Consider the following 114049-nt stretch of genomic DNA (forward strand, 5'->3'; position numbering starts at 1 on the left):
GTCGATCCGCTCTATGTATTCGAGGCTGGTGGCGAAGACCCTGACGAGCCAATCCTCAATTTGTCGCACATCGCGATAATTTCTGACCTGGTGGCAGCCGTTCAGGGGCTACATGAGCAAAATGTGACGCAACTGGATGAAATTACGTCACTCAGACAGGAACTAGACGAAATGAAGGAAAAAGTGGATCAACTCATCGCTAATTAATTCAGCCCGTTACGCCTGCCGCTGAAATTGATAGTTAAACCCGATATTGATCGGCTTAATGATTGAAACTACTGTATATAAAAACAGTATAATTATCAGGAGCCGATTTTTATGGAATTTTACACACCAGCAGAGTTGCGCGCGATTGTCGCGCTGCCCCTTTTCGGAGACCTCGTCCAGTGCGGGTTTCCGTCTCCCGCCGCAGATTATGTCGAACAACGCATCGATCTGAATGAACTGATGATTCAGCATCCCAGCGCGACGTATTTTGTTAAGGCGGCAGGGGATTCGATGATTGAAGCAGGTATCAGCGACGGCGATCTGCTGGTGGTGGACAGTTCCAGAACGGCGGAGCATGGCGATATCGTGATTGCGGCGGTCGGCGGTGAATTCACCGTTAAGCGCTTGCAGTTGCGCCCGACCGTTCAGCTTAATCCCATGAACAGCTCCTATTCGCCCATTTTCGTGGGCAGCGAGGACACCCTGGACGTTTTCGGGGTCGTGACGTACATCGTTAAATCCACAAACTGATATGTTTGCCCTGGTCGATGTGAACAGCTTTTACGCTTCGTGCGAAACGGTTTTCAGACCAGATCTAAAGGGGCGGCCCGTCGTTGTTCTTTCGAATAATGACGGGTGCGTTATTGCCCGTAGTGCCGAGGCGAAACAAATCGGTATCACTATGGGGGAGCCGTTCTTTAAACAGCGGGATTTGTTCCGGCGCTATAACGTGGCCACGTTCTCCAGCAACTATGAACTGTACGCGGATATGTCAAACCGGGTGATGACAACGCTCGAAATCATGAGTCCCCGCGTCGAAATATACTCAATCGATGAGGCCTTTTGCGATCTCACAGGCGTGCGAAACTGCCGGAACCTGGAAGAATTCGGAAAGGAAATCCGCGCAACGGTTTTGCAGAATACCCACCTAACCGTGGGCGTCGGTATCGCCCAGACCAAGACCCTGGCGAAACTCGCGAATCACGCGGCGAAGAAATGGCAACGGCAGACCGGCGGCGTCGTGGATTTGTCGAACGTCGATCGCCAGCGGCGTCTGATGTCTCTCGTTCCTGTTGAAGACGTCTGGGGCGTGGGGCGGCGCATCAGCAAGAAACTGGGTGCAATGGGCATCACCAACGCCTGTCAGCTGGCCGACACGTCAACCTGGGTTATCAGGAAGCATTTTAACGTCGTGCTCGAGCGAACCGTGCGGGAGCTGCGCGGCGAGCCGTGCCTGGAGCTGGAAGAATTCGCGCCGGCAAAACAGGAAATCGTCTGCTCGCGTTCGTTTGGTGAGCGCGTAACGGAATACGAGCAGATGCATCAGGCCATCTGCAACCACGCTGCACGTGCAGCGGAGAAGCTGCGAGGCGAGCACCAGTACTGCCGCTATATTTCCGCTTTTGTTAAAACCTCTCCTTTCGCCATCAACGAGCCGTATTACGGCAACAGCGTGTCTGTAAAACTTCTCACGCCCACTCAGGACACCCGCGACATCATCAACGCGGCGGTGCGCTGCCTCGACAACATCTGGCGCGACGGCCACAGGTACCAGAAAGCAGGTGTTATGCTCGGTGACTTCTTCAGCCAGGGCGTTGCACAACTGAATCTGTTTGACGACGCGGCGCCGCGGCGAAACAGCGAACAACTGATGGAAGTGTTGGATCAGCTCAACGCGAAAGACGGAAGGGGAACACTGTTCTTTGCGGGTCAGGGTATTCAGCAGCAGTGGCAAATGAAACGGGACATGCTGTCACCGCGTTACACAACTCGGTTTGCTGATTTGCTCAGGGTGAGATAGTGCAAAACTTAATGCCCACATAAGTGTGGGCATAGATCATAGTGCATTAACGCGAATACACTTTACCATCAATGTAGCAAGGGCGTTCGCTAAGGTACATAAGCGGCACTTTCCCACGAACATCATAAATTCGTGGTAAGCCATGTGCGTTAACTGCAATGTGGTCGTAAACTTTGCCGGTAGCCTTATCTTTTATCCCACCGCCAGTGAGATCGGAAATATAAATTTTGAACACTTCGCAATCACATGTGTCATCGTAAAATGACTGCGCCAAACATGTCTGCGATACCGTCATCCCACCTTGTGCGGGGAAAAAATCGAGTGAGACAATATCCATTTTTGAATTCCTGCTATTCACATTTACATGTGAACCAACACTACCGGATGAAAATCGTAGGGCAAGGTGCATCATCTATAACTGGAATACGCATCGCAAATGACAGGTTTTTTTCCATCATATTGCCATCTTTTTACCATCACCAAATCGCAGTCATAAAAAAACCAACCGCAATGGGTTGGTTTTGTTAGGGAATTTTGGTCGCACTAGAGGATTTGAACCTCCGCCCCCTGACACCCCATGTTAGGCATAATGATTTGGCATAAATCTACAAAGATCGTCATAGAGGCCAATGATTAAATCCGTAGCGCGTTCCATTTCTATTTCGTCCATCTTATTAACAGTTGCTGCAACACTGCCTTCATCACCCTGAGCCGGTACCTTAGTCATTAAATGCACGAATTCATCATAACGTTCCAATAATTCTTTTGGGATGTCATTATCACGATTAAGAGGTGTGATATTGAATACATAAGCTCTGATTAATCTTGTTTTAAGATCACCTTCAGAAGCCAAGGAATGCACTGCACCATGAAATTTTTCCCATGCATATTTACATTTCATAAAATTGTCGACCATTTAATTGCACCTTATTAATTTTAACCAAAATTAGCTGAGAAAACCTTGTGCTATGGGACGTTAACTTGTTGAAATATCTATGCTGGAATACTATAAGATTTTCTCAGAATTAGTATTAAGTGTATAAATTTTTTGGGGATTTGACCGGTCTCGAAAACCGGAGTAGGGGCAACTCTACCGGGGGTTCAAATCCCCCTCTCTCCGCCACTATTCAAGCAGTTACCTCATTTTCTCGCAACGACCCCGGTCACATTTGCTGACCAGCGAATTTTTTCCAATACATAAATCTTACCAATCAAACCCGTGTCTTTGAGCCTCAAAGCATAAAAAAACCTGAGCCGGTTACCCTGACTCAGGTTTGATGTTCAGTTGTGCGCCCCGTTTATAAGGGACGCACACGACATTAGAACTGATAAATCATGCCGATGCCAACAACGTCATCGGTAGAAATACCGTTGGCGTTGTAGAAGCTATCGTCTTCATCCAGCAGGTTGATTTTGTAATCAACATAGGTGGAGAAGTTTTTGTTGAAGTAGTAGTTCGCGCCAACAGAAACGTATTTGACCAGATCCTGATCGTTGTTGTCGTCGCTTTCGCCGCCATTTTTCGCCAGGTCTTTACCTTTAGACTGCAGGTAAGACACTTCCGGACGCAGACCGAAGTCGAACTGATACTGCGCAGTCACTTCAAAGTTCTGAGTTTTGTTCGCGATATAACCGTTTTTGTTGCCATACGGGGTCATGTTGCGGGTTTCAGAGTACATCGCCGCCAGGTAAACATCGTTCGCGTCGTATTTCAGACCGAAAGTCCAGACATCAGCGTTTTCGCCGCCAGCGGTGCTGTTAAACTGCTGTTCGTTGGTACGGTCAGAAGAGGCGTATGCTGCGCCTGCATTGAAGCCCATGCCAAAGTCATACGTCGTGGAGATACCCCAACCGTCGCCGTTGTCTTTGCGCATGTTGTCGCCGTTGCGGTTGCCGGTACCTTCCTGATCAAAGACGCCGTCAGAACCTTCGTTCGCGCCCTGGTATTGCAGCGCGAAGTTCCAGCCTTCAACCAGGCCGAAGAAATCGGTGTTGCGGTAGGTTGCAACGCCATTGGTACGGCCAACCATAAAGTTGTCGGTATAGGTGTAGGAGTCACCGCCAAATACCGGCAGCATATCGGTCCACGCTTCAACGTCGTAGATCACGCCATAGTTACGGCCATAATCAAATGAACCGTAATCACCAAATTTCAAACCCGCGAAACCCAGACGGGTAGAAGATTGATCACCGCTGCTTTCGGTATCGTTGGCCTGAATGTTGTATTCCCACTGGCCGTAACCGGTCAGGTCATTGGTGATTTGCGTTTCGCCTTTGAAGCCTAAACGCACGTAGGTTTGATCGCCATCGCTGCCAGCGTCGTCAGAGAACTGATGACGCGCGTCAACTTTGCCGTAAATATCCAGTTTATTGCCGTTTTTGTTATAAATTTCCGCTGCATTAGCCGCGCCAGCAGCTAAAAGCGCAGGAATAACAAATGCCAGTACTTTCCTATTCATTGGTGCTTCCTTATAACGTTCATTGAAAGACGCGTTTATATATCCGCGTAAATAGTAATGGGCAAGGTGGCGTTTTAATTCAGTAATATATGTAAGTATATTTATAGGGATATTTCAAAATAATAACTGTAGGTGTGATTATTTGTGATGGTTATGATTTTTCATTGATGAATGCAAATTATTTATGATTTTATCTATTTGATTTTTATGAAAATTAAAATTAAATCGAGAAACTGCGAGTAATTTTTCTTGATAATCAATAAAAGATTTTATTTCCCTCTTGCCCGGGTGAAAATCTTAATTGATTGCAATGGTGGTTTTATTTTCTGCAATTATAAAGATATTTTATCTTTTTTAGGATCTTCATATTTCGATGGCGAATAAAAAGGCGGGAAAATATTTTTATTTTGGCTATATTGTGTCCAATAAAATCTGTGTTTCATTTAGTTACTTTTAAGTCTCTTTATGGACATTAAAAAGGCCCGTTTTCTGATGAACTTCCTGTGAAGTGATGAAACAAAAAATTGATCGATTGCAAATTGAGGCCAAAACGAATTTTACATAAGACTAATTTGTGATAATAATCACATTTATTGGTGTAATACTTACACGTTGCTGATAATCAGGTAGTGGGATGGAAGGGAAAGTTCAAAGAAGCTGGGGTGGTAAGCTGGCGCTATGGGCATTTTATGCATTTTGCTGTTATTTCATCTGGATGATGGCGCGCTTTTTGTGGGTAGTGAGTGATATCCAGACGCCGCCGGGTGCCGATTCCGGCCAGTGGATTAGCGCATTGCTTGGTGCCGTTGTGTTAGGTTCGGTAGGCGTGTTACTGGGTGCCATCGCCTGGTATACCCGGCCCCGTGAAGATTAAATTACCCTGTCATTAATGCTAGCATCGCGGGACACGCTTTCAGGAGAGACCGCGATGTTACTGAATGAATGGCAAACCTGCTTCGAAAACTATTTACAACAACATTTTAACGATCAAGACGGCGCGCATGATATCGCCCATTTTCGTCGCGTATGGTCAACCGCACAGCGCATCATGGACGATCGCGCGAAGCCGCTGACCGTTCTCGCAGCCTGCTATTTTCACGACATCGTGAATCTGCCAAAGAACCATCCTGAACGCCATCTCGCTTCCCGTTATGCCGCGCAAAAAGCGCTAACCCTACTCGCCAGCCATTTTCCGGCTTTCCCCGAGGCGCTCTATCCGGACGTTTACCATGCCATTGAGGCGCATAGCTTTAGCGCGGGTATCACGCCGCAAAGCATCGAGGCTAAAATCGTTCAGGATGCGGACCGGCTGGAGGCGCTCGGCGCCATTGGTCTGGCGCGAGTGTTTTATGTCTCCGGCCAACTGGGGCGACCGCTGTTTGATGCAGAAGATCCCTTTGCGCAGCAGCGCGAGCCGGATGATAAACGCTGGGCGCTGGATCATTTTCAAACCAAGCTGCTTAAACTGCCTGCCACCATGCAGACTGAAAAAGGGCGCGAGCTGGCCCGCCACAATGCCAATTATCTGGTGAAGTTTATGGCCAAACTCGGTGCCGAGCTGCGCGGCGATCATCATCAGTATGACGAGAACGTGATGCGTCAATTTGCGTTGTAACCCGGCGGCGTCGGGTTTTGTGATACTCTTAAGGCAATTCGTTCTGAATGGCTTATGTAATGCTGGAAAATCAATCTGCTATGGCGCAGTGCGCGCCATCCGGGCACGGCGCGCCTGACTCGTCTGTCGCCATTTTGCGTAAACTGAGCGAGATCTACGACACCAAAACGGTATTGCAGGTGTTGAACGACGCAGGCATACAGAAATGGAACCGCACGCACCTGAAGCGCGAGCTGGAGGGGGACGCGGCCTTGCGGCTTCATGCTGGCGAAGTGTCCCGCCTGGCGGCGCTGTTGCCGTCGCCACCTGCGCATCACCCGCACTATGCGTTCCGCTTTGTCGACCTGTTCGCCGGGATCGGCGGCATCCGCCGGGGTTTTGAATCCATCGGCGGGCAGTGCGTTTTTACCAGCGAGTGGAATAAACACGCGGTACGCACTTACAAAGCCAACTGGTATTGCGATCCCCATCAGCACACCTTTAATGAAGATATCCGCGACGTTACGCTAAGCCACCAGGCGGATATTACTGACGACGCGGCGTTTGCCCACATTGATAAAACCATGCCGGATCACGATGTGCTGCTGGCGGGCTTTCCCTGCCAGCCCTTTTCCCTGGCGGGCGTCTCCAAGAAAAACGCCTTAGGCCGCGCCCACGGCTTTGCCTGCGATACTCAGGGCACGCTGTTTTTCGATGTGGCGCGCATCATCGCGGCGAAAAAGCCGGCGATTTTCGTGCTGGAGAACGTCAAGAATCTGAAAAGCCATGATAAAGGCAACACCTTCCGTATCATCATGCAAACCCTGGACGAATTGGGTTACGAGGTCGCAAACGCCGGGGACGTCGGCCCGGACGATCCCAAAATCATCGACGGCAAAAACTTTTTACCCCAGCACCGCGAGCGTATCGTTCTGGTGGGCTTCCGGCGCGATCTCAATCTCCACCAGGGTTTTACGCTGCGTGATGTAAACAAATTTTTTCCTGACAGACGTCCTGCGCTCGGAGAATTACTGGATACCGCCGTGGATGCGCGTTACATCCTTAGCCCGATATTGTGGAAATACCTTTATCGCTATGCCAAAAAGCACCAGGCAAAGGGTAACGGTTTTGGATTCGGCATGGTTGACCCGCGCGATCCGTCAAGCGTGGCGCGTACCTTGTCTGCCCGTTATTACAAAGACGGCGCGGAAATCCTGGTGGATCGCGGTTGGGATAAAGCGCTCGGCGAAGCCGACTTTGATCATCCCACCAACCAGTTGCAACGCCCGCGCCGCCTGACGCCGCGTGAATGCGCGCGGTTAATGGGGTTTGAAGCGCCGAAGCAAAGCGAATTCCGCATTCCGGTGTCGGATACTCAGGCCTACCGGCAGTTTGGCAACTCGGTGGTGGTGCCGGTCTTCGCGGCAGTCGCTAAACTACTTGAATCACGCATTCTTCAGGCGGCGGCGAAGCGTAAGGAGTAAGGCATGGCGGATGTCCACAGCAAGGCGATACGCAGCAAAAATATGCGGGCGATTGCAACACGCGACACCGCTATTGAAAAACGCCTTGCGCCGCTACTGACTGACATGGGCTTTGACTGGCGGGCGCAAGATGCCGCCCTTGCCGGCAAACCTGACTTCGTGATTGAAGCGTATCGCTGCGTTATCTTCACTCACGGCTGTTTTTGGCATCATCACGACTGCTATCTGTTTAAAGTGCCCGCCACGCGTACCGACTTCTGGATGACCAAAATCAACAGCAACGCGGAGCGGGATAAGCGCGACGTCGCGCGACTGCGGGCAGAAGGCTGGCGGGTATTGATTATCTGGGAATGCGCGCTGCGTGGCCGAAGCAAACTGTCCGACGAGGCGCTGTGTGAGCGGGTGGAAGAGTGGGTATGCGGCGCAGGCGACAGTGCCGAAATCGATCTTCAGGGCATCCATGCCCTGTAGCGTTATTTTTCTACGGGGCAGGGCTCAACCACCGGCTTTCCCGGCGACAGGTATTTCCCCAGTGTCACCAGCACAACCGCGAAAATAATAATCCCCAGCGCCAGCCACTCGGTTAACGACAGGTTTTCCCCTCCGAACTGGGTGCCCAGCAGCACCGCGACCACCGGGTTGACGTAGGCGTAACTGGTGGCTACGGCGGGAGTCACATTGCGGATCAAATACATATAGGCATTGATGGCGATTAATGAGCCAAAGATAGCCAGGTAACCCACAGCGAGGAAGCCGGAAAGGTCGGGCATCGCGGTGAGTTTTTCACCGGTTACCAGCGAAGCCACCATCAGCACTATCCCGGCAGCCAGCATTTCAATTGCGCCCGCCATCATGCCGGTCGGCAGTTCAATCCGCGAGCCATATACCGACCCGAAGGCCCAGCTCAGAGAGCCAATCAGGATCAGCAGCGCGCCCCACGGGTTGCCGTTAAGGTTGCCGCTGCTGTTCAGCAGCACAATACCGGCGAGGCCAATGGCGATCCCCAGCCATTCAATTTTGCGGGTTTGAATACCGAAAAAGCGACTAAAAATCAGGGTAAACAGCGGAACGGTAGCGACCATCACCGCGGCAATGCCGGACGGCACGTTTTGATGCTCAGCAACGGTCACGAACCCGTTGCCGACTGCCAGCAGCAGGACGCCGATCAGCGCGGCATTAAGCAGGGGACGCATGGCCGGCAGCTTCTGGCCGGTCGCCAGCAGCACCGCCAGCAGCAGCGAACCCGCCGCCAAAAAACGCACGCCGGCCATCATAAACGGTGGCCAGCTTTTTACTCCCACGGCGATAGCAAAATAGGTTGAACCCCAGATGATATACAACGCAAAGAGCGACCCTATCAGGGGCAACAGTTTTCCGAAGCGCATACTCCCTCACGACTTGATTAACAAAACACAAATGCGGCGCAGCCATAACGACGCCAAAAATTGAGAAAAACGAGACGCTTCAATCAGGCAAAGAAGAAGCATAACGGGCTAATAGTGAACGACAAAACGACGTCAGGCGCGAGTACTTTAATGTTCTTGAACGGTTAAAAAAATGTTGACACAACGGTTCCCTAAAGAGAAAGCGCTGAATTTATCGCGCGGGCCAGCGCCAATATTCCGATTACCATGCAGTTTATTACCGTTCACATCGCTTTTGTTCCATACTTTGGGGCATTAAAACCATACAGAAGGAAGTTAACTTTGGCCGGGAGTAGTTTATTAACGCTGTTAGATGATATCGCCACGCTGCTGGATGATGTGTCGATGATGGGCAAACTGGCGGCGAAAAAAACCACCGGGGTATTGGGCGATGATTTATCCCTGAACGCCCAGCAAGTTTCCGGCGTACGCGCCAATCGCGAACTGCCTGTGGTCTGGAAAGTGGCGAAAGGCTCTTTTATCAACAAACTGATTCTGGTGCCGTTGGCCCTGATTATCAGCGCCTTTGCGCCCTGGGCCATCACCCCGCTGCTGATGATCGGCGGCGCGTTTCTCTGCTACGAAGGGGTAGAGAAGGTGGTCCACTCGTGGCAGGCGCGTAAGCACAAAGAGACCCCTGAAGAGCGCCAGGCGCGGCTGGATGCCATCGCCGGGCAGGACCCGCTGGTGTATGAGCGCGATAAAGTAAAAGGGGCGATTCGTACCGACTTTATCCTCTCCGCCGAGATCGTGGCGATCACCCTGGGTATTGTGGCGGAGTCGCCGCTGTTAAACCAGGTGCTGGTGTTATCCGGCATTGCCATTGTGGTCACTGTCGGGGTGTACGGCATCGTCGGGATTATCGTTAAGCTTGACGATTTGGGTTTCTGGCTGGAGAAAAAGTCTTCCGCGCTCGCCAGGGCGGTGGGTAAAGGGTTGCTGGTTACCGCCCCCTGGCTGATGAAAGCGCTGTCGATTTTAGGCACCCTGGCGATGTTCCTGGTGGGCGGCGGTATTGTGGTGCACGGCATTGGCCCGGTTCATCACGCCATTGAACACTGGGCGGAGCAGGGCGGCGGAGTAGGTCAGGCGTTGTTGCCGTTAGTAATGAATCTGGTGCTGGGCTTTATTATCGGCGCCGTGGTGCTGACGGTAGTGAATATGATTTCCCGGCTGCGCGGTAAACCCGCTCATTAGGATTTTTCCTCAAAGTTGCTGCAAGCACCAGGCAAAAATCACCATAATTGTCTATGTTTTAAACGTTTCGTACTGATTAAGGAGGCAGGTATGGTCTTTGTGGTCAGCGATGAAGTTAAACGCAAAAATGGTGGCCCACGCATGGTAGTGACCGGATATTCAAGCGGCATGGTGGAATGCCGCTGGTATGACGGGTTCGGCGTGCAGCGTGAAGCTTTTCGTGAAGACGAGTTAACCGTGGGGAAACCCGCTTCACGTGAAGAAAACCATTGACCGCACGTTAGCAATGCTCGCGCGTTGAGAGTGGGGAGGGAAGCCGGAAGGTTTCCCTCTTTGTTTTGTGCTCGGTTTACCCCCTGGCGCTCATTTAGGGTGAGATTCTGACAGCACATCTGCAACGTTATGCCAGACTTCTTGTTAAATTTCGGGCAGTTTTCAGGGAGCGTTGTCTGTGTCGAAAAAAAAACAACAACACGCATGGCGAATCAGGCACCCGATAAAAATCGTTAATTTTTGCTTTCTGGTGGTGTTTCTCTGCTCCACCTTACTGACCTGGCGAGAAATCGTGGTGCTGCAAAATGGCTGGACCGCCAGCCAGAAAAATCGTATCCAAAGCGTTGCCGCGGCGCTGGACCGCCATCTTCAGTACAGCGTGGATAAGCTGCAGTTTTATCGCGCCGCCATGCAGCATGCCCTCAGCTCGCCCATTTCAACCAACCGCACCGATGCGGCGCTGGCGCAATTTGATCAACAACGGCAGTCCGGGGCCTGGCAAATCCGGCTTGATACGCAGCGTGGGCTGCCGGTGAGCGGTATTTCTGACGATCGGGTCCGGCAAAACCCGCTGCTCGCGCGTGACGAACAGCGGCTGGAGAACGAACTGATTGCCGCGCTGGAGTTTGGCGCGATCCTGCAACTGGCCGATCCGCAGCAGGACCGGCAGCGCCGCACATTTTATACCTCGCGCGCCGGTTTTTATCTCTCCAGCACGCCCCATGCCGCGTCTGATGACATTGCATCCCGCTATCACCGGCTGGTAACGCGGCCCTATTTTCATCGCCATACCCAGCGCAATAACCCCGATCGCGGGGTACGCTGGACACATACCCGTGAAGCGAATCGCCAGGAGGACCAGGTCATTACCGCCAGCCTGCCGCTGGATTATCAGAATCAGTGGTATGGCGTGCTGGCGATGGATTTTTCGCTGGGTACCATGAATGATTTTTTAAACCAGGCGATGTTTCGCCGTGACAGCGGCGAAATATTGCTGCTGGATAATCAATTCCAGGTTATTGCCTCATCGGCGGAATCGGTCCCCACCGGGAGCCTGTTCAGCCAGAGCGAACGCGAACAGCTCACCCGAGAAATGGCGGAGCATAACGAGGGTGGGGCGCTTATCGATACTCGTTACGTCAGTTGGGCAAAACTCAACTTTTTCGATGGGGTGCTGATCCGGATCTATTCTCTGAAGCAAAGCCTGAGCGGTGAGTTTGGCAGCATCTTACTGGTGCTGGGGCTGCTGTGGGCGCTGTTCTCGCTCATGCTGCTTGGCTCGTGGTACGTGATCCGCAGGATGGTGCGCAATATGTTTTCCATGCAGGAAACCCTGCAATGGCGCGCCTGGTTCGACGCGCAAACCCACCTGTTTAACCGCGGCGCCTTTATTGAGCGGGCTAAGCAGATTGCCCAACGCTGCCAGCAACAGCAGTTGCCGCTGTGCGTTATCCAGCTCGATCTCGATCATTTCAAGCGGATTAACGATACCTGGGGCCATCAGACCGGTGACAAGGCGCTATCCCATGCGGCCAGTATTTTGCGCCAGTCGCTGCGCGGCGATGATATTGCCGGGCGGGTAGGAGGAGAGGAGTTTTGTATTGTACTACCGGGAGCTTTGCTGCCAGAGGCCGTCGCTATTGCTGAACGCATCCGCGAGCGGCTAAGCAGTAAAGAGATTCTGGTGCGCCAGAACACCACGATCCGCATCAGCGCCTCCTTTGGCGTGAGCTGCGCCGTACTGGAACGCGATTACGATTTTGAGCATTTGCAGTCTATCGCTGACCGGCGGCTGTATCAGGCCAAGCAGGCGGGACGCAATCGCGTTAGCTCATCGGACTGATGAGCCGAGGAAAAAAGCCAGGCCTTCACACCAGCCTTCCGGTCCGTATGCCTGGGTGCGGTACACTCGTTGCGGATTGTCGTTCTTCACCACCACCGGCTGTTTGCTGTAACCCTGCACAATCACGGCGTAATCGGCCACATCCAGCATCGTGACATCGTTCGGGCTATCGCCGACGGCGATAGTGGTGGGGCGGCGGCCTTTACGATGGCGGTACTGATCGATAAGCCAGGTCAGCGCGGAACCTTTACCGCCGCGCTGATCCAGCACGTGCCAGAAATGCCCGCCTTCCAGCATACACAGTCCCAGATTATTGAGTTCTTCACTAAATTGCGCTAAACGTTCATCGCTGTCACGCCAGATCAGGGTTTGCGACGCCTCCTGAAGCTTAGCCAGCGCGATCATTTTTGGCGTCAGGCCGGTCAGTTCGCCAATCATCGCGTCGTCAATATCATCGTAGGTGGTGAATTTATAGCCTTGGGTCTGACGTAACTCTTCCAGCACCTTGCGGATTGATTCATGGGAGTCGCCATTGATCACCCGCGGATAGTCAGGGTGATCCTCCCACTCTTCATTCAACTGGATCACCGCGCCGTTTTCCGCGATAAACGCTTCGCCCTGTAGCCCCAGCGCATTTTGGATGGCAATCGTCTCGGCGGCGGTTTTGCTGCTGCACAGGATCACCGGAATCTCTTGCTCACGCAGGGCATCCAGCATGGGGAGAGCACCGGTCCACTGCTGGGTGAGGCTGTCAATCAGGCAGCCATCCAGGTCGGAAACAACGATCGGTGAGTCAGTCAGTGAAGGCATAAAGGTTCCTTTTTGGTAGCAGCCCGCGATGTCGGGCGACCAATAGCCCAGGAATAATCCCAATCAGCGCCCGGTTATTGCGCACCAGGCGTCATATCGTTCCTTGTCAGGCCGCGACAGCACAGGGACGCAAGATATTTCTCAAATAAATTCCACATAAGTACACATTATTGGCGTGAATATATTCTTGTCATGCAAAAAAATTGCCTATATCGTTGGTGTCGCATCAGATTTCCTGGTGTAACGAATTTTAAATACTTCTTGCTCAGCAAGTTTATCCCGGCGCCCCCGCCGGGATATTTTTATCTAGCGGTTCAGTTCGCTAACCGAAAAGTCATGAATGTCCAGTTCAAACGCGTCGGCGAGCTCGGAATACGTGTGGTAGTCGTGTCCGTTGACACTCACCCGCGGTGGCTCATCGTCATCTTCCACCGGGCGGACTTTGCTCTCGCTGATCTCATTAATCGCGGCAAGCAGCGCATCAACGTCAATCTCCACTTCCCGATGTTGGGCATCGCTAAACTCTTTGACCGTCTTCATCGGCAATACCTCGCGCAGTAAGCCTGTTACTAAGTGTAGTCGATACAAAAAAGGGTTTATCGCCAGGGTAACCCCGTGCCAGAAAATGAGAATTGTTCTAAACTGCCACTATCAATACGGGAGGAGAAGTTATGAACATTAACGATCGGGTCACGGTGAAAACGGATGGGGGTCCGCGTCGACCAGGGGTAGTGCTGGCAGTAGAGCCGTTTAACGAAGGCACCATGTATCTGGTGTCGCTGGAAGATTATCCGATGGGGATCTGGTTCTTTAACGAGAAAGATCACCCCGACGGCATTTTCGTCGAAAAAGTCGAATAATTTCCCGGCAGAATGAGGTTAATCCATCTCCAGCGCTGCCAGAGATGGGTTACTGATTAACGCATATTGACGAATATTCCGCTGGTCACATTGTCCGCCAGGCGTACAACGTGGTAAATCACCTGTTTGTTATGGGTTTTAATTTTGCGCTTAATATTGCCCTTATGGGATGAAACCGTTTTGGCTTTAATATTCATCTGATCGGATATTTGGATCGTTCCCTGGCCTGACATCCACATTCGTAACATACTCGATTCTGTACGGCTTAATGAAAGCGTCGGTAATGCGATATTTCCTAAACACTGCGCGGCATTGGTCAGATAATTCCCTAATAATTCATCCAGTGATTCAGGTTTAATCGATTTAGAACTTATTAATAAATTTTTTCTAACCCGCAAATACTCGTCAAAATGAAGATTGGCGATGGCCATAAACACAATAAATAATGTTCCGGGATGTTGATTAATGATCTGCCTGATGCGTTGACTGCTTTCGGCATCATGAATAAAGCAATCCTCATTAATAAACACCACGTGCGGCTGCGTTAAGCGGCACTGTTGTTCAAGGCTTTCAACATCATTCACTTGGGTTATTTTTCTTTTCCGTACACCCCGGCTGGCTAAATAACCAATTAACCCCAGCCTGGTATAGCTGCATAAATCCATGATGATCGTTGACATGGTACACCCTCACTCATCGCGTTATCCGTTAAAACACAACGAATCCATTGCCCCGCCTGTTGATTCTGCTGTCGTAAAATATTCACATGTCTGAAATATTTTACCTGGTGACCAAATGCAGAAACCCATAAATATTCAGGCGCCATCACTATCCCGTAAAGCGCACCTTAATTTGCCAGGAAAGGTCTTAAAGTAAATCGAATGTAAAGTAATGTGAGAATGCTAAAAGCTTATATCCCGCGCCAGCGTTATGCTGGTGGATGTTATTTAACATCAGTTTTAGGAATTACCTCAGGATAGCAGCACAAAAATTAAGGAGAAGGCGTGGCGGGAATTTCACTCAAAATATCGCTTAATAAGGAAAAGATCTCACTGAATAAATGTTCGCAGAACGGCGCGATTAATGGCATCAGGGCGATAATCACCACCATGCCGACCGAGAGCGTCAGCGGGAAGCCGATAACAAACACCGAGAGCTGTGGCGACATGCGATTCAATAAACCGAGCGCGAGGTTTAATGTCAGTAATAACGTCACCATCGGCAGCGCCAGCATCAGGCCGTTCAGGAAAATCAGCCCGCCGGATTTGGCCAGCGCGTAAAAGGCGTTGGTGTTAAGCGGATTGCCGTTAATCGGCAAGGTATGGAAAGTATCCACCAGCATGGAGATGAGCCACAAATGGCCGTTGAGACTCAAAAACAGCAGCATCGCCAGCATATCGAGAAAACGCGCCAGCACCGGCATATTCAGTTTGCTGCCGGGATCGAAGAAGGTGGCGAACGATAGCCCCATTTGCAGGCCGATGATTTCACCGGCGGTACGCACTGCGGCGAAAGCAAACTGCATGGTAAAGCCGAGCGCAATGCCAATCAGGATTTGCTGTATCGCCAGCCAGAAGCCTTCAACGGAGAAAATAGTGACATCGCTGGCGGGGATGGTCGGGGCGACAATCCAGGTGATCATAAACGCCAGGCCAATTTTCACCCGTTTGCTTATCACCCGTTCGCCAAGGATTGGCGCGGTGGAGACCAGCGCCAGCACGCGCAGCAGCGGCCAGAAGTAGAGGCTAAGCCAGTGGAGCCATTGGTCGCTGGTGATTTGCAGCATCAGTTTAGCCGATGATATACGGCAGGTTGCTGAACAGGGTACGGACGTAATCCAGCAGCAGGTTGAGCATCCACGGGCCCGCCACCACGATTGCCACGAACACCGCCAGGATTTTCGGAATGAACGACAGGGTCATTTCGTTAATCTGGGTGGCGGCTTGCAGAATACTGATGATAAGACCAGTGACCAGCGCCACCAGCAGCAGCGGAGCAGCCAGCGCCAGCGCCACTTTCATGGCTTCGGTACCCATCATCATGACCGATTCCGGCGTCATCGGCGTTCTCCGTTAACTGTAAAAACTTTGCGCAAGGGAACCCACCAGCAGTTGCCAGCCGTCCACCAGCACAAACAGCATCAGCTTAAAGGGCAGGGCGATGGTCGCGGGCGGCACCATCATCATCCCCAGCGCCATCAGCACGCTGGCGATCACAAGGTCGATAATCAGGAACGGGATGAATACCGTAAAGCCAATCTGGAATGCGGTTTTCAGCTCGCTGGTGACGTAGGCGGGCAGCAGGATACGCATCGGCACCGCTTCCGGCCCTTCCAGCGAAGGGATATTCGCCAGACGCGCAAACAGCGCCAGATCCGCCTGACGGGTCTGACGCAACATGAATTCACGCAGCGGCTGCGCACCTTTTTCCAGCGCCACATCCATGGTGATCTTGTTTTCGCTAAACGGCTTATAGGCGTCGGTGTAAATCTTATCCAGCACCGGCGACATAATAAAAAACGTCAGAAACAGCGCCAGCCCGAGCAACACCTGGTTAGGCGGCGCGGACGGCGTACCCAATGCGTTGCGCAGCAAGCCGAACACGATAATGATGCGGGTAAAACTGGTCATCATTAGCAGGACGGCGGGCAAAAAGGTCAGCGAGGTGATAAACACCAGGGTCTGAACCGGCAGCGACCAGCTCTGGCCGCCGTTGGCCAGCGGCTGGCTGACAATACCGGGCAGTTGGGCCATGGCAGGCGTCGCCATCAGGCCAAGCATAACGAGCAATAAAGAGAGGCGACGCATCAACGTTTACCGTTACGTGAAAGCAAATTTTTCATCAGATTCTGAAACTCGCCAGCGGGTGGCGTTGGCGTAGCCGCCGTGTCTGCCGGGGCCGGAGGCAGGGTATGCAGATGGGTAATCTGTGCCGCCGTGACGCCCAACACCAGACGGGCGTCTTCCACTTCCACCACCACGATGCGCTCGCGGGTGCCGAGGCTGACGCTGCTGCGCAGTTTTACCTCTTTGCTCAGCCCGCTTTTGGGGGTGAAGCCAAAGCGTTTCGCCAGCCAGCCCGCCAGTAAAATCAGCAAAATAATCACCGCCAGCGCGCCGCTGACCTGCATCAGCGACGAACCGGCCTGCGGCATGGCTTGCGGCGCGGCGACAGTGGTGGTCTGGGCAGTCATTTAGCGGCTCAGACGACGCATACGTTCGGACGGGGTGATGATATCGGTGATGCGCACGCCGTATTTATCGGCCACCACCACCACTTCACCCTGGGCGATCAAATAGCCGTTGATCAGAATATCCAGCGGCTCACCGGCAAGGCCTTCCAGCGCCACCACCGAACCCTGGGTCAGACGCAGCAGCTCTTTGATGGTCATACGGGTACGGCCCAGCTCCACGGTCAGCTTCACCGGGATATCCATAATTAAATCGATATCCTGCAATGTTCCGCTAACGTCGCCGCCTTCTAAGGCGCGGAATACGCTGTCGGCGCTGCTTTTGGTCGCGGTTTTTTGCTCACTCATCGCTTCAGCCCACAGATCGTCCACGGAGCCGTTATCGTCGGACGGATTGTTAATGTCACTCATTTGGGCTGTTCCTCATTCAGCGAATGTAAAATCGGGTTGATCAGGTGTTCAACGCGCAGTGCGTACTGGCCGTTTACCGTTCCGTACTGGCTGGTCAGTACCGGTACGCCATCCACATGGGCGATAATGCGATCCGGTTTTTCGATGGGCAGCACATCGCCCGGTTTTAATTTGAGAATATTCGACAGGCGCATCGAGATATCCGCGAAGTTCGCCACCAGCTCCAGCTCCGAGTGCTGCACCTGGCGCACCAGGTTCTCACGCCAGTTCTGGTCTTCATGGCGGGAGTTTTCCAGCGGCGGGTTAACCAGCAGCTCGCGCAGCGGCTCGATCATGCTGAACGGCAGGCAGATATTAAATTCGCCGGTCAGGTTGCCGATTTCCACATGGAACGGGGTATTCACCACGATATCGTTCGGCGAGGTGGTGATGTTGGTGAATTTCACCTGCATCTCGGAGCGGACATACTCCACTTCCAGCGGGTTAATCGCTTTCCACGCGTCGCTGTAGGATTCCAGCGCCAGCTTCAACATGCGCATAATCACGCGCTGTTCGGTATGGGTAAACTCGCGGCCTTCCACTTTGGTGGGGAAGCGTCCGTCGCCGCCGAACAGGTTATCCACGGCGATAAACACCAGGCTTGGCGAAAACACAAACAGCCCGGTGCCGCGCAGCGGTTTCAGGTGGATCAGGTTCAGGTTAGTCGGCACCGGCAGGTTGCGGGCAAACTCGTGATAGGGCTGAATGCGGATCGCGCCCACGGTGATATCCGGGCTACGGCGCAGCAGGTTAAACAGCCCCATACGGAACTGACGGGCGAAACGCTCGTTGATGATCTCCAGCGCCTGGAGGCGCTCGCGCACCACCCGGCGTTGGGTATTAGGATCGTAAGGGCGAATATCGCTGTCGCTAACGCCAGCCTTTTTTTGTTCAACGTTGTCGTCGCTATCGCCATTCAACAACGCGTCGATTTCGGCCTGTGAAAGAATACTGTCGCCCATGGGTCTACCGCAGAATAAAAGCTGTGTACAGCACGTCGGTCACGACCTGCTTCGGTTGGCCTGCCACCAGCGGCTGGGCAAGCGTCTCTTTAATGGCTTCAACCAGTTTCTGTTTACCTTCGTCAGTGGCGAGTTGCTCTGCGTTTTGACGGGAGAACAGCAGCAGTAAACGGCTGCGGATTTCCGGCAGGTATTCACTCAGACGCTGACGTGTGGCCTCGTCTTTCAGACGCAGCGTAATGCCGATATACAGCACCCGGTCAGCGTCGCCGAGGTTAACCGTAAAGGTATCCAGAGCATAAAACACCGGCGCCGGCGGCGGCTCGGGTTCCGCTTTTACTGGCGTTTCCGGCGCTTGTTGCATCCGCCAGTAGCTGTACCCTGCGGTGGCGCAGGCAGCAAGAGTAATGAGCACCAGTAACGGGATCCAGATGGAGCGTTTACGGCTTTTAGTGATTGCGCTGTCAGTCATCTGACCGTGTTTCCTCTATCAGTACTGCATAGTGGCTGATTATCCCGTGTCTGCGGGCGGTTAAAGCCTGGAAAAGACGTGAATATTCACGCTACCTCAGGCGTTAGGCAAAGATATCCACCGCGTTATCGCCACGGGCGATACGCTGCAGGCTGGCAGGGGCCGCCGCGCTCTCTTCGCCGCTACCGGCAAAACTAAACTGGCTACCGCGCGAGCCGCCCTGCTGCGGCTGGCCTTGCTGCTGCTGTTGTCCGGCAAAGCTTTCGCTGCTGATATCGCTCTGGCCCAGCTGAATGCCGCTTTCCGCCAGTTGGGTACGCAGCGTCGGCAGCGCGGCTTCCAGCGCGGCGCGCACATGGCTGTGCGGCGAGACAAACTGCATCTGCGCCAGGTTATCGTCGATTTTCAGCGAGATATGCACCTGGCCCAGGTCTTCCGGGTTAAGGCGCAGCTCGGCGCTCTGCTGGCCGTTACGGGTCATCAGGGTGACGTGTTGGCTGAATGCCTGCTGCCACTCGGCGCTACCCAGTTGGGCATTCAACACCGCGGTATGCGGCGTGGCGATAGCGGCGCTGGCCGGCGTGGTGGCCGTGGTCGCGCTGCTCACCAGCGGCTGCAACGCCGATGGCGTGGTCGGGCTGCTGGCGTTGGCGTAATTAAACAGCTTGTCGGCGTTGCCAGCGGCCTGCACTGCGTCATGCTGCTGCGGCGCAACGGCAGCAGTCGGCTGGGCCTGGGCAGTCACCGCCTGGGTGTCAGCACGGGTTTTACCGTCACTTTTCATTTCGCCGCGCGCATCGCCAGTCAGCGTTTTCGCCAGCGAGCTGGTCGCGGAAGCCAGCGCCGCCGTTGCCGTCGTGCTGGTCTGGCCGCTTACGCTTTCTTGCGCCAGTGCCGCGGTTTGCTGATGCGGCAGCATGGCGAACAGGGCGCTTAATGCCGCCATATCCTGCTCGTTGAGCGGTTTATCATCCGCAACGCTTTTGATGTTATCGGCCACGGCCGCAGTGGTGTCAGCGTTACCGTCAGCCGGGGCGTTCAGCCCGGCCAGCACCGCGTCGAGCAGGCTTTTAGCCTCTGCATCATCCGCCATCTCGCCGGGCTTCAGCGCCAGTTTCTGTGTGCCGTTAGCCAGCGCGTCGAGGTCAAGGGTTTTGCCATCGCCCAGCGCGGGCAGCGCCTGGCTTAACAGCGCCAGAAAAGCGTCGCCGTTCGGGGCGGTTTTATCGGACCCTGACAGACCGGCGACATCCCCTTCGGGGATGACTGAAATTTTAGGTAATGTAATCATTCGCTTTTCCGAAATGACGCGCGCTGCGCAAACTCATCCATACGTTTTTGATCGAGCCGGTTTTCCGCCAACAGCGCGGCGCTGGCCTGACGATCGGATAGCGTCTGCCATGCCTGCAAACGCTGCTTTTTCTCTTTCCAGAAACCCAATGCCTGATCGACTTTGGAGTTCCACTGCATTAACTGCTGACGGTGCTGTTCAATCGCCTTTTCCAGCGTCTGAATAAACTGCTGGTAGTTTTGCCAGCGGGTACTGGCGATGCCCTGGCTCATATCCTGGTTCAGGTTGTTGCGGTACTCGTGCTGGTAGTCGATCAGCATATTGAGCTGATCCTGAGCCTGCTGGCACCCCCGCCGCATTTCACCTAACCGCAAAGCCGCGTCATCAACTTCTTTTTCCGCAAGATCTTTTAAGGTGTTAAGCGCATTGCTCTGACTCATGGTTACCTCACTTACGCCTCGTTACACCGTCGGGAAGATCAGCTCCAGTGCCTGTAGCGAATTCTCGACGTCGGCACGCTCGAAAATGCCCTGTTGTAAAAACGCCTCCAGCTGCGGCCAGAGCGCGATGGCCTTATCCAGTAACGGATCGCTGCCTTTGGCGTACGCCCCCACGCTCACCAGATCGCGGTTGCGTTGAAAACTCGACAGTAACTGCTTAAACATCCGCACCCGGGCGTAGTGTTGATCGGTGATCAATGCCGTCATGGCGCGGCTGATGGAGGCTTCAATATCAATGGCCGGATAGTGGCCCGCTTCCGCCAGGCGGCGCGACAGCACGATATGGCCGTCGAGGATCGCGCGCGCCGAGTCGGCGATGGGGTCCTGCTGATCATCGCCTTCGGTCAGGACGGTATAAAACGCGGTAATCGAGCCGCCGCCGGTGATGCCGTTGCCCGCGCGCTCCACCAGCGCCGGCAGTTTGGCGAATACCGAAGGCGGGTAGCCTTTGGTGGCGGGCGGTTCGCCGATCGCCAGCGCGATTTCACGCTGGGCCATGGCGTAGCGGGTCAGGGAATCCATAATCAGCAGTACGTGCTGGCCGCGATCGCGAAAATCTTCGGCGATGCGCGTGGCGTAGGCCGCGCCCTGCATACGCAGCAGGGGAGAGACATCCGCTGGCGCGGCGATCACCACCGAGCGCGCGCGCCCCTCAAGGCCGAGTATATTTTCGATAAAATCTTTTACTTCACGGCCACGCTCGCCAATCAGCCCGACGACAATCACGTCCGCCTGGGTGTAACGGGCCATCATGCCTAACAGCACGCTTTTGCCGACGCCGGAACCGGCGAACAGGCCCATACGCTGGCCGCGTCCGACGGTAAGCAGGGCGTTGATCGGGCGCACGCCCACGTCCAACACGTCTTCAATCGGGGTACGCTGTAACGGGTTAAAGGGCGGGGTGATCAGCGCGCCGGTGGATTCGGTTTCCGGTGCGGGCAGGCCGTCGAGCGGTTTGCCGCTGCCGTCCAGCACGCGGCCCAACAGCTCCGGGCCCAGCGGCAGTTGTTTGCCGCTTTGCAAATTGTCGCCCACCGCGTGGCGGGCATAGACCCGTGCGCCGGGCAAAATGCCTTCTACTTCTTCCAGCGGCATCAGAAACAGTTTCTGGCCGTTAAAGCCCACCACTTCGCTTTCCACTTCCTGGGTCTGGCTGCCGTTCTGGCGCTCTATGATGCAGGTCGCCCCCAGCGGCAATTGCAGGCCGGTGGCTTCCAGCACCAGGCCGGTGGCGCGGGTCAGCCGCCCGTAGCGGCGTACCGGCGGCAGTTGGGCGATTTTGGCTTCAAAGGCGTCGAGCGACGCCAGCCAGCGGGTGAGCCGGGCGGTCATTACACCACTCCCGGGGCGGCGAGGCGGCAGAGTTCCTGCCAGCGAGTGGCGACGCTGGCGTCGAGATCGCCTTCGTCCGCCGACACCTTACACCCGCCGGGGTGCAGCGTCGGGTCGCCGCGCAACCGCCAGCCGTGCAGGCTAAGGGTCGCGCCGAGCATCTCTTCCACGCGCTGTAAATCGTCCGGATGAACGCGCAATTGCGGCTTGCCACTGAACAGCGGCTCCTGCTGCAACAGCAGTTGGATCTGTTTAATCAGGGCGTTGTTATCGACCCCGGCGCTCTGGCCAATCACCTGGCGCGCGGCCTCCAGCGCCATCTGCATCAGGCGGGAAGCAATCACGCTGTCGAGGGCGTCGAGGGTGTTCTGGAATTCACTCACCAACAGCTGCATCCGGGCATGCACCGGGGCCTGCTGGTTGCGGGCTTCCGCCATGCCCTGCTCGACGCCTTTCTGGAAACCTTCCTGGCGGCCCTGTTCAAACCCCTGGCTGCGGCCTTCGGCAACACCCGCGTTATAGCCCTGCTCGTGGGCCTGGGTTTGCAGCATCGCCAACTGCTGTTGCAAGTGTTGCTCCTGCTGGGCGGCGGTGAGCTCTCCGCTGGGCTCTGTCGCTTCCGGCATAACAAAGTCCGTGGCAGGCGGGGCGAGATCGTCAGGCAGCCAGCGCTGCCAGGCCGGTTGATTAGACATAGGTATCCTCGCCGCTGCCAATCACCATCTCGCCGGTTTCCGCCAGACGACGGACGATCAGCAGAATCGCCTTCTGCTCGTTCTCCACCTGGGAGAGGCGCACCGGGCCACGGTTGGCCAGGTCGTCGCGCAGAATATCCGCCGCACGCTGGGACATATTGCGCAGGAACTTCTCGCGCAGCGGCTGTTCGGCACCTTTGAGCGCCACCAGCAGCGATTCGGAATCCACTTCCTGGAGCAGGCGCTGGATACTGCGGTCGTCCACTTCCACCAGGTTTTCGAACAGGAACATCTCGTCGATAATTTTCTGCGCCAGGTCGCCGTCGAACTCGCGTACTGCTGTGATAACCGCTTCTTCCTGCTGGGTTTTCATCAGGTTGATAATCTCGGCTGCGGTTCTTACGCCGCCCATTTTGCTGCGCTTGAGGTTCTGGCCGTCGAGCAGGTTGTTGAGCACTTCGGTCAGCTCCGCCAGCGCGGCAGGCTGGACGCCGCCGAAAGTGGCGATACGCAGCATCACGTCGTGACGCAGGCGTTCATCAAACAGGGCAAGAATATCCGCCGCCTGGCCGCGTTTGAGGTGGACCAGGATGGTAGCGATAATCTGCGGATGCTCGTCGCGGATAAGATCGGCCGCGCTCTGCGGTTCCATAAAGTTGAGCGTCTCCATACCCGAGGTGGTCTCTTTGGTATCGAGAATATCCTCCAGCAGGCTGGCGGCGCGCTCTTCGCCCAGCGCTTTGATCAACACCGAACGCAGGTAGTCGTTGGCGTTGACGCTCAGCGCCGCGAACTGTTCCGCTTCCTGTTCAAACTCCGCCAGCACGTCGGTCAACTGCTTGTTGGATATTTGGCGCACGTTGGCCATCGCGGCGCTCAGGTGCTGCACTTCGCGCGGGGAGAGGTGTTTGAACACCTCCGCCGCCCGGTCTTCGCCGATGGTCATCAGCAAAATGGCGCTTTTGTCGGTACCGGTCAGTTCACTCATAGTTCGTTACTCATCCACTGGCGAATGACCAGCGCCACGACGCGCGGATCGTTATCAGACATTTCACGGATACGCTGGCTCATCACCTCGGCGCTCAGGCGCTGGGTGGTGCGGCGCTGCTGGGTTTGCTCGTCGCGAGTCAGGCGAACTTCCACCGCGTCTTCCATCTCTTTCTGCTGGCGAGCCACTTCCTGGACGGCTTTGGTCTCTTCGGCACGGCGCTGCAATTGCGGACGAACCGCTTTGCGCCACAGCAGCCAGGCGACAATCAGTACAATCAGCCAGCGGCCTGCGGACATCAGCTGGTCGATAAAGCTCTGCTGTTGCCAGAACGGCAGTTCGCCGCCGGTTTCCAGCGTTTCGGTGAACGGCGAGTTCACCACATTCAGGGTGTCGCCGCGCGGTTCGCTAAAGCCCATGGCTTCGCGGGTCAGATCTTCGATCTGCTTCATCTGATCGCTGGTCAGCGGCAGCGGCTTGCCGTCCGGCAGCGTGCGGTAGTTGACCACCACCGCCACGGACAGGCGCTGCACATCGCCGGTGTTCATTTTGGTATGGCGAATGGTGCGATCGACTTCGTAGTTGGTGGTTTCGTCGCGCTGGGTATTACGCGGTACGGCGCTGTTGTTATTGGCCGTTTGCGTGCGCTGGCCGTTGTTCTGGGCGTTTTGCGGGTTCTGGCCCGGCGGCGCGTCGATAGGCGCGTTATTGGCCGGGGCTGGCTGGTTTGACAGCGCGCCCGGCACGCCGCCTGGTAAGCCGCTGCCGATCTGCTCGTTTGTGTTTAACTGGCGTGAACGGATGGCGGCCTGGTTTGGATCGGTATTCGGGCGGTACTGCTCTTCGGTTTGCTCTTTGCTGGCGAAGTCAATCTGCGCGGTCACCTGGGCGTGAACGTTGCCGTTACCGACGATAGGACCGAGGATGGCTTCAATACGGCGCTGCACACGCCCTTCAACGTCGGCGGCGTACTTGAGCTGCGCATCATTGAGATCGCGCCCGGCGGTGTTGGACGGGGTTAACAGGTGCCCCCCCTGATCCACCAGCGTCACGTTACCCGGCGGCAGACCGGCTACCGCGCTGGAGACCATATGTACCACGGCGGTGATCTGCCCTTCATCCAGCGCGCGGCCCGGCTCCAGATTCACCGTAACGGAAGCGGAAGGGGCTTTTTGCTCGCGGACAAACAGCGACGGTTTTGGCATGGCAAGGTGAACGCGGGCGCTTTTCACCGGGCCCAGAGTTTCGATGGTGCGCGACAGTTCGCCTTCCAGCGCGCGCTGGTAGTTGACCTGCTCACTGAACTGGCTGATGCCGAATTTTTCCTGATCCAGCAGTTCAAACCCAACCGCGCCGCCTTTCGGCAGGCCGAGCCCGGCCATCTTCAGGCGCAGTTCATGCACGTTATCCGCCGGCACCATGATCGCGCCCCCGTTATCGGAGAACCGGTACGGCACGTTCATTTGGGTGAGCTGAGTAACGATGGCGCCGCCATCTTTTTCACTGAGGTTACTGTACAGAACCCGGTAATCCGGCGTTTTCGCCCACAGGACCAGGGCCACGATAATCGCGACCGCGGCCGCACTGGCGACCATCAACGGAATACGAGGATTTGCTCGCAGGCGGGTTAACCATTCGTTGGCTTTATTTGCTGGCGCTTGAGCCGGAGCAGCGGTATTCATCGCGCACCTCGATGCTCAGCGTGGACAACAATTTTAGTGTTATGAAGCAAAACGGACTCCCGGGTGCAACGTGCACAATAACTTCCACAATGATGGCGCTGCCATTATTTGGCTTTCCGGAATTTTCGATGAAGCAAATAGATGAGATTTTAGTGGCTATTTAACGCCTTTATCTCATTGACAAGGTGTTAACCTCCGTCTACTCGAAATGATCCAGGGGAGTGTCATGTCCATTCAGGGGATTGAAGGCGTCGTCCAGCAGTTGCAGGCTACCATGCTGTCTGCGCGCAATACGCCAGTACAACCGCAGCCCGCCGTGAGTTTTGCCGGTGAACTTCAGGCCGCGCTGGGCCGCATCAGTGAGACCCAGAACGCCGCCCGCGCACAGGCGAACCAGTTTTCACTCGGCGCGCCCGGCGTTTCGCTTAATGATGTGATGGTCGATTTGCAGAAGTCATCGGTATCGCTACAGATGGGCATCCAGGTGCGCAACAAGCTGGTGGCGGCCTATCAGGACGTGATGAATATGCAGGTCTAGTACGGGAAGGCCATCGCTGGCCTTCTGTGCGTTGACACCGCTTAGCTGCCATAACGCGGTGCCGGAACACCCGTGCGCGATGCACTAAACACGGCCAGCCGCGCCTCTTCATAACGCTCCCACAGCGCCATATCGTGCAGCGGCGGGATGGTGATGTTTTCCCCTTGCGCCAGCCCGGCGAGGGCAGCATCGACCATATCCTCGGTGGTCATTACCGTACCTTCAGGGAGTTGCGCATGCGTAATGCCGGAGTGCCCCCAGATTTCCGTTGCCGTAATCGACGGCATCACCACCTGAATACGCACGCCGCTTTCGGCGAATTCGGCCTGTAACCCGCGCGAGAAATTTAATACGAAAGCTTTGGTGCCGCTGTACAGCGCGGTTTCACCGCGAGCGTGGATGGACAGTGTCGAGGCGATATTAATAATTGTCCCGGCGTTACGCGCTTTAAACCGTGGCAGTGCCGCCAGCGACAGGCGGGTGAGGGCGGTAATATTCAGGGTAATAATCTGCTGATGCGCCTGGGCGCTGCTGTCCAGAAACGAGGCCATATGCGCGGCACCGGCGTTATTTACCAGCAGGGTGATGGCGTCATTGTCACGCAGTTCGTTTTCTACCGCGTTGATACCCGCTTCGACAGTTAAATCCGCCACCAGTAGGGTTACCGTGACGGCAAAGCGTTCGGTCAACTGCTGCGCCAGGGTTTGTAAACGATCCGCGCGACGTGCCACCAGAATCAAGTTATAGCCCTGGGCGGCCAGCCTGTCGGCGTAAACCGCGCCGATACCGGAAGATGCGCCAGTGATTAATGCGGTAGAAGAAGAGGTGCTCATAATGGACTCCTGAGAATTAGGTTGCATATTGAAACTGAATTAACTGTAGATAATTTGGTTTTATAATGCAACCAAATGGCGCGCTATTTTTTTAACCAAAAAAGCGGTAAAAGGTTCAGCGGACCGGTAACCTGGGCTCGACTTCGGTGGGATCCAGTTTGCGGCCATCTTCTGCGATCAGTTCCAGACGGCGCAGCGGTTTGCGATCTGTACTGTCCACCAGCACGGTAGCGGCGTCGCCCGCATCAAACAGAAAATCATTGCCCCACTGGGACAGCGCCACCAGTACCGTTTGCAGCGCGCGGCCTTTTTCTGTCAGGACATACTCCTGCCAGGCGCTGCCGTCAGATGCCGGTTGCAGACGCAGAATATCTTCGTCAACCAGTTGCTTCAGGCGTACGGTAAGCATATTTTTGGCAATGCCCAGGCTTTTCTGGAATTCACCAAAGCGCGTGATACCGCGTAGCGCATCGCGTACAATCAGTAGCGACCACCAGTCGCCGATAATATCCAGTGACCGGGCGACCGGGCAGGTCGTGTTAGCCATACGGGTCCGTTTCATCGCATCTCCTTAAAAAAACCGGCATATGGTTTCATTATAAAACTTATTCGCCGGAATGCCTAACCTGTCATAAAACCGTCATTTTGCGATTCGCTCGCCGGGGCGTTGAGTTTTTTTCTGCCACACTGGTTGCTGGAATACACGTCCTGAGGAACCTGGCATGAATAAAACCACACTCGCAATGACGCTTGCCTCTGTATTACTTATCCCCGCTCTGGCGCAGGCGCAAACCGCGCCGGAAGGTTACCAGCTCCAGCAGGTCTTGCTGATGAGCCGCCATAACTTACGCGCGCCGCTCGCCAACAACGGCAGCGTGCTTGAACAATCCACCGCGCAAAAATGGCCGGAGTGGGATGTCCCCGGCGGGCAACTCACTACCAAAGGCGGCGTGCTGGAAGTGTATATGGGCCACTATTTCCGCGAATGGTTTGCCCGGCAGGGGCTGGTCACCAGCGGTGAATGCCCGGCGAATAACCGGGTTTACGCCTACGCCAACAGCCTTCAGCGCACAGTCGCCACCGCGCAGTTCTTTATTACCGGCGCGTTTCCGGGCTGTGATATTCCGGTCCATCACCAGGAAAAAATGGGCACCATGGACCCGACCTTCAACCCGGTGATCACCAATACCTCCCCAGAATTTCAGCAGGCGGCGCTGAAAGCCATGGAAACCCAGCGCGGGGAATATCAGCTGGATGAAAGCTATAAACTGCTGGAAGAGGTGACCGGGTATGACGACTCGCCGTCCTGCAAACAGAAACAGGTGTGTGATTTAACGGCGGCGAAAGATACCTTTAGCGCTAAACCCACCGAGGAACCGGGCGTCAGCGGGCCGTTAAAAGTGGGTAACTCGCTGGTGGATGCCTTTACGCTTCAGTATTACGAAGGCTTTCCGATGGATGAGGTCGCCTGGGGCCAGATCAAAACCGACAAGCAGTGGAGTGTGTTGTCGAAGCTGAAAAACGGCTATCAGGATACGCTGTTCACTTCGCCGGATGTGGCGCGTAACGTGGCCGCCCCGCTGGTGAAATATATCCAGAAAGCGCTGGTGACCGAGAAGCAAGGGCCGGCAGTAACGGTGCTGGTGGGCCATGATTCCAATATCGCCTCGCTGCTGACGGCGCTGGATTTTAAACCCTATCAGCTGACTCACCAGTATGAGCGCACGCCCATCGGCGGGAAAATCCTGTTCCAGCGCTGGCATGACAGCAAAACCAACCGCGATTTGATGAAGATTGAATATGTTTATCAGAGTAGCGACCAGTTGCGCGACGCCACGCCGCTGAACCTGGAAAATCCGCCGCAGCGTGTCACGCTGCAACTGAACGGCTGCCCAACCGACAGCGACGGTTTTTGCCCGTGGGATAAATTTGCCGGGGTGTTAGAAGCGGCAGTGAAATAACGGGGTGCCCCCGTCACCGGACGGGGGCGTTCACTCAGACGTTTTTCCGTTCAATGGTTTGCTCGCCCCAGAACAGCGAGTCTTTGTCGGTTTTTTCAAAGGCGCGGATCAGCACTTCATCATTGCCTTCTTCCCAAATTTTCTCCGCCAGTTTTTCATCATAATCCGCCACTTCAAAAATGGCTTCGGCAATTTCCGGCGAGGTATTTCTCAGACTGGCCCATTCACCCACGTGATGAGCTTTTGATTGTTGATTTGGCATCAATATTCTCCTGTACCTTTAGCCTTTGAGTTTGACCGCCAGGCTGGCGACGTGTTGGCCCTGATAACGGGCAATGGATAACTCTTCTTCACTGGGTTGACGCGAGCCGTCGCCGCCCGCAATGGTGGTGGCACCGTAGGGCGTGCCGCCGCGTACCTGTGAAATATCAAACAGCTCTTTAGTGCCATAGCCGATTGGCACAATCACCATCCCATGATGCGCAAGGGTAGTCCAGGTGGACGTAATGGTTTGTTCCTGGCCGCCGCCGGTGCCGGTGGAGCTGAACACGCTGGCGATTTTTCCATACAGCGCGCCGGAGGCCCACAAACCGCCGGTCTGGTCCCAGAATGTGCGCATCTGGCCTGACATATTGCCGAAACGGGTCGGGGTACCCACGATAATTGCATCGTAATTCACCAGTTCCTGCACCGTGGCTTCTGGCGTGGTTTGCGCTTTGCCGCCAGCTTTCGCGAAGACGTCAGGAGGCATAGTTTCCGGGACTCGCTTTACCTCTACCGCCACGCCGTCAACGCGCTTGGCACCTTCTGCTACGGCCTGGGCCATGGTTTCGATGTGTCCGTACATTGAGTAATAAAGAACCAATATTCTCACACTACCTTGTTCTGAATTTTGCATGTATCACACCCTCAGTGCTGTGGAATTCTTCTTTGAGTGTAGCAAATGAAAAGCGTCGTCTCGCCAGCACGCGGCTTGGAAATAAACAGGAGTCAGGCGGGGGGGAGGGGTGTCAGACTGACCACATCACAAATCATGCAAGGCTTGAATGCCTCAGTATCGGCGGATGGATCAGTCTGCTCAGTCCTTCATTTTATTATGGTGTGTTGTGTTTCAGGGATTGAGGATCCCGTTGTGGTTGCGCGGTAAAAGTCAGTTATTAGTCATTATTGTTTATTGAGAAATCGGTTACTTTTTTGGCAATGAATATCCAAACTTATCCAGCGAAAGGCCATCCGCCTGTTGGATTGCCTGAGAGAGCGCCTGATAATATCGCTCCACCCCATACTCTTTGATCTCCGCCAGCATCGCACGGACAGGCGCACAAAAGATTTCAGGATTGCCTGCGTCAACGCGTTTATTGTTTGGCGGCAGGCTTCCGGTAATGGCCTTAAACCAGGTGCGGACAGCACCTTTCAGCGCGGCTGGCGCTTTGGCCAGATCCTCATGACCGGTCAGGATCCGCATGGTAGGGAACTGGTCATTATGAATCGCCTTTTCCAGGCGTAAAAAGAACGGGTTAAATATCTCGAAGCTATTCAGATCGCGGACTTTTGGCTGAGTAGAGAGCCGGTTTTTATTGCCGATTTTCGCGGCGGGTTTCTGGTCGGGGGCTGTGGCGGCAGATTTGTCCAGTTGCAGATCGAACAGGAGATCGCAATGGGTTCTGCGTTCATTAACATCGTTAAAGGTATCGAGAAACACCTTGATGAAATCGACGATGGAAAGGTCGTACATTTCATTATTAACCAGCCACTGTTCGCGTAAGAACTTGCCCAAATCCGGGTACCAGTCTGGGGTGACCGACGTCGCAGGCTTCAATTTGCCTTTTGCATCAAATTCAACAAATTCCGTGCCATTAGCAAACGCAAAACAACAGTTTTTAAGTTTTGGCAGCGGAGCGCCCGCCGCAAAATCTATCGTGCCTTTAATCCACTCAACCACGGTGGAGGAGATAGAAAAGGTGGTTTCATTGTCATCGCGTATGACATAACTCAGATCGGCGGGTGTCTCGACACCAGGCTTGATCCCTTTTATTTCGAGAAAAATATGAGCCATTTTAATGGATTCCTGTTGATTTACCTCGCAACCATAACACAAAAAAAGTCAACATTGCATTAACTGGCCGTGCGGGAAGTGTGTGAAAAGTGTAATGACTCTGCACAGGCTACCGCTTCAGTACCCGCGATTGATGCTGCTCGTTAGCTTCATTTATATCTGTCGTTTCAGCGCTAAATAAAAAAGGGCGCCTAAGCGCCCTTGAGAAGAGTGAATAAGAGGATTATCAGAAATCGCCTGAGAAGCCTACCGAGGCCATCCAGCCGCCATCCATTGAGGTCGATGCCTGCGCGGTGGCTGCGGTATGTTCAGTAATGCTATGAGATAACCCGCCCGCCAGCGCAGCGCCGTCACCGTTGGATGTTCCCGCAGAAATCGCATAAGCATCATTGGAGTGATAGTGCAAACCGGTCATCGCCGCCGCGTTATTCAGACCACGCTTAAGCTGTTGGCGTGTGTCATCAATCCGTTGCGAGTTACGATCAATGCGCTGGGAGTTATGTTGAATATCAGCAGCGTTTTGATTAATCCGCGTCGTATTCTGATTAATCGCCACGGCGTTACGCTGAACGTACTCGCCCTGCGCAGTTTGCTCTGAACGAATATCGCGGATGGAAACGGCATTTTTGCTGATGTTTTGCGTATTTGTGCTGATATCTTCATTGTTTTTGATGATATCGGCTCTATTTTTGTTGATTTCGCCTTTGTTATCGTTAATCGCATTCTTATTGATTGCTGCATCGTGCAATGCCGCGTCAGCATGGGTTCGCGCAGTGCTGAGAGCTGTGTCCTGGCTGTCATCTCGCTTATCCTGATTGACTACGACATCAGAGAGTTGAGCTACCGGGATATCGCTATGTTGTTCGGCAGTTCTTTGCTGGTTAGCCAGGGTCAGGGCTTCACCGCGCTCAGCCGCCAGCTGGTGGTAACGCTGAACTTGGGATGCCTTGAGTGCATCTTTTTGTGATGCGGTACGCTGCTGGTTCATGGCAGTCAGTTCCGCATCCTTCAGGGCATTGGCCTGAGCCTGGGTACGCTGCTGGTTCATGGCTGTCAGCTCTGCACCTTGCAGGGCGTCAGCCTGCGGCTGGGTGCGCTGCTGGTTGGCTTCGGTCAGGGCCTCACCACGTTCAGTTGCCAGCTGGTGGTAACGCTGAGCCTGGGATGCTTTCAGGGCATCTTTCTGCGACGCGGTGCGCGCCTGGTTCATCGCCGTCAGTTCTGAACCTTCCAGGGCTTCCGCCTGCGGCTGGGTGCGGATCCGGTTGGCCACTTCACGCAGCAGACCGTTGCCCTGTTCCTGGATCTGCTGGGCTTTAAGATCTTTGAAGCGCTGGACACGGGCGGCGTTAAGCGCATCTTTCTGCGACGCGGTACGCGCCTGGTTCATTGTCGTCAGCTCTGCACCCTGAAGTGCATCGGCCTGAGCCTGGGCGCGCTGCTGATTGGCTTCGGTCAGGGCTTCACCACGTTCAGCTGCCAGCTGGTGGTAACGCTGAGCCTGAGATGCTTTCAGGGCATCGGTCTGAGCCTGAGTACGCTGCTGGTTCATCGCCGTCAGCTCTGAACCCTGCAGGGCTTCCGCCTGCGGCTGGGTGCGGATCCGGTTGGCCACTTCACGCAGCAGACCGTTGGCCTGCTCCTGGATCTGCTGGGCTTTAAGCTCTTTGAAACGCTGGACATGGGCGGCGTTAAGCGCATCTTTCTGCGCCTGAGCGCGCAGCTGATTGGCTTCGGTCAGGGCCTGACCGCGCTCAGCTGCCAGCTGGTGGTAACGTAGAGCCTGTGCTGCTTTCAGGGCTGAAGCCTGAGGCGCAGTACGCTGCTGATTCATTGCAATCAGATCGGCATTGGTAGGGTAACTCGTGGCGCTTGCGGTATGAATGATTGGCTGTGCTTTAATATCAGCCAGGATACCCGATATGCCAGCTTGATTTGCAAATGAATCAACAACGGCGCGGTCATGATCATTAAGACTAAAGTAAGACTTCTTGGCGTTATTGAAGTCATTACCCTGCGCCATTGCGATAAACTGGGTGATGTCTGCATTCGCTGCATGCGCCATATTCATTGAAGATGCCGCAATGACCGCCAGAGTTATCAACTTTATCGACGTTTTCATTTATTTTTTTCCTGTTTTCAAAGTATTAGCCAGTCAAAGAGGCCCTTTATAGCGTTGGTTTCTATTTGCTTTTTAAATGCGTCTCTTAAAACGCTCTTAAAAGAGATAGTTTATTCATTGTCTATTTCTTGGGTTTTTGTTGTCTATTTCAATGCGTGGATTTTAGATTCGACCTTCAAGGCGTTCAACGTTTTTGGCTGCACTTATTACTGACTTAAATCAATAATTAGTCTTTAAATAGTGATTGGGTTTCAAGTGAAGTATTGTAGTGCTTTGAAGGCAGCCTAAAGCCATTGTTAAATGCAGGGTTTATCGTTGCCGGAAAATATGGGTGTCTTTCTGGCGCTGTTTTGTCTATTACTTAGCCACTTAGCAAAACCCAGCGCTTTGACGCATCAGTACACACTTAATGCGTCATGATTTTTGGTACTGATTAGAGTTATTTATTGGTGCGTTAGGTGAATAATCACCTGAATGATGGATTACATGTTGCTAAATGTTACGTAAGAATGATCTGCGCCCGCTTGTGGTCTAGGCTTTAACTCACGCGGCAAACGAAATGTCTCTCTTGTCACCCGCGGGTAATAAGGCTGTTATTTCATTAAAACTGAATGAAGACTAATGTTTCGCTTACCGGAGGTAAGAAATGGCAAACCATCGTGGTGGTTCTGGCAATTTTGCAGAAGATAGAGAAAGAGCATCAGAAGCTGGCCGTAAAGGCGGCCAGGCAAGCGGCGGGAATTTTAAAAATGACCCGCAACGTGCCTCAGAAGCGGGGAAAAAAGGAGGTAAAAACAGTCATGGCGGGAATCGCGGCAATAATGAGTAGCCCGACTACCTTGCGTACTGTGGATTAACCTGGCTCCGCTTCAACCGGGTTAATCATCAATCACCGCCGGCGTTGACCGGCGGTTTCGTTTTTAGGCGTTGCGCCCGCTTCTAATCCATCGCAAACTTGATAGCTATCACATTTTTTGGTGCTTTCATGTCCTCGCTACGTCAACGCTATCAATTTTCCGTTAAACCGCAGGAAGCCCTGCTGATCCTGATCACCATGTTCTGGGGCGGCACCTTTCTGGCCGTGCAGTACGCGGTGACGCTCAGCGATCCGTTCTTTTTTGTCGGGCTGCGGTTTGCGACCGCCGCGTTAGCGGTTGGGCTGCTTTCGATAAAATCCCTGCGTGGGCTGACGCGCCTTGAACTGAAAGCGGGGGTGTCGATCGGTATTGCCATCGCCCTCGGCTACAGCCTGCAAACCTGGGGGCTGCAAACCATTCCCAGCAGTAAATCCGCGTTTATTACTGCTATGTATGTGCCGCTGGTGCCGCTGCTCCAGTGGCTGTGCCTGGGCAGAATGCCGGGGCTGAGGTCGTGGATTGGCGTGGCGTTGGCGTTCATCGGCCTGGTATTTCTTGCCGGGCCTGATGGCAATTTGCTGCAAATGGGCCAGGGAGAAATTATTACCCTGATTGGCGCGGTGGCGATTGCGGCGGAGATCATTTTGATTAGCGCCTGGGCAGGTAAAGTGGACATCAAGCGTGTCACGGTGGTGCAGCTCGCCACGGCCTCGCTGGTCTCTTTTATGATGATGGCCCCGGCAGGGGAGAGCGTTCCGCCGTTTTCCACCGGGTTGTTGGTGGTGGCGCTGGGATTAGGCATTTTCAGTGCCATAATTCAGGTCACCATGAACTGGGCCCAGCGCAGCGTGTCGCCGACCCGCGCCACGGTAATTTATACCGGCGAGCCGGTATGGGCCGGGATTTTTGGGCGGATGGCCGGGGAGCGTCTTCCCGCCATCGCGCTGCTGGGCGGCGCGTGCATCGTGCTTGGCGTGCTGGTCAGTGAGCTGAAGTTAAAAAAGAAACCGGCCAGCGATCAGGCTATGGAACAGACGGAAGGATAATCAACGCATGACACAGGGAAAGAAACCCGCCGGCAAACGTTCGCAGGCAGTGGCGGCGAAGCGGGATGCCATTTTACAGGCGGGCCTCAGCCAGTTCTCAAAATATGGCGTACACGGCGCAACGCTGGAGCAAATCGCCGAATGCGCAGGGGTGTCGAAAACCAATCTGCTCTACTATTTTCCCTCCAAAGACGCGCTCTATATCGCGGTGCTGAAACAGATTCTGGCGATCTGGCTGGCGCCGCTACGGGGGTTTCGTAGCGATCTGGAACCGCTGACCGCCATCGGCGAGTACATCCGGTTAAAAATGGACGTATCGCGGGATTACCCTGAAGCCTCCCGGCTGTTTTGCATGGAGATGTTGCAGGGCGCGCCATTACTGATGGGGGAATTGTCGGGGGACGTTAAACCGCTGGTGGAAGAGAAATCGGCGATTATTGCCGAGTGGGTGGCGCAGGGAAAACTGGCGCAGATCGACCCTAATCACCTGATTTTTATGATTTGGGCCAGCACCCAACACTATGCGGATTTTGCCGTTCAGGTTGAAGCGGTAACCGGCGCCACGTTACAGGATGACGCCTTTTTTCAGCAGACGGTGGAGAATGTCCAGCACATGATTATCGAGGGCATCCGCCCCCGTTAGTTGCTGGCCGCAGCCGGTAACGGGCAGCTTAAATCGCCTTCGCCGCACTGCAACATCGATTCAAGATAAGCGCTGCGCTCGCGGGTTTTGTCCGTCAGGCACTGGCTGTAAATCATCGGCTGGATGCTGCCGCCCTCGACGCCGGAGGCGATAAAGTCGCAGTCGGCGTCGCGCAGTTTGATCCACGCGTTTTGCGCGTTTTTCAGCAAACTGTGCTGCTCTTTACTGGCCAGCGCGAATACCTTTTTATAAGCCGCATTCAGTTCACCATCCGCTTTTTGGTATTCGGCTGCCGCGCACTCGTTGAGCTCCAGCTGTGTTTCGGCTTTCTCGCAATCCTGGGCCAGCGCCGCCGATGACATCAGCAATGCGATACCCATTATTCCTGTTCTTGTCATTATCGATCCCCAAAAAAAAAGCTCCTGTACGGAGCTTTTAGGGTAGCGAAGCGTTAGCCGATTGTCATCAGGCTGGCGTTACCGCCTGCCGCAGCGGTGTTAACGCTGAGCGAGCGCTCAATCCACAACCGCTCCAGCAGCAGCCTGGTTTCGCCACGGGCAAAGCCCTGCACTGAAACAATCGCCCCGTCGCGCGCCGCCACGTTTTCACACAAGGTACGCAACTGATCGGAATCGCCGTGATAGATAACCGCGTCGAAATGCTGGCTCATCAGCGAATCCGCGCCTGCGAAGTCGATCCGCTGGGCAACGGCGGACGGCAATTTACCGGCCAGTTCGCGATGCAGTTTATCTTCCGGCCACAGCGCACGGCTGGCGCTGCTGGTGACGGCGGCAAGCTGCACCAGCGCGTCCTCTTCGTTATCCGCCAGGCACAGTACCCGTTCGCGCGGCAGCAGGGTATAGGTATTGCGTTCGCCGGTCGGCCCTGGCAGTACGCGCTGCACGCCGGTTTGCGCCTGCGCGCCAAAGGCTTCGCACACCGCTTTCAGCGCCGGACGGTTGGCTGCCCACTGGGTCAGCGCCTCGTGCGGTTGCAGCAGCGCGGTGCGCAGTTGGCTGTCCACCGGTAGACCGTTATGACGGTTAAAAGTGGCGACCACGGCGTTCTCCGGGCGGCTCGCCAGCAGACGGTACAGATACAGCGGGCCACCTGCTTTCGGACCGGTGCCGGATAATCCTTCACCGCCGAACGGCTGTACGCCGACCACGGCACCCACCATATTGCGGTTAACATACATATTGCCGACGCTGGCGCTGCCGGTGACCTGGGCAATGGTTTCATCAATGCGGGTATGCACGCCCAGCGTCAGGCCGTAACCCGCCGCGTTAATCTGTTCAATCAGCGCGTCGAGGTTGCTGCGGTTGTAGCGCACCACGTGCAGAACCGGGCCGAACACCTCTTTTTTCAGCTCATCGAAACGCTCAAGCTCAATCAGGGTCGGCTTAACGAAGGTGCCGCTTTGCCATTCGCGGGCATCGTCCTGGTGCTCGCGCACCGCCTGGAATACCGGGCGGCCTTTAGCACGCATTGCCTGAATATGGTTCTCGATGTTTTCTTTGGCTTCGGCATCAATCACCGGGCCGATATCGGTGGTCAGGCGCTCCGGGTTGCCCATCCGGCATTCCGCCATCGCGCCGCGCAGCATGGTCAGGGTGTGATCGGCAATGTCATCCTGCAGGCATAGTACGCGTAGGGCCGAGCAGCGCTGACCGGCGCTGTCAAACGCCGAGGAAACCACGTCCATGACGACCTGTTCAGTCAGGGCGGAAGAGTCGACGATCATGGCGTTCAAGCCGCCGGTTTCAGCAATTAGCGGCGTCGGACGCCCCTGCGGATCGAGGCGGGTTGCGATATTGCGCTGCAACAGGGTCGCCACTTCGGTGGAGCCGGTAAACATCACGCCGCGCACCCGCTCATCGCCGGTCAATTGCGCGCCGACGGTCTCGCCACGCCCTGGCAGTAACTGCACCACGCCAGCCGGTACGCCGGCATCGAGCAGAATGCGCACGCCCATGGCGGCAATCAGCGGGGTTTGCTCAGCGGGTTTCGCCAGCACGCTGTTACCTGCCGCCAGCGCGGCGGCCACCTGTCCGGTGAAAATGGCCAGCGGGAAGTTCCACGGGCTGATACACACCACCGGGCCGAGCGGGCGATGAGTTTCATTATCGAAATCGTCGCGCACCTGGCCTGCGTAATAGCGCAGGAAGTCCACCGCTTCGCGCACTTCGGCGATGGCGTTGCTGAAAGTTTTACCCGCTTCGCGTACCAGCACGCCGATAAGCGTCTGCATCTGGTCTTCCATCAATACGGCGGCGCGCTCGAGGATGGCGGCACGCTCCTGCGGCGGGGTGGCGAACCAGATCGGCGCATGATTGACTGCGCTTTGCAACGCCTGGCTGACTTCTTGCTCCGTGGCGTCGCGGGTATAGCCGACGATATCCAGCGGCTCCGCCGGATTCACAACCGGGGTCATATCGCCGTCTGCCACATCCTCCTCAAGGATCGGACGCGCCAGCCATTTCTGCGCGGCGCTGTTGAGCAGGGCCGAAGAGAGCGACGCCAGACGGTGTTCGTTTGCCAGATCCAGACCGGCAGAGTTGGCGCGGCCATTGCCGTACAGATCCACCGGGCGCGGAATTTTGGGATGCGGCAGGCCGGGAATGCCTTCCTGGGCCGCCAGCTTTTCAACCGCGGCGACAGGGCAGGCCACCAGTTCATCCAGTGGCAGGGTGGTATCGGCGATGCGGTTAACGAATGAGGTATTCGCGCCGTTTTCCAGCAGGCGGCGCACCAGATACGCCAGCAGCGTTTCGTGGGTGCCTACCGGGGCGTAAATCCGGCACGGACGGTTTAGCTTGCCGTCAGCAACTTTGCCGACAACCTGTTCGTAGAGCGGTTCGCCCATGCCGTGCAGGCACTGGAATTCGTACTGGCCCGGATAGTAGTTCTGCCCGGCCAGATGGTAGATCGCCGACAGCGTGTGGGCATTGTGGGTAGCGAACTGCGGGTAAATCAGGTTCGGCACCGCCAGCAACTTCTTGGCGCAGGCCAGATAAGAGACATCGGTATACACCTTGCGGGTATACACCGGGTAGCCTTCCAGCCCTTCCACTTGCGCGCGTTTGATCTCGCTATCCCAGTACGCGCCTTTCACCAGGCGGATCATCAGACGGCGGCGGCTACGAGTCGCCAGGTCAATCAGATAGTCGATCACGAACGGGCAGCGCTTCATATAAGCCTGAATCACGAAGCCAATGCCGTTCCAGCCTGCCAGCTCCGGTTCAAAACACAGTTTTTCCAGCAGATCGAGGGAGATCTCCAGGCGATCGGCTTCTTCGGCGTCGATGTTGATGCCGATATCATACTGGCGCGCCAGCAGGGTCAGGGATTTCAGGCGCGGGTAGAGTTCTTCCATCACCCGGTCATACTGAGCGCGGCTGTAGCGCGGGTGCAGCGCCGACAGTTTGATAGAGATGCCCGGGCCTTCATAAATGCCGCGACCGTTGGAGGCTTTGCCGATGGCGTGGATCGCCTGCTGATAGGAAACCATATAGGCTTGCGCATCGGCAGCAGTGAGCGCGGCTTCGCCGAGCATGTCGTAGGAGTAGCGGAAACCTTTTTCTTCCAGCTTGCGGGCATTGGCCAGCGCTTCGGCGATGGTTTCCCCGGTAACAAATTGTTCGCCCATCAGACGCATCGCCATATCCACGCCTTTGCGGATCAGCGGTTCGCCGCTCTTGCCGATAATGCGGTTCAGAGAGCGCGACAGACTGGCTTCGTTATGGGTGGAAACCAGGCGGCCAGTAAACAGCAGCCCCCAGGTGGCGGCGTTAACAAACAGCGACGGGCTGCGGCCAATATGGGATTGCCAGTTACCGTTGCTGATTTTGTCGCGGATCAGCGCGTCGCGGGTGGCTTTATCAGGAATACGTAGCAGGGCTTCCGCGAGGCACATCAGCGCCACGCCTTCCTGGGAGGAGAGGGAAAATTCCTGTAGCAGGCTTTGCACCATGCCCGCGCGACCGGTGGCGGTCTTCTGGTTACGTAGTTTATCCGCCAGCTTCCAGGCCAACTGATGAGTCTGGCTGGACATCTCGGGCGTTAAGCGCGCCTGTTCCAGCAGCATTGGCACCGCGTCGGTTTCCGGACGACGCCAGGCAGCGGTAATTGCCGCGCGGTTTACCGACTGCGGCAGGATCTGCTCGGCAAATTCCAGGAACGGCTGATGATTCTCTTCGCCCGCCGCGCCGGAGGCTTCTTCGCTCTCATTGGCCGCGCCTGCCAGCAGGGCAGGCAGCTCAGGCAGGGCATCGTTATTTTCCAGTCGCTCGAGGTAATTAAAGATGGCCTGCTTGATCAGCCAGTGGGGCGTACGGTCAATTTTCGATGCGGCAGATTTAATGCGCTCCCGCGTCGCGTCATCCAGTTTAACGCCCATGGTGGTGGTGCCCATGTAGTTAACTCCCGTGTTGAATTTTTGCTGTTTTGTCATCAAGTACCGGCAATATCCAACATGTTGCAACTTTGTGCAACCATGTTAAATGTGACCTGAGTAGCAAGCCAAAAAATGAATGAATTGTTAAATAAGAAAACGTGATGATCGAAAACACGTTTGACGCGGTAGCTTAAGAAATACGGGCAACTTAACACTTTTACCGGGTGCAACCGGCCAAAAGCGTGAGCAAGTGCAACCTCTGAAAAAGACGCGCAGTTTCTGGGGTGAATTTGTTGTGAATGAGGTGTTAAATCGATTGTGAATGAAAACCGCTTACGGCAGGATACTGCTCCCTAAAGAGTGACTATAACCAAGCTGCTGCGTTCCGGCGGCGAATAAACGTACGGGTAACACCGTCCGGGATCCCATTTGGAGAGATTTGCATGACAACAAGCACACCTATGGTGGTGACTTTCCTGGTTTATATCTTTGGCATGATATTGATAGGGTTTATCGCCTGGCGTTCGACCAAAAACTTTGATGACTATATTCTCGGCGGACGCCGTCTCGGCAGCGTGGTTACCGCGTTGTCCGCCGGGGCGTCGGATATGTCCGGCTGGCTGTTGATGGGCCTGCCGGGTGCGATTTTTATCGCCGGGATCTCGGAAAGCTGGATTGCCATCGGCCTGACCGTGGGGGCCTGGATTAACTGGAAACTGGTGGCCGGGCGGCTGCGCGTCCACACCGAGTACAACAATAACGCCTTAACGTTACCGGATTATTTCACCGGGCGTTTTGAAGATAACAGCCGTGTACTGCGCATTATCTCTGCGGTGGTGATCCTGGTGTTCTTTACCATCTATTGCGCATCGGGCATCGTGGCAGGCGCGCGCCTGTTCGAAAGCACCTTTGGCATGAGCTACGAAACGGCGCTGTGGGCCGGCGCGGCCGCGACCATTCTGTATACCTTTATCGGCGGTTTCCTGGCGGTCAGCTGGACCGATACCGTGCAGGCCAGCCTGATGATTTTCGCGCTGATCCTGACGCCGGTTATCGTGATTTTCGCGGTGGGCGGCCTGGGCGATTCGATGGAAGTGATCAAACAGAAGAGTATCGAAAATGTCGATATGCTTAAGGGCCTCAACCTGGTGGCGATTATTTCGCTGATGGGCTGGGGGCTGGGCTACTTCGGTCAGCCGCACATTCTGGCGCGCTTTATGGCGGCGGATTCCCACCACACTATCGTTAACGCGCGTCGTATCAGCATGACATGGATGATCCTGTGCCTGGCGGGCGCGGTGGCGGTGGGCTTCTTCGGTATCGCCTACTTCACCAATAACCCGACGCTGGCCACCTCGGTTAACCAGAACAGCGAGCGCGTGTTTATCGAGCTGGCGCAGATCCTGTTTAACCCGTGGATTGCCGGTATCCTGCTGTCCGCAATCCTGGCGGCGGTGATGTCCACCCTGAGCTGCCAGCTGCTGGTGTGCTCCAGTGCCATCACTGAAGACCTGTATAAAGCGTTTTTCCGCAAGCACGCCAGCCAGCGTGAACTGGTATGGGTAGGGCGTTTGATGGTGCTGGTGGTGGCGCTGGTGGCGATTGCGCTGGCGGCGAACCCGGAAAACCGTGTACTTGGCCTGGTCAGCTACGCCTGGGCGGGCTTCGGCGCGGCGTTTGGTCCGGTGGTGCTGCTCTCGGTCATGTGGTCGCGGATGACCCGTAACGGCGCGCTGGTGGGTATGATTATCGGTGCGGTGACGGTCATCGTCTGGAAACAGTTCGCCTGGTTTAACCTGTATGAAATCATTCCGGGCTTTATCTTCGCCACGCTCGGTATCGTAGTCGTGAGCCTGATGGGCAAAGCGCCGTCAAAATCCATGATTGAACGTTTTGAAAAGGCGGATGATGTTTATCATTCTCCGGCTCCGTCAAAACTTCAGGCGCAGTAATCAATTTAACACCATACTGAAACAGTCAGCCGGGATTTCCCGGCTGACTTTTATGGATGAAACGGGGTGAACCGAGGAGAGTGGCGCTAAATTTCTCATTTGCTCACGATTAATCTATAAATTTTTTGTATGACTATCCGTTTGAAATAAATCTGTAAAATTTCTCTGTCATAACGGTCACATCAGCAGCATTAACGATTCGTTGTAAATAAGTAAATTTTTTGTTGTGGTTATGCTAATTTTTAGTGTAGAGATAGGTTATGCGGTAGTTCCCGGTTGTGAACCTGGATTCACTATGGAGATCGCGGATGACAGCGTCCTGTAATGGACAAACTTTTTTTCAACGTTTCACACTCTCACCGGGTGAGCCCTCTCCCGGTAACGCATTCTTCACCTTCAACGTTCCCGATTTCGCGTTATTTACCGATGTTATTGATACGGCGGTTTCCCGACGTATCACTCTAACCGGCAGTCTATGGCTTAAAAGGAAGCCAAACCTCATATGTTCGTGCGCATCAACGCGTGCCGTCAGGCATTGCGTAATATGTAAACCAACTATTCAAGGTGCCATCCATGGGAAGACAAAAAGCAGTGATCAAAGCTCGTCGCGAAGCAAAACGTGTGCTGAGACGCGACTCACGGAGTCATAAACAACGTGAAGAAGAATCGGTCACCTCGCTTGTGCAGATGAGTGGTGTTGAAGCTATTGGCATGGCGCGCGACAGCCGCGATGCTTCGCCGATAGTGGCGCGTACTGACGCCCAGGAAAGTTATCTCAACGCCATTGAGAACAAAAAACTGATATTCGCCACCGGCGAAGCCGGATGCGGCAAAACGTTTATCAGTGCGGCGAAAGCCGCGGAGGCCCTGATACATAAGGATGTCGACAGGATTATCGTGACCCGCCCGGTATTACAGGCCGACGAAGACCTCGGCTTTTTGCCCGGCGACATCTCCGAGAAGTTTGCCCCGTATTTCCGCCCCGTCTACGACGTGCTGGTGAAACGGCTGGGGGCATCTTTTATGCAGTACTGCCTGCGTCCGGAGATTGGTAAGGTCGAGATCGCGCCCTTTGCCTATATGCGCGGCCGGACCTTTGAGAATGCTGTGGTGATTCTGGACGAGGCTCAGAATGTCACGGCGGCCCAAATGAAAATGTTTTTAACCCGCCTCGGGGAAAACGTCACGGTTATCGTTAATGGCGATATTACCCAGTGTGATTTGCCATCCGGTGTTCGCTCGGGATTGAGCGATGCGCTCGAACGTTTTGAAGATGATGAAATGATTAGCGTGGTGCGCTTCGGCAAAGATGACTGCGTGCGTTCGGCCCTGTGCCAGCGGACGCTGCGCGCTTACGGTTAACGTTTCTCCTTTACCAACAAACCCGCGCATGCGCGGGTTTGTTGTTTTTAGCGATCAGAACAGGGCGGAGACCAGCAGGTAGCTGGCGACGCAGGCGCAGCTCACGCCGATCAGGCCAGGAATAATAAAGCTGTGGTTAAGGATGTATTTGCCGATGCGGGTGGTGCCGGAACGGTCAAAGCCGATACAGGCCAGGTCGCTCGGGTAGGTCGGCAGAATAAAGTAGCCATAGGAGGCCGGGAAAAAGGCAATCAGCATTTTCGGCTCGACGCCCAGCATTAAGCCCATCGGAGCGACCGCCGTTAACGCCGCCGCCTGGCTGTTTACCAGTTTAGAAACCAGGAACAGCACCAGCGCATAGGTCCACGGGTGGCTTTTCACGACGCCTTCCAGCGCCATTTTCAGTTCATCGAGATGCGCCTGGAAAAAGGTGTCGCTCATCCATGCCACGCCGAATACCGAGAAAATCGCCACCATCCCGGCTTTAAATACCGCGCCGTTAGAAATCGACGCCGGATTCACTTTACAGACGATCAGCATGACCGCGCCGGCGATCAGCATCATCATCTGGATCACCAGGTTCATTGAGAGCGGTTTCATCACGCCTTTCACTTCAAACGCCGGGCGCAGATCCTGCATTGCCCCAAGCAGCACCACTACGAGGATCCCGGCGAAGAAAATCCAGGTAGACCACCAGGCCTGTTTCGGGAACACCTGGTTCATCAGGGTTTCGGTAGAGCCGAAGATAAATTCGCGCTGTTTCGGATCTTTAATTTTTTCCTGGAACTCCGGGTCATTTTCGAGATCCTTGCCGCGACGCAGGCTCCACAACGCGGCAATCAGCACGCCAAACAGCGAGGCGGGAACCGACACCGCTAAAATCTCCAGAATGCCGAACGCCTGGCCAACGCCGTGGTTCGCCGCGATGATCGACACCAGCGACACCACCGCAACCGAAACCGGAGAGGCGGTGATGGCCATCTGCGAGGCAACAGAGGCTACCGCCATCGGGCGTTCCGGGCGGATGCCTTTTTTCAGCGCGATATCGGCGATAATCGGGAACATGGTGTAAACCACATGTCCGGTGCCGCACAGGAACGTCAGCGTCCAGGTGGTGAAGGGGGCCAGCAGAGTGATGTGCTGCGGATGACGGCGCAGCAGCTTTTCCGCAAACTGCATCATCACGTTCAGCCCGCCCGCCGTTTGCAGCGTGGCGGCGCAACCGATGACCGCGAGGATCGTCAGCATGACATCAACCGGCGGTTTGCCGGGTTCGAGGCCAAAGATGAAGGTTAACAGAAATAAGCCAATGCCGCTGATCAGGCCGAGCCCCATACCGCCGAAGCGCGTGCCGACCAGCAGGCAGAGAATAATGACGATAAACTCAATGGTGATCATAACTATCCTTGAATGTGTAAACGAGTGAATCGCTTAAGCATTACAAATTGTAAGTATAATCATTGAGAGGTAGATCTTATTTGCAGAAAGAAGCGTTAAATCGGGCTATTAATTACTTTTCATTAACATGAAAAGGCTAAATTAATAACCTGAGCGGCGCTAAAAGTTTCCATTGAAATATTGGAGAGTTTGGCTTAACGCCACCATTTATATTGCGTCAACGAGCGATAATATCCTTGGAATATATATTTATTTTAATCGGTGAATAATCGCGATACGAGATAGGGAATATCGGATTATCGTTGGCATAAACTTCCGTTTATGATCTAAACCGGGATTTGCAGAGGAGGCGCGTGACCTCCTCTGGGCCTGAGATTGATCAATGATAGAGATCGATAACGCCAACCAGGTGCTTGTCGGTTTGTTCCATGCTGGTGCCTGCCTTCCTGGCGCTCCGCACTTCATCAAGGATCACCTGTAGCAGCGTACCGTCCACCAGTTCCTCATCTTTGAACGTCTTGAGAAAGTGAATGGCCGCTTTATCGTTGGCCGCGCGGGCTTCCTCCGTCAGCGTCGCCAGTGCCTTGATCCGCAACTGGTAATCTTTCACGGTATGCTCAAACACATCTTCCAGAGTTGAGAAATCGCTGTGTCTGGCATGTTGTTCCTCAAGCACCGGCGTCGCGCCGCTCTGCTTGATATATTCAAACATGCGCATCATTTGGGTCACAGTATTTTGCGCCTGATGACGCAAAAACAGCGCGGTGCCGTTGAGACTGTGCTCGCTACACCATTCGCTAAGCTGGAGATACAAATTGGAGGTGTAAAACTCATGATTCATCTGAGCATTAAGTTTTTGTACCATTCCGCTAGTGATCATAGGATTTCCTTATTTCTTAATGTAACTAAAAGCAGTATCCCGACGAAGTGTCTGCGGAAAACAGACTGTTTTACACGTGGTGAATGTCGGTAAATACAGCATCTCAATTTTCTTTTTTTGCGGGATTTGACTCAGTTTTATTTAACATACCCTCACTATCTCATTATTTCATGTCGCTATTCTGTGATGTTGTTTCGATATTAGCATCGTCATTGCAAGAGAATTTCGCGTAGTAAATCAGTAATTGTCTGATAATACGGACCGCGCGAAGTATGCAACAGGTAAATGAGTCATTCAAAAATATAAATTTATGAAATGTTTGTTTTCATTCTTGGCCCATTTTTAATCAGCCATGCAAGAGGCGAGCGTCTGGTGATCGGCTGACCATGATGCGGCTAAAAAACAGGCAAGGATTGGCGAGCTACGAATATGGATTATTTGGTTGCCATAAGTTTATTTGTCATACATATGCGCCAAATTTTATGTTCTTAATCGCTGAATGTATGCACTGTTTTACTGTAATTCTGCGATGTGATTTTGCTCTCCTATGGATAATCAATTTCCCGCTAAAACTATCACCAGCAATAGCACGTGGATCCCCAAAAAAGCTAATGCGTTGTTTTAAAGCCTTTTAGTAAAGATTTTAATGATTCATTACCCTGCAAAAAGAAAACTAAAGCTGGAGTTGCTCATGCACAAATTTACTAAAGCTCTGGCAGCCATCGGTCTGGCTGCCGTTATGTCACAATCCGCTATCGCAGAAACCATGAAGCTGGGTTTTCTGGTGAAACAACCGGAGGAGCCGTGGTTCCAGACCGAGTGGAAATTCGCGGATAAAGCGGGCAAGGACTTAGGGTTTGAAGTGATCAAAATCGCGGTGCCAGACGGCGAGAAAACCCTTAACGCCATCGACAGCCTGGCGGCCAGCGGCGCGAAAGGTTTCGTCATCTGTACGCCAGACCCGAAACTGGGCTCGGCGATTGTCGCCAAAGCCCGCGGTTACGATATGAAAGTTATCGCTGTGGATGACCAGTTCGTTAACGCCAAAGGCAAGCCGATGGATACCGTTCCGCTGGTGATGATGGCGGCGACCAAAATCGGCGAGCGTCAGGGCCAGGAGCTGTATAAAGAGATGCAGAAACGCGGCTGGGATGTGAAAGAGACCGCCGTGATGGCCATTACCGCCGACGAACTTGATACCGCGCGCCGCCGTACTACCGGCTCCATGGAAGCGCTGAAAGCCGCTGGTTTCCCGGAAAAACAAATCTACAAAGTCCCCACCAAATCTAACGATATCCCGGGCGCCTTCGACGCCGCTAACTCCATGTTGGTACAGCATCCGGAAGTGAAACACTGGCTGGTGGTCGGTATGAACGACAATACCGTACTGGGTGGTGTGCGTGCTACCGAAGGCCAGGGCTTTAAAGCGCCGGACGTGATTGGGATCGGCATCAACGGCGTTGACGCCGTGAGCGAACTGTCCAAAGCGCAGGCGACGGGCTTCTACGGCTCGCTGCTGCCAAGCCCGGACGTACACGGCTATAAGTCCAGCGAAATGCTTTACAACTGGGTGACCAAAGGCGCTGAGCCGGCGAAATTCACCGAGGTGACCGATGTGGTGCTGATTACCCGTGACAACTTCAAAGAAGAGCTCGCCAAAAAAGGCTTAGGCGGTAAGTAATGTCGTTGGGCGAGCGCCGCAGGTGCGCTCGCCTGTTTGGTGGTTTGTGGAGGCGTTATGCAGCAATCAACACCCTGGCTCTCTTTCCGCGGTATCGGGAAAACTTTCCCGGGCGTGAAAGCGCTCTCAGATATCAGTTTTGACTGCCATGCCGGGCAGGTTCATGCGCTGATGGGCGAAAACGGCGCGGGTAAATCAACCCTGTTAAAAATTCTCAGCGGCAACTATACCCCGACCACGGGCACCATCGCCCTGAAAGGGCAGGAGGTGGCGTTTGCCGATACCACCCAGGCGCTGAACGCGGGGGTGGCGATCATCTACCAGGAACTGCATCTGGTGCCGGAAATGACCGTGGCCGAGAACATCTATCTGGGCCAGATCCCCCACAAAATGGGCTTTGTGAACCGGTCATTGCTCAACTATGAGGCCAAACTGCAGCTTGAACATTTAGGGCTGGATATCGATCCGCAAACGCCGCTCAAGTACCTGTCCATCGGGCAGTGGCAGATGGTGGAAATCGCTAAAGCGCTGGCGCGCAACGCCAAAGTTATCGCGTTTGACGAACCCACCAGTTCGCTGTCAGCGCGGGAAATCGACAACTTATTCCGGGTGATCCGCGAACTGCGCAACGAAGGGCGCGTGATCCTCTATGTTTCCCACCGTATGGAAGAGATCTTCGCGCTCAGCGACGCCATCACGGTGTTTAAAGATGGCCGCTACGTCTGCACCTTCGACGATATGCAACAGGTTAACCACGACAAACTGGTGCAGGCGATGGTTGGACGCGAAATCGGCGATATCTACGGCTGGAAACCGCGTGAGTACGGGCCGGAACGGCTGCGCCTGGAAAATGTGAAAGCGCCGGGCGTGCGCACGCCGATCTCCCTGTCGGTACGCAGCGGCGAGATTGTTGGCCTGTTCGGCCTGGTCGGGGCAGGGCGCAGCGAACTGATGAAAGGCATGTTTGGCGGCACCCGCATAACCGACGGGCAGATTTATATCGATGGCCAGCCGGTGGCAATCCGGGAACCGGGCGACGCCATCCGCTCCGGCATGATGCTGTGCCCGGAAGACCGCAAAGCGGACGGCATTATTCCGGTGCACTCGGTGCAGGACAATATCAACATCAGCGCCCGCCGCAAGCATATCAGCGCCGGATGCCTGATCAATAACGGCTGGGAGGCGCAAAACGCCCAGCATCATATTAAGTCTCTCAATATTAAAACGCCGAGCGCCGGGCAGTTGATCATGAACCTGTCCGGGGGCAATCAGCAGAAGGCGATTCTGGGGCGCTGGCTGTCGGAAGAGATGAAAGTCATTTTGCTGGATGAGCCGACGCGCGGTATCGACGTGGGGGCAAAGCACGAAATTTATAACGTTATCTATGCGCTGGCGGCGCAGGGCGTGGCGGTGCTGTTCGCCTCCAGCGACCTGCCAGAAGTGCTCGGGGTGGCTGACCGCATCATCGTGATGCGTGAAGGGGAAGTCGCCGGGGAGTTACTGCATAACGAGGCTTGCGAACAAGACGCGCTGAGCCTTGCGATGCCAAAAATCAGCCAGGCTGTCGCCTGATACAGGAGAATTTATGTCTGCTTTAACCACATCCGGTGCGCCAAAGTCATCGCTGACCCTCGGTCGTATCTGGGACCAGTACGGTATGCTGGTCGTGTTTGCCGTGTTGTTTATCGCCTGTGCGATTTTTGTGCCTAACTTTGCCACCTTTATCAATATGAAGGGGCTGGGGCTGGCTATCTCCATGTCCGGGATGGTGGCCTGCGGGATGCTGTTCTGCCTGGCATCCGGGGACTTTGACCTGTCAGTGGCCTCGGTTATCGCCTGCGCCGGGGTGACCACCGCCGTGGTGATTAACATGACCGAAAGCCTGTGGATCGGGGTGTTTGCCGGTCTGGCGCTCGGTATGGTCAGCGGTTTCGTGAACGGCTTTGTGATCGCCAAACTGAAAATCAACGCCCTGATCACGACCCTCGCGACCATGCAGATTGTGCGCGGCCTGGCGTACATTATTTCTGACGGTAAAGCGGTGGGTATTGAAGACGAAAGCTTCTTCACCCTGGGCTATGCCAACTGGCTGGGCCTGCCGGCGCCGATTTGGTTAACCGTGGCCTGCCTGATTATTTTCGGTTTCCTGCTCAATAAAACCACCTTTGGCCGCAACACCCTGGCGATTGGCGGTAACGAAGAGGCGGCGCGTCTGGCCGGTGTGCCGGTGGTGCGCACCAAAATCATTATTTTTGTGCTGTCGGGCCTGGTGTCCGCCGCGGCTGGGATCATCCTTGCCTCGCGTATGACCAGCGGCCAGCCGATGACCTCTATCGGTTATGAGCTGATCGTTATCTCGGCTTGCGTATTGGGCGGGGTTTCGCTGAAAGGCGGCATCGGTAAAATCTCTTATGTGGTGGCGGGTATCCTGATTCTGGGGACGGTAGAAAACGCCATGAACCTGCTGAATATCTCCCCGTTCGCCCAGTATGTCGTACGTGGTTTGATCCTGCTGGCGGCGGTGATCTTTGACCGTTACAAACAAAAAGCGAAACGCACGGTATAACGTTTTTTGACTGACTAACGCGCCGATCTTTCTTAAAAATCATTCGTAATAATTATTGATTGCCGACCCGACCGGGTCGGCTTTTTTGTGGCGTTTTTCAGACTAATCCAGCGCTGGCAAGCCTTCCCGGGGCGTTTGTAACATGGCGAGCCTCGTCACACTGTCTATACTTACATGGCTATTGATAATGGCAGGTAACTGTTTGGTTGCCTTTTGACTGTGTAAGGAGGAAACCACTGGTGGCTACTGAACTCTCTCTACCACCCCTGAATAACGGAAACCTGGCTTTTTTCTTTGACCTTGATGGTACGCTGGCAGAAATCCAACCTCATCCCGATCTGGTTCACATCCCGACCGACGTGCGTGCCCTCCTGGAAAAGCTATCCGGTCTTCATAATGGGGCGCTGGCGTTGATTTCGGGACGTTCTATGGCCGAGCTGGATAAGCTGGCCGCACCGCATCGTTTCCCCGTTGCCGGGGTGCACGGCGCTGAGCGTCGCGACATCAACGGAAATACCCATATCGTCACGCTGCCTGCGGATCTGGTGCGCGCGTTACAGTTGCGCCTTGAAACAGAACTGGCGGCGATGCCCGGCACCGAGCTGGAGTGCAAGGGAATGGCCTTTGCGCTGCACTATCGCCAGGCGCCGGAATTTGAAACGCGCATTCTTAGCCTGGCCTCGACGCTGGCGAGCCTGTATGAGGAACTTTCGCTGCAGCCGGGTAAATGCGTGGTCGAGATCAAACCGCGCGGCATCAATAAGGGCGAGGCGATTACGGCGTTTATGCAACAGGAACCGTTCGCTGGCCGTATGCCCGTATTTCTCGGTGATGACTTAACAGACGAGGCGGGTTTTGCCGCGGTAAATGCCATGAACGGCATTTCTGTCAAAGTGGGGAAGGGAGAAACCGCAGCGAAGTATCGTCTGATGAATGTACAGGCCGTCCACGTATGGCTTGAAAAGTTGGTAACACAACAAGAAAAAGAACAAAAATTGAATGACAGGAGTGTAGGTTATGAGTCGCTTAGTCGTAGTATCTAATCGTATCGCGCCGCCCGATGATAAAAAAGCAAGCGCAGGGGGCCTGGCGGTTGGCGTGCTTGGCGCCTTAAAAGCGGCGGGAGGATTGTGGTTTGGCTGGAGCGGAGAGATTGGCAATGAAGATCAGCCGCTGAAAACCGTTAGCCGGGGCAATATTACCTGGGCCTCATTTAATCTCAGCGAGCAGGATTACGAGCAGTACTACAACCAGTTTTCCAATGCCGTATTATGGCCTGCCTTCCACTATCGCCTCGATCTGGTTAACTTCCAGCGCGATGCCTGGGAAGGTTATCTGCGGGTGAACCAGCTGCTGGCGGAAAAATTGAAACCGCTGCTGGAAGAAGACGATATCCTGTGGATCCACGATTACCATCTTCTGCCTTTCGCCAGCGCGTTGCGCTCGCTGGGCATCAATAACCGTATCGGCTTCTTCTTGCATATCCCGTTCCCGACGCCGGAAATCTTTAACGCCTTGCCTCCCCATGCCGATCTGCTGGAGAAGCTGTGTGATTACGATCTGTTGGGCTTCCAGACCTCTAACGATGAAAATGCGTTTTTAGAAAGTGTCGCCCAGCAAACCACGCTGACCACGCGGGATAAACACACCCATCGCGCGTTTGGCAAACAGTTCACCACCTCGGTTTACCCCATCGGTATCGAACCGGATGAGATCGCCATGCAGGCCGCAGGACCGCTGCCGCCGAAACTGGCGCAGCTGAAAAAAGAGTTGGGAACCATTAAGAATATCTTCTCAGTTGAGCGTCTGGATTATTCCAAAGGGTTACCGGAACGCTTCCAGGCGTTTGAGGCCCTGCTGGAAAATTATCCTCAGCATCACGGGAAAATTCGTTACACCCAGATTGCGCCGACATCGCGCGGCGACGTACAGGCCTATCAGGATATCCGCCATCAGCTGGAAACCGAAGCCGGACGTATCAACGGCAAATATGGTCAATTGGGCTGGACGCCGCTCTATTACCTGAATCAGCACTTCGACCGTAAGTTGCTGATGAAAGTGTTCCGCCACGCGGATGTCGGCCTGGTCACGCCGCTGCGCGACGGGATGAATCTGGTGGCGAAAGAGTACGTGGCGGCGCAGGATCCGGCCAACCCGGGGGTGCTGGTGTTGTCGAAATTCGCCGGTGCGGCGAATGAATTAACCTCCGCCCTGCTGGTGAACCCGTACGATCGTGATGAGGTGGCCAATGCGCTGAACCGCGCGCTGACCATGCCGCTGGCGGAGCGCATCTCGCGTCACAGTGAAATGATGACCGTGGTGCAGGAAAATGACATTCAGCACTGGCAGGAGCGCTTCCTGGCAGCCCTAAAGCAGATTGCGCCGCGTAGCGCGCAGAGCCAGCTGCAACAAAAAATCGCGACGTTTCAGAAACTCGCCTGATCGTTGGCGTTTAATCCTGTCTCACCATGCGGCCCCTTAGCGGGCCGCAGTCGTTATAGCGACACCAGCAACACATCCACCGAGCAGGACTGCACAACCCGCTTCGCGCTACAGGTCACTTTACTGAAAAAACTTTGGTTATGGTTGCCGCACACCACCAGGTCGATGGGGGTTTTGGCGCAGATATTGAGGATATGTTCGCTCAATTCGCCCGTAGCGATCACCGTGTCATAAATCGGATAGCCAGCTTGATCTTTGAGGGATTGTAAAAACAGATGGGTCTCTTCGAGCATCAGTTCGCGCAAGTTTTCCATCATTGGCGCGGCCAGCTGGTTATACAGCTCAGGGTCAGACGCAAGGGTGATAAGGGTAATTGATCCGTCAACCGGCCTGGCGATGGAGACGGCTTTTGCCACCAGCTGATGGCTTTCCGGGGTCGGGGCAACCGCGACCAGAAGATGCTTGTAGCTCATGTAACGCTCCTTACTCACATGAGAATTGACGCTGTTTGCTCAGCGATACGCGCTTTTTAACGTTTGCGCAAGGGAAAGAGATGAACACGCGGACCCACGTAACACAAAAAAGTTTAATTATTCTTATATAAGGAATATGCAACGTTTGTGAAACATTTGTACAGCAGCCGTGTCCCCACGCCTCGACCAGAGGCAGGTTTTACGCTTCGCTTCAATAAAATATTTACAAAAATAATGGTTGCCGCACGTTTTAAATTCATATCACTGATTAATATGAATTTATTATGTTTAATAAAATGTCGCGCATACGTAAAAATGTGTATAAAAATTGTTAATCAAAACGCATCAAAAATGACCGGAAACTTTTCGCGCTGTTCATCTCTCTCTCCCTTCCCCTGAATGATTATTCGTAAAGTCAATCCGCCAGTATTCCTGTTTTTGGTTAAAAAACGCGCTTTTCTGTAGCTTTTCTGAATGGTTTATTATGATTTTTAATTCATAAATGTGACACACATCACATATTATCCAAATTCTCATCACGCTCCGATTGTATGTAAAATTTCTGACGAGTACAGTTTGCTCGCTTTAGGAAAAATCTTAGTTTTTTGTAAGGGAAATAAGAATTGTCTTCAAATAAGTAACTTTTTGTGACGACCGATCCGAGCGGAGCGGCCTTTACAATAACCACTTGTTTTATTGCAACATTAAACCCTTATTTTTATTTTTCCAGATTTTATCTGGCGACATCACGGGGTGCGGGCTCACCGCATAGTACGCAGTTGGTTATTCTGGATGGGAAAAATGCACACATCCGAGTTACTGAAACACATTTACGACATCAACCTGTCGTATCTACTTTTGGCTCAACGTTTAATTAGCCAGGACAAAGCATCCGCTATGTTCCGTCTGGGCGTGACGGAAGAGATGGCAAACACCCTCGGTGAGCTTACTCTGCCGCAGATGGTAAAATTGGCCGAGACCAATCAGCTTATCTGTCAGTTTCGCTTTGACGATCACCAAACCATTACCCGTTTGACCCAGGAGTCGCGCGTTGACGACCTGCAACAGGTTCATACCGGGATCCTGCTTTCTACCCGCCTGCTTAACGATGCGACCACGGCTGACGACGTCAGCAAAAAGAAAAGGGCCTGATCATGGTCGAAAAGAGCATTGTTCAGGAAGCGCGCGACATTCAGCTGGCAATGGAACTGATCTCGCTGGGTGCGCGTCTTCAGATGTTGGAAAGCGAAACCCAGCTCAGCCGTGGGCGATTAATCAAGCTGTATAAAGAATTACGGGGCAGCCCGCCGCCAAAAGGCATGCTGCCGTTTTCCACCGACTGGTTTATGACCTGGGAGCAGAATATTCACGCTTCCATGTTCTGTAACGCATGGCAATACCTGCTACGCACCGGGCTCTGTTCCGGTGTGGATGCGGTGATTAAAGCGTACCGTCTTTACCTGGAACAGTGCCCGTCGCAGGATGACGGCCCGCTGCTGGCGCTGACCCGCGCGTGGACGTTAGTGCGATTTGTTGAAAGCGGAATGCTGGAGTTGTCGACCTGCAACTGCTGCGGCGGCAATTTTATTACCCATGCGCATCAACCGGTTGGCAGTTTCGCCTGTAGCTTGTGCCAGCCGCCTTCCCGCGCAGTAAAAAGGCGTAAACTTTCCCGAGATACTGCCGATATTATTCCACAACTGCTGGATGAACAGGTCGTACAGGCTGTTTAAGCGCCAGGTGTGGTGAATCACTCCAGCAGCGATAAGTCTCTTATCGCTGCTTTTTTTATTCCCCGTCCGACGCCCGACGCCTTTCGCTTGTGAGTCCTTGTCACAGTCAACAGCGGAAGGAAGATGTCGTGCTGATTCTTATAGGTTACCTGGTTGTTCTCGGTACAGTGTTCGGTGGTTATATGATGACCGGCGGTCACCTTGGCGCACTCTATCAACCTGCTGAACTGGTTATCATTGGGGGCGCAGGGGTAGGGGCGTTTATCGTCGGGAATAACGGCAAAGCGATCAAAGCGACGCTAAAAGCGATCCCGTTGCTGTTTCGCGGCTCCAAATACAACAAAAGCACCTACATGGATCTGATGGCGCTGCTGTATCGCCTGATGGCCAAATCGCGCCAGCAGGGGATGTTCTCCCTTGAGCGCGATATCGAAAACCCCAAAGAGAGCGAAATTTTCGCCAGCTACCCACGCATTCTGGCCGACAAAGTAATGCTCGAATTCATCACCGATTATCTGCGCCTGATCATCAGCGGCAATATGAATACCTTCGAAATTGAAGCGCTGATGGATGAAGAGATCGAAACCCACGAAAGCGAATGCGAAGTCCCGGCCAACAGCCTGGCGATGGTGGGCGACTCCCTTCCGGCGTTCGGTATTGTGGCGGCGGTAATGGGCGTCGTTCACGCTTTGGCGTCAGCGGATCGTCCGGCCGCGGAGTTGGGCGCGCTGATCGCCCACGCCATGGTGGGGACCTTCCTCGGCATTTTGCTGGCCTATGGATTTATTTCCCCGCTGGCGACGGTACTGCGCCAGAAAAGCGCGGAAACCACCAAAATGATGCAGTGCGTCAAAGTCACGCTGCTCTCCAGCCTCAACGGCTACGCGCCGCCGATTGCCGTCGAGTTTGGCCGTAAGACACTCTATTCCACCGAGCGTCCGTCATTTATCGAGCTCGATGAGCATGTGCGCGCCGTGAAATCACCGAATCAGCAAACGACGACGGAAGACGCATGAAGAATCAACATCGCCCGATCGTTATCGTTAAGAAACGCAAACATAAAGGCCATGGCGGCGGCGCCCACGGTTCGTGGAAGATTGCCTATGCCGACTTTATGACCGCGATGATGGCGTTCTTTCTGGTGATGTGGCTGATTTCCATCGCCAGCCCTAAAGAGTTGGTACAAATTGCCGACTATTTCCGTACCCCGCTTTCTGCCGCCATTACCGGCGGGCAGCGCATCGCCGACAGCGAAAGCCCGATCCCGGGCGGCGGCGATGATTACACCCAGACGCAGGGTGAAGTAAAAAAAGAGCCGGATATTGATGAGTTGAAAAAACGCATGGAAACCAGCCGGCTAAAAAAATTGCGTGGCGATCTGGACCAACTGATTGAATCTGACCCGAAACTGCGCGCGCTGCGCCCGCATTTACGCATCGACCTGACGCCGGAAGGGCTGAGGATCCAGATTATCGACAGCCAGAACCGGCCGATGTTTAAAACCGGGAGCGCCGAAGTGGAGCCGTATATGCGCGATATCCTGCGCGCCATCGCGCCCGTGCTGAATACGATTCCCAACCGAATTAGCTTGTCAGGCCATACCGACGATATTCCTTATGCTTCCGGCGAACGCTACTACAGCAACTGGGAACTGTCGGCAGATCGCGCTAACGCCTCGCGCCGCGAACTGGTGATCGGCGGCCTTGACGACGGCAAAGTGCTGCGCGTGGTTGGCATGGCGGCCACTATGAAACTGGCCGACAAAGGGCCGGATGAAGCCATCAACCGGCGCATCAGCATTCTGGTGCTCAACAAGCAGACCGAGCAATCGATATTGCATGAGAACGCCGACAGCCAGAACGGCTCTCTCAGCGATTTAGCCCAACCGGGAGCAGTGCCCCCGGCGACGAACTCAACACCGCCACAACCGGGTCAGAGGTGATAGCGTGAGTATGGATATCAGCGATTTTTATCAAACGTTTTTTGATGAGGCTGACGAACTGTTAGCGGATATGGAGCAGCATCTGCTCTCGTTGGCGCCCGAAGCGCCGGATTCAGAGCAACTGAATGCCATTTTCCGTGCTGCCCACTCCATAAAAGGCGGTGCCGGCACATTTGGATTTAGCGTGTTGCAGGAAACCACGCATCTGATGGAAAACCTGCTTGATGAAGCCCGGCGCGGTGAGATGCAACTCAACACCGACATTATCAACCTGTTTTTGGAAACCAAAGATATTATGCAGGAACAGCTCGACGCGTATAAAAGTTCAGAAGAGCCGGACGCTGCCAGCTTCGAATACATCTGCCAGGCGCTGCGCCAGCTTGCGCTGGAAGCGAAGGGCGAAGCCAGCGCGCAACCGGCATCGCTGGCGCTGGTGACCCCCGAACCGCAAGCGGCTGCGCCCGTCTCTGCGCCTGCCGCCGACGACGGCAAACTGCGCATCACCTTAAGCGGCTTAAAAGCCAGCGAAGTGGCGCTGTTGCAGGAAGAGCTCGCCAACCTGGGTGACCTGAGCGACGTGGTGCAGGGCGAAAACACCCTGAGCGCGACGCTGGAAACCAGCGTCAGCGCCGATGACATCAGCGCGGTGCTGTGTTTTGTGGTCGAGCCGGAGCAAATTGCCTTTTCCGCGCCGGGCAACGCCGCGCCGCAGCCGGTAGAGACCGCCCCCGCGCCGGTGGTGGTGGAAGACGCGAAACCCGCTGCCGTTAGCGTCCCGGCCGCGCCGTTGGCCGCCGCGCCCGCCCGCGCCGAACGCGAGCAGAAACCGGCGACCCGCGAGCGTGAAAACACCAGCATCCGCGTGGCGGTCGAGAAAGTGGACCAGTTGATCAACCTGGTGGGCGAACTGGTGATCACCCAGTCGATGCTGGCCCAGCGCTCTAACGAACTGGACCCGGTCACCCATGGCGATCTCATCACCAGCATGAGCCAGCTGGAGCGCAACGCCCGCGATCTGCAAGAGTCGGTGATGTCGATCCGCATGATGCCGATGGAGTATGTATTCAGCCGCTTCCCGCGCCTGGTGCGCGACCTGGCGGGCAAGCTCGGCAAGCAGATTGAACTCACGTTACAGGGCAGCTCCACCGAGCTGGATAAGAGCCTGATTGAGCGCATTATCGATCCGCTGACGCACCTGGTGCGCAACAGCCTCGACCACGGTATCGAAATGCCCGAAGACCGCGTAGCGGCGGGCAAATCCCCGGTGGGCAACCTGATCCTCTCCGCCGAACACCAGGGCGGCAACATCTGTATTGAAGTGACCGACGACGGGGCAGGGCTGAACCGCGCGCGCATTCTGGCGAAAGCCATGTCCCAGGGCCTGCCGGTGAGCGAAAACATGACCGATGATGAAGTCGGTATGCTGATTTTCGCGCCGGGCTTCTCCACCGCCGAAGTGGTGACCGATGTGTCCGGTCGCGGGGTGGGCATGGACGTGGTGAAACGTAACATCCAGGAGATGGGCGGCCATGTGGAAATCCAGTCCAAACAAGGCGTGGGCACCACTATTCGCATCCTGCTGCCACTGACGCTCGCTATCCTTGACGGCATGTCGGTAAAAGTGAACGAAGAAGTGTTTATTCTGCCGCTCAATGCGGTAATGGAATCCCTGCAACCGCGCGAAGAAGATTTACACCCGCTGGCGGGCGGCGAGCGCGTGCTGGAAGTGCGCGGCGAATACCTGCCGCTGGTGGAATTGTGGAAAGTGTTCGACGTCGAAGGCGCGAAAACCCAGGCCACTCAGGGCATCGTTGTGATCCTGCAAAGCGCTAACCGCCGTTACGCGCTGCTGGTCGATCAGTTAATTGGTCAACACCAGGTGGTCGTGAAAAACCTTGAAAGCAACTATCGCAAGGTGCCGGGTATTTCCGCCGCCACCATTCTGGGTGATGGAAGCGTGGCGCTGATCGTGGATGTATCCGCGCTGCAAAGCATTAACCGTGAACAACGTATGGCGCAGACAGCCGCCTGATTAGCTTAGGAAAATATGCAAATGACCGGTATGAGTAATGTAACCAAGCTGGCCGGAGAGCCGTCTGGCCAGGAGTTTCTGGTATTCACCCTCGGCGATGAAGAGTACGGCATCGACATTCTGAAAGTGCAGGAGATCCGCGGTTACGACCAGGTAACCCGTATCGCTAACACGCCGTCGTTCATCAAAGGCGTGACCAACCTGCGCGGCGTGATTGTGCCGATTGTCGACTTACGCATCAAATTTAATCAGGAAGATGTGGATTACAACGACAACACGGTGGTGATCGTACTGAACCTGGGCCAGCGCGTGGTGGGGATTGTAGTGGATGGCGTGTCGGACGTGCTCTCCCTGACTAACGATCAGATCCGCCCGGCGCCGGAATTCGCCGTGACCCTGTCGACCGAATACCTGACTGGCCTCGGCGCGGTGGGCGACCGGATGCTGATTCTGGTGAACATCGAAAAACTGCTCAACAGCGAAGAAATGGCGCTGCTGGACAGCGCCGCCGCTCGCGTGGCGTAACGCCTTCCTGCCCGGCGGCGTGCCGTCGCCGGGTATATCCTCTACTGGGCTTGCAAAATAGCCACACCTACACTTTCCCGCTGTTTATCCGCACCCTGAGCAGGCAAAACGTCAGCGCCGGTTTCGCAAAGCATTTTGCTTACACAGCGATACGCGGGGGTGGATATCGCTTTTTGAGCTCCTCCGAGCTGTGGCAAATTGCGTCAGGTTAATAAAGTTCCTTCGTCACGTGCCGATAACAGCGACAGTAGACCTGCTTAGAAGGCGTTATCTGTATGCTGAACCGTATTCGTGTCGTCACTCTGTTAATGGTTGTTTTAGTGGTGTTTGCCCTGCTGCAATTGATTTCCGGCGGCCTGTTCTTCACCTCGGTGAAAGACAGTCAGGAGACGTTCGGCATCTCGCATGAGTTGCGGGTTCAGCAAGGAGAATTGAATGAGGCCTGGGAGTTGATGCTGCAAACCCGCATCAACCTGAGCCGCTCCTCAGCGCGTATGTTGATGACGCCGACCATCGAACAAAGCAGCGCTAAAACCGATCTCCTCAACAGCGCCAAAGCCTCGTTGAAAAGCGCTCAGGAGCATTTCGCCGCTTTCCAGCAAAGCCAGGTCGCTTTACCGGTCATGACCACTGCCATTGTTGAGGTGGAAAAAGCCTACCGGGAATACGACAGCGCGCTGGCAGAACTGGTGCAGTTCCTGGAAACCGGCAATCTGGACGCTTACTTCGCTCAGCCAACCCAGGGGAAACAAAACGCGCTGGATAAAGCGATCAAAACTTACGAAGCGCTGAACGTTGAACTGTACCAGGCCGCTTTTGACGGCAGTAAAGCTGATTACCGCCTGGCGCTGTGGCAACTGGGCGCGCTGGGCGTCGCCCTGCTGGTAGTGATTGTGCTGGTGTGGTTTGGGATCCGTAGCGCTTTACTGACCCCCCTGAGCCAGGTGATCAGCCATATCCGTAAAATCGCCAGCGGCGATCTGACCCCGCAACTGGTTATCGCCGGGCGCAACGAAATCACCGCGCTGGCCGCCAGCCTGCAGCATATGCAGCAGGAGTTGATCGACACCGTCACCAGCGTGCGCGAAGGCTCCGACGCCATCTATACCGGCACCAGCGAAATCGCCGCCGGGAATAACGATCTCTCTTCGCGTACCGAGCAGCAGGCGGCCTCGCTGGAAGAAACCGCCGCCAGCATGGAACAACTGACCGCCACGGTGAAGCAGAACGCCGAAAACGCCCGCCAGGCGTCGTTGCTGGCGCAGAGCGCGTCCGAAACCGCCGGGCGCGGCGGTAAAGTGGTGGACGGCGTGGTCAATACCATGCACGACATCGCCGCCAGCTCGAAGAAAATCGCCGACATCACCAGCGTGATCGACGGCATTGCCTTCCAGACCAATATTCTGGCGCTGAACGCAGCCGTAGAAGCGGCCCGTGCCGGGGAGCAGGGGCGGGGATTCGCAGTGGTGGCCGGTGAAGTGCGTAACCTCGCCAGCCGCAGCGCCCAGGCGGCCAAAGAGATCAAAGCCCTGATCGAAGACTCCGTGGCGCGCGTCAATACCGGCTCGGTGCTGGTGGAGAGCGCGGGCGACACCATGCAGGACATCGTCAACGCCGTGACCCGCGTCACCGACATTATGGGCGAAATCGCCTCGGCGTCGGATGAGCAGAGCCGCGGCATCGACCAGGTGGCGCTGGCGGTTTCCGAAATGGACCGCGTCACCCAACAGAACGCCTCGCTGGTGGAGCAATCCGCCGCCGCCGCCGTGGCGCTGGAAGAACAGGCCAGTCTGTTGACCCAGGCCGTTTCCGCTTTTCGTTTACACACACAACCAACAGCACACCAGGACGCGCACCCTGGTCGCGATGAGAGCCCCAGAGGCGGCGCAGCGGCGCTTACTCCTCGTAAGGCCCTCGCTGGCGGCCAGGACGACAACTGGGAAACATTTTAATAACCACCCTGAGTAGTTTGAGCGGTTGTATGGGCGACAGGGAGAAGGGACCAGGAACGGGGGAGCAAACCCAACAATGCGGCAACTTGAAGTATGACGGGATTGAATCGGCAATGTTGCCATGTGGGAGAGTGAATGTTTAACCGTATCCGTATCTCGACCAGTTTGATGTTACTGATGATCCTCTGCGGAATATTGCAGATCAGCAGTAATGGCCTCTCATTCTGGGCGTTTCGCGACGACAACCAGAACCTGAAAATGGTTGAAGCCAGCAATCACCAGCGCGACACCCTGACGCAGACCCGCGCTGAACTGCTGGAGGCAGGCACCGCGCTGAACCGCGCGGGCACTCTGACGGCGCTGAGCTATCCGCCTGAAGAGATCAAGGCGCTGATGACCACCGCGCGCGCCAGCCTTAAGCAGGGGGATGCGCTGTTTGCGCAGTTTATGGCGACTGAGGCGCTGACGGCAGACGGCGAGGCGATGAAAACCTCGACGGCGCAAACCTTTAAAACCTGGCGGGAAGACATTGAACATCAGGCAACCTGGCTGGAGAACAACCAGCTTTCCGATTTCCTGACCGCCCCGGCTCAGCAGTCACAAAAGGCGTTTGACGCCAGTTACAACGCGTGGCAGCAGAACATCAGCCTGTTTGTTCGCCAGGCGAGCGAAGACAGCCAGGTTAACCTGCGTATTTCCGGGCTGATTTTCGCCGTGGGAACGATCTCCGCCGTGGTCCTGCTGCTGGGCTCGCTGTGGTGGGTACGCGCGCTGGTGGTGACGCCGCTGGCTATCGTCCGCAGCCACTTCGACAGCATCGCCGAAGGTAACCTGGCGCGCACCATTGAGGTATATGGGCGTAACGAGATTTCGCTGATTTTCGCCACCCTGAAGTCAATGCAAACCCGCCTGCGCGATACCCTGGGGCAGGTGCGCCAGGGCAGCCATGAAATGCATACCGGCATCGGCGAAATTGCCGCCGGGAATAACGATCTGTCGGCGCGTACCGAGCAGCAGGCGGCATCGCTGGCGGAAACCGCAGCCAGTATGGAACAACTGACCGCCACCGTCAGCCAGAACGCCGACAACGCGCGCCAGGCCTCGCAGCTGGCGCGCGACGCGGCGCAAACCGCGCAGCGCGGCGGCGATCAGGCGGCGAATGTTGCCAGTACCATGCGCGGCATTGAGGTGAGCTCGCAGAAAATCAGCGACATCACCAGCGTGATCGACGGTATCGCCTTCCAGACCAATATCCTGGCATTGAACGCGGCAGTAGAAGCCGCGCGCGCCGGGGAGCAGGGGCGCGGATTCGCGGTGGTGGCCGGTGAAGTCCGCAATCTGGCCAGCCGCAGCGCCCAGGCGGCGAAAGAGATTAAGGTGTTGATTGACGAGTCGGTTGCCCGGGTGCAGCAGGGCTCGCAACTGGTGGATACCGCCGCCAATACCATGTCGGAAATTGTTCGTTCGGTTACTCAGGTCAACGACATTATGGGGGAGATCGCCTCGGCTTCCGATGAGCAGCGCCGTGGCATTGAGCAGGTTGCCCAGGCGGTAAGCCAAATGGATCAGGTGACGCAGCAAAACGCCGCGTTAGTCGAAGAAGCCGCCGCCGCGACCGATTCGCTGTCCGGTCAGGCCGAGCGTCTCACCACGCTGGTATCGGCATTTAACCTTGAAAGTATTGTCCGGGAGGACAATGAAGTGGCAGTCACCCCGCAACGGGTGCCGGTTTTAACCTGAATCCATGTAAAGAAGGCGCTATGACATCATCACTGCCCAACGGGCAAACGTCATTACTGTTTCAGATGACCCAGCGCCTCGCGCTATCCGACGCGCATTTTCGTCGGATATGCCAACTGATTTATCAGCGCGCCGGGATTGTATTGGCTGAGCATAAAAGGGACATGGTTTATAACCGGCTGGTCCGCCGGTTACGCACCCTGGGTCTCGACGATTTTGGTCGCTATCTGAGTATGCTGGAAGCGAACCCGAACAGCGCAGAATGGCAGGCTTTTGTTAACTCATTAACCACCAACCTGACGGCGTTTTTCCGCGAGGCGCACCACTTTCCGGTGCTGGCCGACCATGCGCGCAAACGCAGCGGGGAGTACCGGGTATGGAGCGCCGCCGCCTCGACGGGGGAGGAGCCGTACTCCATCGCCATCACGCTTGCCGACGCGCTGGGCATCGCCCCGGGGCGTTTCACCGTGTTTGCCAGCGACATCGACACCGAAGTGCTGCAAAAGGCGCAGAGCGCGATCTACCGCCAGGAAGAGCTTAAAACCCTCTCGCCACAGCAATTGCAACGCTACTTTATGCGCGGCACCGGTCCCCATGAGGGGCTGGTGCGCGTGCGCAGCGAGCTCGGCAACGCCGTTCAGTTCGCCGCGCTGAATTTGTTGGATAAGCAGTACAACGTACCCGGCCCGTTTGACGCGATTTTTTGCCGCAACGTGATGATTTACTTTGATAAAGAAACACAGCAGGAGATCCTCAAGCGTTTTGTGCCGTTACTCAAACCGGGGGGGTTATTGTTCGCCGGGCATTCAGAGAATTTCAGTAATCTCAGCCGCGATTTCTGGCTCCGTGGCCAGACGGTTTACGCGCTGAGTAAGGAAAGACAATGAGTAAAATCAAGGTGCTGTCTGTAGATGACTCGGCGTTGATGCGTCAAATCATGACGGAAATCATCAACAGTCACAGCGATATGGAAATGGTGGCGACGGCGCCCGATCCGTTAGTGGCCCGGGATTTAATTAAAAAATTCAACCCGGATGTCCTGACGCTGGATGTGGAAATGCCGCGCATGGACGGGCTGGATTTTCTGGAAAAACTGATGCGCCTGCGGCCTATGCCGGTGGTGATGGTCTCTTCCCTGACCGGCAAAGGTTCGGAAGTGACGCTGCGCGCGCTGGAGCTGGGCGCGGTGGACTTCGTTACTAAACCGCAGTTGGGCATCCGTGAAGGCATGCTGGCGTACAGCGAAATGATCGCTGAGAAAGTGCGCACCGCGGCGCGCGCAAAAGTCGCCACTCGCGCCCAGCAGGCGGTTCCTGCCACCCTGAAGGCCGGCCCGATGCTCAGCTCGGAGAAACTGATCGTGATTGGCGCGTCTACCGGCGGCACCGAGGCGATCCGCCACGTGTTGCAACCGCTGCCGCTCTCCTGCCCGGCGGTGCTGATTACCCAGCATATGCCGCCAGGGTTTACCCGCTCCTTTGCTGAACGCCTGAACAAGCTATGCCAGATCAGCGTCAAGGAAGCCGAGGACGGTGAGCGCGTACTGCCGGGCCATGCGTATATCGCACCCGGCGACCGACATATGGAGTTGTCACGCAGCGGGGCGAACTATCAAATAAAAATTCACGACGGCCCGGCGGTTAACCGTCATCGTCCCGCCGTGGATGTGCTGTTTCATTCCGTCGCCAAACATGCGGGGCGCAACGCGGTGGGGGTGATCCTCACCGGGATGGGCAACGACGGCGCGGCGGGAATGCTGGCGATGCACCAGGCGGGCGCCTGGAACATCGCCCAGAACGAAGCGAGTTGTGTGGTGTTCGGCATGCCGCGTGAGGCCATCAATATGGGTGGCGTCAGCGAAGTCGTCGATCTAAGCCAGGTCAGCCAGCAGATGCTGGCGAAAATCAGTGCCGGACAGGCAATACGTATTTAATTAAGGAGTGTTTTTGATGGCGGATAAAGAGCTGAAGTTTCTGGTTGTGGATGACTTTTCCACCATGCGACGCATCGTGCGTAACCTGCTGAAAGAGCTGGGCTTCAATAACGTAGAAGAAGCCGAAGACGGCGTTGACGCGCTGAATAAACTGCAAGCGGGTGGGTTTGGTTTTGTAATTTCCGACTGGAACATGCCGAATATGGATGGCCTGGAATTGCTGAAAACTATCCGTGCCGACGGTGCGATGGCGGCGATGCCGGTGCTGATGGTGACGGCGGAAGCCAAGAAAGAAAACATCATCGCGGCGGCGCAGGCCGGTGCCAGCGGCTATGTAGTTAAACCGTTCACGGCGGCGACTCTGGAAGAGAAACTCAACAAAATCTTCGAGAAACTCGGAATGTAAGGAGCTCCTGATGATGCAACCTGCCATAAAACCCAGCGAAGAACACTCCGCCGCCGATATTATTGCCCGCATCGGCAGCTTGACGCGTATGCTGCGCGACAGCCTGCGTGAGCTGGGGCTGGACCAGGCGATTGCCGAAGCCGCGGAAGCGATCCCGGATGCCCGTGATCGTCTTGACTACGTGGTGCAAATGACCGCCCAGGCGGCGGAGCGTGCGCTGAACAGCGTAGAAGCTTCCCAGCCGCATCAGGAAGAGCTGGAGAAGGGCGCGAAGGCGTTGAGCAAACGCTGGGACGCCTGGTTTGAAAATCCTATCGAACTGAGCGACGCGCGCGAGCTGGTCACCGATACCCGCCAGTATCTGTCCGACGTGCCGGGTCATACCAGCTACACCAACGCGCAACTGCTGGAAATCATGATGGCGCAAGATTTCCAGGATCTCACCGGCCAGGTGATCAAGCGCATGATGGACGTGATCCAGGAAATTGAACGGCAGCTGCTGATGGTGCTGCTGGAAAATATGCCGGAACCGGGAACGCGCGCCAAACGCGAGAACGACAGCCTGCTCAACGGCCCACAGGTGGATACCACCAAAGCGGGCGTGGTGGCAAGTCAGGATCAGGTTGACGATTTGCTGGATAGTTTAGGGTTTTGACGGGAAACCGCCTGTTGCCGGGGTATGGCAACAGGCGGCTTTGCGTTATTTGATGTCCATTTTTACGGTGACGTTGCCTTCGAATTTGCCTGCGGCGGGAGGGGTATCCGTGGTGCCTACGGGAGCGGCGGTCATTTTAATATGGCCGTTGCCGTCCTGATCCAGAGTTAATGGGAAACTGACGGAGCCGTCTAACACCACGTTATTATTATTTTCATCGTACATCCGCACGCCAATATCATCGCGGCCGATCATTTTAGCAATAAGACGATTGCTGTCAGTTACCACGCCCTGATCTGAACTCAACGTTAATAGAATCTTATCGGTGGTCGAGCGCGCTTCTGGATCGTCGCAATGGTAGGAGATATCAACGTCCCGCAACGTATAGCCCCGAGGATTCTGGCCTTTGTTAATGAACTGGGGTCGGTTAATTTCGCCCAGGTCGATATCGATAACGCTGCCTGCGTTAATAGTGCAACTGAGCGGGGCTGTGATGGAGCCTCTGAGCCAGACATCGGATACGTGCTGCATATCGCTTAACGTACAGAGCGTATCGGCGTAGATACATGCGTAGTATTGCGCCACAATCTGAGAAGGAATGTTTTCAACGCCAAAGATAGGACTGGTCAGTAAGAATTTAACTTCAATAGCATTCCATCGAAATTGCCTGCTTGTGCGGGTAATATTACTACATACGTTCCCATCGCCTTCTGTCATGGTTACACCATATATAGATTGCATATTACTCAACGATGTAGGGTATTCATCAATTGCGATTTGCGAAGCTGAACTATTGAGATTGTCACCAAAGCCTGTGATGTCTATGTCAAGCCGCTCGGTCAGTTTTCCATAGCCAGCGCTCCCGGCTAAAAGCGGACTACCTACTGCTGTCAGGTCGGTAATGCCCGTCGAGTCACTTACCCCACCACACTTACAGCTCACCGTCTGATTTTCCGCTCCATCCCCAGGCGTTTTGGTTTCTATAAAGGTTAAACCCGTTTTATTATCTGCCGCGCTTAATTCATGGTTGTATGTGACGTCATATCTGATCGCGGGTTTCCATACGCAACTTGACACCTTTGCAGAATGGCCTGTAAGCGGGCATAGCACCGCCACTAACACTAAAACAAATTTCAAAGACCGGAATTGGGTCATAACATCATAAAGAGTGGCGGAGTATTCGTTATTCATTGACATAATGCGCTCGCAGCGAGAATTCTTTTTGATGAGTTAACAGGTAGCGAAACAGAGGCATGGCATTGTTGAGCCGGGGATTTACCCCATTGCACAGTTACCGCCGTCTGCTCAGAAATACCTGACAGATAAAGCACGCCACTGTCATCAACGATACCGTTCAGGGTAGTGCCATCGACTGTCGCCATGGCACCAAAGGGTATTTGCCGTCCGTCCGGGCGCTTCAGAGCGATCATGGCGCGGTAGCCAATGTGAGCATCAAAATGGGCGTTAACAGCAGCATTACGATCGGGGACCACTGTTACGGCGGTTTCGTCGCTATCAACGTTATCAGGCAGGCTTGTGGTATCCAGCCGGATGGTATTTTCCTGATAAGGCGTCAATGAAGGGATAATGGCATTGCCAAATGCATCAGTCTGGATGCCTTGCTGGTTGATAAATCGTATGCCGGGCGCACCATTGGCGCTGATAATAGCGAACTCATTACCTAAGGGTTGAGAGAGGGTGATGCCGCCAGAGTGAATGACGATGCCGCCATCTAAACCATAGCTAAGCTGTTGCGAATGATCTGTCGAGGCAGAATAACCGGCGCTTATATTCCCGTATCGCGAATGGTAGCTGCTGTAAATACTGCTGGTATCGTCACCATCATGATTGGTGTGGCTTTGTTGAAGTGAATAACTCAATCGCTTGTCATCAAGCAAAGTCCCGGATAAACCCACCCGCTGGCTGGTTTCGCTTTTTTTGGTCGCATTGGCGCTGTAGCTTATCCAACTGTCCGGCAAGAATTTACTGAAAGGCACGCTTAACCCGAAAGACAGCGTTTGATCGCTGGGGGAGCCAGTGGTTTTGCTATAGGTATAAGCCACATTTAACGACACGCCGTAAACTGTACTATTCCAGCCTGCGGAAAGACTTTTTTCTTTCCGATTGCTTTTCCAGTAATCCTGTTGATAGCCGTTAAGATAGAGGTTACTAGCCATAACTGACTGATTAATGCTGGCCTGAATACGGCTACGTTTATTGTAGTTATACGATAAATCGTCGTCGTTACCGGTATGTTTTTCGTTTGCTTCAGCAAAGGTGTAATAGCCTTTGGTACTGTAACGATAACCCGCTAAGGTAAAATTGGTATCCGTGGCGTCTATTTGCCCGGTATAGAGTAGCCGGTATGACTGACCGGTATCCTGCTGGTCATTATCTAACGTGGTGTGGGCATTCGTCACATCCGCAGACAGCGAGCCCAGTTTGCCGAGAGCGATCCCAGCACCCATATTGCTTGCGATATAATTTTCCGCTGCCGTCATCCCGCCAAAAAGTGTCAGATAATTGTTGAGACCATAGATTACGCTAACCTGAGAAAATAAAGGTTCATTGCTGTTTTGGTTATTGTTCGCGCGAAAGCGACCTGCAGTCATTTCGAATTTAACGTGCCCCGGTCGTTGCATAATGGCGATGCCGGAGAAAGCTTGGGTAAAATGATGTTCTGTACCATCGGCTTCCTTAATGGTTACGTCCAAATCGCCGCTACTTGTGGTGGCATACAGATCGTTGATCACAAACGGGCCCGGCGGCACTGTTGATTGATAGATCAGGTATCCATTCTGTCGCACTGATATTTCAGCATTGGAATTGGCTATACCACGAATAATGGGTGCAAAACCGCGCTGGCTGCTCGGGAGCATTTCTTCATCGGACGCGATGTTAATGCCGCGATACTGAATGCTATCGAAGACTTCTCCATGTGTGCTGTTTTCACCGGCAATAAATTGAGCCTTTAGAAATTTGAAATCGTGCTGAACCCATGAGTTGATTGCATTCCATGACTGTTGACCATTGGTGTTATCCCATGTGGAGTAGTTGCGCAAACGCCACCCCCCAAAATTAATCCCGTTACGCATGTTGAGATACTGAGTTGAGGACTGGTAATCAGCATCGTTATATTCCGTACCGGAAAAGGAATAATCAGTAAACATGGCTATTACGCCATCATCCCAGCGCGACGGGTCAATGTATCCATTACTGTCTCTGTTCATAGCTGACTGAGGTATGCTGAGAGAAAGCAGTAAGCTATTAAAATCGAAACGGGCTGAAGAAAAAGGAATAAAATTCTCTATTGGCGCATTAAGCGGTTTATCTGGCGGTAAACTAGCTAGTGCAGGATAATTCTCAACTTTCACGCCCCACTTGCGAAGTAGGGCTGGTGATAACAAAGGGCGCAGTGTTCCATCTGAATCACTAATGTAGTTTATAGATTCATCTGGCATGCTTTGTTTGTTAATGCTGATCTTTGATAAATAGATGCCAGGTAATTGCGCATCTTTTTTTGAAAATAAAGAGAGATCTATATCTTGACGTGCAAGCTGCTCTCCTTCCAGAAATGAAGGTTCAAAATAGTACTCTCGCGCGTAAACCGGCGAAAAAACGGCAAAGCATAACGCGATTATTAATCCTGAAGCACGGATTACGCGTCCGCGATATTGTCGACGGCTAACGTCGCGGAACATGGCCATTACTGACACTACTCCTGCTTGATTATCGAGGAATGTTTTGCAGATGCATTGCCATAATCTGTGATACATCGCCATGACACATCTTTGCCAGTAAATTCGGCGGTGACAGGGATAGAAATAGTCGATTTTGGTGCTATCATGTCTGCTTTTTTGATCAAGCTGTTGCCTAAATATAAAGTGTCAAACACGCTATAAAACAGCCCATCATTAATAATATGCAATTGGTTACCTGCCAAAACGAATTTCAGATGTTCACATGTTTCATCTGGCGAGCCAGACAGACCTTGAGGGCGCCAAAACAGCTTTATACGTGTTTTATAAATTAACCTTAATGCGTTTATTTGTTTATTATCTTTTGCTATTGCAGGAATAGTACGAACGTTCATATAAAAAAGCGACTCCCGGTCTTCTGGAAGATTTTCGCCATTCCATGTGATACGTAAACTTTGCTCTTTCTGAGGATCGAGACGGAAAAGCGGAGGGGTCACAATAAATGGCCCTCTTGTTTTTCCGTCTCCTGTGTCAGTCCAGGACTGGACGAGCCAGGGTAATTCCCGTTCACTATTAACCACGCTTAAAGCGGTCTCTTTACTTTCTGCGTTGTAAATAACACGGGTTCTGCCAATCTGAATGCCTTCCGCCTGACAATTCGTCAGAATAAGGAAAGGCATCAAAAATAGTACAAAAAATACGATGCGCATAGCATTACCCATAATTAGCTCGTACCTCTGAAACAGTTAAAAAACTATTTTTAATAGATGAGGTGAATAGGAAAGGTTCTTTAATTGATTTTTATGATGCATGATAGTTAACGATAAAGGATATTTACTGTTAAATCTGCATCAGCAGGGCCTGCGGTGACAGTCGCGTTATAGGATTGATAGCGAGCAAGAAAATCCGCTTGTATAGGGTTACCCGCTGTAGTAGGCAACTCAATATAAACCTGATCTTCACTACCATCAAATTTGATATAGGTAGTCGGTTCTTCTTTTGTCGTAATAGCAACTCCGATACCGGTTGCAGCCGTAGAGCCTGGCGTAGTTGTACTGACGCTTAACAGATCGTCTCTGCCGGTTACGGTTGTACCGTTAAAAGTTAATTGCACAGATCCTAACCCCGGAGTAGCAACAGGACATTTTTGCAACTTAATTGAAAAAGGTTTAAACGTTGATTCCTTGCCAATATCGGTAAAGTAAGTTGTTGGATAAGAGCCCAGTGGGATGGTCAACTCATTGGTATCTCCATCACCATCAATTTCGCATGAAGGTTCGATAATAGAACCGGTAAAATGTATTTTACCTGCATCCATACCGTCGTCGCTTGCCTGAACGTTAAACACTGAGCAAGCCAGAACGAAAGTTACGATAACCTTGCCGGGCAATGTAGTCATATCCATACTAATTATCTCCATGTGCTATAACAAAATACTATTATCAAATAATGGCGCTGCGGAAAAACATTAACGCCCTTGAATTACATGAGTATGTAATATTTGATACGTTATGTAGCATACACCTAAATCTTTATGTTGCATACTAGGGGGTATCCTTACTCAATGTTCCAAAGCATATGTCGGATGTTATTGTTTTGTCTTTTTATTCATCTGGTGTATTAATTGTAAATTCAAATGCATATGGCTGAAAAATTTTGACATAATTTAAATGGTGTTCTTAATGCCAGCGCGGAGTTTTCTGAAGGGCTGAATCTTGGATCTAATCTGAATCAAAAGCCATATCAATAATTAATTTTATCATGAATAAGTGTGTTTTAAGAATAAATAAAATTATTTATTAGCCTGGAGCTTTGCATTGCCCGCTAATATTTGCCACAGTAATCAATCTAATTTTTCGGAAAACAATTAGCATGGAATTATGTCTTCAATAGATACAATTACATTAATTGTCCGAAAAATGATTAATTAAACATGTTACTCATCAATGCTACGCAGAGTCCAATTGATTGCTAATTATTGCAGCATTTTTATCGCGGTTTTTAATAGTCAGGCCGTCCTTAAACAACGGCCTGAATTTTTATTTGTTTCACACCCGCCCAAACAACCTCGTCACATTCACCCCTTTCAAAAAGATAAACGCCAGCAGCAGCCCGCCCCACAGGGCCATGGTGATATAACTGCTCACGCCGAGGATATTCAGACCGCTCTCCAGCATTTGCAGCAAGATCAGCGCCATCACCATGCCAAACACTTTACCGAAGCCGCCGTCCGGGTTAATCCCTCCCAATACCGCCGCCAGAATCGACACCAGCAGATAGGACTCGCCATACGAGGCTTTGGCTGAGTTGAGTTTTGACATCATCAACAGCCCGGCAATCACGCACAGCACCGATGACAGGATATAGACCCAGATCAGCGTCTTGCGGGTGTTAATCCCCGAATAGTGGCTGGCCTGTTCGTTTGAGCCAATCAGGTAGATGGTGCGTCCGAAAGCGGATTTCTCAAGGATAATCCACATCACCATCACCACCGCAATGAACACCAGCAGCGGCGTAGGGATGCCAAGGATGCTGGAGCTATTGATCGACAAGATATAGTCGGGGAAGTTGGTGATCGACGAGCCGCGGGAAATCACGATATTGATACCGTTTAACAACGTCATGATCCCAAGCGTGGCCAGGATCGGCGAGACCCGCACCACGGCAATCAACATGCCGTTGATAACGCCGATCACCAGCGCGGTGGCAAAGCCGGATAGCAGCACCAGCACTACAGCAAGCGCACCCGGCGGGTAGTGCGTCGCCACCCACGCCATAATCAGCGCGCAGGCGTTCATGGTGGCGATAATCGACAGGTTAATCCCGCCGGTCAGCATGGTGACCGCCATTGCCAGCGCCAGCACGCCGAGGATCGGCATCTGCGACGCTATGGACTGGAAGTTGGCGGCTGACCAGAACACATTCGGGATCAGAAAACTGAACGCCAGCACGGTCACGCCAATCAGCACGCTCAGGTAGATTTCAACGTTATCTTTGATTTTGCGATTGCTCATAGCGCGACTCCCTGGGTTTTACGCTGGCCCCACGCGGTGGTGCTGATACTGATCACAATCACCAGGCCGGTGACGACGGTGTGCCAGTAAGATGAGATCCCGAGTAAATTGAGGCCGTTCTGCAACACCGCCAGCAGGATCACCCCCAACAGCGTGCCGAGTAGCGTGCCACGCCCGCCGATAATACTGGTGCCGCCCAGTACCACCGCGGCCAGTACCGTTAGCTCATAACCCAGCAGCGAATCGGGCGCGACGGTCAGTACGGTGGCGGATTGCACCACGCCCGCGACGCCGGACATCAGCCCCATATAGCCATACACGAACAGTTGCAGTTTAAAAATGCCGAACCCCATGCGCGACGCGGCTTCCCGGTTGCCGCCCATGGCGTAAATCATGCGCCCGATGCTGGTTTTGTTCATGATGATGCCGGTAAGCGCCACCACTACGATAAGCGTCAGGATTTGCAGACTCAGGCCGTAGTCATAGCCGTCGGCGGCGGTGAATTTAAACAGCATCACGCCCTGTTCAAACCATTCAGGGTAGCTATACAACCAGACCCCTTTGGTGAGATACAGCAGCAGGCCATAAAAGATATTCAGCGTGGAAATAGTAATGATGATCGACGGGACGCTCAGCCGGTTCACCAGGATGGCGTTAACCACGCCCAGCATCAGCCCAATACCGCCGCTGAGGGCGAAGGCGAGGGCAAAGTTGCCGGTGGTGTTCTGGATAAGCGTCACCATCACGTACTGCGAGATAATGGTCATAGCGGGGAAAGAGATATCAATCCCCCCAGAAATCAACACGATAAACAGTCCGCATGCCAGAATCGTCAGCATGGCGTAGTTGTTGATTAAATCGTAGATGTTACCCAGTGTCATAAAATCGGGGCTGGCAAACGTCAGGTAGCCGCCGATGATGAGGATGGTGATCCCCAAAAAGAGTTCATGCTTTTTTATGCCGAATTTATTAACCATTGACGACCTCTGCTAACTCGGCTTCCGTGGTTTTTGAAGGCCAAAACTCCGCCGTCATTTCCCCTTTGCGCATCACCAGAATGCGGTGGCTGTTAAAAAACGCTTCGTCGATCTCATCGGTAACCATCAGCACCGCAATGCCGTGCTGCGCTAACGCGTTAACGATTTGGTAAATCCCCGCTTTGTTGGCGATATCCACACCCACGGTGGGGGAGTCGAGAATTAACACTTTCGGATTAATGGCCAGCCATTTAGCGATGGCGACGCGCTGAGCGTTGCCGCCGGACAGGGTATTCACCGGATGGTGAACGCTGCCGATTTTGATGGTGAGCTGTTTGACCAAATCCTCCACCACCGCATCGGATTTACGTCGATCCAGCAGCCGCCACGCCGTCTTCAGCCGCGACAGCACGGTAGAGATAATATTGTCATTGATGGATTGCGCCATCACCAGGCCGGTGCCCATGCGGTCTTCAGAAACGTAACCGATCCCCGCCTTGATGGCGTCGCGGTTGCTTTTAAAGTTGACCGGCTGGCCGTCGATGAGAATTTCACCGCGATCCGGACGCGTCAGGCCAAACAGGCTCAGGCACAGTTCGGTACGCCCTGCGCCCAACAGCCCGGTGATGGCCACGATTTCGCCCTTATGCACTCGCAGCGATACGTCGTAATATTCGTCCTCGCGGCTTAAGTGCTTAACCTCCAGCGCCACGTCGCCGAGCTGCTCCCGGGGCGTCAGGCATTGATAAGAGAACGCCAGCCCGGTCATCAGAAACGCCAGCTTTTTATTATCGACCTCCGCTGCCGGGTAGGTGCCGATCAGCTTGCCGTCTTTCAGCACCGTGATGCGATCGGAAATCGCCATCACCTCTACCAGACGGTGGCTGACGAAGACCACGCAGATCTGGCGCTGTTTGAGATCGTTAACCACTTTAAGCAGGCCTTTGACTTCCTGCATGGTGAGCGACGCGGTGGGCTCATCCATAATGATCAACCTGGCGTCCTGCGCCAGCGCCCGACAGATGGCGACAATCTGGCGTTGCGCGATGGGCAGGGATTCAACGGTAGCGTCGAGATCCAGCGTCGCGCCGATGCTTTGCAGCGTCTTTTCAGCAATCTCGCGAATTTCGCGCTGATTCACCCAGGACTTTTTATGGTACTGGTGAATAGCGATGTTTTCGGCCACCGTCAGGTTGGGAAACAGCGACAGATCCTGATAAATCACCTGGATGCCCGCTTTGACCGAATCGACAGGGGAGAGACGGGAAACGGGTGTGCCGTCAATCTCAATCTGCGCGCCGGGGTCGGGTTGATACACGCCGGAAATGATTTTAATCAGGGTCGATTTACCGCAGCCGTTTTGTCCGGCCAGGCAATGCACTTCTCCGGGCAACAGGGTCAGCGCGACGTTATCCAGCGCCTTAACGCCGTAAAACGTTTTGCTGATGTTGGCCAGCGAAATAAAAGGCTTCATGACCACCTCACAGAAACAATTATCGCCGGGCGTGGGAGCGCCCGGCGAACAGGTACACAATCGGCGCTGGCGCAGGGATTACGCGCGCCGGAGCAACGTCCTGATTAATAAAGGCTATCGATATTGTCTTTCGTCACGCGCAGCACGTTGTGGAATTTGATGATGCGTTTATCAGTATCCACGTCGGCTTTGCCCAGTTTCGGAATGTCGAGGCCGGGTTTAATCTCTTCGCCCTTGATGACTTTATCCGCGACCGCAGTCAGCGCATAGCCTGCGGTGGCCGGGTCATAGGTCACGCCCATGGTGATATCGCCGCTCTTGATAAGCGATGCCGCCTGTGACGGGATCATCATGCCGAACACGAACACTTTGCCGCGCGCGCGTTTCTCTTTCACAGCGCGACCTGCGCCGATCGGGCCCTGGGAACCGAAGGAGATCACACCTTTCAGGTCAGGGTGCGCTTTCATCAGATCGAGGGTGGTGCGACGGGCGTCATCGATGTTTTCCGCCACCGGCATACGGGTGGTGACTTCATGCATGTCCGGGTAATGCTCTTTCTGGTATTTAACGAACAGGTCCGCCCACAGGTTATGTTGAGGCACGGTCAGGCCGCCGACGTAAATCACATAGCCGCCTTTGCCGCCCATCGCTTTCGCCATCTCTTCTACGTTATCGGCCGCGAATTTTTCGTTATCAATGATCTCGACGTCCCAGTTAGCGGACGGCTGCCCCGGGGATTCGTTGGTCAGCACGACGATGCCCTGATCGCGCGCTTTCTTGAACACCGGCTCCAGCACGTTGGCGTCGTTCGGGACAATAGTGATGGCGGAGACTTTTTTGGCAATCAGGTCTTCAATAATTTTGACCTGCTGCGGGGCGTCGGTACTGGAAGGGCCGACCTGATAGGCGTTGATGCCTAAATCTTTTCCGGCGTTGGTGACGCCTTCGCCCATGCGGTTAAACCAGGGCATCCCGGCGATTTTAGAAATATTAACGACTTCCACCTCTTTCGCCATTGCGGAAGTGGCGCAAACCATTAAGCCGAGAACGCTGGCGGATAATAATTGTTTTAAATTCATCTTACTCATCGAACACCTCTGAATGGTGACATAAGTTATAGGGTTAATGGTGCAAATACGTTGTTACAGGGGTGAGTCGCTGTTATGTGATTTAAAGCCGAAGTGAGCCCTTCACAAATTCAAGGCGTGTAGTGGAAATTAACTGCCGGATGAGAGTATCCCTGTTACTCATGCATTCCCTTAAGACACTTCTTATGCGACTTAACGAATGTAGGAGTTACAGGATGAAAAAGTTATGTGTTTTATTGTCATTGTTATGGATAAAACTGTTGCAAAATTGTTTTGAGAAGGTGATCACGTTTGGAGAGGGAACCAGTGCAACGGGTTGCAATTAATGTGCTTTCGATCGGCTGTAAAGCTGGTAAATCTGGGGGTTGTGGAATCGCTTTCACACACATTAACCAGGAAAAAGTTAAATAAACGTGACACGTGTACAATTTTCCTCAGAAATGCATATGGACAAGACTGTTATGGCACTTACGCCGGTTGCGTGTTCCGATCCCAGCGCTACGCCGCCGCGCATGACTTAATTTAAATCCTGAATTCCTCGCGTTTCCATCCGCTTTTCCGGCGATTGAATTGGGGCCTCGTTACGCATAATGGCGGTATGACATTACGGAACCTCCATTGTGGCTGAAGATAGCGACCAGGAAAAAACAGAGGCCCCCACACCCCACCGACTTGATAAGGCGCGTGAAGAGGGGCAGATCCCCCGTTCCCGTGAACTGACCTCGCTGCTGATGCTGCTGGTGGGGATCAGCATTCTGTGGATCGGCGGAGGGCCTGTGGCCCGCAAACTGGCGGCGATGCTCACGGCTGGCCTGCATTTCGACCACAGTATCATCAATGATCCCGGTCTTATCGTTAGCCAAATCAGTAACCTGATTCAACAGGCTATGCTGGCTCTGCTTCCGCTGCTGGTTGGCCTGATTCTGGTGGCGTTGGCCGCGCCGATGCTGCTGGGCGGCGTGCTGTTCAGCGCCAAATCCCTGGCGTTTAACCCAGGCAAACTCAATCCCATCGCCGGGATCAAACGGCTGTTCTCCGCCCAGGCGCTGGCAGAGCTGGTCAAGGCAGTGCTGAAAGCCACGCTGGTGGGCAGCGTCACGGCCTGGTACCTGATGCATAACTGGCCCGAGATGCTGCGGCTGGTCAGCGAAGCGCCCATCGCCGCGCTGGGCAACTCCCTGAATCTGGTGGCGCTGTGTGGCTTGCTGATCGTATTGGGCCTGATCCCAATGGTTGGCTTTGACGTGTTCTGGCAAATCTACAGTCACATCAAAAAACTGCGCATGACCCGCCAGGATATCCGCGATGAATTCAAAGATCAGGAAGGCGACCCGCATGTGAAAGGGCGCATCCGCCAACAGCAACGTGCCGCCGCGCGCCGTCGCATGATGTCCGACGTGCCGAAAGCCGATGTGATCGTCACCAACCCGACCCACTACGCCGTGGCGCTCAAGTACGACGAAAACAAAATGAGCGCGCCCAAAGTACTGGCGAAGGGCGCGGGCCTGGTGGCGTTGCGCATCCGTGAAATCGGCAATGAACACCGCATCCCGATGCTGGAAGCCCCGCCGCTGGCGCGCGCGCTCTGGCGTCATGCTGAAATCGGCCAGCAGATCCCCGGCCAGCTGTACGCCGCCGTGGCGGAAGTGCTGGCATGGGTCTGGCAATTAAAACGCTGGCGACTGGCTGGCGGACTGATCCCCAAAAAACCGCAAAACTTACCGGTGCCTGAGGCGCTGGACTTTATGAATGAGAAGGACACCGATGGCTAATCTGGTGGCGATGCTGCGCCTGCCCAGCAATTTGAAAACAACCCAATGGCAGATCCTGGCCGGGCCGGTTCTGATCATGCTGATCCTGTCGATGATGGTCTTGCCGCTACCGGCTTTCGTCCTCGATCTGCTGTTTACTTTCAATATTGCCCTGTCGATTATGGTGCTGCTGGTGGCGATGTTCACCCAGCGTACCCTGGAATTCGCGGCATTCCCGACGATCCTGCTGTTCACCACCTTGCTGCGCCTGGCGCTCAACATCGCCTCTACGCGTATCATCCTGATGGAAGGCCATACCGGCGGCGCGGCGGCGGGTAAAGTGGTCGAGGCCTTTGGTCACTTCCTGGTGGGCGGTAACTTCGCGGTGGGGATCGTGGTGTTTATCATCCTGGTGATCATCAACTTTATGGTTATTACCAAGGGTGCCGGGCGTATCGCGGAAGTGGGCGCTCGTTTCGTGCTCGACGGGATGCCGGGTAAACAGATGGCGATCGACGCCGACCTCAACGCCGGGATTATCGGCGAAGATGAAGCCAAAAAGCGCCGCTCCGAAGTGACCCAGGAAGCCGATTTCTACGGCTCCATGGATGGTGCCAGTAAATTCGTGCGCGGCGACGCCGTGGCGGGGCTGTTGATCATGGTAATCAACATCGTCGGCGGCCTGCTGGTGGGGGTGATCCAACACGGCATGCCGATGGCGCAGGCAGCGGAAAGCTACACCCTGCTGACCATCGGTGATGGCCTGGTGGCGCAGATCCCGGCGCTGGTCATTTCGACCGCCGCCGGCGTGATCGTGACTCGCGTGAGTACCGAGCAGGACGTCGGCGAGCAGATGGTCGGCCAGCTGTTCAGCAACCCGCGGGTGATGCTGCTCAGCGCCGCCGTGCTCGGGCTGCTGGGCCTGGTGCCGGGCATGCCCAATCTGGTGTTCCTGCTGTTTACCGTGGCGCTGCTGGCCCTGGCCTGGTGGATGCGCGGAAGAGAGACCGCGGAAGCCCCCGCGCCGCAGCAGGTTAAAGCGCCGGAGAACCCCCAGGCCGTAGAAGCGACCTGGAGCGACGTGCAACTGGAAGATCCGTTAGGCATGGAAGTGGGTTACCGGCTGATCCCAATGGTGGATTTCCAGCAGGACGGCGAACTGTTAGGCCGCATCCGCAGCATTCGTAAAAAATTCGCCCAGGATATGGGCTTCCTGCCGCCGGTGGTGCATATCCGCGACAATATGGATCTCCCCCCGGCGCGCTATCGCATTCTGATGAAAGGCGTGGAAATTGGCAGCGGCGACGCCTATCCGGGCCGCTGGCTGGCGATTAACCCCGGCACCGCCGCAGGCACTCTGCCGGGCGAGCAAACCATCGACCCGGCCTTCGGCCTGGCGGCGATCTGGATTGAAAGCGCCCTGAAAGAGCAGGCGCAAATCCAGGGCTTTACCGTGGTGGAAGCCAGTACCGTGGTGGCAACCCATCTCAACCATCTTATCGGCCAGTACGCGCCGGAGCTGTTTGGCCGCCAGGAGGCGCAGCAGCTGCTCGACCGCGTCACCCAGGATATGCCGAAGCTGACCGAGGATTTAGTGCCTGGCGTGATCACCCTCACCACGCTGCATAAAGTGCTGCAAAGTTTGCTGGCCGAAAAAGTGCCAATCCGCGATATGCGCACCATTATTGAAACCCTGGCGGAGCACGCGCCGTTGCAGAACGATCCCCATGAACTGACTACCGTGGTACGCGTAGCGCTGGGCCGCGCCATCACCCAGCAGTGGTTCCCGGGCAGCGGGGAAGTGCAGGTGATCGGTCTGGATACCGCGCTGGAGCGTCTGCTGCTCCAGGCCCTGCAGGGCGGCGGCGGGCTGGAGCCGGGCCTGGCGGATCGCCTGCTGGAACAGGCGCAGGAAGCGTTGCAGCGCCAGGAGATGTTAGGCGCGCCGCCGGTGCTGCTGGTGAACCATGCGCTGCGCCCGCTGCTGTCGCGCTTTTTACGCCGCACGCTGTCGCAACTGGTGGTGCTCTCCAACATGGAATTGTCGGAGAACCGCAACATCCGGATGACCGCGATTATTGGAGGTAAATAATGCGTCTACTGGTGGGATTACTGTGGCTCGCGCCGCTGCTGGCTCACGCGGCGGAAGGCGCATGGCAGAGCAGCGCGGTGGGAGCGACGCTCTCCTGGCGCGGCCAGGCGGTCTCTTCGCCGCCGCTGGCGCCCGCTCAGCCGGTCTCCGGTTTAATGACTCTGGTGGCCTGGCGCTATGAACTTACTGGCCCCATGCCCGCCGGATTGCAGGTGAGGTTATGTACGTCTAACCACTGTGTGCCGATTGAAGGGCAGAGCGGGACCACGCAAGGTTTTGCTCACATCGCCGCCAGCGAACCGCTGCGATTTATCTGGGAGGTGCCCGGCGGCGGCAAACTGTTCCCGGTGCTGCGGGTGCGTTCCAACCAGGTGATCGTGAACTACCACTAAACACGCCTTTTTATCAGCTTGTTAAAACCCGCTTCGGCGGGTTTTCTTTTTTTTCTGTCCATTTCAATACACTTGACCGATAAAAACGAACCGCTGTTTCACAATAGTGAGATAGAAACGTGATTTCTTTGTATTATTGCCGTCTTGTGTAACGCCGTGGCGAAAATACAAAGGTTTCCCGGCTGCGCTGATTTTACTTTAGGCATGAAAGATTTCATGCAGACCCTAACAGGGCCGTGACTTGTAATCTCCCTCATTACATTTAACGGGGTGACGGCAATGAAAAAACGTAAAATTGGACTGGCAAATTATCTGGCTTACGGCTCAGGCGATTTCCTTGGCGCAGGGACGACGGCGCTGACCGCCGCCTGGCTGCTGTATTTTTACACCACCTTTTGTGGCCTTACGCCCGTTGAGGCGACCTTTATCTTTGCGATGGCCAGGGTGCTGGACGCCGTCGTCAGTCCATTAATGGGTTTCCTGACCGATAACTTCGGCTCGACCTGGCTCGGCCGACGCTTTGGCCGGCGCAAATTCTTTATCCTGCTCGGGATCCCACTGGTGTTTAGCTACACCTTTATGTGGGTGGGCGGAATGGGCTACGGGTATTACCTGGCGACCTATCTGATTTTCGATGTGGTGTACACCATGATTCTGGTGCCTTATGAAACCCTGGTGCCGGAAATGACCGATGATTTCAAACAGAAAACCAAGTTTTCCGGCGCGCGGATTTCAATGGCGCAGCTCTCGGCCATCCTGGCCGCCTTCCTGCCGGGCATCCTGCTCAATATCTTCGGCAAGGACAACGCCATCTCCTTTTTCTACGCCAGTGTGGTATTCGCCACGCTGTGCGCCATTGTGCTGACGCTGGTGTGGTGCTTTACCTGGGAAAGGCCGCGTGCGGAGTGGACCGAAGCGGCGCTGCGTGCGGAGCAGGAAAAGAAAAACCTCACCTTTATGCAAAGTATGAAGCGGCTGAATATCGAATTAACCTCAACGCTGCGGATTAAAATATTTCGTCAGCATCTGGGGATGTATCTCGGGGGGTACATCGCCCAGGACGTGTTTAACGCCGTGTTTACTTACTACGTGGTTTTCGTGCTGATGCAGAGCGCCTCGCTGGCCTCTAACCTGATGGGCGTGATGGCGATCATGCAGTTTATCGCGGTGATCGCCATGATCCCGCTGTGCATCAAGTTTGGCCCCGCGCCTTCTTACCGCGTCGTGGTGGTGCTGTTCGGCCTGAGCGCCATTTCCTACGGCGTGCTGTGGTATGTCGGCTTAAACGATGTTTTTGCGTTGCTATTGTTTATTTCCGGCATCGCCGGGTTAGGGCGTGGCGGCATCAACTATGTGCCGTGGAATACTTACACCTATATTGCCGACGTGGATGAAGCCATCACCGGCCAGCGCCGGGAAGGGATTTTTGCCGGGATCATGACCCTTACCCGCAAGGCGTCCCAGGCGGGGGCGGTGATGCTGGTGGGGATCGTGATGCAGATGTCCGGCTTTGTCTCCGGCCAGGCGACTCAACCGCCCGCCGTGAGCCAGACCATCCTGATGATTTTAAGCGTGGGCACCGTGGTGGTACTGGCCTGTGGCTTCCTGATCTCCCTGCGCTTCAAGCTCAACCTGCACACCCATAGCATACTGCGCGAGGAGACGGCAAAAATGCGCCTCGCTAATCGCCCGGTGCCGGAAGTGATTACCCCACAGGCGCGCGAAACCATCGAAATGCTGGCGGGCATGCCGTATTCAGCGCTCTGGGGCAATAACAATATCGGCTATCTGAACCGCCATAAACCCGCCGTGGCGCAACCTGTTACTTCTCATTAAGGCAAAGCGAATGATTATCTACCCCGTAAAACACAGCCCGCTGTTGCGCCAGCCTGAGCGCATCATCTCCAGGGACGAACTAAAAAATCTCATAAACAAAGTGACCGATAACCTGATCCACATTCACGACGACACGGGCCAGTTTTTGCTGCGGCTGGATGATGGGCGGGTGATTGATACCAAAGGTTGGGCAGGGTGGGAGTGGACACACGGCGTCGGGCTCTACGGTATCTGGCAGTATTATCGTCAGACCGGCGATAAGGGAATGTGCCAGATTATTGACGCCTGGTTTGCCGACCGCTTTGCTGAAGGGACAACCACCAAAAACGTCAATACCATGGCGCCGTTTTTGACCCTGGCGTATCGCTACGAAGAAACACGTAATCCGGAATTTCTCCCCTGGCTGGAAAGCTGGGCCGAATGGGCGATGTACCAGATGCCGCGTACTGATTTTGGCGGTATGCAGCACATTACTCTGGCCGAGGAGAATCATCAGCAGATGTGGGACGACACCCTGATGATGACCGTTCTGCCGCTGACCAAAATCGGCAAATTGCTAAACCGGCCCGAATATTGTGAAGAGGCCACCTATCAGTTCCTGCTGCACGTGCAGAATCTGATGGATCGGGAAACCGGGCTATGGTTTCACGGCTGGAATTATCAGGGACGGCATAATTTTGCCCGTGCGCGCTGGGCGCGGGGCAATAGCTGGTTGACCATCGTGATCCCCGATTTTCTCGAGCTGGTGGATCTGCCGGGAAACAGCGCGGTACGTCGCTATCTGGTGCAGGTGCTGGAAAATCAGGTGGCGGCGCTGGCGAAGTGCCAGGATGAAAGCGGTCTGTGGCATACCTTGCTGGACGATCCGTACTCGTATCTTGAAGCCTCCGCCACGGCGGGGTTTGCTTACGGGATCCTGAAAGGCGTCAGGCAACGCTATCTGCCGAAGCGTTATGCGGAGGTGGCGGAAAAGGCGATTGCCGGGATCATCGAACATATTTCCAGCGACGGCGAACTTCAGCAGGTGTCGTTTGGCACCGGGATGGGGCATGACCTGGCGTTTTACCGCAACATCCCCCAGACCTCGATGCCCTACGGGCAGGCGATGGCGATACTCTGCCTGACGGAGTTTTTACGCACCTACTATTAAGCCAATAAAAAGGGGCCGGGCTTTGCGCCAGGCCCCGCGCAGCAATCGGGATTACGCTGCGATTTTTTGATGCAAGGCGATAATTTCCTGGCCCAACTCCATCAGCATAATGGCATTCATCAGGTGGTCCTGAGCATGCACCATCACCAGATGCACCGGGATTTTTCCGCTGCCTTCATCCATTTCAATCAGCCGGGTTTGCACGTGATGCGCTGATGACAGCGCCTGCTGGGCCTGATGGATGAATTCCTGCGCCTGGGCAAAGTCCTGCTGTTCCCGGGCGCAGCGGATCGCCTGGAAAACCAGGCTGCGGGCGTAGCCCGCGTTGGCAATCAGCTCCATCACCTCATTTTCAAGATCCATGTTATGCCTCATCCATCAGCGCCAGCGCCTGATCGAGTACCTTGTCGCCTTTCATGGTGCCGTAGGCCATCATATCGATGCAGGCGATTTTTTTACCGTGCTGTTGGGCGATTTTCTCGCACTCGGGCAGCTTATAGCGGATCTGCGGGCCCAGCAGCGCCACATCAAATTCAGCGGCGCTGGTTTTATAATCCCGCACCGATTTAGCGCAGATTTCCAGATCCAGCCCGCGCTGGTGTGCTTCGTCCTGCATTTTCTTCACCATCATGCTGGTCGACATGCCCAGATCGCATACCAGAAGGATTTTTTTCATTTTACTGCTCCCGTTTTTCAAGCAAATGCTGGAGTAAAAGTGGTATCGGGCGGCCCGACGCCACGCTGTAACCCTGTTCCCGCCACAGCGCCGTCCCGCTGATGTCCAGATGCGCCCAGGGAATATCGGGCGGACAAAAGCGATTCAGGAACCAGGCGGCGGAAGTACTGATAGCGGCATTGTTGGTCGGCGTGTTGCAGATATCGGCGATGCGGCTCTCCACCTGCGGCGCAAAACGCGCATCCAGCGGCATCGGCCACAGGCTATCGCCGCTGCGATCTGCCGCCGTGGACAAGGCGCGGGTCAGCGACGGATCGTTGCTCCACAGCCCGGTGATGTCGTAGCCCAGGGCTTTGACCACCGCGCCGGTGAGCGTGGCCATATCGATAATGTACTGCGGCGCGTGTTGTTCTTTACGCAACGCGGCGGCCCAGGCAATAGCGTCCGCCAGCACCAGCCGGCCTTCGGCGTCGGTATTGTTGATTTCAACGTTTAAGCCCGAATAGCTGGCGGCGATTTCGCCAGGGCGCATCGCATCCGGCCCCGGCATGTTTTCCGCCAGCGCCAGCACGCCCACCAGACGTACCGGCAACCTGAGTTCCGCCGCCGCCATTAACAGACCAAAAACATTGGCGGCGCCGCACATGTCATACTTCATGGTGTACATGCCTTCGCCGCTTTTCAGCCATAATCCGCCGGTATCGAAGGTAATGCCTTTGCCCACGTACACGCCAAACGGCCCGTCGGCGCAGCCGTCATAATGGATAACCAGCAGCCGGGGCGGATTGCTGGCCCCTTTGCCCACCGCGTGCAGCAGGCCCAGGCCGCGCTGCTGGATTTGCTTTTCGTCCAGCACGTCGCAGCGCAGTTGCGGGTAACACTCAGCCTGGCGAACGATTTCGCTGACCACAAAGGCAGGCGTGCAGCGCTCGGAAGGCAGGTCCGCAAGCCGCCGGGCGGCTATCATCCCTTTGGCGCAGGCGGCGGTCTGGGCGAGCAGGGCGCGGAGCGCGTTTTCCTGGTGGGGCAAACACCACAGCGTGAGTTGGCTCAGGCGCACGGCGTCACTGGCGGCTTGTTTGTATCCCAGATCGCTGACCTGATAGTCCAGGTTGAACAGGCAATGCAGCAGGGAAATCACAATGGCGCGATGCTTTTCATCGTCCATGTCCCAGCGGCTGGTATCCAGCACCAGATGCGGGCTCGAGGTTTTGCGGCACAGCGTGCGTAGCGATGCCGCCAGTTTGTGTGTTAACCCATCCAGCCAGTCGCTGTCGGGCGCGACCGTTACCCGGCCCAACGGCGCACAGCCGAAGGCGCAGTCCGCAACGCTGTGTGTTGCCTGCTGGCATAACGCTTCTTTTAGCGACGCCGTAATATCGCATTGCTGGAACAGCGGGCTGCCCGGCCACGTGAACAGATGCATGTTGTCACACGCCGCTAGCGGTCCGTGGGTGAGATGGTAATTAATCATAATGAGGCTCTCCGATGGGGGCGCGGATCCGCGCAGCGTAATCGCTCATCCACTGTTCGTCCGCTGGGGTGTAGCACGTTTGCCCGTCACGCCGCTCGGCAAGGTAAACGGTGGGCGGGAGGTGTTCATGCGCAACCACGAAGGAAAAGGTTTTGATATTGGTGGCTGCGCCGAATTCGCCGTCCCGGTTCATGCATACCACCGATAAATCGCCGACCCGCCCGAAGCGCGCCATCAATTTATCTTCCAGCTCCAGCACCACGCTATCGGCGGCCCGCTGCGGCGACATCCCGTTTTCCATACGCCGTACAATCTCGTAACTGACGCAGCCTTTCATCAGGTCTTCGCCCACACCGGTGGCGGTGGCGGCGCCGATCTGGCTGTCGCAGTAAAAACCTGAACCAATCACAGGCGAATCCCCGAGACGGCCCCGGCGCTTCATAAACAGGCCGCTGGTGGAGGTGGCGACGCTCATCGAACCATGCTTATCCAGGCCAATCATGCCGACGGTGTCGTGCCCGTCATAGGGGCTTAAGCCCCGGTCGATGGTTTCCCGGCAGCGCTTGCGATAGTGCTGGGTGGCGCGCTCGGTGAGCATGGTTTTGGCGGCAAACCCTTCGCTGAGCGCCCATTCGCGCGCGCCCGCGCCGACCAGCAGGCTGTTAAACCGCTGGCGGCTCAGGGCGTGGGCCACGCGCACCGGGTTGGCGATATCGATTAAATTGCCCACCGCGCCGAAGGCTAAGGTATCGCCGTCCATAAACGCCGCATCCAGTTCCACTTCACCCTGCTCATTGGGCAAACCGCCGTAACCTACCGATTTGTAGAAAGGAAAATCTTCTACTTCTGCAACGGCATCCACTACCGCTCTGGCGGACGTTGCGCCTTGTCTGAGCGCATCACTGGCCTGCACAATCCCTTCCAGCGCCATACGCCACGTTGCAATCATTCCCCACATATCTGTCTCCTGTGTTATTTCTGCGCTTCGGACGCGCAGTACTGCTTATCAACGATCCTCAGGAAAGGCAGATAAAGCATCGCGCCAATCAAAAGATTCAGGATTTGCATCACGCTGCCACTGATATGCCCGGTGACGATAAACCCGCTGATTACCGGCGGCAGCGTCCAGGGAATAAACACGCCGGTGGTCACCGCCACCATCTCCATTTTCATCGCCACGTATTGCACCGTGACCAGCACCAGCGGCACCAGATTAAAGGGGATCAGCATGATGGGATTCATGATGATGGGCAGACCAAACAGGATCGGCTCATTGATGTTAAACACCGACGCGCCTGCACCCAGCCGCGCGACTTCACGCATGCTTTTGCTGCGCGCAAAGATCAGCATGGCGATAACTAATGACAGCGTGGCACCTGCGCCGCCCATCCAGATCATGTCGAAGAACTGCTCGGTAATAATGTGCGGCGGCGTGATGCCTGCCTGAATGGCCGCAATGTTATCGGTCTGGTTTTCCATCCACAGCGGGCGAATGATGCCGTTCACCATCGAACCGGAGTTAATGCCCACCGACCACAACAGGGTTATCGACAGCACGGTCAGCAGCGCGCCCACGTAAGAGGTGCCGAAGTGGCGCACCGGGGTGGCGACTACCTGGTAAATAAACTGGTGGATGGTATTGAACGAGGTGTGCTCGAAGGCGATGCGGATCATCAGTACCAGTACAATCACCGTGAGCGCGGGGATCAGCGCCGCAAAAGACTCCTGAACCGCAGGCGGCACCCCTTCGGGCATTTTGATCACCCAGTTTTTACGCTTCAGGAAGCAGAACAGCTCGGTCCACAGCAGCGAGCCAATCATGGCGACGAACAGGCCCTTGCTGCCGATCCACTCGGTGGGCACAACGGTAATGTTGCCCAGCGCTTCGACCTTGATAAACGGCGTCAGGATCAGGAACGCTACCAGCGCCAGGATCCCGCTGGAAACGCGGTCCTCTTCATAGTGCTCCGCCAGGCGGTAGGCCACCAGAAAGCTGATAAACAGCGACATGGTGGAAAACACGGCGTTGAACGGGATCTCAACGATGTTGCTCCATGTCGCGCCGAAGGTGTGCGCCATAAACTGCTGATAGTGTTGATTCGGGAACGATGAAACGATCAGCAGTACCGAGCCGACGATAATAAAAGGCATAAACGACACGTAGGCGGCGCGTATCGCGCACAAATGACGCTGTTGCGCAGCCTTCGCCGCCAGGGGCATCAGTCTGGCTTCGAGAAATCCCAGGACATTACTCATGGTGTACTCCGTGATTATTTTTTATGATGAACACGTGGTTTACCTCTGCCGAATGCCGCGATTATCAGTGAATCTGTTTGGCATAAATTTGCGTCACTTCACAACATTCCCGCTACACTTAACTAGTCTCATATGATTAGATATCAGCTATGTACTTTCTGATAAGGAAAAGTAGTGTGGAAATTAAGCTGCATGCCAACGCAACGACCACTCCCAGGGTGCGTCGTTATATTCAGGAATCCCCTAAAAGCGACCGTGAACTGGCGCAGGAGCTGGGTATTTCGGTTTCTACCGTTCGCCGCTGGCGCAACAGAACCGATGCAGTGGATCGGACCACTACGCCAAAATCGATACACAAAGTGCTGAGACAAGAACAGAGCGCCGTGATCAACTGGCTGAGACAAACTTTTATTGTGCCGCTGGATGAACTGGTTACGGTGGTGGCCTGCGGAATGCAACAACCCGTGTCGAGGGCGGGGCTGGATCGCTACCTGAGACGGGCGGAAATTGCCCATATGAATGTATTAGGCGCGCGGGTTATGCGCGGGAAAAAAGCCATCAGGAGCGGCGTGTTTCCCGGCAATTTACGGATATTTTATCGGCGTATCAGCCTGTTGCCGCAGGATGGTGGAGAATTTCACGTGCTGTGGGCCGAGGAAGCCGTGAGCGGTTGGCTGGCAGCCCGAGCCTATGCCGGTGCCTCTGCGCAGCTGGTGGCGCACTGGCTCGACGACGTCATTGCCGCTGCGCCGGGCGATATACAATCTGTTGAGACTGAAAATAAAAAGCTGTTCGGTATGGGCGCGGTAAAAGACCATCCCTTACAGACGTGGTGCGCGGAGAAGGGAGTAACCTTGACCGTTAGCGCCGACGACGCCACGGATATTACCCTGCATCTGGAGTGCCGTCTGGCGGAGTTAATCCCGGCTATCGGCGAACTAAGCCTGGATGCGTATCTGCAACAGGTTTGCGAACAGTACAATCGGCAGTGGCCTCAAAAAAAACTAGGCGACCTGACGCCCGTCCAGTTTTGGCAGCAATATCGCTAATCAATAATTGGCTCATGGGGTGTGGTGGACTACATCACCCCTTCGAGCGCCAGGTATTGCAACAGCATAATGGTTTTGGCGTCGACGATTTTTCCCTGTTTAATCGCGATTAAAGCGTCATCAAAATCCAGCTCGACGGTTTCGACGTCTTCACCTTCTTCTTCAATACCGCCGCCTGTGCCGGTGAACTGGCTGGCATCATATTCGGCAATAAAAAAGTGCAGCTTTTCGGTGACGGAACCGGGGCTCATAAACGCCTCAAACACTTTCTGCACATTGTCGAGACGATAGCCGGTTTCTTCTTCCGCTTCCGCTTTGATGCGCGTCTCGGGATCAAGGTTGTCCAGCAACCCGGCGGCCGCTTCCAACAGGAACCCGTCGTGATTGTTGAGGAAAGCCGGGAGACGGAACTGGCGCACCAGGATCACGCTGCGTTTTTCCCGGTTATACAGTAGTACCGTCGCACCGTTGCCCCGATCGTAGGCCTCGCGGCTTTGCCGTTGCCAACGACCATCGCGGCGTAAGAAATCGAAGGTGTATTTTTTCAGTAGATACCAGTCATTGGATAGCGTCTGGCTGCCGAGAAGACGAATTCGCGCATGTTCAGATTGCATTTTGCCACCTCCATCAGTAAGGTGACACGATAACGTGCAAGATCGTGCATAGTCAATTGTGTTCGTGCAAATTCGTGAAGGGAATTTTATGCTCACACCGCAACGTAAAAAGAAGATCCTCGAATTGCTTGCCGACCAGGGGCAGGTGCTGTCAAAGCAGTTGAGCGAAACTTTTGCTGTATCCGAAGATACCATTCGCCGGGACTTGCGCGAGTTGTCCGCAGAAGGACTGTTGCAGCGGGTGCACGGCGGCGCGCTGCCGGCTTCAGCCGCTGTGGCCACTTTTGCGGAACGCAAAAATCTGTCGCTGGACATCAAACAACGGCTTGCCCGCAAAGCGGTGGAGTTGATTTTGCCGGGTCAGGTAGTGCTGATTGACGGCGGCACCACCACCGGTGAACTGGTTAAGCGCCTGCCGCTTGATTTGAACCTTACCGTGGTCACGCATAGCCCGGGGATTGCGCTGGGGCTGATTGACCATCCACATATTGACGTGGTGTTGATCGGCGGGCGGCTTTATAAGCATTCAATTGTCACTGTCGGGGCCGCCACGCTGGAAGGGCTGGCAAAAATTCATGCCGACGTGTGTTTTTTAGGGGTAACTGGCGTGCATGCCGAGGCGGGGCTGACAACAGGCGATTTTGAAGAGTCGTGCATTAAACGCGCGCTCGCAGCACGCGCTGCCGAAACGATTGTGATGGCCTCCCCGGAAAAATTGAATACTGCTTCGCCCTGGGGGATTGGGGATATTTCACTGGTTAATACGCTGGTGGTGGCGAAGGAGACGCAAGAAGAGGTGCTGAGGCCGTTTGCGGAGCGAGGGATTGGAGTGGTTAGGGGGTAGGGTGGGTGATTTAGTTACAACATACTTTTTTAGTGAACATTTAACGCGGCATGGGTGCTGTTTACGAGCACTTCATGTGTGTCATATACCCTTCGTAGGGTACCCCTAACGCGAAACATTAATGATTGCGAGTCAGCAGTCAAACATCAGAAACGGATATCATAAAATATGATATCCATGATACGTCAATGTCGCTGGGAGCGGTCAGTCAGATTGTCACTTTTTTCCTGAACAAAGAACGATCCCAATAACTATAAGAATTAACGTAACCAGATGGTATGAATGGAAATCCTGGTCCAGTAAAATAATACTCAGTAATCCTCCTGATACAGGGATAATATGAGTAAATATCTCACTTCTGGTTGTGCCGAGGTGTTGCACTCCTTTATTCCAGAAGACATAAGATAGCCAGGAGGGAAATATTACGAGATAAATTGCACCTAAAACAGGATACAAAGATGGAGTTTCCTTAAACATGGTCACATTGCCAATATGATAACAGTATATTAAGTAGACAGGTATCAATATAAGAGTTCCGAGCAATGAACTGAATCCTACAAAAGCAGTATTGCTTACGCGTCTATCTTTCAGACGGAGTAATGCGCAATAGCACGCCCAGCTTAGCGCTGACATAATCGTAAGCATATCGCCAGGACCAAATGATGTTAACTTCCCATTACTTGAATTTGAAAAAGCTAAATAGATGACGCCCGCAGTACTGACGATAACACCTAAAATGTTGCGCAGTGATATTTTTTCCTTGAAAAATAAGGAATTGATCAACAGAACAAGGCAGGGGGTAGTGGATATGTAAATAGAAGCATTCAGTGAACTGGTATACTGTAACCCTATATACAGCGTCAGGGGGAAAAGGATTTGGCCCAGTAGTGCGTAAAGAGCATTAATCTTCAGATTGCTTACTAGCAAATGCCATTCTTTTGAGATGACTTTCCAATATAGCGAAAACATCAGGATGGTGGTTAATCCCCATCTGAAAATACTAAGAGCATATGGATTTATATAGTGAACAAGAACACTTCCCGCAACATAATTCCCGCCCCAAAAAACTGCTGCCAGCGTCAAGAGAATGTAAGGCATAAACGTTACCTGAGTTTTTAGAATATGATGGTTTGAGCACTGGCCGTTTAAATTTTTGTTAGCATTTTATTGACGAGTTATCATAATAACGCTTTGCTGTGTTTAACCGTAGAGTACAGCCCAGGTAAGTCATTATGTCTGTGTTTCGGTTACTCATTTTCAGGTGTTTAAGTATAATATTTTGTGGTTTATGTCACGAACGCAGATTCTTATATTATTTAGATGATAACGTTCCGTTGCTCTGTGTAAATAAAAATGAATGCTGCCAAAGGGTTATTTTCCTGCTTTTAATATGTTGTGTACATCATTGACCACCTCATGGGAATCTTTCAGGAATATGGCGGTGAGGGGAGGATTGACTCGCTTCGCTCGCCGTTACTCGGCCCATCCCTGGGCCTCGCCCCTCCGGGGCCAATGCAGGCGTTGTTTAAAAACGCTCCCGGCGTTTTTGTGCGGGCCTCATGGCCTGCGGCCATTCCGTCCCACTGGCTGCGCCAGTGGTCGAACCCCGGTCGGGGGTTCTCACCCCCCCAGTACGGAGCAGATAAGAAAAAAGCTTATACTTTCGTATGAGCTTTTTTCAAAATATGGCGGTGAGGGGGGATTGACTCGCTTCGCTCGCCCTTCGGGCAGCCTGTTCGCTACGCTCGCAGTCTGTCCCACTGGCTGCGCCGTGGTCGAACCCCGGTCGGGGGTTCTCATCCCCCCCAGTACGGAGCGGATAAGAAAAAAGCTCATACTTTCGTATGAGCTTTTTTCAAAATATGGCGGTGAGGGGGGGATTGACTCGCTTCGCTCGCCCTTCGGGCGTCATGGCCTGCGGCCATTCCGTCCCACTGGCTGCGCCAGTGGTCGAACCCCGGTCGGGGGTTCTCATCCCCCCAGTACGGAGCGGAAAAGAAAAAAGCTCATACTTTCGTATGAGCTTTTTTCAAAATATGGCGGTGAGGGGGGGATTCGAACCCCCGATACGTTGCCGTATACACACTTTCCAGGCGTGCTCCTTCAGCCACTCGGACACCTCACCATATTGTCGCCCCGTTCTGTCCGGGACGGGCGCTAATGTAGGGAAATCCTGCTGTGCCGTCAATCAACTTTTCGCGTTATTGCGCGCGTTTAATCAAACTTCAAACAACCTGATTCTTTAAACAGCAAATTGATGAAATTCAGGGCAATGCGCCTTGCATCTGCTAAGGTTTGCCGCGATCCTGGTATAAAAAGAGGAGACGCTATGGACATCATTTTTTATCACCCCACCTTTGATACGGGGTTCTGGCTCGATAAATTACATCAGGCGCTGCCGCAGGCGCGGGTGCGTGAGTGGAAACCTGGCGATAATGACCATGCAGATTACGCGCTGGTATGGCACCCGCCCGTTGAAATGCTCAGTGGGCGTAAAACCCTGAAAGCCGTTTTTGCGCTGGGCGCGGGCGTGGATTCCATCCTCAGCCAACTGCAAAAACATCCCGATATGTTGCCAGCGGGCGTGCCGCTGTACCGCCTCGAAGATACCGGTATGGCCCTGCAAATGCAGGAGTATGCCGTAAGCCAGGTTCTGCACTGGTTCCGACGCTTTGACGATTATCAGGCGCAGAAACAGCAGGGGGTCTGGAACCCGCTGGACGAGTATACCCGTGAAGATTTTACCCTCGGTATCCTTGGGGCCGGCGTTCTGGGAGGCAAAGTCGCGGAAAGCCTGGTCGCCTGGGGTTTCCCGGTGCGCTGCTGGAGCCGCAGCCGCAAACACTATCCCAACGTTGAAAGCTTCGCAGGCCAGGACGAGCTTGACGCGTTTCTCTCCGGCACCCGGGTGCTGATCAATCTGCTGCCGAATACCCCGGAAACTGTCGGCATTATTAATCATCAGCTGCTCAATAAACTGGCGGATAACGCATACATCATCAACCTGGCGCGCGGCGTGCACCTGGTGGAGGAGGATTTACTGGCCGCACTGGACAGCGGCAAAATTAAAGCGGCAATGCTGGATGTGTTCAGCCGCGAACCGCTGCCCGCCTCCAGCCCGCTCTGGGCGCATCCGCGGGTGACAATCACCCCGCATATCGCCGCCGTAACCCGTCCGCTGGAGGCTATCGCCTATATCCGCGACACCATTACTCGCCTTGATAGCGGCGAGATCCCCGCCGGCCAGGTGGATCTGAAACGCGGCTATTAACAGCCCGCCCGGCGAGCCTCGCCGGGCATTTCGTGAGCTTCAACGCTGAAACTGGTATCCTTAGTGAAAACGTAAGAGGAGAAAACCATGTATCCCGTTGACCTGCATATGCATACCGTCGCCAGTACTCACGCTTACAGCAACCTTCATGACTATATCGCCGCGGCAAAGCAAAACGGCATCAAACTGTTTGCTATTACCGATCACGGCCCTGACATGGCGGATGCGCCGCACCACTGGCACTTTATTAATATGCGTATTTGGCCACGTGTGGTGGATGGCGTAGGGATTTTGCGCGGCATTGAAGCCAATATCAAAAATACCGCGGGCGAGATTGACTGCACCGGCCCGATGCTGGATGCGCTGGATTTTATCATCGCCGGTTTCCACGAGCCGGTATTCCCGCCGCAGGATCGCGATACGCATACCGAAGCGATGATCGCCGCAATGGCTAACGGCGACGTGCATATGATTAGCCACCCCGGCAACCCGAAATTCCCGGTAGATATTGATGCCATCGCCGAAGCCGCTGCGAAGTATCATGTGGCGCTGGAAATCAATAACTCATCCTTTTTGCACTCCCGCAAGGGGAGCGAGGCCAACTGTACCCGCATCGCCGCTGCGGTACGCGACACAGGCGGCTGGCTGGCGCTGGGTTCAGATTCCCATACGGCGTTTACCCTGGGTAATTTCGATGAAAGCCTGAAAATTATCCGCGCCGTTGATTTCCCGGAGGACCGGATCCTTAACGTTACGCCGCGCCGCTTCCTGAATTTCCTTGAATCACGCGGCAGGGCGCCAATCCCTGAATTTGCCGATTTTTAATCCCCCTCAATGGAATGTTTATGAACGAATTTTCTATTATTTGCCGCCTGTTGGGCTCACTTTATTACCGCCATCCCGGCGATCCGGTTATGGCGCCGATTTTCACTCTGATTAAAGAGGGAAAACTGGCGCAGAACTGGCCGCTGGAGCAGGACGAGCTGCTGGCGCGGTTGCAGAAAAGCGTGGACCTGCCCGCGCTGACGGCAGACTACGATGCGCTGTTTGTCGGTGAAGCGTGCCGCGTGCCGCCCTGTGGTTCGCACTGGCAGCAGGAGCAGCAGGAAGCGGATGTCCGGGCTTTTTTGCACGCTCGCGGTATGCCGCTGGGCGAAACGCCTGCCGATCATATCGGCACGCTACTGCTTGCCGCCTCCTGGCTGGAAGATAACGCTGCGGATGACGAGAGCGAAGCGCTGGAAACCCTGTTCGCCGACTATCTGCTGCCGTGGTGTGAGATTTTCTTTGGCAAAGTGGAAGCCAACGCCACAACCCCCTTCTGGCGCACCCTTGCTCAGCTTTCTCGTGAGGCCGTGCTGGCAATGTGGGACGAGTTGACCGAAGAGGGTGAAGAAGAATAGTGATATAAGTCACGTTGCAAATGTAACGACGCCATTCAAATTGCAAATTATGTGCGGCATATCTCATCAGTAGCCAGGGCTTCTGATAAAATAGGCCGCCATGAACATACTCATTTCTTTAGCACTGACGACAGGCATCCTCTCTGGCCTTTGGGGTTGGGTGGCGATTTCACTCGGTCTGATTAGCTGGGCGGGCTTCCTGGGCTGCACTGCCTATTTCGCCTGCCCGAAAACCGGCTTTAAGGGCTTGCTAATGACCGCCTGTACCCTGTGCAGCGGCGTGCTGTGGGCGCAGGTGATCATCCATACCAGCGCCATGGCGCCGCAGTTTTCTGTTCTCGGCTATGTCATTACCGGCGTGGTGGCGTTCCTGATGTGCGTTCAGGCAAAGCACCTGTTGCTGTCGTTTGTGCCGGGCACCTTTATTGGCGCCTGCGCGACCTTTGCAGGGCAGGGGGACTGGAAAGTGATTGTCCCATCACTACTGTTAGGCTTGCTGTTTGGTTTCGCCATGAAAACCAGCGGTCTTTGGCTTGGCAGCCGTAGCGAGAAAAAAGCACTGGCGCAAAACGAAAAAAAACCAGCCTGAGCTGGTTTTTTATTGCTGCGGTTAGCTATCAGGATTCCGGCGGCGTCGCCATATCCCGATACTTCGCCAGCACTTTGTTATTCATGTCAGCCGGGTTTTGCAGATCCCACAGCCCGCGGTTAATCCCGTCATTCACCAGATAGATCACGCCGGTTTCAATGGCGGACATCAGGCACATCATCACAGGCTCATTCGAGGTGTAGCCCATTTCGCCTTCCAGTAGCCGCTGATAGTCAATAAAGCGGAACACGCCAGCCTGAACTTCATAGGACAAGATCGTTTTGCTGGTATTGACGGATGACAGTACTTCACCGGTACTGACATTCACCACGCGCAAGTTCACGGCAATCTGGTCGAGCTGGTACTGGGTATCCGCGCCAATGCCGAAGTAACGCGCGCCCACGCCGCCTGATTTCACGTTACTTTCATAACCGATAATCGAACCTTCGATCATGATATTCGCCGCCCGCAGCGAATCGAGCGGCTGACGGTTGTTAGGCGCGACGGTGCCGTTTTCCTGGGCGGCGCGAATGATTTTGCGCTCGTTAAGCAGGTTTTGCAGGCCCTGGCGTTCGAGTGGGATAAACCACTTCGAATCTTTCAACGCCGTAACCAGCATTGACGTGGCGCTCTGTGGTACGGCGGTTGAGAAGTTACTCGCCGGGTACGGCTTGAACTGCCCGGTTTCATCCTGAATGTTATACACCGACACATACAGCTTGCCTTTTGGATCGGGGAGCTTCACCAAATCGCGATAGCTTTGTGCGCGGGGCATCAGAGTGGGTTTTGCCGCTTCTTTTGGGGGAGCGGTTAAACAGCCACTTAATAACGTCACTGCCAGAAGTAAAAGTAAGCGCTGCATGATAAGAATCCTTTTTAACCGGGTTATTCTGTGCCGGAGCTGTACTGTAATCCCGATACCTCGATAACAGAGGTTTTACCGGTCTTACGGTCGGTAACGTTCAGCTGCAGCTGCCCGTCGCGGTTTGCAATATCGACAACATAATCGCTGGTCACCATTCTCCCCGGTGTACCAGTGCTGATATTCGACATCAGATTACCCAGCACCTGGGATTGCAGAGCCTGACTAAAGCTATCCAGCGCGGTAGGGGCTTCGTAGCCTAAATCATCGTCATAACTGGGATCTTTGTACGAGTTTTGCGCTTGCGCGCTGTTTAATAAAAAAGCGCCGTTATTCGGGTTACCGCCAAAATTCGGGTTGCGGAATTGAAACGTCATATTTCCGCCCCACGACAGTGGCGCAATTAACATCAATGAAATCATGCCGTATGCGAGACGCATGTCAGCCTCCTGAATAGGTTTTATGGAGAATTAAAATTCATCGCTGGTTAAATCACCGGTACTCAATAAAACTTTATCTATTTGACGACGCTGCAATGCTTCCTGGGTCTGCGCAAGTGCAATATCGACGTTTTGTTCAAAGTCTCGTTTTGTAGGGAACAGGAAGAGTTGGAAAAGCACTTCCTGATCCAGGGTAATGGTTATCCAGCTTCCCCATCGGGCGCTGGGTCTTTCATTGATGGATAAGTTTCCAGGATATGCACTTTCCCATTTATGGCTAAATTCACGATAAAAATCATGACCAATAGACGAAACGGTACGGTCAGTTAATAATCCCGGCACTTCTACTTCTACGGCGTGTGCAGTCGTAGTGGCCCAGAAAATTCCACAGGCCACCAGTAAAGGTTTGAGATTTTTCATGGCTTATCGCCTGAGGTTATCGTTTGCCCACGAAACAGCTTGAGTACGGTTTTTTACCGCGATCTTTTTAAATAAATTATAAAGATGGGTTTTAACCGTGTTTTCACTAATAAATAAGGCCTGAGCGATTTCAATATTTGAAGCGCCGACGCGTAATTTATTAAGGATCTCTTTCTCACGGTGCGTAAGCAACGTTGATTCACCACCGTTGTAGCGATAATTACCCGATTGAGTAATCAAATAACTGGCAAGCTTTTGCGAAAAGTAGCATTCGCCGCGCAGTACGCCTCGCATCCCTTCGATAACGCAGGACTGGTCTTCATGGGCATAAAACACCCCATGAATATGCGGCCACCCCTCGATTTCTCGAAACGGATATTCATCGGGTGTATTCAGTAGCACAACCTTGAGATTGATGTTCTTGCGGCCTAAATTGTCCTGCCAGTACTGAATCAGCTTCTTATCAGCTTCCATCATATCAAGCAGAATCAAACTGTTAGCTGCAATGTCATCAACGGAACGCTGAATGTTATGCAATTTACCGTTTATTCCAAGAGATGATTTTAAATGCTGTAATAACGCTGTCGCCTGTAAAGACGGTTTAGTAATCAAGAACAACGTTTGGCCATGTATGCTCTGGACTTCATTGTACATGATTAAACCCCACTGTTTTTTATATTGACACCTGACAGCTGGGCTGAATATATATTCAGCCCACCAGAAGTACTGACAGATGCTGCACTGCTGTGTATAGAAAAATAATCAATCATCCCCGGAGAGGGTGATGAAAAAGAGAGACATTTATTTGTACTGCTGAATTCAATCTAGCCATTACTAATCTTAAATCAAGTGTTAAAGATGTTACAGAATGTAAAATGGAATATACAAATGTTAATCAAAGGATTTCAAATATGGAAAAATTAATAGGTAAGTTGTACATTTTTAATGATTTGCATCATTTTAAAAATCACACAAATATTTTTATCTTATTGTATTTTAAGCTTATTTTTAAGGTTATCCAAAAGCGTATTACCTCTAATCTGCGTGATCACCCTACCGGGACGAGGGGCGTAAGGTTTGTATAGATAATGAGCCGGTGGTGACAGCATCGCCCAGAGATTTTTTTGATCGACCTCTCGCACCTGTTTTCAGCCGCTTCGTTTGTTACAACCTCATGATTCTGTTCTTACCTTTTTATCGATTTTACGACTAAAAGTTTTTTCCTTCTTTATTACCTAATTTCATTCTCATACTTTTTAATGACGCAATAAGAAAAAATACGACTCGCGGGTGAGATATTAAATATCTTTCCCCGGACATACTCTTCTCCGTAACGCAGCAATAACATTTTGTTAGTTGTGTTTACAAATTAGAAATGATTGAAAGGATAATTGTATTAATTATCCTGCCAGCCCAAGGTGACAACATGAAAAACAAATTGTTGTTGATGATGTTGACTATATTGGGTACGCCCGCTGTGGCTTATTCATATAGTAATGATCTTGCGGCAGCAGAATATAACTTTGCTGTGAATGAATTAAGCAAGTCTTCATACAATCAGGCAGCGATTATTGGTCAAGATGGTTCTCATAATAGAACCGATACCCGCCAGGACGGCCATAAATTGCAAACCGTTGTCATGCAGAACGGCACCGGCAACAGAGCAAATGTAGACCAATCAGGAAATTACAATCTGGCGTATGTCTCTCAGGACGGTTTCCGTAATGATGCGGATATACAACAGAATGGGTTTGGTAATAGCGCGATTGTTATTCAAAAAGGCTCGAATAACAGAGCGAATGTTACCCAGTATGGTACGCAAAAAACCGCAGTTGTTGTTCAAAAGAACTCGTTTATGAATATACGCGTTACACAACGCTAATTCTGAACGACTTAATATCAATCCGATGGGGGTTTTACCATGAAATTATTCAAAGTGGCAGCAGTTGCAGCATTAGTGGTTATCTCTGGAAGCGCGATGGCAGATCGTGGTGGCTGGCAACCTTCGCAGTCTGGCGCTGAGTTGAAAATTTATCAGGACGGCGCTCATCACGTTGTGAATTCCGTTCAGACTGGTGCTGACGGCTCCCTGGTGGATATTAACCAAACGCATTACAACAACTTCGCGAATGTTCAGCAGTCTGCTAAAGACAGCAACATTTGGCTGGATCAGGATGGTGTGAAAAACACCGCTGATATTAAACAGCCTGGCGGTTTCGGTTCTGATACCGACGTTACCCAGAAAGGTAACTACAACACCGTTAACGTGAATCAGAACGCTATCCGTTCTGATATCACCATTAGCCAGCGCGGTAACTCTCACTACGCTAACGTTGTCCAGACCGACAACTACGCGAAAGCAGACGTGACTCAGCGCGGTTACAACAACTTCGTGAACGCTGCTCAGTACTAATCGTACAACGCATTAAGAACAGGGCTTCGGCCCTGTTTTTTTTGGAGGTCAGTTATGTACACCATGGTGTTACTCGCCGCGCTAACCAACCAAATCGTGTTCGATGCTCAACAACAAGGCTCTGTCTGGACCATTGTGCCGCAGGTCATGCTTACTCAGGATTGCGAATGCCAAATTCAACTCGAAGCCGTTCGTAAAGGCACCTCCGGCAACAGTAATACCCGTCAAAGCTCCCGTGCGCATATAAAAGGCAACGAACCTTATTCTGTATCCCGTCTGGCCATCAACGTCGATCCGGGCGACGACCTCACTATTCTGGTTACCGTCAGCGACGGTAAAGCCATCAACCTCAGGCAGCAGTGGTCGCCGCCGGGCATTTTATAATCATTTCTGTTGTTGATTGAAGTTAGTCATTTTTTTGCCGTTAACACTCTTAAGCGAAACGTGTGTCAACTGTGTAATTGTGTTCATAATATTAATAATATGTTAATCAACAGTTGGATTATAGTTACAAAAAAAGGACCCAATCCCGTCTTCAGGATGAAGCGTTTAAGAGGAAATATAAAATGATGATGCGTTCAGTTCTGTCGATAGGTTACTTGTCTCTCTCCATGTTAGCGTTCAACGCTTTAGCTGACGGCGGCACGATCCACTTTGTCGGGGCCATTGTCGAACAAGGCTGCGAATTTTCTCATCACCAACATCATGTTGTAGCGGATTGCCCTGTCGGCGCGAAAAGCGTTAAACAGACTATCGCGGTGGCAGATATTAATCACGCCCGGCTAAAAAGCGATGTACCGGCAACCGTCCAGCTTCACTATCTTGATGACAACAAAAAATTAGCGATTCTCAGCGTCGCCTATCGCTAACCCGGATGTTCTACAATCATTACTGGGGTAGAAGGAGGCGGCGATGAAATCCAGAATAGAGGTTGTGCAGGGTGATATCACCCGTATGACTACCGACGTGATTGTGAATGCGGCAAATTCTTCGCTGATGGGCGGTGGGGGCGTTGACGGCGCGATTCATCGTGCCGCTGGCCCGGCATTGATGGAGGCCTGTAGGCAGGTGCGTCAGCAGCAGGGCACCTGTCCAACCGGCCATGCGGTGATTACCGTGGCGGGCAATTTACCGGCGAAAGCGGTGGTCCATACTGTTGGTCCGGTCTGGCGCGATGGCGATGCGCATGAAGCGCAGCTTCTGTCGGATGCTTACCGAAACAGTCTGCAACTGGTCTGCGACAACGGCTATAAGAGTGTGGCGTTTCCCGCCATCAGTACCGGGATTTACGGCTACCCGAAACCGGCGGCGGCAGAAATCGCGGTCAACACGGTTTCAGACTATCTTACCCGGCACGCTTTACCGGAGCAGGTATACTTTGTCTGCTATGACGAAGAAAACACCCGACTTTACCAGCGCTTACTTGCGCAGCTCCCACCCGGACAAGACGCATAACACCCGTCTTGGGCGCGCCATCGCCCCAAAAACTCAGGCGCATCCCGACTATAGCGGCGTTCATCCACTGGCTGATAGCCTGGATGCTTTCGCCGCCCGCTATTTGCTGGCCGAGATGGCGGAGCAGACGCTGGATGTGCAGTATTACATCTGGGAAGACGACATGTCCGGGCGACTGTTGTTTAGCGCGTTGCTCGAGGCCGCCAAACGCGGCGTTCACGTGCGCCTGCTGCTCGATGATAATAATACGCTGGGCATGGACAGTGCGCTGCGGCTGCTTAATTCCCATCCCAATATTGAAGTCCGTCTGTTTAACCCTTTTTCATTTCGCACCCTGCGGGCGTTGGGCTACCTGACCGATTTCGCGCGCCTCAATCGCCGGATGCATAACAAGAGTTTTACCGTTGATGGCGAGGCAACCATTATTGGTGGCCGTAACGTGGGTGACGCCTATTTTGGCGCCGGGGACCAGCCGCTGTTTTCCGATCTGGACGTGCTGGCTATCGGGCCGGTGGTGGCGGATGTCAGCGATGACTTTGAACGTTACTGGGAATGCGCGTCGGTTTCAACGCTGGAAAAAGTGCTCGACGTGAATGAGCATGAAATCGAACAGCGGGTACAGTTGCCGCCGGAGTGGCAGCAAGACCCGGTGGCGCAGTCTTATCTCGATAAACTGGCTACCACGCAGTTCGCCACCCATCTGGACGCCGGGACGCTTACTATGATTTGGGCCAAAACCCGTCTACTGAGCGACGATCCGCGGAAAGGGGAGGGCAAAGCGCGGCGACATTCTCTGCTGCCGCTGCGCTTGTTGAACGTTATCGGCGAACCCAAAAAGCAGCTGGATATTATCTCTTCTTACTTTGTACCGACGCGTGCGGGCGTGGCGCAGTTGCTGATGCTCAAGCGCAAAGGCGTGGACATTGCGATCCTGACCAATTCCCTGGCGGCTAACGACGTGGCGGTGGTACATGCAGGCTATGCGCGCTGGCGCAAGAAACTGCTGCGCCATGGGATTGCGTTATACGAACTTAAACCCGGTCCGCAACGTGAGCGTGCGCCGCATGACCGTGGCTTGACCGGTAACTCCGGTTCGAGCCTGCATGCCAAAACCTTCAGCGTTGATGCCCATCACGTTTTTATCGGGTCGTTTAACTTTGATCCGCGCTCGGCGATGTTGAACACCGAAATGGGGCTGGTGATTGAAAGCCAGAAACTGGCGCAACAGATCCATACCCGTTTTACCCAAAGCCAGCAGGATGCGGCCTGGACCTTACGGCTCGACAATACCGGGCGGGTGAACTGGATTGAACATCGTGACGGGAAAGAGGTGGTATTAACCCGGGAGCCGCAAACCCGCTTCTGGCAGCGGGTACTGGTCACGCTGGCTTACTGGCTCCCGGTGGAGTGGCTGCTGTAATTATTTGGTCTGCGCAACGGCATCTGGCCGCTTATTTTGCGGCTTGCCGGAGAACAGGAAACGCAGTAAAGGAATGCGCAGGTGAATTTCATATAATAACAGCGCAATGCCGATCACAAACACTAATCCACTGATAAAGCCAAGGGTATTTGACGTAATATGCGGCGTGACATACGCCCCATAGAACAGCGTCAGCGGATGGTGCACCAGATAGATAAACAGCGATGCGTTAACGAAATAGGTAACGCGAGCCGACTGGAAATTAAGCAGACGGTAACCCAACGAAAACACCACGTTGACCATCCATAATCCCAGCACCATAGTGATCACGTATTCCGTCTCGTACATCCAGGCGTCGCCGCTGCCGTAGCGCTGGTTCGCCAGGTAGGCCAGAAACGCTATCGCCGCGCCCAGCGTGCAGCCGCGCGACGGCAGAATGAACAGCTGTTTAAGGTTTTGATGCTTAAACGCCAGCGCGCCGAGGATAAAAAACGGCGCGTAAAACAGCGTTTGCATAACGATAAAATTAAACAAGCCATCGCTTAAAATAGAGGGCCAGACAATAAAAAGTGTGCGGCGAATTACGGCATATACCAGCCCGAGAAAAAAGAAAATAATTGAGAGTTTTCCTAAGGTGATTTTTTTTAACCCACCAAAACGGCCTTCAGCGATCCCACTGGATATATTTTTGAACCAAATTAACCCGAGGGTAGTTAATACCACTAGCACCAGTAAAAACCACAAATGGGAAATGAGCTCCCAGGCCAGCGTATTATATTTTTCATAGCCGCTGAGGGTAGGCCATTTGTCCGCCTGGCCTTTGACATATTGCAGCATAATAAATTGCGGCACAGTCAGCAGAGGGATCGCCGTTAGCATCGGGATGCCGACACGCTCGACGCGCACTTTCCACCATTTGGGGCGGGAGTAACGCAGGAACAACATGTATGAAAAGTAACCGGAAATGACGAAAAACACCTGCATCCGGAACGCGTGAATGAAATCGTTGAACAGGGTCAGCCACCAGGAGGGCGCGGCGCTGTTTACGTGCCAGTGGTGGCTTGAATAGATTAACGAAATGTGAAACGGGATCCCCAACAGCATTAACCAGGCGCGGATAGAATCCAGAAAATATTCTCGCTGTACTGACGTCGTCTTCATATAACTCCGCAAACTCTCGGACTTTTCGTCTTATCGCTATGTGCGTAAGTGGGTAAATTCGTCGCAACCCTACACCAACTGCGGGTAAGTGTCTCCAGGTATAACTCGTAAAACGAATCCCAGCCCCCGCAACTGTATAAACCCTGAGCCAGCGGGATGAACAAAGAGGGGATTATGTTGTCGGAAAGCCTGAGTTTCCATTAAAATGGATCGGATTGATTTAAGCACACAAAGGGGGATGTGCTAATTAATATGAAAATTAAACCACAGATGATGAAATTGCACTGGTTAGGCGCGGCAGTGATGTTGTCCCTTTATACCACCTCGGTTTGGGCATTCTCCATTGACGATGTCGCAAAACAGGCCAAATCATTAGCCGATAAAGGCTATGAAGCGCCGAAAAGCAATCTGCCGTCCGTTTTCCGCGACATGAAATACGCGGACTATCAGCAGATCCAGTTCAATCATGACAAAGCCTACTGGAACAACGTCAAAACCCCATTCAAGCTCGAATTTTATCATCAGGGTATGTACTTCGACACGCCGGTCACCATCAATGAGGTGACCTCGACGGCGGTGCGTAAAATCAAATACAACCCGGATTATTTCAATTTTGGCAGCGTCCAGCACGACAAAGACACCGTGAAAGATCTCGGTTTCGCCGGTTTCAAAGTGCTTTATCCGATCAACAGCAAAGATAAAAACGACGAAATCGTCAGTATGCTGGGGGCCAGTTACTTCCGCGTGATTGGCCAGGGCCAGGTGTACGGCCTCTCCGCGCGCGGTCTGGCTATTGACACCGCCTTGCCATCCGGCGAAGAGTTCCCGCGTTTTCGCGAATTCTGGATCGAGCGGCCAAAACCCACGGACAAACGCCTGACTATCTATGCGCTGCTGGATTCACCGCGTGCCACCGGCGCTTACCGGTTTGTGATCCTGCCGGGCCGCGATACGGTAGTGGACGTTCAGTCTAAAGTTTACCTGCGCGACAAAGTGGGCAAACTGGGCGTTGCGCCGCTTACCAGCATGTTCCTGTTCGGGCCGAATCAGCCATCCCCTGCGACTAATTACCGCCCGGAACTGCATGACTCAAACGGTTTGTCTATTAAAGCTGGCAACGGCGAATGGATTTGGCGTCCGCTGAATAACCCGAAACATCTGGCTGTCAGTTCCTTCAGCACCGAAAACCCGCAGGGCTTTGGTCTGCTGCAACGTGGCCGCGAGTTCTCGCGTTTTGAAGATATCGATGATCGTTACGATCAGCGCCCGAGCGCCTGGGTCACGCCGGTTGGCGACTGGGGTAAAGGCAAAGTCGAACTGGTAGAAATCCCGACCAACGACGAAACCAACGACAACATCGTTGCCTACTGGACGCCGGACCAGCTGCCGGAGCCGGGCAAAGAGATGAACTTCAAATACACGATTACCTTTAGTCGTGATGAAGACAAACTCCATGCGCCGGAAAGCGCGTACGTTACCCAGACCCGCCGTTCCACTGGCGATGTGAAACAGTCGAACCTGATCCGTCAGCCGGACGGCACTATCGCGTTCGTGGTGGATTTTGCTGGCCCGGAAATGAAAAATCTGCCGCCGGAAACGCCGGTCAGCGCGCAAACCAGCATTGGCGACAACGGTGAAATCGTTGAAAGCGCCGTGCGCTATAATCCTGTCACCAAAGGGTGGCGGATGATTGTGCGCGTCAAGCTGAAAGACGCCAAGAAAACCACCGAAATGCGTGCCGCGCTGGTCAATGGCGATCAGACGCTGAGTGAAACCTGGAGCTATCAGCTACCTGCCAATGAATAAGTCTACTTCCTACATTGAGGCGTTGCCGCTTTCCGCCCAGGCGAAAGCGGCGCTGGCGGAAAATTCCGCCGATCTGCGTGACGTGCATCATGCGCTCGGCGAGCCAGGCTTTACCGTTTCCCGCGATGATGACTCGCCGCTTGAATCCGTTCAAAAACGTCTGGAGATGAGCTGGCCTGATTCACTGGCTGACGGACAGTTAATCAAAGATGACGAAGGGCGCACCCAGCTACAGGCGATGCCGAAAGCAAAACGCTCTTCGATGTTTCCGGACCCCTGGCGCACCAACCCGGTTGGGCGCTTCTGGGATCGCCTGCGCGGCCGTGAAGTCGCGCCGCGCTACCTCTCCCGCCTGACCAAAGAACAGCAGGCGTCGGAGCAGAAGTGGCGTACCGTGGGCACCATCCGTCGTTACATCCTGCTGCTGCTGACTCTGTCGCAAACGGTCGTCGCGACCTGGTATATGAAAACCATTTTGCCTTATCAGGGCTGGGCGCTGATCAATCCTGCCGATATGTTTGGCCAGGATCTGTGGGTGTCATTCATGCAGCTACTGCCGTATATCCTGCAAAGCGGCATTCTGATCCTGTTCGCTATCCTGTTCTGCTGGGTATCGGCGGGGTTCTGGACGGCGCTGATGGGCTTCCTGCAACTGTTGATAGGCCGGGATAAGTACAGTATTTCCGCTTCGACGGTGGGCGATGAACCTATCAATCCGGAGCATCGCACCGCGCTTATCATGCCGATCTGCAACGAAGACGTGGATCGCGTATTCGCTGGCCTGCGGGCGACCTGGGAGTCAGTCAAAGCCACCGGGCAACAGCAGCATTTCGACGTTTATATCCTGAGCGACAGCTACAACCCGGACATCTGCGTGGCAGAGCAAAAAGCCTGGATGGAGTTGATCGCCGAAGTGCAGGGCGAAGGGCAGATCTTCTATCGCCGCCGTCGCCGTCGCGTGAAGCGTAAAAGCGGTAACATCGATGATTTCTGTCGCCGCTGGGGCAGCCAGTATAGCTATATGGTGGTGCTGGACGCCGACTCGGTGATGACCGGCGACTGTCTCACCGGCCTGGTGCGCCTGATGGAAGCGAACCCGAATGCCGGGATCATTCAGTCTTCCCCGAAAGCCTCCGGCATGGATACGCTGTACGCCCGTTGCCAGCAGTTCGCTACCCGAGTCTACGGCCCGCTGTTTACCGCTGGCCTGCATTTCTGGCAGTTGGGTGAATCGCACTACTGGGGCCACAACGCCATTATCCGCGTCAAGCCGTTCATCGAGCACTGCGCCCTGGCGCCGCTGCCGGGTGAAGGTTCGTTCGCGGGGTCAATTTTGTCCCATGACTTTGTAGAGGCCGCGCTGATGCGCCGCGCAGGGTGGGGCGTATGGATCGCCTACGACCTGCCGGGTTCTTATGAAGAGCTGCCGCCAAACCTGTTAGATGAACTGAAGCGCGACCGTCGCTGGTGCCACGGCAACCTGATGAACTTCCGGTTGTTCCTGGTAAAAGGGATGCACCCGGTACACCGTGCGGTGTTCCTGACCGGGGTGATGTCCTACCTCTCCGCGCCGCTGTGGTTTATGTTCCTTGCGCTTTCTACGGCATTGCAGGTGGTACATGCGTTAACCGAACCGCAGTATTTTCTGCAACCACGCCAGTTGTATCCGGTCTGGCCGCAGTGGCGTCCGGAATTAGCGATCGCGCTGTTCGCCTCGACCATGGTGCTGCTGTTCCTGCCTAAGCTGCTGAGCGTGCTGTTGATTTGGTGCAAAGGCTCCAGAGAGTACGGCGGATTCCTGCGTGTGACGGTGTCACTGCTGCTGGAAGTGCTGTTCTCGGTGCTGCTTGCCCCGGTGCGTATGCTGTTCCACACCGTGTTCGTGGTAAGCGCGTTCCTGGGCTGGGAAGTGGTGTGGAATTCGCCGCAGCGTGACGACGACTCAACTCCGTGGGGCGAAGCCTTTATGCGTCATGGCTCGCAGTTGCTGCTGGGCCTGGTATGGGCGGTAGGGATGGCATGGCTCGACCTGCGCTTCCTGTTCTGGCTGGCGCCGATTGTGTTCTCGCTGATCCTGTCGCCGTTTGTGTCGGTGATCTCCAGTCGCGCTACCGTTGGTCTGCGTACCAAACGCTGGAAACTGTTCCTGATCCCGGAAGAGTACGACACGCCGCAGGTACTGTTGGATACTGACCGCTATTTGCATCAGAACCGCGAACGTACCCTGGACGACGGCTTTATGCATGCGGTGTTCCATCCGTCGTTTAACGCGCTGGCGACAGCCATGGCGACGGCGCGCCACCGCGCCAGCCAGGTACTGGAGATCGCCCGCGATCGCCACGTCGAGCAGGCGCTGAACGAAACGCCGGATAAACTGAACCGCGATCGCCGTCTGGTATTGTTAAGCGACCCGGTCACCCTGGCGCGTCTGCATTACCGTGTCTGGGCTGCGCCTGAGAAATACTCTTCGTGGGTGTCGCACTATCAGGGGTTAACCCTTAATCCCAGCGCCCTGAAAACGCGCTAAACTGTACTGCAATGTAAAAAGCCGGCCACCAGGGCCGGCTTTTTTATCTCAAAAACTGACAGGAATTCTTGAATGCGCGCTGTTGTTATCATCCTGGTCGCCATGCTGTTAAGCGGCTGCGGCAGTATTATTAGCCGAACCATACCCGGGCAGGGGCACGGCAACCAGTATTATCCCGGCGTACAGTGGGATGTCAGAGACTCGGCGTGGCGTTACGTGACCGTGCTCGATCTGCCGTTTTCGCTGGTATTCGATACCCTGCTACTGCCGATAGATGCGAGTCACGGCCCGTACGAATAACTCAGCGCTCGTCCCACTCATCCGCTGCTGCCCGGCCTTCTTCGGTATCCAGCGGCGGTTCCAGCTGGAATTCGCCCTCGTCCCATTCGTGGAGGGTATTTTCCTCCAGCCACTCCTGACGCAGTTCGATTTCGTCAAAATCGCCGTCAAACACGCTCTGCGCGGCTTCACCGGTTAACACCGGTAAACACTCGCCATCTTCGCTATCGTCGGCAAAAAATTCAGCCTGCCACATAATATCGCCATCCTGCAGGATGTATTTCTGGATATTAAGCTGCTGTATGTTTGCCTCGTCTTCGGCGATCCCGGGATTATCCGCAAGGAACTCTTCGCGAGCGGCGTCAATGGCTTCTTCAAGTGTGGCGTACATAGACATGGCAATCTCCCTGTGTGCATGGGCTTTTCAGGAAAGAATAGACGAATCTGACAATTTGCCAGTATGAATGTGAAATTTTATTGCTGAAATATCAGAGGGTCGCCACAACGCGGCGGCAGTTTCCTGCCGCCGGAGAAATTAATAACGCGAGGGCACGCCTTCGGGGCGCGTTTTGAACCGACGATGCAACCACATGTACTGCTCCGGCGCCATCATAATGCAGCGCTCCACCACGCCGTTCATCCAGCGCGCGGTCTCTTCGGCGGTTTCCAGCGGCGGATTGCATTCCGGCTCCAGGATCACCATTTCATAGCCAGTGCCATCCGGCTTGCGGCGCGGCACAAACGGCACCACGCAGGCCTGGGACATTTTCGCCAGCATCCAGGTGCCGGTGGTCGTCGCGGCCTGCTCGACGGCGAAAAACGGCACAAACACACTGCTGCGCGGGCCGTAATCATGGTCCGGCGCATACCAGATGATGTCGCCATTTTTCAGCGCCCGCACCATGCCTTTGAGATCTTTACGGTCGATCATCGCCTTATTGGAACGCATCCGCCCCCAGGTTTGCAGCCAGTCGAGCAGAGGATTGTCGTTGGGGCGATAAACGCCAATACCGGGGTTATGGATCCCGAAAATCCGCGCGCCCAGTTCCAGAGTCAGGAAGTGAACGCCAATCAGCAGCACGCCTTTACCCTGATCCTGCACCGCTTTGATGTGCTCAGTGCCGGAGACATCGAACCAGCGTTCAACGCGCCAGGTGGGCCAGAACCAGGCCATACCGGTTTCCATCAGACCCATGCCGACCGATTCAAAGTTTTTTACCACCATCTGATGACGTTCTGCGTCCGATTTCTCCGGGAAGCACAGCTCAAGGTTACGGTAAGCAATGCGCGCGCGGCGCTTCATAAAGCGCATCGCCAGGCGACCAATACCGCAGCCGAGACGATAAATCACCGGGTAGGGCAGCAGAACCACCAGCCAGAGCACACCAATGCCCAGCCAGTTTAGCCAGTAACGGGGGTGAAGCAGGCGACGCGAGAATGTGGGTAATTGAGTCATGAATTTCCTGAATGACAAATCGAGAAACTATAGCGCCTATTGTGGCATTAATTTTTCTCAGGACCAAAAATCTCAGAGGGTTAGCCCGGCTTGCCGCTGGGTTTGTTGAAATAAGGATGCAAATGTAGCGCAGATTGTGTGGATGTAAATTGGTGTTAAATGCTATATCATGCCGCGCGATAAATTTCCCTTACCGATTGCAGGAACGAACACCATGCCAGTGTTGCATAACCGCATTTCGAATGAGGAACTCAGGGCGCGTATGCTGGCGGAAACCGAGCCGCGCACCACAGTCTCATTCTATAAATATTTCACCATCGTCAATCCTCAGGCTACCCGCGACGCGCTGTATCAGGCGTTTGTCGAGCTGAAGGTATTTGGCCGCGTGTATCTCGCCAACGAGGGGATTAACGCCCAGATCAGTGTGCCTGCCAGCAACCTTGAGGCGCTGCGCGAACTGCTGTACGGATTTGATCCGGCGCTCAACGGCCTGCGGTTGAATATTGCGCTGGATGATGACGGTAAATCATTCTGGGTGTTGCGCATGAAAGTGCGCGACCGCATCGTGGCAGATGGTATCGACGATCCACAGTTTGACGCCAGCGACGTTGGCGAATACCTGAAAGCCGCTGAAGTCAACGCCATGCTCGATGACCCTGACGCGGTGTTTATCGATATGCGTAACCACTATGAATACGAAGTGGGCCATTTCGAAAATGCGCTGGAGATCCCGGCGGATACGTTCCGCGAGCAGTTGCCAAAAGCCGTCGAAATGATGGAAGCGCACAAAGATAAAAAAATCGTCATGTACTGCACCGGTGGCATTCGTTGTGAAAAAGCCAGCGCCTGGATGCGCCACAACGGCTTTAAGCAGGTCTGGCATATCGAGGGCGGGATCATTGAATATGCCCGTCGCGCCCGCGAGCAGGGGCTGCCGGTACGTTTCATTGGTAAAAACTTTGTGTTTGACGAGCGGATGGGCGAGCGGATCAGCAATGACGTGATTGCCCACTGCCACCAGTGCGGCGCGCTGTGCGACACCCACACCAACTGCAAAAACGACGGCTGCCATTTGCTGTTTATTCAGTGCCCGGCGTGCGCCGAGAAATTCAACGGATGCTGTAGCGAGAAGTGCCAGCACGAACTGGCGTTGCCGGAAGATCAGCAGCGTCAATTGCGCGCAGGTAGAGAAAACGGCGCGAAAATCTTTAATAAATCCCGGGGACGATTAAATACCAAACTGGGTATTCCCGACCCCGAGTGACCTTTCCCCTCGCGGCAGTCGTCGCGAGGGAATCGGTTATTTCTTCTGCACGCCTTCCACAGAAATAATCAGCTCAACATCCTGAGACGCCGGGCCCAGGTCGGTGGTGATATTAAAATCTTTGAGATGAATTTTACCGCTGGCCTCGAAGCCTGCGCGCTGGCCGCCCCACGGGTCGCTGCCCTGGCCGATTAATTTAGCATCCAGCGTTACTGGCTTAGTGACGCCGTTCAGCGTCAGGTTGCCGGTAATATCCAGCCCTTCGCCGTCTTTCTTCACTTCAGTCGAGGTAAAGGTCGCCTGCGGGAATTTGGCCACATTTAAAAAGTCCGCGCTGCGCAGGTGCTTATCACGCTCAGCGTGGTTGGTATCCAGGCTGTTGGTATTGATGGTGACATTCACTTTATCCGCCGACGGGTTTTTCTCATCAAAGGTGAATGCGCCGTCGAAATCGCGGAATGTGCCGTACAGCCAGCTGTAACCCAGATGCTGAATGCGGAAATTAACAAAGGCATGCTGGCCCTGTTTGTCGATCACATAGTCCGCCGCCACGGCAGAACCGGTGGTAAATAACAGGGCACCCATGGTTAACCCCAGCAGGCTTTTTTTCATTTTCGCTCCTTAGTCCTTAGTTATGACGCTTTCCCGAGCATCCGCTTCAGGGTGGCATCTTTATCGATAAAGTGGTGTTTCAACGCAGCAAGCGCGTGTAAGACGGAGAAAATCACAACGCCCCAGGCCAGCCACAGATGAACCTGGCCAGCGAGATCGGCCTGGGCCCCGGCGTCGCTCAGGGTGGCAGGCACCTCAAACCAGCCAAACACGCTGATAGGTTTGCCATCGGCGGTGGAAATCAGATAGCCGCTAATCAGGATCGCGAACAGCAGCAGATAGAGCAGGGCATGGCCTGCCGCAGCGGCGATGCGGGTAAATGCAGAATAGGTCGCCAGAGCGCGTGGCGGCTTCGAAATCATGCGCCAGGCCAGGCGAAAGACCATTGCCATCATCAGCAGGATGCCGATGCTTTTATGGAGCTCAGGGGCGTTGTGATACCAGCCATCGTAATAGCTGAGGGTCACCATCCATAAGCCAAGCCCGAACATACCGTAAACGGTGAGAGCGATGACCCAGTGCAAAATCACTGAAAGATGTCCGTATCGGGTGGGTGAATTACGCCACTGCATGTTGTGCGCCTGTTAAATTTTAAAGTTGCTGCAACAATGGCGTGAGCGCCAGGCAAAAGCAATCCAAAAAAATGGAAGCTCTTCGTCAAAGAAATTGAATGAATAAATTGTGCTTAACAAAGCTGAAATTCAGTTAAGCGTTGGCGGGGCATAAGGGAATCAGATGGCAAACAGAGGTTAAATTTGCGTCAGCGCTCTGTCAATCTATGTCAATTTTATTGATGGCTTTTCCGTCAGAAAAACCAAATCCAGATCAGATCGATAATGGCTAGCAGCGACCACAGCACCAGATAAAGCACCAGATGCTCGCGCACGTTGTTGACCAGGAAATCAAAGAGCCGACGCATGGTTAAGTCCAGTTCAGAAAAGAGAGCGGCATTATACCCGTTTAGCGCGCTGTGAGGGGAATAACAGGGGTGGAAGCCCACCCCCGCTGTCACGCGTTTTTAAAGCGACTCAGGGCGAAAGGCGTAAGATCGAACGGGGGCGCAACGTTTTGCGCAAACTGGCAGGCGATTTCACCCAGCACCGAGGCGAACTTGAATCCGTGCCCGCTCAGGCCGGTAATGACCAGGGCGTTAGAGGCGCCGGGCAGCGTATCGATAATAAAATCCTCATCGGGTGAATTATCGTAAGTGCAGGCTGCGCCATACAGGCAGCCGCCAATGCCCGGCAGAATCTGCCGTAAAAACGGAAAGGCTTCCGCGCCATCGGTATGCACTGCGCCGAACGGTTTACGCTCTTCAGGCGCGCTAATGATTTGTCCGCCGTTGTGCTTGCCGATTTTCAGCTCGTTATTCTCAGCCGGAAAACCATAGAACTGATCGCCGCCAGGCAACTCACCGGTAAAAGCCGGAAAGCGGTTATTGGTACTGAAGCGGCCATCGGCCTGATACCAGGCGAAAATCTTGCGCACTGGGGTAACAGGGAGGTCAGGGACCAGCCGCTTCACCCAGGTGCCGGCGCTTAACAGCAGTTTACGGGCGCGAAATGTGCCTTCAGAGGTATCAATACTGACGCCGTCCGCATCGGTATGAATGGCCTGTACCGGGCAGTTAAAGAGCTGGGCGCAGCCCGCTTCTTCCGCCAGCCGTATCCAGGCGGCGATGGCGGTTTCGCTGTGCAGCACGCCAGAGTTCGGTTCGAACAGGCCGATAAAATCCGCCGGGACGGTGATTTCCGGCCAGCGGGCCATCAGCGCGGCAGCGTCGAGTTTTTCCAGCGGCAGGTTAAACTGGTGCGCGCTTTGCTCCACGTTCGCCAGAAATGCGGAATGCGCCGGGCCAAGGTTTAACACGCCGCTGCGGGTAAAGATTTTTTCGCCGCTCACCTGCTGAAGTTCATCCCACAGCGCTTGCGCGCGCAGCACCAGCGGGACGTACTTTTCGCCTTCGCCATAGGCGTGGCGAATCAGGCGCGACTCTCCATGATGGCTACCTTCCTGATGCGGCGGATGAGCCGAATCGGTCATTAACACCTTCAGCCCCGCACGGGTGGCGTAGTACCCGGCAGCGGCGCCCACGGACCCGCTACCAACAATAATGAGATCGTACTCCATGGACATTTTCTCCATTTGAGTGAAAGGAGTGCAGAGTAAAGAACCTGAGGAAAAGAAACAAGATTTACCCGAATCGTTAACAAACAGAATCGCGGACGAATATAACCCCGATTCAGGGCAGAAATGTTTGCGCAACGATGCTTAAGTGAAATTTATATAAGCGGCAGCAATCAGATTATTCATAAAATTAAGGCACCCGAAGGTGCCTGTCGATTAAAAGATAAGCAAACTAATGCTTGCGATAATCATTTTCCTGGTAATCACTGGATTCTATTTTTGCAATGCCAGCTTCGAGAATCGATATAAACTGGCGGGCTACGTCGGTGGTGAGCCAAAGGGTTTGCCCAACTTCGGTGTCTTCTTGATTAGGGCGATTTGGCGATTGATAGTGTAAACGTAGCATCAGCGCGTCGTAGCTATCTACGGTGCTGATATCCCATCCTACAAGGGGATGCGTTTGAATAACTTCATTATTCTTTACCATTATAACCCCCTTATTCGTGTTTATAGACAACGTC

At 54.1% G+C, this 114049-nt stretch carries 114 protein-coding genes, 1 tRNA gene and 2 other RNA genes; 56 read left to right on the forward strand and 61 right to left on the reverse strand.

Going from position 1 to position 114049, the window contains the following annotated elements; all coding sequences use genetic code 11:
* The 3 genes from FHW74_RS18440 to FHW74_RS18450 all read left to right on the forward strand — a co-directional run.
* The coding region (locus tag FHW74_RS18440; RefSeq protein ID WP_183171817.1) for a hypothetical protein at positions 1-207 on the forward strand (207 nt) is incomplete at its 5' end.
* A gap of 111 nt (positions 208-318) precedes the next feature.
* On the forward strand, positions 319-738 hold the full coding sequence (locus FHW74_RS18445; protein ID WP_183171818.1) for a translesion error-prone DNA polymerase V autoproteolytic subunit: 420 nt from the start codon (positions 319-321) through the stop codon (positions 736-738).
* A 1-nt stretch (position 739) separates the two neighbouring features.
* On the forward strand, positions 740-2008 hold the full coding sequence (locus FHW74_RS18450) for a Y-family DNA polymerase (RefSeq protein ID WP_183171819.1): 1269 nt from the start codon (positions 740-742) through the stop codon (positions 2006-2008).
* Between the two features lie 46 nt (positions 2009-2054).
* Here FHW74_RS18450 and FHW74_RS18455 read toward each other — a convergent pair whose 3' ends face one another.
* From FHW74_RS18455 to ompC, 3 genes are all read right to left on the reverse strand, one after another.
* Complete coding sequence (locus tag FHW74_RS18455) at positions 2055-2345, reverse strand: hypothetical protein (RefSeq protein ID WP_183171820.1); 291 nt, start codon at positions 2343-2345, stop codon at positions 2055-2057.
* Positions 2346-2588: 243 nt separating this feature from the next.
* A complete protein-coding gene (locus tag FHW74_RS18460) occupies positions 2589-2924 on the reverse strand; it encodes a hypothetical protein (protein ID WP_183171821.1) in 336 nt (111 codons plus the stop codon).
* Positions 2925-3327: 403 nt separating this feature from the next.
* On the reverse strand, positions 3328-4467 hold the full coding sequence (gene ompC, locus FHW74_RS18465; RefSeq protein ID WP_183171822.1) for a porin OmpC: 1140 nt from the start codon (positions 4465-4467) through the stop codon (positions 3328-3330).
* A 634-nt stretch (positions 4468-5101) separates the two neighbouring features.
* Between ompC and drpB the strand changes: the two genes are divergently transcribed.
* The 4 genes from drpB to FHW74_RS18485 all read left to right on the forward strand — a co-directional run bounded on the left by drpB (position 5102) and on the right by FHW74_RS18485 (position 8016).
* Positions 5102-5341: a cell division protein DrpB gene (drpB, locus tag FHW74_RS18470; protein WP_183171823.1), complete on the forward strand. Its 240-nt coding sequence runs from the start codon at positions 5102-5104 to the stop codon at positions 5339-5341.
* A gap of 54 nt (positions 5342-5395) precedes the next feature.
* Positions 5396-6082: a phosphohydrolase gene (locus tag FHW74_RS18475; RefSeq protein ID WP_183171824.1), complete on the forward strand. Its 687-nt coding sequence runs from the start codon at positions 5396-5398 to the stop codon at positions 6080-6082.
* Positions 6083-6162: 80 nt separating this feature from the next.
* Positions 6163-7545 carry a DNA cytosine methyltransferase gene (locus tag FHW74_RS18480; protein WP_183171964.1) on the forward strand — a complete coding sequence of 461 codons (1383 nt, stop codon included), beginning with the start codon at positions 6163-6165 and terminating at the stop codon, positions 7543-7545.
* A 3-nt stretch (positions 7546-7548) separates the two neighbouring features.
* Complete coding sequence (locus FHW74_RS18485; protein ID WP_183171825.1) at positions 7549-8016, forward strand: very short patch repair endonuclease; 468 nt, start codon at positions 7549-7551, stop codon at positions 8014-8016.
* Positions 8017-8018: 2 nt separating this feature from the next.
* Here FHW74_RS18485 and yedA read toward each other — a convergent pair whose 3' ends face one another.
* Positions 8019-8930: a drug/metabolite exporter YedA gene (gene yedA, locus FHW74_RS18490; protein ID WP_183171826.1), complete on the reverse strand. Its 912-nt coding sequence runs from the start codon at positions 8928-8930 to the stop codon at positions 8019-8021.
* A 321-nt stretch (positions 8931-9251) separates the two neighbouring features.
* Here yedA and FHW74_RS18495 point away from each other — a divergent pair, with 321 nt between their 5' ends.
* The 3 genes from FHW74_RS18495 (at position 9252) to dgcQ (ending at position 12282) form a co-directional block, all read left to right on the forward strand.
* Positions 9252-10166, forward strand: a complete 915-nt coding sequence (locus tag FHW74_RS18495) for a DUF808 family protein (protein WP_183171827.1) — start codon at positions 9252-9254, stop codon at positions 10164-10166.
* Between the two features lie 90 nt (positions 10167-10256).
* The gene (locus FHW74_RS18500; protein WP_183171828.1) at positions 10257-10439 is read left to right on the forward strand and encodes a YodC family protein; all 183 of its coding nucleotides are present in this window, start codon (positions 10257-10259) and stop codon (positions 10437-10439) included.
* A 178-nt stretch (positions 10440-10617) separates the two neighbouring features.
* Positions 10618-12282: a cellulose biosynthesis regulator diguanylate cyclase DgcQ gene (dgcQ, locus tag FHW74_RS18505; RefSeq protein WP_183171829.1), complete on the forward strand. Its 1665-nt coding sequence runs from the start codon at positions 10618-10620 to the stop codon at positions 12280-12282.
* Here dgcQ and FHW74_RS18510 read toward each other — a convergent pair.
* The gene (locus FHW74_RS18510; protein ID WP_183171830.1) at positions 12271-13092 is read right to left on the reverse strand and encodes a mannosyl-3-phosphoglycerate phosphatase-related protein; all 822 of its coding nucleotides are present in this window, start codon (positions 13090-13092) and stop codon (positions 12271-12273) included. The genes dgcQ and FHW74_RS18510 overlap by 12 nt on opposite strands.
* A 306-nt stretch (positions 13093-13398) precedes the next feature.
* A complete protein-coding gene (gene yodD / locus FHW74_RS18515) occupies positions 13399-13632 on the reverse strand; it encodes a YodD family peroxide/acid resistance protein (protein ID WP_183171831.1) in 234 nt (77 codons plus the stop codon).
* A 131-nt stretch (positions 13633-13763) separates the two neighbouring features.
* Between yodD and dsrB the strand changes: the two genes are divergently transcribed.
* Complete coding sequence (gene dsrB, locus FHW74_RS18520) at positions 13764-13952, forward strand: protein DsrB (protein WP_183171832.1); 189 nt, start codon at positions 13764-13766, stop codon at positions 13950-13952.
* Between the two features lie 56 nt (positions 13953-14008).
* On the opposite strand, the gene rcsA is transcribed toward dsrB, so the two are convergent.
* The 14 genes from rcsA to fliF all read right to left on the reverse strand — a co-directional run bounded on the left by rcsA (position 14009) and on the right by fliF (position 25514).
* Complete coding sequence (gene rcsA / locus FHW74_RS18525; RefSeq protein WP_183171833.1) at positions 14009-14632, reverse strand: transcriptional regulator RcsA; 624 nt, start codon at positions 14630-14632, stop codon at positions 14009-14011.
* A gap of 311 nt (positions 14633-14943) precedes the next feature.
* Positions 14944-15738 carry a flagellar biosynthetic protein FliR gene (fliR, locus tag FHW74_RS18530; protein WP_144129160.1) on the reverse strand — a complete coding sequence of 265 codons (795 nt, stop codon included), beginning with the start codon at positions 15736-15738 and terminating at the stop codon, positions 14944-14946.
* Positions 15739-15742: 4 nt separating this feature from the next.
* Positions 15743-16012: a flagellar biosynthesis protein FliQ gene (fliQ, locus tag FHW74_RS18535; RefSeq protein ID WP_002434937.1), complete on the reverse strand. Its 270-nt coding sequence runs from the start codon at positions 16010-16012 to the stop codon at positions 15743-15745.
* Between the two features lie 12 nt (positions 16013-16024).
* Positions 16025-16762, reverse strand: coding sequence for a flagellar type III secretion system pore protein FliP (gene fliP / locus FHW74_RS18540; RefSeq protein WP_183171834.1), 738 nt, complete (start codon positions 16760-16762; stop codon positions 16025-16027).
* Positions 16759-17145 (reverse strand): flagellar biosynthetic protein FliO, encoded by a 387-nt coding sequence (gene fliO, locus FHW74_RS18545; protein ID WP_183171835.1) that lies wholly within the window; start codon positions 17143-17145, stop codon positions 16759-16761. The genes fliP and fliO overlap by 4 nt, the downstream gene beginning before the upstream one ends.
* Positions 17146-17553 (reverse strand): flagellar motor switch protein FliN, encoded by a 408-nt coding sequence (gene fliN / locus FHW74_RS18550; protein WP_183171836.1) that lies wholly within the window; start codon positions 17551-17553, stop codon positions 17146-17148.
* Complete coding sequence (gene fliM, locus FHW74_RS18555) at positions 17550-18554, reverse strand: flagellar motor switch protein FliM (RefSeq protein WP_183171837.1); 1005 nt, start codon at positions 18552-18554, stop codon at positions 17550-17552. The genes fliN and fliM overlap by 4 nt, the downstream gene beginning before the upstream one ends.
* Positions 18555-18558: 4 nt before the next feature.
* Positions 18559-19026 carry a flagellar basal body-associated protein FliL gene (fliL, locus tag FHW74_RS18560; RefSeq protein ID WP_183171838.1) on the reverse strand — a complete coding sequence of 156 codons (468 nt, stop codon included), beginning with the start codon at positions 19024-19026 and terminating at the stop codon, positions 18559-18561.
* Between the two features lie 103 nt (positions 19027-19129).
* Complete coding sequence (locus FHW74_RS18565; protein ID WP_183171839.1) at positions 19130-20317, reverse strand: flagellar hook-length control protein FliK; 1188 nt, start codon at positions 20315-20317, stop codon at positions 19130-19132.
* Complete coding sequence (fliJ, locus tag FHW74_RS18570; protein ID WP_183171840.1) at positions 20314-20757, reverse strand: flagellar export protein FliJ; 444 nt, start codon at positions 20755-20757, stop codon at positions 20314-20316. The genes FHW74_RS18565 and fliJ overlap by 4 nt, the downstream gene beginning before the upstream one ends.
* Before the next feature lie 21 nt (positions 20758-20778).
* Positions 20779-22149, reverse strand: a complete 1371-nt coding sequence (fliI, locus tag FHW74_RS18575; RefSeq protein ID WP_183171841.1) for a flagellar protein export ATPase FliI — start codon at positions 22147-22149, stop codon at positions 20779-20781.
* Positions 22149-22844, reverse strand: a complete 696-nt coding sequence (gene fliH / locus FHW74_RS18580; RefSeq protein WP_183171842.1) for a flagellar assembly protein FliH — start codon at positions 22842-22844, stop codon at positions 22149-22151. Before fliH ends, fliI begins: the two co-directional genes overlap by 1 nt.
* Complete coding sequence (gene fliG, locus FHW74_RS18585; RefSeq protein ID WP_183171843.1) at positions 22837-23832, reverse strand: flagellar motor switch protein FliG; 996 nt, start codon at positions 23830-23832, stop codon at positions 22837-22839. The genes fliH and fliG overlap by 8 nt, the downstream gene beginning before the upstream one ends.
* Positions 23829-25514 carry a flagellar basal-body MS-ring/collar protein FliF gene (gene fliF, locus FHW74_RS18590; protein ID WP_183171844.1) on the reverse strand — a complete coding sequence of 562 codons (1686 nt, stop codon included), beginning with the start codon at positions 25512-25514 and terminating at the stop codon, positions 23829-23831. The genes fliG and fliF overlap by 4 nt, the downstream gene beginning before the upstream one ends.
* Positions 25515-25740: 226 nt before the next feature.
* Between fliF and fliE the strand changes: the two genes are divergently transcribed.
* On the forward strand, positions 25741-26052 hold the full coding sequence (gene fliE, locus FHW74_RS18595; RefSeq protein ID WP_183171845.1) for a flagellar hook-basal body complex protein FliE: 312 nt from the start codon (positions 25741-25743) through the stop codon (positions 26050-26052).
* Positions 26053-26093: 41 nt separating this feature from the next.
* Here fliE and FHW74_RS18600 read toward each other — a convergent pair whose 3' ends face one another.
* Both FHW74_RS18600 and FHW74_RS18605 read right to left on the reverse strand, forming a co-directional pair.
* Positions 26094-26885 (reverse strand): SDR family oxidoreductase, encoded by a 792-nt coding sequence (locus FHW74_RS18600; RefSeq protein ID WP_183171846.1) that lies wholly within the window; start codon positions 26883-26885, stop codon positions 26094-26096.
* Between the two features lie 115 nt (positions 26886-27000).
* The gene (locus tag FHW74_RS18605; protein ID WP_183171847.1) at positions 27001-27447 is read right to left on the reverse strand and encodes a helix-turn-helix domain-containing protein; all 447 of its coding nucleotides are present in this window, start codon (positions 27445-27447) and stop codon (positions 27001-27003) included.
* A gap of 160 nt (positions 27448-27607) precedes the next feature.
* On the opposite strand from FHW74_RS18605, the gene agp reads away from it, so the two are divergent.
* On the forward strand, positions 27608-28846 hold the full coding sequence (gene agp, locus FHW74_RS18610) for a bifunctional glucose-1-phosphatase/inositol phosphatase (protein WP_183171848.1): 1239 nt from the start codon (positions 27608-27610) through the stop codon (positions 28844-28846).
* Positions 28847-28880: 34 nt separating this feature from the next.
* On the opposite strand, the gene FHW74_RS18615 is transcribed toward agp, so the two are convergent.
* The 4 genes from FHW74_RS18615 to FHW74_RS18630 form a co-directional block, all read right to left on the reverse strand.
* Complete coding sequence (locus FHW74_RS18615; protein WP_183171849.1) at positions 28881-29108, reverse strand: YccJ family protein; 228 nt, start codon at positions 29106-29108, stop codon at positions 28881-28883.
* 18 nt (positions 29109-29126) lie between these two features.
* Complete coding sequence (gene wrbA, locus FHW74_RS18620; RefSeq protein WP_183171850.1) at positions 29127-29744, reverse strand: NAD(P)H:quinone oxidoreductase; 618 nt, start codon at positions 29742-29744, stop codon at positions 29127-29129.
* Positions 29745-30032: 288 nt separating this feature from the next.
* On the reverse strand, positions 30033-30902 hold the full coding sequence (locus FHW74_RS18625; RefSeq protein WP_183171851.1) for a hypothetical protein: 870 nt from the start codon (positions 30900-30902) through the stop codon (positions 30033-30035).
* A 226-nt stretch (positions 30903-31128) separates the two neighbouring features.
* Positions 31129-33024 (reverse strand): hypothetical protein, encoded by a 1896-nt coding sequence (locus FHW74_RS18630; RefSeq protein ID WP_183171852.1) that lies wholly within the window; start codon positions 33022-33024, stop codon positions 31129-31131.
* A gap of 646 nt (positions 33025-33670) precedes the next feature.
* Between FHW74_RS18630 and FHW74_RS18635 the strand changes: the two genes are divergently transcribed.
* From FHW74_RS18635 to rutR, 3 genes are all read left to right on the forward strand, one after another.
* A complete protein-coding gene (locus tag FHW74_RS18635) occupies positions 33671-33853 on the forward strand; it encodes a general stress protein (protein WP_183171853.1) in 183 nt (60 codons plus the stop codon).
* Between the two features lie 156 nt (positions 33854-34009).
* Positions 34010-34927: a DMT family transporter gene (locus FHW74_RS18640; RefSeq protein WP_183171854.1), complete on the forward strand. Its 918-nt coding sequence runs from the start codon at positions 34010-34012 to the stop codon at positions 34925-34927.
* Between the two features lie 7 nt (positions 34928-34934).
* Complete coding sequence (gene rutR / locus FHW74_RS18645) at positions 34935-35570, forward strand: HTH-type transcriptional regulator RutR (protein WP_183171855.1); 636 nt, start codon at positions 34935-34937, stop codon at positions 35568-35570.
* Here rutR and FHW74_RS18650 read toward each other — a convergent pair.
* Positions 35567-35968 (reverse strand): lysozyme inhibitor LprI family protein, encoded by a 402-nt coding sequence (locus tag FHW74_RS18650; RefSeq protein WP_183171856.1) that lies wholly within the window; start codon positions 35966-35968, stop codon positions 35567-35569. The genes rutR and FHW74_RS18650 overlap by 4 nt on opposite strands.
* Before the next feature lie 53 nt (positions 35969-36021).
* Positions 36022-39984, reverse strand: a complete 3963-nt coding sequence (putA, locus tag FHW74_RS18655) for a trifunctional transcriptional regulator/proline dehydrogenase/L-glutamate gamma-semialdehyde dehydrogenase (RefSeq protein WP_183171965.1) — start codon at positions 39982-39984, stop codon at positions 36022-36024.
* A gap of 425 nt (positions 39985-40409) precedes the next feature.
* On the opposite strand from putA, the gene putP reads away from it, so the two are divergent.
* Entirely contained in the window at positions 40410-41918 is a 1509-nt protein-coding gene (gene putP, locus FHW74_RS18660; RefSeq protein ID WP_183171857.1) for a sodium/proline symporter PutP, read from the forward strand.
* Between the two features lie 573 nt (positions 41919-42491).
* A complete protein-coding gene (gene phoH, locus FHW74_RS18665) occupies positions 42492-43280 on the forward strand; it encodes a phosphate starvation-inducible protein PhoH (RefSeq protein ID WP_183171858.1) in 789 nt (262 codons plus the stop codon).
* A gap of 54 nt (positions 43281-43334) precedes the next feature.
* Here the strand turns inward: phoH and FHW74_RS18670 are convergent, their stop codons facing one another.
* Both FHW74_RS18670 and FHW74_RS18675 read right to left on the reverse strand, forming a co-directional pair.
* A complete protein-coding gene (locus FHW74_RS18670; protein ID WP_183171859.1) occupies positions 43335-44678 on the reverse strand; it encodes an anaerobic C4-dicarboxylate transporter in 1344 nt (447 codons plus the stop codon).
* Positions 44679-45057: 379 nt separating this feature from the next.
* A complete protein-coding gene (locus FHW74_RS18675) occupies positions 45058-45558 on the reverse strand; it encodes a non-heme ferritin-like protein (protein ID WP_183171860.1) in 501 nt (166 codons plus the stop codon).
* A gap of 691 nt (positions 45559-46249) precedes the next feature.
* Between FHW74_RS18675 and araF the strand changes: the two genes are divergently transcribed.
* The 5 genes from araF to otsA all read left to right on the forward strand — a co-directional run bounded on the left by araF (position 46250) and on the right by otsA (position 52247).
* Positions 46250-47239: an arabinose ABC transporter substrate-binding protein AraF gene (araF, locus tag FHW74_RS18680; protein WP_183171861.1), complete on the forward strand. Its 990-nt coding sequence runs from the start codon at positions 46250-46252 to the stop codon at positions 47237-47239.
* Between the two features lie 57 nt (positions 47240-47296).
* Complete coding sequence (araG, locus tag FHW74_RS18685) at positions 47297-48811, forward strand: L-arabinose ABC transporter ATP-binding protein AraG (protein ID WP_183171862.1); 1515 nt, start codon at positions 47297-47299, stop codon at positions 48809-48811.
* A gap of 13 nt (positions 48812-48824) precedes the next feature.
* A complete protein-coding gene (araH, locus tag FHW74_RS18690; RefSeq protein ID WP_183171863.1) occupies positions 48825-49805 on the forward strand; it encodes an arabinose ABC transporter permease AraH in 981 nt (326 codons plus the stop codon).
* Between the two features lie 239 nt (positions 49806-50044).
* A complete protein-coding gene (gene otsB, locus FHW74_RS18695; RefSeq protein WP_183171864.1) occupies positions 50045-50848 on the forward strand; it encodes a trehalose-phosphatase in 804 nt (267 codons plus the stop codon).
* Positions 50823-52247, forward strand: a complete 1425-nt coding sequence (otsA, locus tag FHW74_RS18700) for an alpha,alpha-trehalose-phosphate synthase (RefSeq protein WP_183171865.1) — start codon at positions 50823-50825, stop codon at positions 52245-52247. Before otsB ends, otsA begins: the two co-directional genes overlap by 26 nt.
* 53 nt (positions 52248-52300) lie before the next feature.
* On the opposite strand, the gene uspC is transcribed toward otsA, so the two are convergent.
* Positions 52301-52720 carry a universal stress protein UspC gene (uspC, locus tag FHW74_RS18705; RefSeq protein ID WP_183171866.1) on the reverse strand — a complete coding sequence of 140 codons (420 nt, stop codon included), beginning with the start codon at positions 52718-52720 and terminating at the stop codon, positions 52301-52303.
* Between the two features lie 801 nt (positions 52721-53521).
* Between uspC and flhD the strand changes: the two genes are divergently transcribed.
* The 12 genes from flhD to cheZ all read left to right on the forward strand — a co-directional run bounded on the left by flhD (position 53522) and on the right by cheZ (position 65638).
* Positions 53522-53872, forward strand: a complete 351-nt coding sequence (gene flhD / locus FHW74_RS18710; protein ID WP_203123168.1) for a flagellar transcriptional regulator FlhD — start codon at positions 53522-53524, stop codon at positions 53870-53872.
* Positions 53869-54453, forward strand: coding sequence for a flagellar transcriptional regulator FlhC (gene flhC, locus FHW74_RS18715; protein WP_183171966.1), 585 nt, complete (start codon positions 53869-53871; stop codon positions 54451-54453). Before flhD ends, flhC begins: the two co-directional genes overlap by 4 nt.
* Positions 54454-54581: 128 nt before the next feature.
* The gene (gene motA / locus FHW74_RS18720) at positions 54582-55469 is read left to right on the forward strand and encodes a flagellar motor stator protein MotA (protein WP_183171867.1); all 888 of its coding nucleotides are present in this window, start codon (positions 54582-54584) and stop codon (positions 55467-55469) included.
* Positions 55466-56395 carry a flagellar motor protein MotB gene (motB, locus tag FHW74_RS18725; RefSeq protein WP_183171868.1) on the forward strand — a complete coding sequence of 310 codons (930 nt, stop codon included), beginning with the start codon at positions 55466-55468 and terminating at the stop codon, positions 56393-56395. Before motA ends, motB begins: the two co-directional genes overlap by 4 nt.
* 10 nt (positions 56396-56405) lie before the next feature.
* Entirely contained in the window at positions 56406-58427 is a 2022-nt protein-coding gene (cheA, locus tag FHW74_RS18730; RefSeq protein ID WP_183171967.1) for a chemotaxis protein CheA, read from the forward strand.
* Positions 58428-58448: 21 nt separating this feature from the next.
* Positions 58449-58952 (forward strand): chemotaxis protein CheW, encoded by a 504-nt coding sequence (cheW, locus tag FHW74_RS18735; RefSeq protein ID WP_125292190.1) that lies wholly within the window; start codon positions 58449-58451, stop codon positions 58950-58952.
* 275 nt (positions 58953-59227) lie between these two features.
* Complete coding sequence (gene tar, locus FHW74_RS18740; protein WP_183171869.1) at positions 59228-60904, forward strand: methyl-accepting chemotaxis protein II; 1677 nt, start codon at positions 59228-59230, stop codon at positions 60902-60904.
* A gap of 135 nt (positions 60905-61039) precedes the next feature.
* Positions 61040-62644: a methyl-accepting chemotaxis protein gene (locus tag FHW74_RS18745; protein WP_183171870.1), complete on the forward strand. Its 1605-nt coding sequence runs from the start codon at positions 61040-61042 to the stop codon at positions 62642-62644.
* A 20-nt stretch (positions 62645-62664) separates the two neighbouring features.
* A complete protein-coding gene (cheR, locus tag FHW74_RS18750) occupies positions 62665-63531 on the forward strand; it encodes a protein-glutamate O-methyltransferase CheR (RefSeq protein WP_183171871.1) in 867 nt (288 codons plus the stop codon).
* A complete protein-coding gene (locus FHW74_RS18755; protein ID WP_161661608.1) occupies positions 63528-64577 on the forward strand; it encodes a chemotaxis response regulator protein-glutamate methylesterase in 1050 nt (349 codons plus the stop codon). Before cheR ends, FHW74_RS18755 begins: the two co-directional genes overlap by 4 nt.
* Before the next feature lie 16 nt (positions 64578-64593).
* Positions 64594-64983 carry a chemotaxis response regulator CheY gene (gene cheY, locus FHW74_RS18760; protein ID WP_024552273.1) on the forward strand — a complete coding sequence of 130 codons (390 nt, stop codon included), beginning with the start codon at positions 64594-64596 and terminating at the stop codon, positions 64981-64983.
* Positions 64984-64993: 10 nt separating this feature from the next.
* Positions 64994-65638 carry a protein phosphatase CheZ gene (gene cheZ, locus FHW74_RS18765; protein WP_183171872.1) on the forward strand — a complete coding sequence of 215 codons (645 nt, stop codon included), beginning with the start codon at positions 64994-64996 and terminating at the stop codon, positions 65636-65638.
* 45 nt (positions 65639-65683) lie between these two features.
* On the opposite strand, the gene FHW74_RS18770 is transcribed toward cheZ, so the two are convergent.
* From FHW74_RS18770 to FHW74_RS18805, 8 genes are all read right to left on the reverse strand, one after another.
* A complete protein-coding gene (locus tag FHW74_RS18770) occupies positions 65684-66835 on the reverse strand; it encodes a fimbrial protein (RefSeq protein ID WP_255459945.1) in 1152 nt (383 codons plus the stop codon).
* Positions 66826-69345 (reverse strand): fimbria/pilus outer membrane usher protein, encoded by a 2520-nt coding sequence (locus FHW74_RS18775; RefSeq protein WP_183171873.1) that lies wholly within the window; start codon positions 69343-69345, stop codon positions 66826-66828. The genes FHW74_RS18770 and FHW74_RS18775 overlap by 10 nt, the downstream gene beginning before the upstream one ends.
* 8 nt (positions 69346-69353) lie before the next feature.
* A complete protein-coding gene (locus tag FHW74_RS18780; RefSeq protein WP_183171874.1) occupies positions 69354-70046 on the reverse strand; it encodes a molecular chaperone in 693 nt (230 codons plus the stop codon).
* Positions 70047-70153: 107 nt separating this feature from the next.
* Positions 70154-70741 (reverse strand): fimbrial protein, encoded by a 588-nt coding sequence (locus FHW74_RS18785; protein WP_255459946.1) that lies wholly within the window; start codon positions 70739-70741, stop codon positions 70154-70156.
* A gap of 643 nt (positions 70742-71384) precedes the next feature.
* The gene (locus FHW74_RS18790; protein WP_183171875.1) at positions 71385-72350 is read right to left on the reverse strand and encodes an ABC transporter permease; all 966 of its coding nucleotides are present in this window, start codon (positions 72348-72350) and stop codon (positions 71385-71387) included.
* Positions 72347-73327, reverse strand: a complete 981-nt coding sequence (locus tag FHW74_RS18795; RefSeq protein WP_183171876.1) for an ABC transporter permease — start codon at positions 73325-73327, stop codon at positions 72347-72349. Before FHW74_RS18795 ends, FHW74_RS18790 begins: the two co-directional genes overlap by 4 nt.
* Positions 73320-74801, reverse strand: a complete 1482-nt coding sequence (locus tag FHW74_RS18800; RefSeq protein WP_183171877.1) for a sugar ABC transporter ATP-binding protein — start codon at positions 74799-74801, stop codon at positions 73320-73322. Before FHW74_RS18800 ends, FHW74_RS18795 begins: the two co-directional genes overlap by 8 nt.
* Positions 74802-74905: 104 nt before the next feature.
* Positions 74906-75838 (reverse strand): autoinducer 2 ABC transporter substrate-binding protein, encoded by a 933-nt coding sequence (locus tag FHW74_RS18805; protein WP_370528052.1) that lies wholly within the window; start codon positions 75836-75838, stop codon positions 74906-74908.
* Between the two features lie 671 nt (positions 75839-76509).
* On the opposite strand from FHW74_RS18805, the gene flhB reads away from it, so the two are divergent.
* The 5 genes from flhB to FHW74_RS18830 all read left to right on the forward strand — a co-directional run bounded on the left by flhB (position 76510) and on the right by FHW74_RS18830 (position 83110).
* Positions 76510-77661: a flagellar biosynthesis protein FlhB gene (gene flhB / locus FHW74_RS18810; protein ID WP_183171879.1), complete on the forward strand. Its 1152-nt coding sequence runs from the start codon at positions 76510-76512 to the stop codon at positions 77659-77661.
* Positions 77654-79732 carry a flagellar biosynthesis protein FlhA gene (gene flhA, locus FHW74_RS18815; RefSeq protein ID WP_183171880.1) on the forward strand — a complete coding sequence of 693 codons (2079 nt, stop codon included), beginning with the start codon at positions 77654-77656 and terminating at the stop codon, positions 79730-79732. Before flhB ends, flhA begins: the two co-directional genes overlap by 8 nt.
* On the forward strand, positions 79732-80124 hold the full coding sequence (locus FHW74_RS18820) for a flagellar protein FlhE (RefSeq protein WP_183171881.1): 393 nt from the start codon (positions 79732-79734) through the stop codon (positions 80122-80124). Before flhA ends, FHW74_RS18820 begins: the two co-directional genes overlap by 1 nt.
* 279 nt (positions 80125-80403) lie before the next feature.
* Positions 80404-81960: an MFS transporter gene (locus FHW74_RS18825; RefSeq protein WP_183171882.1), complete on the forward strand. Its 1557-nt coding sequence runs from the start codon at positions 80404-80406 to the stop codon at positions 81958-81960.
* Between the two features lie 10 nt (positions 81961-81970).
* The gene (locus FHW74_RS18830; RefSeq protein ID WP_183171883.1) at positions 81971-83110 is read left to right on the forward strand and encodes a glycoside hydrolase family 105 protein; all 1140 of its coding nucleotides are present in this window, start codon (positions 81971-81973) and stop codon (positions 83108-83110) included.
* Between the two features lie 51 nt (positions 83111-83161).
* Here the strand turns inward: FHW74_RS18830 and FHW74_RS18835 are convergent, their stop codons facing one another.
* Genes FHW74_RS18835 through celB form a run of 5 tightly spaced genes read right to left on the reverse strand, consistent with a single transcriptional unit; the run spans position 83162 to position 87516 of the window.
* Positions 83162-83473: a PTS lactose/cellobiose transporter subunit IIA gene (locus tag FHW74_RS18835; protein ID WP_183171884.1), complete on the reverse strand. Its 312-nt coding sequence runs from the start codon at positions 83471-83473 to the stop codon at positions 83162-83164.
* A 1-nt stretch (position 83474) separates the two neighbouring features.
* A complete protein-coding gene (locus FHW74_RS18840; RefSeq protein WP_183171885.1) occupies positions 83475-83786 on the reverse strand; it encodes a PTS sugar transporter subunit IIB in 312 nt (103 codons plus the stop codon).
* 1 nt (position 83787) lies between these two features.
* A complete protein-coding gene (locus tag FHW74_RS18845; protein ID WP_183171886.1) occupies positions 83788-85260 on the reverse strand; it encodes a M17 family metallopeptidase in 1473 nt (490 codons plus the stop codon).
* A complete protein-coding gene (locus FHW74_RS18850; RefSeq protein ID WP_183171887.1) occupies positions 85253-86218 on the reverse strand; it encodes a N(4)-(beta-N-acetylglucosaminyl)-L-asparaginase in 966 nt (321 codons plus the stop codon). Before FHW74_RS18850 ends, FHW74_RS18845 begins: the two co-directional genes overlap by 8 nt.
* Positions 86219-86232: 14 nt before the next feature.
* Entirely contained in the window at positions 86233-87516 is a 1284-nt protein-coding gene (celB, locus tag FHW74_RS18855) for a PTS cellobiose transporter subunit IIC (protein ID WP_183171888.1), read from the reverse strand.
* Positions 87517-87692: 176 nt separating this feature from the next.
* Between celB and FHW74_RS18860 the strand changes: the two genes are divergently transcribed.
* Positions 87693-88565, forward strand: a complete 873-nt coding sequence (locus FHW74_RS18860) for a helix-turn-helix domain-containing protein (protein WP_183171889.1) — start codon at positions 87693-87695, stop codon at positions 88563-88565.
* Between the two features lie 29 nt (positions 88566-88594).
* On the opposite strand, the gene FHW74_RS18865 is transcribed toward FHW74_RS18860, so the two are convergent.
* Entirely contained in the window at positions 88595-89179 is a 585-nt protein-coding gene (locus FHW74_RS18865; protein ID WP_183171890.1) for an NUDIX domain-containing protein, read from the reverse strand.
* 88 nt (positions 89180-89267) lie between these two features.
* Between FHW74_RS18865 and FHW74_RS18870 the strand changes: the two genes are divergently transcribed.
* A complete protein-coding gene (locus FHW74_RS18870; RefSeq protein WP_183171891.1) occupies positions 89268-90023 on the forward strand; it encodes a DeoR/GlpR family DNA-binding transcription regulator in 756 nt (251 codons plus the stop codon).
* 216 nt (positions 90024-90239) lie between these two features.
* On the opposite strand, the gene FHW74_RS18875 is transcribed toward FHW74_RS18870, so the two are convergent.
* The 4 genes from FHW74_RS18875 to FHW74_RS18890 all read right to left on the reverse strand — a co-directional run bounded on the left by FHW74_RS18875 (position 90240) and on the right by FHW74_RS18890 (position 92148).
* Entirely contained in the window at positions 90240-91121 is an 882-nt protein-coding gene (locus tag FHW74_RS18875) for a DMT family transporter (protein ID WP_183171892.1), read from the reverse strand.
* A gap of 588 nt (positions 91122-91709) precedes the next feature.
* Positions 91710-91844: non-coding RNA, RtT sRNA (locus tag FHW74_RS18880), on the reverse strand.
* 42 nt (positions 91845-91886) lie between these two features.
* A non-coding RNA gene (locus FHW74_RS18885) (RtT sRNA) lies at positions 91887-92019 on the reverse strand.
* A 41-nt stretch (positions 92020-92060) separates the two neighbouring features.
* Positions 92061-92148, reverse strand: a tRNA-Ser gene (locus tag FHW74_RS18890).
* Between the two features lie 204 nt (positions 92149-92352).
* Here FHW74_RS18890 and ghrA point away from each other — a divergent pair.
* The 4 genes from ghrA (at position 92353) to FHW74_RS18910 (ending at position 95286) form a co-directional block, all read left to right on the forward strand.
* The gene (gene ghrA, locus FHW74_RS18895) at positions 92353-93294 is read left to right on the forward strand and encodes a glyoxylate/hydroxypyruvate reductase GhrA (protein WP_183171893.1); all 942 of its coding nucleotides are present in this window, start codon (positions 92353-92355) and stop codon (positions 93292-93294) included.
* A gap of 87 nt (positions 93295-93381) precedes the next feature.
* The gene (locus tag FHW74_RS18900) at positions 93382-94119 is read left to right on the forward strand and encodes a phosphatase (protein ID WP_183171894.1); all 738 of its coding nucleotides are present in this window, start codon (positions 93382-93384) and stop codon (positions 94117-94119) included.
* A 20-nt stretch (positions 94120-94139) separates the two neighbouring features.
* Positions 94140-94697, forward strand: coding sequence for a molecular chaperone (locus tag FHW74_RS18905; RefSeq protein ID WP_183171895.1), 558 nt, complete (start codon positions 94140-94142; stop codon positions 94695-94697).
* A gap of 100 nt (positions 94698-94797) precedes the next feature.
* The gene (locus FHW74_RS18910) at positions 94798-95286 is read left to right on the forward strand and encodes a DUF1097 domain-containing protein (protein WP_183171896.1); all 489 of its coding nucleotides are present in this window, start codon (positions 94798-94800) and stop codon (positions 95284-95286) included.
* A 28-nt stretch (positions 95287-95314) separates the two neighbouring features.
* On the opposite strand, the gene csgG is transcribed toward FHW74_RS18910, so the two are convergent.
* The 4 genes from csgG to csgD are packed head-to-tail and all read right to left on the reverse strand — an operon-like array spanning position 95315 to position 97662.
* Positions 95315-96148 carry a curli production assembly/transport protein CsgG gene (gene csgG, locus FHW74_RS18915; protein WP_183171897.1) on the reverse strand — a complete coding sequence of 278 codons (834 nt, stop codon included), beginning with the start codon at positions 96146-96148 and terminating at the stop codon, positions 95315-95317.
* Positions 96149-96171: 23 nt separating this feature from the next.
* Positions 96172-96588, reverse strand: coding sequence for a curli production assembly/transport protein CsgF (gene csgF / locus FHW74_RS18920; RefSeq protein WP_183171898.1), 417 nt, complete (start codon positions 96586-96588; stop codon positions 96172-96174).
* A 30-nt stretch (positions 96589-96618) separates the two neighbouring features.
* Positions 96619-97008, reverse strand: a complete 390-nt coding sequence (gene csgE / locus FHW74_RS18925) for a curli production assembly/transport protein CsgE (protein WP_183171899.1) — start codon at positions 97006-97008, stop codon at positions 96619-96621.
* A 3-nt stretch (positions 97009-97011) separates the two neighbouring features.
* Positions 97012-97662 carry a biofilm master transcriptional regulator CsgD gene (csgD, locus tag FHW74_RS18930; RefSeq protein ID WP_183171900.1) on the reverse strand — a complete coding sequence of 217 codons (651 nt, stop codon included), beginning with the start codon at positions 97660-97662 and terminating at the stop codon, positions 97012-97014.
* A 772-nt stretch (positions 97663-98434) separates the two neighbouring features.
* On the opposite strand from csgD, the gene csgB reads away from it, so the two are divergent.
* The 6 genes from csgB to FHW74_RS18960 all read left to right on the forward strand — a co-directional run bounded on the left by csgB (position 98435) and on the right by FHW74_RS18960 (position 102296).
* The gene (gene csgB / locus FHW74_RS18935; RefSeq protein WP_183171901.1) at positions 98435-98890 is read left to right on the forward strand and encodes a curli minor subunit CsgB; all 456 of its coding nucleotides are present in this window, start codon (positions 98435-98437) and stop codon (positions 98888-98890) included.
* 96 nt (positions 98891-98986) lie between these two features.
* Entirely contained in the window at positions 98987-99421 is a 435-nt protein-coding gene (locus FHW74_RS18940; protein ID WP_183171902.1) for a hypothetical protein, read from the forward strand.
* A gap of 54 nt (positions 99422-99475) precedes the next feature.
* Positions 99476-99805: a curli assembly chaperone CsgC gene (gene csgC / locus FHW74_RS18945; protein ID WP_183171903.1), complete on the forward strand. Its 330-nt coding sequence runs from the start codon at positions 99476-99478 to the stop codon at positions 99803-99805.
* Between the two features lie 182 nt (positions 99806-99987).
* Positions 99988-100290 (forward strand): type 1 fimbrial protein, encoded by a 303-nt coding sequence (locus tag FHW74_RS18950; protein ID WP_183171904.1) that lies wholly within the window; start codon positions 99988-99990, stop codon positions 100288-100290.
* 43 nt (positions 100291-100333) lie between these two features.
* Positions 100334-100876: an O-acetyl-ADP-ribose deacetylase gene (gene ymdB / locus FHW74_RS18955; protein WP_183171905.1), complete on the forward strand. Its 543-nt coding sequence runs from the start codon at positions 100334-100336 to the stop codon at positions 100874-100876.
* Positions 100809-102296: a phospholipase D family protein gene (locus FHW74_RS18960; protein ID WP_221192470.1), complete on the forward strand. Its 1488-nt coding sequence runs from the start codon at positions 100809-100811 to the stop codon at positions 102294-102296. The genes ymdB and FHW74_RS18960 overlap by 68 nt, the downstream gene beginning before the upstream one ends.
* On the opposite strand, the gene mdoC is transcribed toward FHW74_RS18960, so the two are convergent.
* Positions 102297-103457 carry a glucans biosynthesis protein MdoC gene (mdoC, locus tag FHW74_RS18965; RefSeq protein WP_183171906.1) on the reverse strand — a complete coding sequence of 387 codons (1161 nt, stop codon included), beginning with the start codon at positions 103455-103457 and terminating at the stop codon, positions 102297-102299.
* A gap of 270 nt (positions 103458-103727) precedes the next feature.
* On the opposite strand from mdoC, the gene mdoG reads away from it, so the two are divergent.
* The 3 genes from mdoG to FHW74_RS18980 all read left to right on the forward strand — a co-directional run bounded on the left by mdoG (position 103728) and on the right by FHW74_RS18980 (position 108090).
* Positions 103728-105263, forward strand: a complete 1536-nt coding sequence (gene mdoG, locus FHW74_RS18970; RefSeq protein ID WP_183171971.1) for a glucans biosynthesis protein MdoG — start codon at positions 103728-103730, stop codon at positions 105261-105263.
* Entirely contained in the window at positions 105256-107790 is a 2535-nt protein-coding gene (mdoH, locus tag FHW74_RS18975; RefSeq protein WP_183171907.1) for a glucans biosynthesis glucosyltransferase MdoH, read from the forward strand. The genes mdoG and mdoH overlap by 8 nt, the downstream gene beginning before the upstream one ends.
* A gap of 72 nt (positions 107791-107862) precedes the next feature.
* Complete coding sequence (locus FHW74_RS18980; protein WP_161661581.1) at positions 107863-108090, forward strand: YceK/YidQ family lipoprotein; 228 nt, start codon at positions 107863-107865, stop codon at positions 108088-108090.
* Position 108091: 1 nt separating this feature from the next.
* Here FHW74_RS18980 and FHW74_RS18985 read toward each other — a convergent pair whose 3' ends face one another.
* Both FHW74_RS18985 and FHW74_RS18990 read right to left on the reverse strand, forming a co-directional pair.
* Complete coding sequence (locus FHW74_RS18985; protein WP_125292145.1) at positions 108092-108466, reverse strand: MysB family protein; 375 nt, start codon at positions 108464-108466, stop codon at positions 108092-108094.
* A 138-nt stretch (positions 108467-108604) separates the two neighbouring features.
* Positions 108605-109525 (reverse strand): Kdo(2)-lipid IV(A) acyltransferase, encoded by a 921-nt coding sequence (locus FHW74_RS18990; RefSeq protein ID WP_183171908.1) that lies wholly within the window; start codon positions 109523-109525, stop codon positions 108605-108607.
* A gap of 214 nt (positions 109526-109739) precedes the next feature.
* On the opposite strand from FHW74_RS18990, the gene FHW74_RS18995 reads away from it, so the two are divergent.
* Complete coding sequence (locus tag FHW74_RS18995) at positions 109740-110789, forward strand: rhodanese-related sulfurtransferase (RefSeq protein ID WP_183171909.1); 1050 nt, start codon at positions 109740-109742, stop codon at positions 110787-110789.
* 36 nt (positions 110790-110825) lie between these two features.
* On the opposite strand, the gene FHW74_RS19000 is transcribed toward FHW74_RS18995, so the two are convergent.
* The 5 genes from FHW74_RS19000 to bssS all read right to left on the reverse strand — a co-directional run bounded on the left by FHW74_RS19000 (position 110826) and on the right by bssS (position 114015).
* The gene (locus tag FHW74_RS19000) at positions 110826-111401 is read right to left on the reverse strand and encodes a YceI family protein (RefSeq protein WP_183171910.1); all 576 of its coding nucleotides are present in this window, start codon (positions 111399-111401) and stop codon (positions 110826-110828) included.
* Positions 111402-111421: 20 nt separating this feature from the next.
* Positions 111422-111973: a cytochrome b gene (locus FHW74_RS19005; protein WP_183171911.1), complete on the reverse strand. Its 552-nt coding sequence runs from the start codon at positions 111971-111973 to the stop codon at positions 111422-111424.
* 233 nt (positions 111974-112206) lie between these two features.
* Positions 112207-112320, reverse strand: a complete 114-nt coding sequence (locus FHW74_RS19010) for a YceO family protein (protein WP_183171912.1) — start codon at positions 112318-112320, stop codon at positions 112207-112209.
* Positions 112321-112409: 89 nt separating this feature from the next.
* Complete coding sequence (solA, locus tag FHW74_RS19015; RefSeq protein WP_183171913.1) at positions 112410-113531, reverse strand: N-methyl-L-tryptophan oxidase; 1122 nt, start codon at positions 113529-113531, stop codon at positions 112410-112412.
* A 229-nt stretch (positions 113532-113760) separates the two neighbouring features.
* The gene (gene bssS / locus FHW74_RS19020; RefSeq protein WP_183171914.1) at positions 113761-114015 is read right to left on the reverse strand and encodes a biofilm formation regulator BssS; all 255 of its coding nucleotides are present in this window, start codon (positions 114013-114015) and stop codon (positions 113761-113763) included.
* Positions 114016-114049: the final 34 nt, after the last annotated feature.

Source organism: Atlantibacter sp. RC6, assembly GCF_014193285.1.
Lineage (GTDB): Bacteria > Pseudomonadota > Gammaproteobacteria > Enterobacterales > Enterobacteriaceae > Atlantibacter.

Bases quoted from the DNA above. Each gene is read 5' to 3' on its own strand.
- FHW74_RS18445 (WP_183171818.1), top strand. From the start codon at position 319: ATGGAATTTTACACACCAGCAGAGTTGCGCGCGATTGTCGCGCTGCCC.
- FHW74_RS18450 (WP_183171819.1), top strand. From the start codon at position 740: ATGTTTGCCCTGGTCGATGTGAACAGCTTTTACGCTTCGTGCGAAACG.
- FHW74_RS18455 (WP_183171820.1), bottom strand. From the start codon at position 2,345: ATGGATATTGTCTCACTCGATTTTTTCCCCGCACAAGGTGGGATGACG.
- FHW74_RS18460 (WP_183171821.1), bottom strand. From the start codon at position 2,924: ATGGTCGACAATTTTATGAAATGTAAATATGCATGGGAAAAATTTCAT.
- ompC (WP_183171822.1), bottom strand. From the start codon at position 4,467: ATGAATAGGAAAGTACTGGCATTTGTTATTCCTGCGCTTTTAGCTGCT.
- drpB (WP_183171823.1), top strand. From the start codon at position 5,102: ATGGAAGGGAAAGTTCAAAGAAGCTGGGGTGGTAAGCTGGCGCTATGG.
- FHW74_RS18475 (WP_183171824.1), top strand. From the start codon at position 5,396: ATGTTACTGAATGAATGGCAAACCTGCTTCGAAAACTATTTACAACAA.
- FHW74_RS18480 (WP_183171964.1), top strand. From the start codon at position 6,163: ATGGCGCAGTGCGCGCCATCCGGGCACGGCGCGCCTGACTCGTCTGTC.
- FHW74_RS18485 (WP_183171825.1), top strand. From the start codon at position 7,549: ATGGCGGATGTCCACAGCAAGGCGATACGCAGCAAAAATATGCGGGCG.
- yedA (WP_183171826.1), bottom strand. From the start codon at position 8,930: ATGCGCTTCGGAAAACTGTTGCCCCTGATAGGGTCGCTCTTTGCGTTG.
- FHW74_RS18500 (WP_183171828.1), top strand. From the start codon at position 10,257: ATGGTCTTTGTGGTCAGCGATGAAGTTAAACGCAAAAATGGTGGCCCA.
- FHW74_RS18510 (WP_183171830.1), bottom strand. From the start codon at position 13,092: ATGCCTTCACTGACTGACTCACCGATCGTTGTTTCCGACCTGGATGGC.
- yodD (WP_183171831.1), bottom strand. From the start codon at position 13,632: ATGAAGACGGTCAAAGAGTTTAGCGATGCCCAACATCGGGAAGTGGAG.
- dsrB (WP_183171832.1), top strand. From the start codon at position 13,764: ATGAACATTAACGATCGGGTCACGGTGAAAACGGATGGGGGTCCGCGT.
- rcsA (WP_183171833.1), bottom strand. From the start codon at position 14,632: ATGTCAACGATCATCATGGATTTATGCAGCTATACCAGGCTGGGGTTA.
- fliR (WP_144129160.1), bottom strand. From the start codon at position 15,738: ATGCTGCAAATCACCAGCGACCAATGGCTCCACTGGCTTAGCCTCTAC.
- fliQ (WP_002434937.1), bottom strand. From the start codon at position 16,012: ATGACGCCGGAATCGGTCATGATGATGGGTACCGAAGCCATGAAAGTG.
- fliO (WP_183171835.1), bottom strand. From the start codon at position 17,145: ATGACTGCCCAGACCACCACTGTCGCCGCGCCGCAAGCCATGCCGCAG.
- fliN (WP_183171836.1), bottom strand. From the start codon at position 17,553: ATGAGTGACATTAACAATCCGTCCGACGATAACGGCTCCGTGGACGAT.
- fliM (WP_183171837.1), bottom strand. From the start codon at position 18,554: ATGGGCGACAGTATTCTTTCACAGGCCGAAATCGACGCGTTGTTGAAT.
- fliL (WP_183171838.1), bottom strand. From the start codon at position 19,026: ATGACTGACAGCGCAATCACTAAAAGCCGTAAACGCTCCATCTGGATC.
- FHW74_RS18565 (WP_183171839.1), bottom strand. From the start codon at position 20,317: ATGATTACATTACCTAAAATTTCAGTCATCCCCGAAGGGGATGTCGCC.
- fliJ (WP_183171840.1), bottom strand. From the start codon at position 20,757: ATGAGTCAGAGCAATGCGCTTAACACCTTAAAAGATCTTGCGGAAAAA.
- fliI (WP_183171841.1), bottom strand. From the start codon at position 22,149: ATGACCGCCCGGCTCACCCGCTGGCTGGCGTCGCTCGACGCCTTTGAA.
- fliH (WP_183171842.1), bottom strand. From the start codon at position 22,844: ATGTCTAATCAACCGGCCTGGCAGCGCTGGCTGCCTGACGATCTCGCC.
- fliG (WP_183171843.1), bottom strand. From the start codon at position 23,832: ATGAGTGAACTGACCGGTACCGACAAAAGCGCCATTTTGCTGATGACC.
- fliF (WP_183171844.1), bottom strand. From the start codon at position 25,514: ATGAATACCGCTGCTCCGGCTCAAGCGCCAGCAAATAAAGCCAACGAA.
- fliE (WP_183171845.1), top strand. From the start codon at position 25,741: ATGTCCATTCAGGGGATTGAAGGCGTCGTCCAGCAGTTGCAGGCTACC.
- FHW74_RS18600 (WP_183171846.1), bottom strand. From the start codon at position 26,885: ATGAGCACCTCTTCTTCTACCGCATTAATCACTGGCGCATCTTCCGGT.
- FHW74_RS18605 (WP_183171847.1), bottom strand. From the start codon at position 27,447: ATGAAACGGACCCGTATGGCTAACACGACCTGCCCGGTCGCCCGGTCA.
- agp (WP_183171848.1), top strand. From the start codon at position 27,608: ATGAATAAAACCACACTCGCAATGACGCTTGCCTCTGTATTACTTATC.
- FHW74_RS18615 (WP_183171849.1), bottom strand. From the start codon at position 29,108: ATGCCAAATCAACAATCAAAAGCTCATCACGTGGGTGAATGGGCCAGT.
- wrbA (WP_183171850.1), bottom strand. From the start codon at position 29,744: ATGCAAAATTCAGAACAAGGTAGTGTGAGAATATTGGTTCTTTATTAC.
- FHW74_RS18625 (WP_183171851.1), bottom strand. From the start codon at position 30,902: ATGGCTCATATTTTTCTCGAAATAAAAGGGATCAAGCCTGGTGTCGAG.
- FHW74_RS18630 (WP_183171852.1), bottom strand. From the start codon at position 33,024: ATGAAAACGTCGATAAAGTTGATAACTCTGGCGGTCATTGCGGCATCT.
- FHW74_RS18635 (WP_183171853.1), top strand. From the start codon at position 33,671: ATGGCAAACCATCGTGGTGGTTCTGGCAATTTTGCAGAAGATAGAGAA.
- FHW74_RS18640 (WP_183171854.1), top strand. From the start codon at position 34,010: ATGTCCTCGCTACGTCAACGCTATCAATTTTCCGTTAAACCGCAGGAA.
- rutR (WP_183171855.1), top strand. From the start codon at position 34,935: ATGACACAGGGAAAGAAACCCGCCGGCAAACGTTCGCAGGCAGTGGCG.
- FHW74_RS18650 (WP_183171856.1), bottom strand. From the start codon at position 35,968: ATGACAAGAACAGGAATAATGGGTATCGCATTGCTGATGTCATCGGCG.
- putA (WP_183171965.1), bottom strand. From the start codon at position 39,984: ATGGGCACCACCACCATGGGCGTTAAACTGGATGACGCGACGCGGGAG.
- putP (WP_183171857.1), top strand. From the start codon at position 40,410: ATGACAACAAGCACACCTATGGTGGTGACTTTCCTGGTTTATATCTTT.
- phoH (WP_183171858.1), top strand. From the start codon at position 42,492: ATGGGAAGACAAAAAGCAGTGATCAAAGCTCGTCGCGAAGCAAAACGT.
- FHW74_RS18670 (WP_183171859.1), bottom strand. From the start codon at position 44,678: ATGATCACCATTGAGTTTATCGTCATTATTCTCTGCCTGCTGGTCGGC.
- FHW74_RS18675 (WP_183171860.1), bottom strand. From the start codon at position 45,558: ATGATCACTAGCGGAATGGTACAAAAACTTAATGCTCAGATGAATCAT.
- araF (WP_183171861.1), top strand. From the start codon at position 46,250: ATGCACAAATTTACTAAAGCTCTGGCAGCCATCGGTCTGGCTGCCGTT.
- araG (WP_183171862.1), top strand. From the start codon at position 47,297: ATGCAGCAATCAACACCCTGGCTCTCTTTCCGCGGTATCGGGAAAACT.
- araH (WP_183171863.1), top strand. From the start codon at position 48,825: ATGTCTGCTTTAACCACATCCGGTGCGCCAAAGTCATCGCTGACCCTC.
- otsA (WP_183171865.1), top strand. From the start codon at position 50,823: ATGAGTCGCTTAGTCGTAGTATCTAATCGTATCGCGCCGCCCGATGAT.
- uspC (WP_183171866.1), bottom strand. From the start codon at position 52,720: ATGAGCTACAAGCATCTTCTGGTCGCGGTTGCCCCGACCCCGGAAAGC.
- flhD (WP_203123168.1), top strand. From the start codon at position 53,522: ATGCACACATCCGAGTTACTGAAACACATTTACGACATCAACCTGTCG.
- motB (WP_183171868.1), top strand. From the start codon at position 55,466: ATGAAGAATCAACATCGCCCGATCGTTATCGTTAAGAAACGCAAACAT.
- cheA (WP_183171967.1), top strand. From the start codon at position 56,406: ATGGATATCAGCGATTTTTATCAAACGTTTTTTGATGAGGCTGACGAA.
- cheW (WP_125292190.1), top strand. From the start codon at position 58,449: ATGACCGGTATGAGTAATGTAACCAAGCTGGCCGGAGAGCCGTCTGGC.
- tar (WP_183171869.1), top strand. From the start codon at position 59,228: ATGCTGAACCGTATTCGTGTCGTCACTCTGTTAATGGTTGTTTTAGTG.
- FHW74_RS18745 (WP_183171870.1), top strand. From the start codon at position 61,040: ATGTTTAACCGTATCCGTATCTCGACCAGTTTGATGTTACTGATGATC.
- cheR (WP_183171871.1), top strand. From the start codon at position 62,665: ATGACATCATCACTGCCCAACGGGCAAACGTCATTACTGTTTCAGATG.
- FHW74_RS18755 (WP_161661608.1), top strand. From the start codon at position 63,528: ATGAGTAAAATCAAGGTGCTGTCTGTAGATGACTCGGCGTTGATGCGT.
- cheY (WP_024552273.1), top strand. From the start codon at position 64,594: ATGGCGGATAAAGAGCTGAAGTTTCTGGTTGTGGATGACTTTTCCACC.
- cheZ (WP_183171872.1), top strand. From the start codon at position 64,994: ATGATGCAACCTGCCATAAAACCCAGCGAAGAACACTCCGCCGCCGAT.
- FHW74_RS18770 (WP_255459945.1), bottom strand. From the start codon at position 66,835: ATGTCAATGAATAACGAATACTCCGCCACTCTTTATGATGTTATGACC.
- FHW74_RS18775 (WP_183171873.1), bottom strand. From the start codon at position 69,345: ATGGCCATGTTCCGCGACGTTAGCCGTCGACAATATCGCGGACGCGTA.
- FHW74_RS18780 (WP_183171874.1), bottom strand. From the start codon at position 70,046: ATGCGCATCGTATTTTTTGTACTATTTTTGATGCCTTTCCTTATTCTG.
- FHW74_RS18785 (WP_255459946.1), bottom strand. From the start codon at position 70,741: ATGGATATGACTACATTGCCCGGCAAGGTTATCGTAACTTTCGTTCTG.
- FHW74_RS18790 (WP_183171875.1), bottom strand. From the start codon at position 72,350: ATGAGCAATCGCAAAATCAAAGATAACGTTGAAATCTACCTGAGCGTG.
- FHW74_RS18795 (WP_183171876.1), bottom strand. From the start codon at position 73,327: ATGGTTAATAAATTCGGCATAAAAAAGCATGAACTCTTTTTGGGGATC.
- FHW74_RS18800 (WP_183171877.1), bottom strand. From the start codon at position 74,801: ATGAAGCCTTTTATTTCGCTGGCCAACATCAGCAAAACGTTTTACGGC.
- FHW74_RS18805 (WP_370528052.1), bottom strand. From the start codon at position 75,838: ATGGTTTGCGCCACTTCCGCAATGGCGAAAGAGGTGGAAGTCGTTAAT.
- flhA (WP_183171880.1), top strand. From the start codon at position 77,654: ATGGCTAATCTGGTGGCGATGCTGCGCCTGCCCAGCAATTTGAAAACA.
- FHW74_RS18820 (WP_183171881.1), top strand. From the start codon at position 79,732: ATGCGTCTACTGGTGGGATTACTGTGGCTCGCGCCGCTGCTGGCTCAC.
- FHW74_RS18825 (WP_183171882.1), top strand. From the start codon at position 80,404: ATGAAAAAACGTAAAATTGGACTGGCAAATTATCTGGCTTACGGCTCA.
- FHW74_RS18830 (WP_183171883.1), top strand. From the start codon at position 81,971: ATGATTATCTACCCCGTAAAACACAGCCCGCTGTTGCGCCAGCCTGAG.
- FHW74_RS18835 (WP_183171884.1), bottom strand. From the start codon at position 83,473: ATGGATCTTGAAAATGAGGTGATGGAGCTGATTGCCAACGCGGGCTAC.
- FHW74_RS18840 (WP_183171885.1), bottom strand. From the start codon at position 83,786: ATGAAAAAAATCCTTCTGGTATGCGATCTGGGCATGTCGACCAGCATG.
- FHW74_RS18845 (WP_183171886.1), bottom strand. From the start codon at position 85,260: ATGATTAATTACCATCTCACCCACGGACCGCTAGCGGCGTGTGACAAC.
- FHW74_RS18850 (WP_183171887.1), bottom strand. From the start codon at position 86,218: ATGTGGGGAATGATTGCAACGTGGCGTATGGCGCTGGAAGGGATTGTG.
- celB (WP_183171888.1), bottom strand. From the start codon at position 87,516: ATGAGTAATGTCCTGGGATTTCTCGAAGCCAGACTGATGCCCCTGGCG.
- FHW74_RS18865 (WP_183171890.1), bottom strand. From the start codon at position 89,179: ATGCAATCTGAACATGCGCGAATTCGTCTTCTCGGCAGCCAGACGCTA.
- FHW74_RS18870 (WP_183171891.1), top strand. From the start codon at position 89,268: ATGCTCACACCGCAACGTAAAAAGAAGATCCTCGAATTGCTTGCCGAC.
- FHW74_RS18875 (WP_183171892.1), bottom strand. From the start codon at position 91,121: ATGCCTTACATTCTCTTGACGCTGGCAGCAGTTTTTTGGGGCGGGAAT.
- ghrA (WP_183171893.1), top strand. From the start codon at position 92,353: ATGGACATCATTTTTTATCACCCCACCTTTGATACGGGGTTCTGGCTC.
- FHW74_RS18900 (WP_183171894.1), top strand. From the start codon at position 93,382: ATGTATCCCGTTGACCTGCATATGCATACCGTCGCCAGTACTCACGCT.
- FHW74_RS18905 (WP_183171895.1), top strand. From the start codon at position 94,140: ATGAACGAATTTTCTATTATTTGCCGCCTGTTGGGCTCACTTTATTAC.
- FHW74_RS18910 (WP_183171896.1), top strand. From the start codon at position 94,798: ATGAACATACTCATTTCTTTAGCACTGACGACAGGCATCCTCTCTGGC.
- csgG (WP_183171897.1), bottom strand. From the start codon at position 96,148: ATGCAGCGCTTACTTTTACTTCTGGCAGTGACGTTATTAAGTGGCTGT.
- csgF (WP_183171898.1), bottom strand. From the start codon at position 96,588: ATGCGTCTCGCATACGGCATGATTTCATTGATGTTAATTGCGCCACTG.
- csgE (WP_183171899.1), bottom strand. From the start codon at position 97,008: ATGAAAAATCTCAAACCTTTACTGGTGGCCTGTGGAATTTTCTGGGCC.
- csgD (WP_183171900.1), bottom strand. From the start codon at position 97,662: ATGTACAATGAAGTCCAGAGCATACATGGCCAAACGTTGTTCTTGATT.
- csgB (WP_183171901.1), top strand. From the start codon at position 98,435: ATGAAAAACAAATTGTTGTTGATGATGTTGACTATATTGGGTACGCCC.
- FHW74_RS18940 (WP_183171902.1), top strand. From the start codon at position 98,987: ATGGCAGATCGTGGTGGCTGGCAACCTTCGCAGTCTGGCGCTGAGTTG.
- csgC (WP_183171903.1), top strand. From the start codon at position 99,476: ATGTACACCATGGTGTTACTCGCCGCGCTAACCAACCAAATCGTGTTC.
- FHW74_RS18950 (WP_183171904.1), top strand. From the start codon at position 99,988: ATGATGATGCGTTCAGTTCTGTCGATAGGTTACTTGTCTCTCTCCATG.
- ymdB (WP_183171905.1), top strand. From the start codon at position 100,334: ATGAAATCCAGAATAGAGGTTGTGCAGGGTGATATCACCCGTATGACT.
- FHW74_RS18960 (WP_221192470.1), top strand. From the start codon at position 100,809: ATGACGAAGAAAACACCCGACTTTACCAGCGCTTACTTGCGCAGCTCC.
- mdoC (WP_183171906.1), bottom strand. From the start codon at position 103,457: ATGAAGACGACGTCAGTACAGCGAGAATATTTTCTGGATTCTATCCGC.
- mdoG (WP_183171971.1), top strand. From the start codon at position 103,728: ATGATGAAATTGCACTGGTTAGGCGCGGCAGTGATGTTGTCCCTTTAT.
- mdoH (WP_183171907.1), top strand. From the start codon at position 105,256: ATGAATAAGTCTACTTCCTACATTGAGGCGTTGCCGCTTTCCGCCCAG.
- FHW74_RS18980 (WP_161661581.1), top strand. From the start codon at position 107,863: ATGCGCGCTGTTGTTATCATCCTGGTCGCCATGCTGTTAAGCGGCTGC.
- FHW74_RS18985 (WP_125292145.1), bottom strand. From the start codon at position 108,466: ATGTCTATGTACGCCACACTTGAAGAAGCCATTGACGCCGCTCGCGAA.
- FHW74_RS18990 (WP_183171908.1), bottom strand. From the start codon at position 109,525: ATGACTCAATTACCCACATTCTCGCGTCGCCTGCTTCACCCCCGTTAC.
- FHW74_RS18995 (WP_183171909.1), top strand. From the start codon at position 109,740: ATGCCAGTGTTGCATAACCGCATTTCGAATGAGGAACTCAGGGCGCGT.
- FHW74_RS19000 (WP_183171910.1), bottom strand. From the start codon at position 111,401: ATGAAAAAAAGCCTGCTGGGGTTAACCATGGGTGCCCTGTTATTTACC.
- FHW74_RS19005 (WP_183171911.1), bottom strand. From the start codon at position 111,973: ATGCAGTGGCGTAATTCACCCACCCGATACGGACATCTTTCAGTGATT.
- FHW74_RS19010 (WP_183171912.1), bottom strand. From the start codon at position 112,320: ATGCGTCGGCTCTTTGATTTCCTGGTCAACAACGTGCGCGAGCATCTG.
- solA (WP_183171913.1), bottom strand. From the start codon at position 113,531: ATGGAGTACGATCTCATTATTGTTGGTAGCGGGTCCGTGGGCGCCGCT.
- bssS (WP_183171914.1), bottom strand. From the start codon at position 114,015: ATGGTAAAGAATAATGAAGTTATTCAAACGCATCCCCTTGTAGGATGG.